Raw genomic sequence first — 115,343 nt, 5'->3', positions numbered from 1 at the left:
CAGATTATGATCTGCTGTTTAAACCCGGATTGTTCCCAAGCTATCAACCCTGATCATAACAAGTTCTGTCAAAGTTGCAGAACCCCGTTAATACCATTATTAATCAATCGCTTTCGAGTATTGCGGGTGCTTTCTGCTGAAGGTGGTTTTGGGAGAACCTATTTAGCGGAAGATAGCCAGAAACTCAATGAAACTTGTGTAATCAAGCAACTTGCACCTAAACAGTCAGGAACTTACGCTTTAAAAAAAGCCACAGAATTATTTATTGAAGAAGCTAAACGCTTACAAGATTTAGGAGAACACCCGCAAATAACAATGCTGTTTGCTTATTTTGAAGATAATGGTTTTCTCTATTTAGTACAACAGTTTATTAAAGGGGATAATTTATTAGATGAATTAAAACAAAAGGGTAAATATAACGAAAATCAAATTCGGGAATTATTACTAGATTTATTACCATCTTTAAAGTTTATTCATGAGCGCCAGGTTATTCATCGGGATATTAAACCACAGAATATCATGCGCCGAGCCAGTGATCGTAAGTTGGTATTAATTGATTTTGGGGCATCGAAACAATTAACTACCACAGTTCACACCCAAATAGGAACACGAATAGGTACTCATGGTTATAGTCCACTGGAACAAATTCAGCTTGGTGAAGCTTATCGAGCCAGTGATTTATTTGCTTTAGGTGCAACTTGTTTTCATCTTTTAACAGGGGTTCATCCTTTTAATTTATGGACAAGAAATGGTTTTAGTTGGGTGAATAATTGGCAACAACATTTATCATGGGTTCACCGGAAAACGAAGCAAGAAGGAATTCAACCGAAAGTCCCCAACATCAAGTTACTGTTCCTAGTTTCTTCATGGGAAAATATCAATTGACACAGGCACAATATCAAGCTATCATGGGTGGTAACCCTTCTGCATTCAAAGGCAATAATCGCCCAGTTGAACGAGTCAGTTGGAATGATGCAGTTAAATTCTGTGAAAAGTTAAGTCAAAAAACAGGAAAAAACTATAAATTACCCAGTGAAGCTGAATGGGAGTATGCTTGTAGAGCCGGAACTACTACACCGTTTTATTTTGGTGAAAGCATAACCACTGATTTGGTAAACTATGATGGTAATTACACCTATGTTTCTGCACCAGAAGGCAAAAACCGTCAACAAACCACAGATGTAGGTTCTTTTCCCCCTAACGCTTCTGGTTTGTATGATATGCACGGTAATGTGTGGGAATGGTGTTTGGATGATTATATAGATAATTATAGTGATGCGCCTAGAGACGGTATTGCTTTGACAGGACGAAGCGATGTAAAACTGCTGCGCGATGGTTCGTGGTTCAACGGTCTTGCTAATTGCCGTTCTGCTTTTCGCTACCCCTACACTCTCGACTTCGGCAACGACATTGTTGGTTTTCGGGTTGTGTGTAGTGGTGCGGCGAGGACTTAGTAGCCCTTTACACTCTTGCTCTTTTGCTCTTTTCTTTTCTTTCTCTTTTCCCTTCTTAACCCCCGCCGTTAGGCGGAAAAATAAAATTTTTTCTTTCGACAGTAAAGCAGATTGTGGTGTCTTTGCTTAGGATAGCACACATTTTTTAAATTGTCAGAATCAGGATATCCGGTTACTGAGCGAAGTCGAAGTACAGGATTTAAGGATTTACAGGATGTTATTGATAAATTGCTGGTTTTCCTTTGCGTCTTTGCGTGAAAATGAATATTCAATATTGTCAGAATCAGGATTTCCAGGATTTGAGGATTTACAGGATGTTATTGATAAATTGCTGGTTTTCCTTTGCGTCTTTGCGTGAAAATGAATATTCAATATTGTCAGAATCAGGATATCCAGGATTTAAGGATTTACAGGATGTTATTGATAAATTGCTGGTTTTCCTTTGCGTCTTTGCGCGAAACTGAATATTGTCTGAATCAGGATTTTTGTAATATCCATATCCCTATCCCTAAATTATTTTAAATGAATTGAGTATTTATAATTTTTATTTTGAAAATTTTATGTTGAAAATCGTATATATTAACATTAATCATAAACTCTTAAACCCTAAAAACACAACTCAAACAAACATCCTGGAAATCCTTAAATCCTGGATATCCTGATTCTGACAATTTAATTTTATAACCTCATGAGTTTTGACAACGTTTGTAAACTACTAGCAGAAAAATATCCCTTTGATTTTGCTAAATGGTTACTTCCCCAAGCACCAAAAACCATCAAAGTCTTAAAAACCGAATTGAGTATAGAACCAATTCGCGCTGATTTTGTCACCTTCTTACAAACAGAAAATCGGATTTTACATATTGAATTTCAAACCAACCCACAATCTAAACCTCCAATTCCTTTTAGAGAGTTAGACTATTCAGTGAGATTAATCCGTACATATCAAGTTCCTGTAACCCAAGTAGTGATTTTCCTGCAAGAAACAAATGATCCAATTGTTTTTACTGAAGAATATATTAACGAAACAACACGACACCGTTATCGTGTAATCAGAATGTGGGAACAAGATTCAGCTTTATTTCTCAATAATCTGGCATTATTACCATTAGCACCATTAACACAGACAAATTCACCTCAAAGCCTATTATCCCAGATTGCCAATAATGTTGCTAAAATTGCAGATAGGGAGACTAAACAGAATATTGCCGCTTACACAGAGATTTTAGCAGGTTTGCGATTTGAGAAAGACTTTATTCGTCAATTGTTAAGTGAGGATATTATGCAAGAATCAGTCATTTATCAGGACATTTTGCAGAAGGGAGAAAGAATTGGAGAACAAAGAGGAGAAGTTAAATTTTGTCTACGTTTACTTAATCAACGGTTTGGGGAAATTGATTCTTTAATAGTTGAAAAAGTCAAAGGTTTACCTGTTGAACAGTTAGAAAATTTAGGTGCTGCGTTGTTTAATATTTCTGAAGTTGCTGATTTAGTAACTTGGTTAAATCAACAAGATCATTAGAAATAATAATTTGTGGTGTTGGGTTTTGCAACCCAACCTACTTGATAATTATAAATTTTTCATTAAAGCTACTAAAATTTTCATTAAAATTTCTAAATCATTGGGGACACGATAAAGGTTTAAATCTTGAGTAATTTCTTTTGATTCCCGATGTAAAATTACAAATTGCCAAATATTACCAATAGAAACTGCACCATACAGGATAGGATTATCAATAGGAGACCAATTATCAAAGGCAATTAATTCTACGGCTAATTGGACAATTCCCCTTTCTAAATCGGCATTTTTAGCTTCAATAACTAATAATTGGTTATCAGCTTTAATATAATAATCAACAACTCCTTTTAATTGATTATTGATATTTAACCCATACTCTACTCTAACTTTAGCATGGGTATAGTGAATTAGTTCCATAATTACAGGAGCAATTAAAAATTCTCTTCTGGCGGTTTCACTGGTTAAACTAATATAGGGTAAACTTTCTTCAATACGATTTTTTAGATCTGTTAATCTTTCTAAATTTTGTTGAGTTGTTGGTAAAGTTAGAGATTGTGATTGAAACTTATAGCCAAAATATCCTATAATTTCATCTGGTTCATAATTCAATTTGAAATAATCAGCAAATGTGTAGGATTGATTAGAGTCAATTATTTGTATTTTTCCCATAATTCTATTTTTAACTCTTCTCGATAGGAAAAACCCGCTAATCCCCCCATTATACCTCCATAATTAACGGATATTCAAATTGAGAAGGTAAATCTTGTAAATGAAAATTATGATTTTTTTCTTTCTCCAATTCCAATAATACCTTAGCTTTGATAGTGAGTACAGGAATAAATGGTACTGCTTATATTATATTTCTCTGTGTCCTCTGCGCCTGGAGCGTGAAAAAAACTTCCAAACCAAAGACACAAAAACGCCCAGAAAAACCCTTTGCGTCTTTGCGCCTTTGCGTGAGATATTTCTTAACCTACATTAGCAACATAAGGACTTGTTAACTTATCCAATTGCTGAGTTAACAGACTGAGGAACAAACCCACATCAGTCACCACACCTACAGATTCTATTGAACCGCGATCGCTCAATTTTGTCACCACAGCCGGGTTAATGTCCACACAAACCATCTTCACACCTGCGGGAGTCATATTTCCCACCCCAATAGAATGCAGCATGGAAGACAGCATCAAAATCATGTCTGCACCTTCAATGATTTTAGAATATTCCTGTTGTGCTAAAATCAAGTTCATTTGGGTATCGGGTAACGGACCATCATCCCGAATTGAACCAGCGAGAGAAAAGGGAATGTTATTTTTCACACATTCATACATCACCCCACTTTTCACCACTCCCGCTTCTACAGCTTTAGCAATGCTACCAAAACGGCGGACGATATTAATGACTTTTAAATGATGTCGGTGGCCACCGCGCACAGCTACACCGCGCTTCATATCCACACCCAGGGATGTTCCCAGCAGGTTTTGTTCCATATCATGAACAGCGATCGCATTTCCACCCAAAAGTCCCTGTACATAGCCTTCTCGCACTAAGCGACAGAGATGTTCACCGCCACCTGTGTGAATTACCACAGGACCTGCCGTAACAACTACTTTACCACCGCTATCCTTAATTTTACGTAATTCCCAAGCCACCTGTTCCACGACTAATTCCACCCGTCTTTCGCTGGAAACACCGGAAGACATAAAGCTGAACTCTTGGGAATTGCGTTGTTCGCGTGATTCAGCTTTGCGGACGGTGCGGATACCTAAAACATCTACAACTACTTTGTCGCCGATTTCTAAATCCCGGAGGAGTTTGCATTTTGCTACTATACCATTAGCAGTTGTGGAAATAGCGATCGCCCCATCCATGCGTTGATTTTGCACCTTCAGCCATTCTCCATTTACACGAATTTCAGTAGGATAAATCGTGCTGACATAGAAATCATCAGGAGCAACACCCGCTTGGATCACAGGTTCTAATCTAGTATCTCGTTCGTCTTGGGGTAAATCAACTGCACCCAAATCAATCAACTGGGAGATGATTTCTTCCATCACTTCGTGAGATGGTGCAGATACCCTCACCTCAGCCGCAGATGTACTTTGACGTTGTTCTCCCAAGTTGAATTTGAGAACTTGGAAACTTCCCCCCATTTCCACAATTAAATCTAAAGCGCGGTTAATTAAACCTGCATCTAGCAAGTGTCCTTCCATGCGAATGACACGACTTTCTACAGAAGCATTAGCGTGAATTTCCTCGCCAATAGGTTCTGTTACCCGCAAAGTCAAGCATTTAGCCGCCCCACCGGCTTTGAGAAATTCTGTTAACGGTGTTTCAATGACTTGGAAACCAACTTCAGCCAAACGTGATTTTAAACTCTCACTGGCTTTGTTCATAATCACGATGCTATCCACATTCACCGCATTACAAGCAAAGTTAACAGCATCAGCTTCTTCAATAGCAATCCGCTTTTCAGGTGCGACGCGCATTTCAATCACGCGGTTAGAGTAAGAATCAAACGCACCAGGATAATACAGCAAATAACCATTCGCCAAAGGACAGAAGCAGGTATCAAGATGATAAAAACGTTCATCCATCAACCGCAAAGAAATCACCTCAATGTCCAGCCATTTAGCCAGGTAGGGGTGAGAATCTAATTCTGACCGGAAACCATATCCAGCCCACAACCAGCGTCCTTCTCGGTCTAGGAGTGCATCACCAGCACCTTCAAAGGGGAGGTCTTTAGGAAGTGTGTAAACATTAAAACCATTTTGTTCAAACCACTGTTGAAAATACGGTTCTTCTCCTTGGCGTTCTTTATGCAAAAAGCGGCTAAGAACGACGTTTTCACCAAGGACTAAACCCGCGTTAGCACTGAATACCATATCAGGCCAACCTTTCTCTGGGGCAACTAAATCAACAATGGCGTGATTTTTAATGACATTGTATAATTTATTCCATTGCTCTACGGCGCGATCGCGTGATGACTTATGAATATTCCCTTCCATCCAAGGATTAATCACATAATCCACATCATAATGGTCAGGAGCGCACATCAAAAACCGAATTTGGGAAACCATAAAAATCTTACTAACTTCTAAAATGCTACTAATTTCTTCTGGATACAGAGTTGTGGTGATCCAATTCTGTCAAATCTGCTACTTAACCTCTACCTTTTGCTCTTGGTAGGCTTTACAAGGATATCGTTCTTATTCTATTACCACTAGGGACAATGTGAAGTATATGAAGTAAAAAAGTTTGGATGCTAATGCAATATTAACTTGTTAATTGATGGGTGATTCTGATTATTGGCTTAACTTGCTCTACAATAATTAAGTTATGGAGTTTTCTATTATGCCCCCTACCCTAAAAGCAGTCTATCGTAACGGCACATTCATTTTGGAAACAGTCTGTAATTTGCCTGAAGGTTCTGAGGTGGAATTACTCGTCCAATCAAGTTCTGTTGTTTCACCTCCCATTTCAGATGTAGAAAGTAAACAACGTTTTCTCAAATCTCTAATTTCACGAATGCAGCAAAATCCAATTCCATCAAATGCACCTCATTTTACACGGGAGATGCTGCATGAACGCCGTTGATACTAAAATGGTATTTTCTATTTGGAATATAGACGAAAAATGAAAATCAAATTCTCTAACTTAGGCAGTATTCAAGAAACAGAGTTAGATTTGCGTCCTTTGACAGTAATTATTGGACCTAATAACTCAGGTAAAACTTATATTGCTTATTCTACCTATGGTTTATGGCAGCGTGCTGGTACAAATATCAATTCAACCAATATTACATCTGATCAATTAGGGATTGAACAGAAAGGTGAAGGTCTTTGGTCACTGAAAATAGATAATAAGCTGCTGGATTTTTTTATCAGAGAGTCTGAAGAGATGTCCAGGGTTTTTAAAGGAGAAATTCTAAAATCATTTTTTCAAGATTCAAGTGGTAAACTTTTTTATCAAACATCATTTGAGATGATAATTTCTCGCCAAGAAGTCAAAAATGCAATCAATAAATTAATTCAGGAAGAATATTTACATTTAGCAGATACTACTTATTATAAAATAAGTTATCAAGATGATATTTTATGCTTTGAACTCCAATCTAGAGATTTAGCTAAAACTGAACAAAATAACTTAAATATATCAGAATTTATGCGTGCTTTTAAACATAAACCTGATGTAATATTTATCCTTAACATTAAACGGAAACTTTTTGGTAGCAGCTACCCATTCCCTGCGGAAAGAAATGCTTTTATAAATACCTATAAAATCTTACAGAATAGACGATATGAACTTCTTAAAAAAAATAAAAGAGAATTATTTAGTAACAGTAATTCAGTAAAACAGCTTAGTTTATTTGATGTGTTAAAAGATCAAACCGATCAAGATGATATTCGTTATTCACAAGCAGTAGAAGATTTAGAAGATTTTTTAAATTTATTATCTGAAAGCGATCAAGATGATGTTCGTTATCCACAACCAGTGGAAGATTTTTTACATTTATTATCTGAAATAGAACTTCAAACAATACCGAAGATTAATTCAAACAATAAAAACGAATTTCAGAAATTAGCAGATGAGATTGAAAAACAGCTACAAAACAAAAATAAAACTAATTTAAAACCTACTAAGCTAGGTGGAAAAGAAATAAAAGTTTTAGTTAAAAAAGGTTTAGAAATTGATCTATATAATGCTTCATCTTCTATCAGGCAACTTGCACCATTACTGTTATATTTAAGATATCGTGCAAGTAAAGGTGATTTTTTGGTGATAGATGAACCAGAAATGAACTTACACCCAGAATCACAAGCAAAGCTACTGGAAGCATTATCTATTCTTGTTAATCTTGGTGTGAGAATCTTACTCACAACCCATAGTCCATATATTATGGCGCATCTAGATAATTTAGTTAATGGTAATCATGAAAATCCTGAAATATTAAAACGTCAATGTTCATATTTATATCTTCAAGATGAAAGAGCATTTTTACCTATTGATCAAGTTAGCGCGTATGAAATGAAAGATAACAAATTAGTTTCATTGCATGATCCAGATTATGGTATTAGATGGGATACTTTAAGTGATGTTTCTGTAGATATTCAACAAAAGTTTTTTCAAATTTATGAAGCAGGACAAGAAAAAGCAGATGAAACAGAAGAATAATCTTGCTAAAATTCTCAAAGACAAAAAAGATAAACTCAATTGGCAAAATTTTAATTTTCTAGAAAATATGCTGGTGTTTAGTACAATGCGTACAATGCCAGGAAGAAATGCTCCACCAGAAAGTGGAGTACATTTTCGGATAACTTTAGATTCTCAAAATGATGCTATATGTATTTTATTTAAAATAGATAGAGATCATCAGAAAAATGATCCTCTAATAAGAGAGCAAACAGTAAGAAGACCAGATTATATGTCTCTTTATATTGATTCTAAATCTTGCATTTGCACTATCATTGAAATGAAAGGTACAAGTAGTGATGAATTGAAGCGCGGAATAGATCAAATTGTAAAATTGAGAGATATTTTAAAAACTGAAATTTCTGATCATTTACCCACAAAACTAAAAATTAAATTTCAAGGAATTTTATTAACTCCATTTAATTCAAAAGTTCCCAAGGAACAAATAGCAGAAGAAGCTGCAAAAGGTTTCATTATTTTACAAATTCAATATAAGAATAAGGCTGAATTATATCCTTATGTTTCTAAGTTAAATGAGTTAACGGATAAATATAATCATCAAAAAATTACTGAATCAACTACTTTATTCATTGAGGATATTTTAACAACAAGAGCATTACCAAAACGTATACCTGATGACTACTATTCTAGCAATTTTCTAGTTGAAAATAATAGAGAAGGAATTTATATCAACTATTTATTACCAAATGACAGCGATTATATAACTTTATTATCGAATACAAAATATACTGAAATTAATATAGATGAAAGTGAATGCAAAGAGAACATAAAAAATGAATTAGAGTTACTTAATCTGATAAATAGATTAGCAATCAAGTTTTCAAATAACCAAATATCAAATTATGACAACTAACACAGCTAGTAATCAAAGCTTTAAAAGACTGTTACAAGGTTTAGGAAAAGCTTCCGAAAGTCAAATTAAATCGGTTTTAGCTGAACGTGAAGTAGCACAACCAGAAGCAGAATTAACTCCTGAAATTATTACCTCTCTTCAACAAAAAATAAGTAATGCAACGAGAGTGTAAGACCAAAAAAGTAATGGTGGGTTACATTTTTGCTAACCCACCCGACAAGGAAATATTTACTGTTATGAAAACCTACTTGTTAGGTTGAGGAGTCATCCGCAAATAAGGTTTAATTTCTGCATAACCTTTAGGAAACTTAGCCTTGAGGACTTCAGGATCTTTCAAAGAAGGGACAATTACCACATCTTCACCATCTTTCCAGTCTGCGGGAGTAGCAACACTGTAATTATCAGTTAATTGCAGAGAATCAATGACGCGCAAAATTTCATCAAAATTGCGGCCAGTGCTGGGAGGATAGGTGAAAGAAAGACGCAGTTTTTTGTTATTGTCAATGACAAACACAGAACGTACAGTGACAGTAGCCGCTGCGTTGGGGTGAATCATATCATAAAGTTCAGAAACCTTACGATCTGGATCTGCCAAAATTGGGTAATTGAGAGTGGTGCTTTGGGTTTCTTCAATGTCACCAACCCAGCCATTATGAGATTCTACATCATCAACGCTGAGAGCGATCGCTTTCACATTGCGTTTATCAAATTCTGGTTTGAGTTTGGCAACAGTTCCTAGTTCGGTCGTGCAAACTGGTGTAAAGTCAGCAGGATGAGAAAATAGTACCACCCAGCTATCACCAGCCCAGGCGTAAAAGTCAATTTCCCCATGGGTGGAGGCTTGAGTAAAGTTAGGTACTGTATCACCAAGACGAAGAGTCATGTAAGATTCCCTGTATTTTAAGAAAACATCTATATTCTACCGTGACAGTATGACACAAAAGACCGATTATCCTATCGGACTGTCGCGGTTGGCAACAAAATTTTAAGTTTAAGCCAGGTGTTCCTCAACTTTTGAGACTAATTCATTTGTCCAATGGTGGACAAGTTCAGCATTAGCGGCCTCTACCATAACTCTAATTACGGGTTCTGTTCCCGAAGCCCGAACTAGGATTCTACCATGATCACCCATTGCTACTTCGGCAATAGCGATCGCTTGTTGCACAGGTTGACAACTTTCCCATCCTAAGCGTCGTTCCCGATCTAATACTCGCACATTCCGTAAGATTTGGGGATAGGTTTGGAAACTTTGATCTACCATTTCTCCCAAAGAAAGATTAGCCTCTTTCACCACCGCTGCAATATGCAAAGCTGTTAATAAACCATCTCCAGTCATGGCATAATGACTACACAGGATATGTCCCGATTGTTCTCCTCCCAACATTCCCCCAGTTTTCTGCATTTCCGCTTGCACATATTGATCACCAACAGCGGTACGAATTAATTTACCACCTATTTGTTCCCAAGCTATTTCAAAGCCTAAATTAGCCATAACAGTGGAAACTATTAGATTATCTGGGAGTTGTTGTTTTTGTTGTAAATGGCGACCCCACAGGTAAAGAATGTAATCACCATTAACGGATCTGCCCGTATTATCCACAGCTAAAACCCGATCTGCATCGCCGTCAAAAGCAAAACCCATATCGGCTTGATTGGCGACTACAGCGGCTTGGAGAATATCCAAATGTGTAGAACCGCAATTGACATTAATGCGATCGCCATCTGCCTGATCATGTAAACAAATGACCTCCGCACCCATTGACCTAAATACCGCAGGTCCTAAACCCACAGCCGCACCCCAAGCTAAATCTAAAACAATCTTCATGCCTTCGAGAGTCAGTCCAGATGCTAAAGGTGTTTGGATAGACTGGCTATATGTTTTGATTAACTCAGGTCGGGAATAATGTCTACCGCAATTATTTATTCTCAAATCGGGGGATAATTGACCTCGTAATCCCGCCTCAATTTCGCCTTGTAGGGCTTTAGATAACTTACCACCCTCGGCATCAAAGATTTTAATTCCGTTGTCTTCTGGAGGATTGTGGCTGGCGGAAATCATGATTCCCCCAATGGCATTGGTGATGCTGGACAAATAGGCTACACAAGGTGTAGGACATAATCCTAAATACCACACTTCCAAACCAGCAGCAGTTAACCCGGCGCTCAAAGCCATTGCTAACATATCACTGGAATTTCTGGAATCTTGTCCCAGAATAATTGGACCGGGAACAGTGGCATAATTACGGAGGACAACCCCCGCCCAAAAACCCACTTGTAAAGCCAAAGGCGCATTCAGCAAGTCTCCTACCTTGCCACGAATGCCATCCGTACCAAATAAAGCATTAGTTGGCAGTGGTATGGAATTAAATACCCCACTCTTCTCAACTTCGGAAATACAGCCTTGATTTCGAGCTATTGATGAAACCATAAATTTAAAAACTCCACACAATCACACAGGAGAATAGCACTTTCTTCCATCATTCTTGACGCTAATAAAACGCCAAAGGAACTCATTGCTTAATGATTTTTAATATAAATTCTCATCAAATAGTTTTAATCTTACGTTTTAATGGGGTTTTTTCACCATTACGGACAAAAAACTCCCACAGTTAATTTTTTTACAGTTGAGAATTTTAATAATATGAACAGCAATTTAGCAAGCAAATTACGTGTAGGAACAAAGAAAGCACATACTATGGCAGAAAATGTGGGTTTTGTCAAGTGTTTTTTAAAGGGAGTTGTGGAGAAAAACTCTTACCGCAAGTTGGTTGCTAACTTTTACTTTATTTACTCCGCTATGGAAGAGGAAATGGAAAAACACAAGCATCACCCAATTTTAAGCAAAATTTACTTTCCTGAACTGAACCGCAAGCATACCTTAGAGCAAGACCTTCATTACTACTATGGTTACAATTGGCGAGAGCAAATCAAATTATCTCCTGCGGGTGCGGCTTATGTAAACCGGATTCGGGAAATTTCGGCGACTGAACCAGAATTATTAATTGCTCATTCCTATACTCGTTATCTAGGTGATTTATCAGGGGGACAAATCCTCAAAGGTATTGCCCAAACCGCAATGAAGCTGGGTGAAGGTGAAGGAACTGCTTTTTATGAGTTTGCAGATATTACCGATGAAAAGGCATTTAAGGCTAAGTATCGAGCCAATTTAGATGCTATGCCTATTGATGATACTACAGGCGATCGCATTACCGAAGAAGCAAATGCCGCTTTTGGTGTGAATATGAGAATGTTCCAAGAGTTGGAAGGTAATCTAATTAAAGCCATCGGCATCATGGTTTATAATGCCATGACCCGAAAACGGACAAAAGGTAGCACTGAATTGGTAACTGCGGAATAATACAGCAGGAGTCGGGCGTAAAACTAGCTTGGTGTCTGACTTTGAATCTATATTCAATACCTGATTAATCCGCAATTTGCCGTAAGTTGAGAAATATTAACTTTTCTCATAATATTTAGGGGTGATAGCCTTGTGATTGTTTTTGTGTAGATGAAAGCAACCAGAAGGAAGTTGCCCCTAAATTTTAAGAAATCCTGACATTTCCAAAACCTATACCGTTACATTATCTATTTAGCTTAAACAATTATGTTTTTATACTTATCTAAAATCATCCCCCTATTTTTTTACCCGTTAGGATTGGCAAGTGTAAGTTTAATAGTAGCTTTAATCACCTTACGAAAACATCCCCGCATTGCGACTATCGCCATTTTCTTATCCTTAGCTTTGTTGCTAGTTTGTAGCAATGCCTGGGTCGCCAAATCCTTAGTCCGCAGCTTAGAATGGCAAAACATCCCCGCCCCGCAAATCCCCAACGCTGAAGCCATTGTCGTCTTAGGAGGTGCAACCAGATCACCAACTTGGCCCAGGGTAATGGCAGATTTAAACGAAGCAGGCGATCGCGTAATTTATGCAGCCCAACTCTATTTTCAGAAAAAAGCCCCTATAATTATCCTGAGTGGCGGTCGCATTGATTGGCGCGGTAGTGGTTCTCCAGAATCAGCAGACATGGCAGCTATTCTCACATCCATTGGTGTTCCGGCTGAAGCCATTATTCAAGAACCCAATTCCCTCAATACCCATGAGAACGCTGTCAATGTTCGGAAAATCCTCGAAGCTCGTCAAATAAAAAAAGTATTATTAATCACCTCGGCGATACATACACCCCGATCCTTGAAAATTTTTCAACGTCAAGGCATGAATGTCATTCCCGCACCCACAGATTTTCTAGTTAGTCAAGGGGAACTTCAAGAACTTACCAACACTCCCAAAGCCGCAATTCTCAATTTATTACCTGATACCGATAATTTAGATCAATTCACAAGTGCATTAAAAGAATATATTGGCACTTTTATTTATAGCCTGCGAGGTTGGTTATAGGAGTCCGAAAGAAGGAATCAGGAGTCAGGAGTTCAGAAGAGAGAAGAAAGAAGAAAAGGCGTTACTGAATTGAGGTATGAAATTCCTAAATTGAACCTTTAAAACTCTTACCTTTGCGTCTTTGCGCCTTTGCGTGAGACTAAAATTCATACCCTTAATCAGCAACGCCGAAGAAAAAGGTATTTGCAAAGATGAACATCCCTGAATATTAACTCAAAAATCAGAATTAACATAGAATTTTCGGCGTTGGAGAATTGAGGTAAGAAAGTCAAAAATTCCATCTCTCAAACTCTTACTCTCTGCGCCTTTGCGTCTCTGCGTGAAAAACCATCCATCCCTTATACCCACATCACCATGACACACAACCACCATCATCATCACGAACATGGACACCATAATCACAATCACACCCCAGCAACATTTAGTCGGGCTTTTGCTATTGGCACTGCATTGAATATAGGATTTGTCATCGTTGAAGCCACCTATGGCTACCTAGCACATTCCTTGGCTTTGTTTGCTGATGCGGGTCATAACCTGAGTGATGTATTGGGACTTCTCCTGGCGTGGGGTGCAAGTTCCCTTGCCCGTCGTCCTCCCAGCTACCGCTATACCTATGGATTGCGTGCCTCATCAATTCTAGCAGCTTTAGCCAATGCCGTAGTTTTACTTTTATCTATGGGGGCGATCGCTTGGGAAGCCATTCGTCGTTTTCATAATTCCGCACCAGTATCAGGAGGAACAATTATTGGTGTTGCCCTAGTTGGCATTATCATTAATACTGCTACTGCACTTATGTTTATGTCAGGACGTAAAAGCGACTTAAACATTCGGGGCGCATTTTTACACATGGCTGCTGATGCCCTGGTATCATTGGGAGTTGTGGTAGCCGGAATTGTGATTTTATTCACCCATTGGCTATGGCTTGACCCATTAGTTAGCTTGCTGCTTGTGGGAGTCGTCGTGGTCGGCACGTGGCATTTACTCAGAGACTCTGTAAATTTAGCACTTGATGGCGTACCAGCAGGAATTGAACCCCGTGCCGTGAAAAATTACTTAATTGAATGTCCTGGAGTGTCGAAAATCCACGATCTTCATATCTGGGCTATGAGTACAACGGAAACCGCACTCACAGTTCATTTAGTCATGTCAGAAGGTTATCCTGGTGATGCTTTTTTATGGGAAGTTTCTCAGGAACTTGAACACCATTTCGGTATCAAACATTCTACTATTCAGGTAGAAACAGGCGATTCAGCTTATCCCTGCGCCTTAGAACCAGATCATGTTGTTTAAAAAAGCCTAATCCTTGAACTGATGCACACATAGTTGCAAAAAAAATATAAATAAATATTGTTTTTTTTGCAAAAAAATGTTATATTTATTTACATAAGTCAATAAAACTTAGTAAATCCTAATTGGAGTGCTGATCATGGGTAACGCAACAAAAGCAGCTAACACACCTGTAGCTACAGATCGCAACGGTTGGCGCTGGGGTTTTACATCTGAAGCAGAAATCTGGAATGGCCGTTTAGCAATGATTGGGTTTTCAGCAGCAGCTTTGATTGAACTATTTTCTGGTAAAGGCTTTCTCCACTTCTGGGGTATTCTTTAATTTTTCCATAACATAATTTTTGATTAATCAAAAGCCTGGTAGTTGTCATCAACTGCCAGGTTATTTGCTTGAAAAAATACATCATAGTCCCCTCCTCGCTTGCGGGGAGGGGGTTGGGGGTGGGGTTCTTCTAACTATTAAGTAATTGGACAAAAATATTTACAGTCATTGCAAGCGAAGGGAAGCAATCACAACCCTTGGAATTGCTTCATTTCACTTCGTTCCATATGGCTAACGCCACGCAACGCTTACGCAATGACATTGTGTAATCAACTCTGTCTCACTACGTATCAAAAAAATTAATCTTATGAATAATCAACTTTTGAAAGAGAAATTACAAGCAACAATCAAGAGAAATCAAGCTAAAAGTGATGGTTCTCCTATTACTAATTTAAAGCTTGATCAAACTTTAGTCGCAGAAATTGAACAATTAACAGCCGAATTAGAAAGTCTCAATCCTCACCCTCAACCTCTCATTCATGCTACAGCTTTATTAGAAGGTGTTTGGCAATTACAATATTCCACAGCCAGAGAAATCCGTTCTTTAGACTCTCTACCATTGGGATTACAAATAGGTAAAGTTTATCAAGTAATTAATATTGCCGATAAACTATTTTTTAATATAGCGCAAGTGCAACATCCTCTGAAAATCATATCAGGATATGTGAAAGTAACAGCTAGTTTTCAACCTGCTATAGATCCATCAGGTTTAGCAGATAAACGCATCAATGTTAATTTTGATAAACGTTACTTAGCCATTGAAAAAATAGTAGGTATTAACACCCCTAAATTAAATCCATTTAAAGTTGTAGCAGCTAATAATCCTCAAGGGATAATTGCGACTCTTGATATTACCTACTTAGATGAAACTTTAAGAATTGGTCGTGGAGGAGATGAAAGTTTATTCATTCTTCAGAAAGTTAATGATTTAGCTAACTTGACCTGAGTTCGACATAAGATAATTTGTGGAAAACTCGCCCCAAGTATGAGTCTCAAACCCTTGTGATCTCGTTGAAAAAATCATAACTCCGAACTCCTAACACCGAACTCAGGTTAACTTGGATTTCACAAGGATATAGTTGCGGTTTTTCCCTTACGGGGTATTTCTACACCATTTAGGTAGGTTTTTTTGGCATTATTTATGGTATTAATCTTCTGATTACTGCGTTTATTATCTACACCTTCAGCTTGTTTTTTGGCATTATTGATAATCTCAGCAATATCACTCATGTACGCATCTTGATCATCCTGTGATGATTGACAATAACCACCGCATAAAGTTTCTGCTTGTCCGGGATTTATCTCTTCTAGAAGTAACCTGATATCAATCTGATTAATATCGGTATTTATGATTTTATTCATGTTTTTAATGAATCACAAGTACAACTAAATCCCATCCTGACAAAAATCCTCCTAATTTTCATCTATCTATTGGCTAATTTTTTAGATTCTACCGCTCCCCTTATGGAAAAGAATATTAATTTAATTTTTGTAGGTTGGGTTGAACGAAGTGAAACCCAACATTGGCGGTAAGATAGTAAGAGTTGTTGGGTTTCCTTGCGTCAACCCAACCTACAATAAATATTGTTTTACATAAAGGAGGGAACGGTAGAGCCATTTTTTATTTGCGAATAGATAAACTACTGGATGACTCCGTCCGCATTTTTCTAGTTTCTTCCAAAATTTTATCTATATCTTCTTGAGATAGACGTTGAATATAGTTAATTTTAACTTCTTCTAAAAAGTCATTTAGTAAACTTTGAATTTCCACTAAAACTTGTTTTTGCTGTATTTCTGAACTAAATGAAGCTGTGAATTTTTCTATTAGCTGAGTAGAAAGTTTTGCCGCGACAGGATCTTTGATGGTACTAGATAAAGCAGCATAGATATTATTAGTGATTTGCGTGGCTAGTTGTTCACTAATTTGTGTTTGAGCTTTACCTAATCCTGGTAACAGGAGGATATTACTATATCCTGGTAATTGTTGACAAGCAATGGCGATGCTATGGCACAAAATTGCATTTACTTCTGGTTGAATTTTAGGTAACACCTGATTAACCAGAGTTTTAATTAACAATCCAGTAATTGCTTCGACTTCGTTGATATTATTAATATCTATATAAGAACGCAGATGATCTGATTCTAGTAGCCAACGGGTAATTTCACCTCGTTTAATTGAACCTTGAACCTGGTTAATTACTTGGACTACGACAATTTCTGTAATTTCTTCGGCAAAATTAGCAAGAATACCTTGATGAATTTGCCGTCTAATTACATAAAAATCAATTAACTTTGCTTGATCAAGTCTGATGGTAACTGGGATGATTCGTAAATATCGCCAAATTGGTATTAGCAATAATATATCATACCAACGCCAAAGAATTGCTTCTAACCAACTTAAATGGCTATATCTACGTTTTATTAAGAAAGTACGTCCTAGTAATTCTGTGGCAAATAGAACTACAAATGGTAAATCAATTATCCAGAATTTATCTAAAAATTCCCCATTCTCACCAATTTTTCGATAATAGTTTTTAGCAATTCCAGGGCGAATTTTTTGGTTAAAAAAAGCTATTTCCTGATTCCAACCATGTTTAGATAAATACTCCTGACTCCAAAAAGTATTAAATGCACCTTTTGCAGATTTTTGTCCGACGTGTTCCCGCATCCGGTTTTTGATTTTTTCCAGCGTTCCACTCTTGCCTGCACCCGCAAAAGGATTACTATCAATCATCTCTTTGCTAAGAAAGTGAAGTTCCTCCAACTTAGTTTTGACTTGAGGAGAGTTTAACCCTGTTTGAATTACCTGTTTTTCTAATCCATCTACTGCTTCTAGATATTGTTTTGTGTCACGATGAGGTTCAATACCTTTGATTGGATCGTATAATCGAGTTATTCCAGGAACTCGACGGAAGTAAAAATCTCTCCAAGGTACATAACTTAAATCAAAGAAAACTAATACCAAATTGACAGTGGCTGTAATTGCCATGACTCTTTCAAACCATAGGTTTTTGTGTTGGGAAATTTTTAATTTGCTCATGATTTCTAGTTATAGTAAATTACAGGTTTACGAAATACAGTAGCATCAGTTTGAAAACCAGTGTCATGAATGTTATAGCAGAAATCAGGAGTCAGAAGTTACGAGTCCTCTACTATTAGGCGTTGGTGAATTGGGGTATGAAAGTCGAAAATTCCATTTCTCAAACTCTTACTCTCTGCGTCTGGAGCGCCTCTGCGTGTTCGCGCAGCGTGCCGTAGGCATAATAAAATCATACTTTTACTCAGCAACACCCGAAATTATTACGCTTCAGTGCATAATTATTTAGTGATGCAGTTAATATCATTAAAACCCTAGTATATCTGTATAGATCAGCGATAGTGCGTATTTTTATCAGTTCGGAGATATTAGGCAGATGGCGAAAACTAATTTTTGTTATATTCATTAGTAATCAATTAGAGTCGAATTAATCAGAATTAATAACTAATTGTTAAGCCATAGGTTAAAAAAACTTCAGAATTACCTGCTAGTGTCTTAGTATCAAGGATTTAATCCCAAGGAGTTTTTATGATGTGGTGTGGTTTAAACAAGTCTAGAGTAACTATAGCTTTAACCTGTATTGTGGCAGCAAGTGTTGTGTCTTCAGATATGACTTTTGCCGCTCGTCAGCGCAACTATAAGCCCGATGAATTCCGATCTGTATTACGTGGATTGGGTTATAACGTTAAGGTTAAAAAAGATCCTCTGACTGATGAGGAAACTAAAAAGGCTATCACTGAATTTCAAACAGGCTACAAGTTAAAGGTGGATGGGAAAGCAGGTCCCCAAACCCAAGATCAAGCTGCTATGATTGTGCAAATTTTGCAAGCTAATTTGAATACTGTACTTAAACCAAAAACTCTACTTCCTCGTGATCAATTCTACAGTCCCCAGTTAGAAGAGTTGGTAAAGGAGTACCAGAAAAAACATCAACTCTCAGAAACTGGGATTGCTGATTTACAACTTCGTCAAAAAATAAATGAAGAAGTTAAAACTATCATTACCAAACCAGTAACTAAACCCGAACCAACAGTTACACCAACAGCTAAACCAACAGTTACACCAACAGTTAAACCAACGACTAAACCAACAGTTAAACCAACGACTAAACCAACGACTAAACCAACAATTAAACCAACAATTAAACCAACAATTAAACCAACGGCTAAACCAACAGTTAAACCAACAGTTAAACCAACGGCTACAGCTACGCCTACACCTACACCAACGGCTACACCTACACCTACACCGTAAAAGTAAAGTCAAGAATTAGAAATCGGTAAAAAATGACAGGCACAATAGCCTGTCAGATGTTTACTCAAAATCAAATAAAACTCACCTTTTCAGCTTTAAAGCTTCCGTTGCAGATATTCCCTCACCTTGAGTACCGAAATACCATAAAGCTGAACTGGCTTCAGCACGAGTTACAGGTTTTTTGGGTTGAAATAGGGTTGTATAGCCAAAAACTCGGCGAATATTTGATTGTTCAGCGTTCTGGAAATCAGCCAAAACTGCTTTTAATGCTTTCGGTTCAATACTACCTGCATCTTGAAAACCCCAAGTTTGTTTAACGGCTTCTAAATTAGCAGCGGGTAAGGCTTGGCGAGTATCTAAAGGAACTTTCCAGAGGATTAATTGTTCTCGTGTCAAGGGTGCATCAGGACGGAATAAAACCGCTGTGGCATCTCCAGATAAAGCACTGGGAATTAAACCAGCTTCGGCTAATCCTTGAATGACTGGAAAATCGGGATCTTTGGTTAAGATATCCCTAAAAGCTGGTTGAGTGCTGGAGGATGCTAACCGAATTTGTTTGGCTGGATTATTCGCATACATGGCATTATTAGCTGCAACTAACCAGCGGGCATATTCCCGACGGGTGATAATTTTATCAGGGAGAAATTCGTTGGTTTTTGGTTCGATAGATAAAACACCTAATGTAGCTAAATCTTGAATATGAGAGCGCCATTCTGGGGGTGCTTTTTGAATATCAGTAAATTCCTGAGTTGTTAAGGTTTCCGGTTGGGTGGTTGGCTGTAGGGTTGGCTGGGTGACTACGTTAGTATTATCAGTCTTAGGTAATACTGGACCGATAAATTCTGGATTATCTGAGGGGGTAACTGGGTTAGTAGACGTAGTTTGAGAATTGGACGAATATTCAATTAATAATTTAGTGGCTGTTTGCGGTTGATTGGGTGCGGCTTTGGTAACAGTTTGTGGTTTAATTGTGACATTGATGAGTAAATCATTGCGTTTGGCGGAAAAAGTCCCATCTACATCATCTTGAGGCTGTTGGACAATTTGCCAGTTTTTAGCCTGAAATTGCTGGCGGTAAAAGCTGGTGATTATATTGCTAGGATCTGCACTTTGCCAACGAATTGATATTTTATTTTCGGAATTAGCTGGTGTAACTTCCTCTAGTTTGGCGTTGGGGTAAATGGGAATATCTGCGGGAAAATCAGCCGGTAATTTAATTGTTGATGTGTTGGGGTTTGGTGTTGTTTGCTGACTCTGAGGTTTGCCAAAGGGAACAGGATTATTTTGCAACTGAGGGTCAGCCGCTAATGATTGTTCTAGGTTTTTAGCAGATTGACTGTTAGCACAGGCTGTTAAGGATAGTAAAACAGCAAAACTCAGGAATACAGCAGGGTAGTTACGGGAAAACACAAAGAAATCACAAATTGATTTTCACCTTCTACAGTAGCATTTTTGAGGTTGGGTAGTCAGCCAGGGAATAAATTCCCTGTCTTAAAGTTAAAGTCGGTTTTAACCGACTGTTTTTGGTTTATTTTTTCTCTCACTGGAAGAAGAGATGCGTTTTTAGCTTAAACCTTTACACATCTATAATTAATAGTGATCTTCCTATGAGAATAGATTCTACTCAAGCTTTAAAATTACGCAGTTTGGGGTTAATTGAATTTAAAGGAAATGATGTGCAATGTCTTTGTAATTTATATCGTTTTTATTTTCAAGAACGTATATAGCAGTTGTCGCGCTTGATGCAATACAATCGAGGGCGCAGGCCCTGCGCCCCTACCAATGTGTAAGTTGCGTAAGTTATGTTATAGTCTAAATTTATACATTTATTGGTTAATGGAATATTGCTTTGCAACGCCAATAGTGGCGGTTATAGGTTTTGAGGAATTGATAGAAAGTTTTCGCCAATGGTTTGAAGTGGTAAGCTGGGAATAAGGCAACTCTGCGGCTGTTTGTAAGAATTGATGGACGGCTTAGGGATGATTTAATGCTTCTATTGGGGAAGCGATCGCAAGTTGCATCGGTGTTACATAATTAGCTATAGGTTGGTATGCACTTGAATGAGTTACAGAATACATGGCAAAGGCCTACATTAAGGGACTCTTGACTTCTACTAGGGCTATTTTTTGGATTCTGTAAATAATTGCTAAAGGAGGTGACGATAGGTTCAACAATTCCTGACTAGAAGCCTAGTAGCTGTAAAAGTAAGAGCAAATGGCAGCAAAATTCCGAAAAAATCCGCTTTCACCCAAAAATATAGATCGGATTGCAGTAGGAAGAATCTAAAATAGATATTAAATTAGAAAAACAACGGCCATTAAGCAACGTCAGTTCATTTCACCGTCTGTAAAGCGTCCCCAGGTTGTTACCAGTGCTGAAACAAGATGTCATGCAAGTTTCCCAGGATCAGCCTATTTATTCTGAGGCTCCACTCCAACTACTGCTGTTTATTGATGGGCGACCTCAGTCCCGTCAACAAGTGCAGCGAATTCGTGCTTACTTAAAAGAATTAGAGGCTGGGTATAGTTTTGAACTACAAATTATTGATGTTGGCGAACAACCCTATTTAGCGGAACATTTTAAGTTAGTAGCAACTCCTGCTTTGGTTAAAATTCATCCCGAACCTCAACAAACTATTGCTGGTACTAATATTATTCCGCAATTAAAAATCTGCTGGCCGCGTTGGCAAACCGCTGTCACCACTTTTTTGAAGTTACAGGAAGATTCCCAAGAATGTTTGGATGAGAAGAGTCAGGTGATTGCGCCTAAGTCTACCATTCATTCTGTTGCTACCTCGGCGGAGGCCATTCAACTAGGGGATGAAATTTTTCGTCTGAAGCAGGAAAAGGAGAGACTGCAAGAACAGCTACTGTTTAAAGACCGAGTGATTGCCATTTTAGCCCATGATCTTCGCAATCCTCTGACGGCGGCGGCGATCGCTATTGAAACTCTTCAATCTAATTACAATCCAGATACGGGGGAATTTCTCCGCCTGAAACCAGGACTGGCTATACATTTATTAAAACAGGCCCGGACACAAACACGGATTATTGATCGGATGATTGCTGATTTGTTACAGGTCGGGCGGGGTGAGGATATAGAATTGCCAATTGTACCACAAAGGTTACAATTGGGGGAATTGTGTTTACAAGTATTAGAGGAATTGAGCGATCGCTACACAGCTAAATCCCAAACGGTAGAAACAGATATTCCCCAAGATTTACCCTATGTATATGCTGATCCTGAACGCATTCGGCAAGTCCTAGTTAATCTTTTAGATAACGCCATCAAATATACACCTGTTGGTGGTATTATCACTGTAGCCGGATTACATCGGACTACCCAAAAAGTTCAATTTAGTGTTGGTGATACAGGACCAGGGATTCCCGAAGAAAACCGCGATCGCATTTTTGAGAATCTTTTCCGTCTCCAGCGCGATCGAGGCACAGATGGATATGGAATTGGTCTTTGTTTATGTCAACGCATTATCCGCGCCCATTACGGTCAAATTTGGGTAGATTCATCTCCCCACGGTGGTGCATGGTTTCATTTTACAATGCCAGTATATCCATCGTGAATTAGGGAACAGGGAACAGGGAACAGGGAACAGGGAACAGGGAACAGGATAAGAAATTATTACCAATTACCAATTACCAATTACCAAAAATGCCAAATCAATTAATGTATCAACAGGATGATTTTGTTGTTTTAGAGACAAATCAACCAGAACAATTTCTCACCGTAGCTGAATTACTACTCAAGCTGGAAACAACCCTATTGCAAATCTCACAGGAGGATTTACCACTAGATTTACAAAAATTTAATTCAATCAGCCAACAAGCACAATATTTACTAGATACTAGTTGTAATTTAGATTTAGGTCCAGGAAAATATTTACAGTGGTATGCAGTCAGGTTGGAAAAATAAAACCCACAATATTCTTCCCAGGACGATGCTATAATATACTCAGTATGATCAGGAAATGCTATATCCCTACTCCCTATCCCTGATCTAAAAAATATTCTGACTCCTGAATTCTTGTCTTTATCTATGTTCGGTTTCAAAAGTTATGCTCTCAGACTGATATGCAGGTGGTTCAACATGAATGAGAATCCTCACAGGATGAAAACGTTGTTCTAGTTGTTTTTCGACTTCTTCCGTGATGTTGTGGGCTGTCTCTACATCTGGTGCATCTACAATGAGGTGCATTTCTATAAAAACTTGACGACCAATGACACCACGAGAAGCGATATCATGACAGTTGAGGACACCGGGGACGGAAACGGCGATCGCATGAATTGTTTCTGGAGCGATCGCCATTTGATCCACCAACCAAGGTAAATTTTCAGTTAACACTGACCAACCACTCCAAAATACCAGTAAAGCCACTGGTAAAGCTAGTAATACATCTAACCATTGATAACCCAGCCACACACCAATCAAACCACCAATAACCGAAATTGTCACCCAAACATCGCTCATAGTATGGGTAGCATCAGCGATTAGAATCGAACTACCTACCCTTTTTCCCACATTCCGTTCATAAAAAGCGACAAAAATATTTACTCCTAAAACAATTAATAATAACCACAATTCTGGAGGTGATACTCTCACAGGTTCACCACCTTTGAGAATCCTTTCTACTGCACCTTGGACAATTTCAAAACAGGCTATTCCTAAAAATGCAGCAATACCCAAAGCCCCCACTGCTTCAAACTTATTATGTCCGTAGGGATGCTCCCGATCTGGCAACGGTGAAGAAAACTTAATAGCCACTAATCCTAAGACATTATTAGCACTATCTGTCACACTATGTAAGGCATCAGCCAGTAAGCTTAAAGAACCTGTCCAATAGCCCACCAGGGCTTTTAACCCCATCACGAATATGTTTAGTAATAGTGTAATGATTAAAACTCTTCTTACTTCAGTGCGGTTATCGTAAATCATATATTTATAATTGTGATTTGTGAAAAAAAGGAATAGAGAATTTGTTTTCTTGAACTCTTACTGTACACCAATAAGTATTTGTTGCTAAGAATAAATATATAGAAAATAGGTCAAAACTTGCTAATTAAGAATTTATCTCTTTATTGAACAAAAAGATCCCCGACTTCTTTAAGAAGTCGGGGATCTGGATATGGGATCTGGATATTATAAATATAATAGAGAGCATATTCCGGTAATATAGATAATTACGAATTATTGTTAATAAGTAGCTTATGTCTTCTGTACCTCTCACACTGAATCTAGTAGAAGGTTCTGTTTCCGTCAGTTTTTCACCCCAAGCAGCACAAGAATTAAAAGCAGCAATAGATGAATTAATGAAAAGCCTCAAAGCTGTTGCTAGTAAAACTCCAGGAACAGGTAAAGTCAGTCCCCAACCCTCGTTAGAGTATCGTTACACTGGGGATGTATTCATAGAACTATTCTGCAATCCTAATATCTGGCCTACTCCCTTTGCAGCTAAAGTTTTGTTAACAATTCGCAATCTAGGGATTCGGTTAACGACAGAAGCGGAACTTACCCGTGTGATTGAGGATCTTAATCAGTATTTAGAGCAATTTTAAATTAACGTCTAAACTATGATTTTTGTGATTTTGATGATTTTTATGATGAATCCCTCATCTTCATCAAAATAATCCTAAAAATCATACTTCAGACATTTTTCTCGTTTTCTCGTTCCCATACTCTGTATGGGAATGAATTCTAGAAGGCTCTGCCTTCAATAATAGCAGAGGCAGAGCCTCTGAATAGCATTCCCAGTCAGAGACTGGGAACGAGATAATGAGATACAACTTGTCACAAAACTGAGGTGAAGGTATGGTTATTATCCTCTATTTTGCTTTGGCTTGTGTTATTCCCTATTCTGTGTATACTATGTAATAGGATTTGAGACATTGACAGACAAAACCAAACCTAACTACGTATAATCATCCAGAAAATCCTGAACAAGCCAAGCTATTCGCAGAAAACAATCAACGAGTTTTGTTTTTAGAATGGTGGAATCAAAAATGGTTAATAATGAAAGCTGATTTACAAAAATACTATGATGCTTCTGTTATTAACAAAAACTTAGAAAATTTAACTCTTACTTCTTTAACTCAAATAGAGAAATTTCGAGAAAGATATCTACAAATTGTAGATCAAGAAATGCAAAAACTCAGAAAAGAAACATTTGCAAAGAAAAATACTATCTTTTTGGCTAACTCAAATCCTGAATTTGACAGAATGAAAGCTAACTTTGCTTGGCGCGAAGATTTGTATAATGATATTAGTAAACTTTTAGCTAATATTGCTAGACAACTAGCTGTAGAATTACAAACTGAAGCCTTAAACTTAGTTGAATATATGACAAGTTTATTATGGGGAAGTAATCAAGTCAAAGCTAGACTAATTGAAAATTCAGAAAGTTATTTTTTATCTAAATTAGAAACTAGTTTAACTGTGTTATTTTTACGCTTTGCACGTCCAGTAGCAGAAGTTTTGATTCGTGGACCTGTGAATAGTGATACGCGCAATAAAATTATCAAAAGCCTGGGAGTAGATATTGAAATTGTTGATAACTACTATACTGGCGAAGAACCTGCTTATAGTGTTCTCAAAAGATATGTAAAATATGGTGCTGATTTACTTTTTAACCCGGCAATTCGGGAACAAGTGTTAGGAGTGATAGAAGTAGGAAAATCAAGTTCAACAAATCTCAAAAATGGATTTATGGTTGAACAAGAAGCTGTATTTTTTGAAGTTGAAAATGATATTAATGCCTTTGAAGAATACTTGCGATTTGCAATTTTTAATGCTGCGAGTTTTGAATCATTTTGTATTCAAGAACTTAAAGGTTTAGTTGATGGTTTCAGAGAAAAAGAAGGTACTTGGACTGGGGTAGCTTTGAATGAATGGTTACAAGGAAATCCACTTTTATTAGCAGAAATACCTAATCATTTAAAATCACAGGAATCTAATTTAGAAGTAAGTGAAAGATTACGACAGTTATCTATTACCTTGAAAAGTAATATTATGGAAAACAGAGGAAGAACAATTTAGGGTGGGGAAACCCCCTTTAGATCCCCGACTTCTTAAAGAAGTCGGGGATCTGAATAAGTATGCTATAATATCAAATCATCACAAATATCATTGGAGATCAAAATTATATGACTCTCACAATTAACAACGTAGAAAAAATAGAACAAATATTAAAAGATGATGATAACGACTATCAAATAGAACTACAAGAAGGGAATATTTTAATTATGGGTCCATCGGATATAGAATCTAGTGAAATTGGTGCTGAATTGATTAGATTATTAGGTAATTGGATCAAACCTCGTAAATTAGGGCGAATATTTGACTCCAGTGGTGGGTTTATTATGCCAAATACTGATTTACGCGCTCCCGATGTTTCCTTTGTGTCCGCCCAAAGATTAAAACGGACTGTGAGAGATTTTGGTAATTTAGTTCCTGATTTAGTAGTAGAAATTAAATCAAAAACTGATAGAGTTGCTAAATTAGAAGATAAACTTAAATTATTTTTAGAATTAGGCGCAAAAGTAGGAATTTTAATCAATCCTGATGAATTAACTGTTACTGTTTATCGTCCTAATGGTAAAATCACATTATTAACAGAAGATGATAAATTAACCGTAACTGAATTATTTCCTGGTTGGGAAATTGCCATTTCTGAATTATGGCCACCTGTGTTTGAATAGGTGTTTATATCCTCAATTTTTGATATTAAATCATAAATATACCACTTCCTATACTGAACAACGAGATCCCCGACTTCTCTAAGAAGTCGGGGATCTGACTCTATTCAGCAAGCGACAAAGTTAGTTAAAATAATCAACTAACCCCAAAACAGAAACCAGCCGAAAACTCATGGCAGATCAAATGCAGTGGACAAATGCCCTATCAACTCGTCCTTCCTTAGAAGCGGCTATTAACGATGTTGTAGAACAAGCAGTGGCATCTTTAACAGCACCAGCGGATTTAGGGCTGGTATTCATTTCTTCTGCTTTTATGAGTGAGTATTCCCGACTTTTGCCTTTATTGGCGGAAAAACTTTCTGTACCTGTATTAATTGGTTGTAGTGCTGGGGGTGTCATTGGCAGAAAACAGGCTGGAGAAACGGAAGAAATAGAAGCAGAACCAGCCCTGAGTTTAACTTTAGCCCATCTTCCCGGTGTCGAAATCCAACCTTTTCATATTGTGGCGGAAGAATTGCCAGATTCCGATAGTTCCCCAACTGCTTGGATTGATTTAGTAGGTGTATCACCTTCCGTAGTCCCTCAATTTATTCTCTTGTCTAGTCCCTTTGCTTCGGGAACAAATGATTTGTTGCAGGGGTTAGATTTTGCTTATCCAGGTTCAGTGGTGGTGGGAGGACAAGCCAGCAGCGGCTTTATGAATGGTCGTGTGGGCTTATTTTGTAATGATAAGTTATATCGGGAAGGTACGGTAGGCATCGCTTTAAGTGGCAATATCGTCTTAGATACAATTGTTGCCCAGGGATGTCGTCCCATTGGTGAACCGTTGCAAGTCACTAAAGCTGAACGGAATATTATTTTAGAGTTAGATGAAAAAGTACCTTTGATGGTGTTGCGAAATTTAATTAGTAGTTTGACTGAAGAAGAAAGGACTTTGGCGCAACATTCTTTATTTGTGGGTTTAGCAATGGATGAATTTCGGCTAAATTTACATTCGGGGGATTTTTTAATTCGCAATGTTTTGGGAGTAGATCCTAATGCTGGGGCGATCGCAATTGGCGATCGCATTCGTGCCGGACAAAGGTTACAATTTCATCTGAGGGATGCCGAAGCATCAGCCCAAGATTTAGAAATTTTACTCCAAGAATATCAAAGTGAAAATGCCGGACAACCTTCTCCCGTCGGTGCTTTGATGTTTACCTGTTTAGGACGAGGAACAGGTCTTTATGGCAAACCTAATTTCGATTCTCAACTCTTTAGCCGTTACGTCCAGGACATACCAATGGGTGGGTTTTTCTGCGGTGGTGAAATCGGTCCTGTCAGTGGCAGAACTTTCCTCCATGGTTATACTTCTGTATTTGCTATTTGTCGTTCTTTAAGGGAACAGGGAACAGGGAACAGGGAATAGGGAATAGGGAATAGGGAATAGAAATTTTCTTGCCTCTTGCCTCTTGCCTCTTGCCTCTTGCCTTTTCCTACTTCCCAATTAAAAGCGTACTATGATTATCAATAAAAGCCGGATTCCCATCATTAACTGCGCTATATTCTTCGATGTAACGACGAACATGAATCGGAAAGTGGGGATATTCTAACATAGCATCACCATCGGCAATTGTCGCCCAAAAGTCCCGTAAACCGGGGGCTAGGGTTTGTGCCTGTGCTAGTGGTAAACTTAAAGGTGGTAAAGTCAATAATTTGAGGACAAAGGGATAAGAGCGATCGCCCATCCATTGCCGTGATAATGTTTGTAAATTGGGAAAATCTGGCACTGATTCCACACGATGAGAAACAACTTGTAACGATTCATTACCCAATTCATCGCGGTTAAATTCTAATACCCGATAAGGATGAGGATAGCTGACTAAGGAACCAGTCGTAATATCATAAATTCCGTCTGCACAAGCCACATCTTGAACGTGCAAATGTCCTGTAAATACTAACTTAACTCCATAGCGTTGTAATAATGTCCGCAGTTCTGGAGCATTTTCCAGCATATAACGATTTGCCATCGGATGATTTGATTGATTAGGTAAATGTTCAACCACATTGTGATGGATCATTACTAAAACTAATTCATCTTTAACGCTTGCTAATTCCCGTTCTAACCACTGGAATTGTTGACTATCTAACCGTCCTATTTGCTGACCTTTATCATCAAAAGAGTTAGAATTAAGACCAATTAACCTCACCCCTGGAAATATCTGCCGATTATAATAATGTTGTTGAGGATTTTCATAACCAAACTTTTGGTAGAAATAGGGAAAATCTGCAAAGCTAATTGATTGTTGATTGGCGATTAAAACAGGGACATCATGATTACCAGGAATAACATAAGATGGAAAAGGTAACTGTGATAACCTGTTTTGTAACCAACTGTGATTCGCTGATTCGCCATGTTGGGTTAAGTCTCCAGGGATCAACAAAAAATCTAAATCTAATTGGGTTAAATGTTCTAATACACTATCAAAAGCCGGAATACTCACTTCCACCAAATGAAACCGACTAGGGTGATCCCAGATTGTTTCAGGAAGCGCAATGTGTAAGTCGCTAACGATAGCAAAACGAAAATTGAGTTTCATTGATTTTAAGAAAATGTTAAAAATAAAGTTGCAAAGATTCTTTTTCTCAAAGTATAACTCTCACTGTGTATACCTGTGCAGGAATATTTAGACTTAATAATATTTGTATACATTTGTTTAAAATTGTTGTTTTTTAGGAGCGTAAATTTTGTCACCTGTTCGAGTTCGTCAGCACGTAAACCCCCTGGCAAGTAAATTCCAAACCCCAACCGCTTCTCCAGAATGGGAAAAGATTTATATCCAACAAAACCTACCTCTACATTTAGATATCGGTTGTGCTAGAGGTAGATTTGTCCTCAAAATGGCACAAGTAGAACCAAATTGGAATTTTTTAGGGTTAGAAATCCGAGAACCCCTAGTAGTAGAAGCAAATAGAATCCGCGATGAAATGGGTTTAACCAATCTGCATTATTTGTTTGCAAATGTGAATAATTCCCTCATTTCCTTATTATCAACTTTACCTCAAGATAGCTTACAAAAAGTTACAATTCAATTTCCTGATCCCTGGTTTAAAAATCGCCATGCGAAACGTCGGGTAGTCCAAGCGGAATTAGTCACAGAATTAGCGAAATATTTAGCAGTGGGTGGTGTTGTTTTTCTGCAATCTGATATAGAATTTGTAGCAGTAGAAATGTGCGATCGCTTTGATGAACATCCTGCATTTGAGAAGCTAGGAACAACAACATGGTTAGCCCAAAATCCTCTCCCTGTCCCCACAGAACGGGAAATAGCCACTCAAAACAAAGGTGAACCAGTATATAGGGCTTTATTTACAAAGAAAACTGAAATTTTAGAGCCTGGGGTAAATGAGCAATCGTACAGAAACTTACGCTCAGGCTGTAACCCTTGCTAGATTAATCTAAACACGATTAGACTTGTTTGAGTATATATAATCATCCTTTGAACCCGTGTTTAAAAGTGATAAATTACTAACTTTTGTTTTAATGGGTGATATAGTTGATTAACTGGTTAAACACCAAACCGACTTAATCCAACTCAAAAGCCACTAATGTAGATAAAATTAAAGGCTCTTCGGGACTTACTATGCTAGATTAGCCCATCAAATTGTAAAATCCTTACCATATAAGGACTTTAGGTTGATCCATCGGTTGATTTAACATAAGTGTGGCATCAAAACCCATGAAATCCTTTATTTATAAAGGTTTTGGAGTAAATAAATTCATATTTGCCATAACAAGTGCCGAAGAGCCAAATTAACTTATCTATGGAGTTTTATGGCTTCTAAAATCTCAGGAGGCGAAAATGGTTCCTTTACACCTAGAAAAATTAAAAAGCAATACTCTCTTCGCTGTACCCAATGCTTTGAAAAATTTCTTTGGGTTTATTGTTGAAAAAATACGCCCAGAATTAGCGGAAGTTAGAAAATTAATTGAAAAACTAGAAGCTTTACCCAATGTTCAAGCGGCTAGGGGAATACGCAACAAAAATGGTGATTCACGTAAGATAATATTTGAAATACTAGCTACCGTGAATCCTAGTGAAAGAATAGACCTTCTAACGGAAGCTACTGATTTTGCAGTTGAAACAGAATGGAAGATGGATGCCCTTACTAAGAGTAGAAATTGGCATCTTGAGGTTCAAGTAGTTAGAAAGTTTAGGGAGGATAAAAAAAATCAAATAATTATTTTCAACAATGACAGAACCAAGTATTTATCTCCTGCAATCTCAAGCTAACGAAGAAAGCGCAAAGATAGCCCAAAAGGATTTTCCTGAATGGGCTATTATTATGTATTTTTATGCAGCTTTGCATCTAATAAATGATTATGCTCTTGAACTAAATCAGATAGATCTACTAAAACCCATCTTCCGCACCCTAAACTGTCACACAACGAAAAATGGTCGTTGGGGGATTTGGGATTAGCGAACTGCTTGCAGCAGCGCTTCGCTATCGCCACATAAAATTTCGACCTTTTTGTATAAAAATCATCCTTTAATATATTAAAAAGTCCGAAATTACCGATTGTGACACCGGGGGGTGCGGAATGTGGGCTAAAAGTAGATGAGGATTCAAAAATATCACAGCATTCTCTTAGAAGAGAATATGTGAAAACTATCAGTAATTATATTAATTGTAAGGATTTACAAGCAAATTATGATTTTCTTTTTAATGAAAGTTTACTAGCTAGATATTTAGTAAATAGAAACGACATTTTAGAATGTAGTGCTAGAGAGTATTATAGCCAATACACTGATAAAGATTTTTTAAAAATCCGTGATAAATTAGAACAAATTAAAATACGATTAGAACAAGCGCAGAAAAGACACAAAGCGGGTAAAAGCAGTAAAAAATAATTAGTTATTTGGCGTTAGCCATAGGGTACAGGATGTAAATTCAAAGCCAGATAGCAAGCCAGTTTTACTCCTGACTCCTGCTATGTCTTTCAACTAACGAATTAAACCAGCCCGTTGAAAGATAGTATGAGGAGTGATTTCTAATCCTGGTAATATTTCATGACTAATCATTTGATTTTCTCGAAAAGTCACAGGCAGAGAAGATACTGTAAAGACAGTAATAGTTTGAGAGATTGTATCTACTATCCAAACTAATAGAATCCCCGCTTGTAGATAATAAGTAGCTTTATCAATCATGTCTCCAAAAGTTTGACCAGGAGAAATAATTTCGATTACTAATTCTGGGATAACAGGACAAGCCTCATCTTCAAGCCAGTCAGCAGCAAGACGGTGATAGGAAACATAAGTTAAATCAGGAACGGGTATCCAACTTGTTTGATTTTTGGTTAATTTGATTCCCCATTCCACAACAACACGACCTTGATCTTGCGCCCATGTAGATAATAGTATAAATAATGCTCCTGTGGTTGAGCCATGAAAGAATTTAGGAGACATTTGCTCATTTTTATATTTAGGTACAGCTTCCCCGTCAACCAACTCATAAGTAGTATCATTTTCGGGAAGTGCGAGAAATTCTTCGACAGTAAGCTGATTTTTTAGTTGAGTCATAGTTAGCTTGCAGGGATTAATCTTCCCGCCTTTTATGATAACTAAATTTGGGGATTTTTAGGTGAGAATCGGGTTGGGGAAACCTGGGCGGGGAAGCCCCGCCCTGAATGATGCTGTATCAAGAAACTATCCTTGAGACATACATTAAGCACCACGTCTTAGGGATGCTTCTACTTGCTTGAATTCAGCATCCAGACGTTTTTTCAGTTTTTCAGGAACGGGACGATTAGGATAAGAACTGTAATGTCCTGCAAGGGAATTGAGGGCTGTTCGCATGGTGGTAAAAGAGTTAAGAGCCAAAACAGAAGTATTCCGTTGGTAGCGAGCCGAAAAGTCATTGATTTTTTGACGGGCTTCTGCTTCAAGTTCGGCTTTATTTGGGGAATCTTGAGGTAATTCTAGGGTTTGTCTCAACGTATTGACTACAGTTAAGGTATCTTGACGATAATCCCCGGTTAAACTATCTGGACTACCAGCACAGCCAACTAAACCGATAACTAAAACTAAAACTAGAGAAAGCAAACGCGACCAATAGCTTTTCATAAGCATTAAGTAAAAAAGAACAAGTAAATCAAAATCCATCCTATCTTGAATCGGTATATGGGGAATAGGTCAGTTGTCTCGTTCCCATACTCTGTATGGGAATAAATTCTATAAGGCTCTGCCTTTTCAATAATACTATGAGGCAGAGCCTCTATGATTGCATTCCCAGTCAGAGACTGGGAACGAGATAATTACCCATTACCCATTAGCCGATATAAAGTATCCCGTTGTTGATAGGGTCTTTTCAAAGAAGTTATTGCATTTTGTAAAGTTTCTACTTCCATGCAAGTACCACCCACAGCCCCAGCCATTGTGGTAATGTGTTCTTCCATTAATGTGCCACCTATATCATTACAACCCCAATTTAAGGCTGATGTAGCACCATCTAGTCCCAGCTTTACCCAGCTTGGTTGGTGATTGGGGATGTAATTTCCCAGATAAATTCTGGCTACAGCGGTTAGTAATAGGGAATCAGCGAGAACTGGTTGGTCTCTTCCTACCTTTTTGCGTAGGGATTTGGGGGCTTCTTGACCAACGAAGGGTAAGACAATAAATTCGGTAATTCTTGCAGGATAGCCTTTTTCTATGGCTGTTTGTTGGAGCGATCGCAATTTTTCTAAATGGACAATTTGCTGTTCTGGGGTTTCAATATGTCCAGACAATATGGTACTCGTAGTGGGTACACCTAATTGATGGGCTGTACTGACAATTTCTAGCCAAGTGGCTGTATCAATTTTTTCTGGACACAGTACCCGTCTGACTTCATCATCTAGCACTTCTGCGGCTGTTCCGGGCATAGAACCGACACCAGCATCTCGCAAAGCCTTAATCACATCAGTATAAGAAATTCCATCTAATCTGGCGATAAATTGGACTTCTTGGGGCGAAAAAGCGTGTAAATGTAAGTGAGGAAATTCGTCCTTAATGGTTTTTACCAGTTTGAGATAATAGGGTAAAGACTTACCATTAATTTGCGCTTGTGGGTGTAATCCCCCTTGCATACATATTTCCGTTGCTCCTCGACGCACTGCATCTGTAGCTTTTTCCAAAATCTGCGCCGAACTTAACCAATAAGCATCCGCATCACCATCATCCCGGCGAAATGCACAAAAACTGCAATGTTGCTCACAAATGTTAGTAAAATTAATATTACGATTAATTATGTAAGTAACAGTATTACCAACTTGTTTCTGACGAAGTTGATTTGCTGTAGACTGAATTTGAGCGATCGCCTGTGGGTCAGTTTGTTTTAGTAAAAATACTCCATCATTAGGGGATATATTATCCTCTGCCAAAGCCGATTGCAGAATAGACTCAAAAGTTATAGTAGTCACAGGTGATTAAATATAAGTAGGTTGGCGTTGAAAATTGTTGTTATGGCAAGGCAAGAGGCAAGAGTAAAGAAGTTTGGTTCTTCGGTTCTTTTTATGGAAAACCTGGTTCAAAACCATTGAAAGCCTTATTGTGTAGGCATTTCATTGAAAATATGGTCATAATTGTTTATAACCCTTGCCCCGTAAGGGTTTTGTTATAATCAATCCTCAATTACCATAAAAACAACGCAAGAGCCAGAAGTTTTCAGCGATTTTATGTTTCTTGACACAGTTTGGTTTTATTGTGTTCACCTACTTAAACAACTCGTTTAATTTCATAATAAATTGAAATTTGTAACTTTTAAATGTTATTTAACTGATAAACACCATTGTTCTAGAGAATCTTTGTTAACAGATTATAAATCGAGACTAAGTAGTGAGACAGAATTAATTACACAATGTCATTGCGTAAGCGTTGCGTGGCGTTAGCCATGTGGAACGAAGTGGAATTAAGCAATCACAACCTTTGCGATTGCTTCCCTTCGCTCGCAATGACTGTAAATATTTTTGTCCAATTACTTACACAGACGAAATTTTTCTCCGCTGGTTAATATTAAGGCGTATTGAGTTTTGTAAGCACAAAGCACAGACTGCGCCAACAAAAATCAAATGGGAGTCTTATACAATTATAATCCATTAAGTTTTTTAAATACTTTTTTGACAACACAATTTTTGGTAAACTAGAATCGGGAGAATATTAAGTAATATTGCTTATTTTTTGTATGTATAAAAAGTCCCATTTATACTTTTATGGCTGATAATATAATGTTCATTGATAGCTTGTAGAATATTTATTCTCAAGAGATCCAAAGATTTGAATTGAACAGATGAATGTTTACCGAATTTCTTTTCTAACCCATCAGTGATATATTTTACAAACATTATATGAATTTTCTGAATTGGTGATTTTTCAATATTTAAATTATTCTCATTTAACCCTAGATTCAAATAGTCATTATCCAGAAGAATTGTCCTAAAGTATCCTGTGTTTATTTTTTCTAAAAAGCTATTTTTATTATTTTTTCCAGTTGCTATCATTTGTCCTCCATTAAATGAATCATATTCAAAGGACTTGCCAGAAAGATAGCAGATGAAGATGCTATTATGTATACACAATACAGAACCATCTTGCTGTGCCAAAAAAGAGGCATCTACACGATTCATCTGTTCTTCTTTTGCCAGATCAGGTAAATGGATAATTTGGTGAATACTATCTATAATCATTATCCGTGTAGATATTAGGATACTCAAGCTAATAACTAGGGGGAAAATTTTTGCCAATTTACTTTTGGAATCTAGATAAGAAAGAATTACACCTAGCAATATAGAAAGACTAATAAATGTATCGAAATAGATATTAATATTAGTCCCTAACCCTCCAGAAAAATATATGCCTGTACTAATAGATATAACTAAATATAGAGCAGTAATTCTTAGTTTTAAATGTCTGGCAGCATAAGTTATACCGATAATTGCTAGAATAAACGGAATAAATAACTTGGTTAATAGCAAATCTACACTATTTACAATCTGTGGAATACTATATACACGGCTACCAGTAAGCATTACTTCATGAATAAAATTGCTACCAGATATATTGATACTAATTAAAATAAAACCGCTTGTAATCAAGCCTAAGTAAATCAGCCATTTGAAAAAATCTGGACGTGAAATCAAAAAAAGTTCGATAGTTATAGCCAATGGTAAGGCAATTAAATTGTGTTTTATAAAAATACCCACTGCCATTAGTGCTGCCACTATCAATAAATGATATTTTATTTTAATAGGTCGTAAATAAATTAATAACGCTAATATAATTGGTAAATGCCCTAATAGTTGAGGGTCATTCATGCCTATATAAACTTGAGCCATTGTCGTGAATAAACTTAGGCAAAATATTCCCGATAAAACGGCATAATGAAGGTTTTTAATTAAAATATTAACTATAAAAACTACCATTGTTATTATTAATAACAAAGATAATAACGATAAATATCTTCCTGCCAAAATAGGATTATGGATTAATTTACTAAAACCGCTGACAATATAGAAAGAAAATGGAGGATAGTTAACTGGAGTCCATTGTTGTTGCAAGTTATAAAGTAATTCTCCTGAATTTACTCTAGTCAGATGGTATGCATTCCAAGCCTCATTATAATTTATAAAAATTCCTGAGAAACTTATGCGGTAAATAGGGTAAAAAATCAATAACAATGTTATTATTGATAGTAATCCAATACTTAACCAATAGTTAATTTGTGAAGCTAGAATTTTCTTTAAATATAAATTCATATTCAAATAAAATTATTATAAATTTTTCAGAGAACTAGTTTTTGTGTGAACGTCAATAACATACCATTATATCTTTATCAAGATTATATGCAACATAAATGTTTTCACATTGTAGTTATTCACTCCCCCCTCTAAAATTATCGAAACCCTTGACCTCTCGTTAAGGATAGGGGGGGAGTGTGAGAGTGTGAACAGTTATTTCACATTTTGATCTGGAATGACTTTATCTTTCACAAACCATGACTATTTTTATACTCAAAACGGTTGGGACATGGACTTTTGCCAAATGACAAAGAACCCAAGTCATCTCATTCCCAGTCTCTGGCTGGGAATAAATTCTAGAAGGCTCTGCCTTCAATAATATTAGAGGCAGAGCCTCATCAACTACATTCCTAGTCAGAGACTAGGAACGAGATGTGGTAGGGATTTGAGCTTAAGTTGACACCAATGAGCAGTCCCATTGGTGTCAACTTAACGTAAAACATCTATCCCGCAAAAAACTCAATTCATCTTCCAGTCTCTGACTGGAAATGCATTCTAGAAGGCTCTGCCTTCAATAATATTAGAGGCAGAGCCTTATCAACTGTATTCCTAGTCAGAGACTAGGAACAAGATGTGGTAGGGATTTGAGATTAAGTTGACACCATTAAGCTTTTGCTTTACCCCTTGTATCGTAATAAGGAGAGGGAAAAAGAATAATATTTAATATTAAAATTTATCCATTGTTTCTATATGCCAAAAGTATTGTACTCTATGGAGAGTTAACCTTTATAGGCGATTTAGAAAGTTAAAATTTACTACTGATTTTATGACCATCAACTCATCTAATTCTTTATTAGCAGTTCCTATTGGTACATTGATGATTGCTGAATTTACACCCAAAGAAACAGCCGAAAACAATGCCATTTTCCTATCTTTAGTAATTCCTACTTATCAAGAGTGTGACAATATCGAAAATGTGATCAATATATTAAGTGGGTTATTGGATAAAACTATTCCTGGTAATTATGAACTCATTGTAGTAGATGATGATAGCCCTGACCGAACTTGGGAAGTGGCACAATCTCTGATTCCAGATTATCCCCAATTACGGGTCATGCGTCGTCAAGAAGAGAGAGGACTATCCTCAGCAGTAATACGTGGCTGGCAAGCGGCTAGAGGGCGTGTATTGGGCGTAATTGATGGCGATTTGCAGCATCCTCCAGAAGTATTAACACAACTGTTGCAAAAAATAGAAGCGGGGGCTGATTTAGCATTAGCTAGTCGTCATATAGACGGTGGTGGTGTGAGTAGTTGGAGTGTAATTAGACGCTTTTTATCCCGTGGAGCGCAAGTTCTAGGATTGGTGATTTTACCGGGAGTTTTAGGTAGAGTTAGTGACCCAATGAGTGGTTATTTCATAGTACGACGAAGTGCGATCGCTAATACCACACTTAATCCTATAGGGTATAAAATTCTTTTAGAAGTCATTGGTCGGGGACAGGTAGGAGAAATTGCTGAAGCCGGTTATGTATTCCGCGAACGCACAGAAGGAGAAAGCAAAGTGACGTGGAAACAATACGTAGACTATATTCAACACTTAATCAGATTACGGTTATCTACTGGGAGAATAGGAAAAATTAGTCAAAAAGTCAACTTTCCCATTGGGCGATTTCTCAGATTTGGTGCAGTGGGATTTAGTGGCGTATTTGTAGATTTAACCATATTTCATATCATGCGTACCGTGATTAACATGGGTTTAACTCGCAGTACAATTTTTTCAGCCGAAGTAGCAATTCTCAATAATTTTCTTTGGAATGATTTGTGGACATTTGGGGATATTTCCCGAAAACAGACAGGAAAGCGCCAGCGTTTCAAAAGATTCCTGAAATTCAATATGGTCTGTTTAGCAGGGATAATCATCCAAACATTAGTAGTCAATTTCCTATTCAATAGCTTAGGTATGAACCAGTATATAGCTAAATTAATAGCGATCGCAGTAGCCACAATTTGGAACTTCTGGGTTAACCTAAAACTAAGCTGGCGAGTCACAGAAGTCAAATAATTTTTGGGAGTCAGGAGTCAGGAGTCAGGAGAAAAAGAAGAAAAAGAAGAAAAGATTTTCTATTCTGAATCCTTGAAATCCATTCATCTGCGTTTATCCGCGTTCATCTGCGTTTAATTATGATTAGGTTTTTTCTTCTGATTGAACAAACCCGACATACTCATACCCGTCACCAATAAACCGATTAATCCGAAACCATTCAAAATCGGATAAATTCCCTGTAAATGAAAAATTTCCCCAGTATGAATTTTCAACATTAATCTAGAAGAAAGTCCAATATTCACAGACCATTCCCCAATAATAGTTGCTAACATTCCCGTTAAAACAGTTAATAAAAGTGGGACACAAACAATAATGCCAATAACACGATGATATTTACGAAATGCTTTTTTCACAGTAACCCTCCAAAGATTTTTAAACGCAGATGAACGCAGATAAACGCGGATGTTACCTTTGCGCCTTTGCGCCTTTGCGTGAGACATATTATTATCTGCGTCCCCAAACCTTCAATCCTTCAAACCACAAAATACTCAATACTCCAGAAGTGAGACTAACTAATAAATCATCAAAATGAAGAACAGAGAACCGGAATAAATGACGTAACACAGGAACATAAAGCACCAAACCCATAAACACCACAGCACCAGCCAACACCCACCAAAGTGCCGCATTAGGAGTGCGTAACATTTCGGGAATAGTCCGCGACCAAGAACGATTACTCAAAATCATACTCAAATTTGAGACAATTAGGGTAGTAAAAGCCAAAGCACGGGCATCAAATTCCCCATGTCCAGAATAAAAAGCCACAGCAAATACAAGCAGTAACACCACTAGCACACTTATCCCTTGCAGCAGTGCTAACCTCAAAGTTCGACGACTGAATAAGGACTCTCTGGGATTACGGGGTGGACGGTTCATGATATTGCTTTCTTCTGGTTCAGCCTCAAATACTACAGTACAGGCAGGGTCAATAATTAAATGCAGAAAAGCAATGTGGATAGGCAATAATACCAGCGGCCAATGAAATATTACCGGAATCAAGGACATTCCCGCAATGGGGATATGCACCGCCAAAGTATAAGCCATACCTTTTTTCAGGTTATCAAATACTCGCCGTCCTAGCCTCACAGATTGGACAATGGCAGAAAAATCATCATCTAGCAAAACTAAATCCGCAGATTCACGGGCGACATCTGTTCCCCTTTCACCCATAGCAATACCGATATTTGCAGCTTTCAAAGCTGGGGCATCATTCACACCATCTCCAGTCATAGCCACGATTTCACCGCAGCGTTTGAGGGCATTCACAATTAGTAATTTTTGTTCGGGAACAACCCGCGCAAAAATATTCACAGTTTGAATGCGAGATAGTAACTCCCCTTCTGGGATTGTTTCCAGTTCTGCACCAGTAATTACTTCTGTGGCAGGTTTTAAACCGATTTGGCGGGCAATATTTTGGGCTGTGGCGGGATAATCCCCTGTAATCATCACTACCCGGATACCAGCAGTGTAACACTCAGCAATGGCTGGGGCGACAGTTGGACGCACGGGGTCAGCCATACCTAGTAGTCCCAAAAAGGCAAATTCAAAGTCATGCTGGGCTTCAGGAAGAGATTTGAGGGTTTTGTTTTTTTGATGTTGCCCAATAACTTTGGCTACACCCAAAACACGCAAACCAGCGATCGCCATTTTATTAATCTGCTGTTCCAAATCTTGCCTTTGTTGGGTGTTAAAATGACAAAGATCAGCGATCGCTTCCGGCGCTCCTTTGGTAGCAACTACTAATTTATCTTCTGGAGATTGCCACACACAAGACATGGCTAATAATTCACCTGTAAGGGGATATTCTCGCAGGATTTCCCAATCTTGATGTAAATGTTCTGTTCTAGCTAAATAATCATCACCCACTTGTTTGAGGGCTTTTTCCATGGGGTCGAAAGGGTCTTTGCGACTGGCTAAAATCCCAAATTCGATTAATTCATGAAAAGTTTCCGGCAGGGCTTCCCGTTCATGGAGGGCAACATCGTAAAATTGCGATGTTAATGTTGTCGGCTGATACACAAATAATTGCTGAACTGACATCCGGTTAAAAGTCAGCGTTCCAGTTTTATCTACACAAAGAACAGTCGCAGAACCCAGTGTTTCTACTACAGGAACACGCCGAGTTAAAACCCTAGCCTGGGAAAATCTCCAAGCCCCCAAAGCCAGGAAAATTGCCAAGACCACAGGAATTTCATTCGGCAAAATCGCCATTGCCAGCGCCAAACCTGCTAAAATTCCTTGTAGCCAATCGTTCCTAGTTGCACCGTAAATAACGATGACAGCCACGCAAATAGCGATCGCTACAAAGGTCAATTTACTGACAATTTTTCGAGTTTCCCGTTGCAAAACCGTGTCTTCGGATTCGACAGTTTGCAAGGCTTTACCAATTTTACCCATTTCCGTCTGCATACCTGTGGCATAGACTTGGGCAATTCCCTGACCTTGAACTACTAACGTTCCCGAATAGACAAAAGGTAGATCTTCACCACCAGGACGATGCTGTGTGGCGGTTCTCATTGTGTTTTCTAAATCGGTAGTATCCTGCTTGCGAACGGGTAAAGATTCCCCAGTTAACAAAGACTCATCAAGACTCAAATGGGTAGACCACATCACCACAGCATCAGCAGGAACTCTATCACCCTCTGACAAAACAATCACATCTTCTCGAACTACTTCCCGTCCAGCAATTCGTTGACGTTTGCCATCACGAATAACTAATGCGCGTGGACTAGAAAGATCCCGTAATGCTTCCAGAGATTTTTCTGTTTTTTGTTCTTGGTATAAGTTGATGCCAACAATGAAAAAGATGAACCCTAGTAAAATTAAAGCTTCCTGGGCATCACCCAAAAACAGGTAAATGATACCACATCCTAATAACAGAAGAAAAATCGGCTCTTGGAAGATTTCTAGGGCAATTTCCCAGATTTGACGATGTTGGGTAGATGGTAGCTCATTATATCCTTCTTGTTGGAGGCGATCGCTTGCTACTGACACAGATAGCCCCGTAATAGATTGGAGTTCGATTTTATGGGTCATGATACAAGTTTTGTTTTAGTGGTTACATATCGTGTAAACTACATACATATAGCGATCGCCAAAAAATCCCCAAAATTTATCTTAAAAATCTCTTAAAACTGTTATTCTGAGCAGAGCGTTCCCACTCATAGGCTGATGACCAAGCTGCGCTATTAGAGGCGACACCAATACCAGTATCCGCCACTTCCATAACTACAAAATCATCCCATTTAACGATTTTTATCCTGACCAGACCATCGTTAGATGGATATTGCAACGTATTTCCCAGCAAATTGTCAAGTTGCACTTTCCGAGTTCTTGACATTTGCTGTTTTATCATAGGAAATATTAACGGCACAAATAAAAATATCCATTAGGAGTTGACCATGAAGAATTTCAAACCAATGTTAATTATTGCAAGTATCAGCTTACTGGCTTTAGTAGGTTGTAACAAGCCCGAACAATCTGCTACCGAAACTACCCCAGCAGCAACTTCCAATTCTACAAAAAAAGTCCCAGGACAAAAATCCACAGTAAGTAATGCAGGTTTATTCGCCGTAGTCTCCAAAACAAAAAACGCAGTTACATCTGGCAATTTTGTCCAAGCTAAAAAAGAATTTGACAAGTTTGAAGATGCTTGGAAAGAAGTAGAAGATGGCATCAAAGCTAAATCCCGTAATAATTATGACGCTGTAGAAAAAAGTATGGATGAAATTTCAGGAGAACTCAAAGCTGCTAAACCCCAAAAAGACAAATTATTAGCATCCTTAAAGTCATTGGAAAAAACTATTAATACTATTCCCAAGTCTTAATAAAATATTGTGAGTTTGACAATATCTAAAATCTGACAACAAAGATCCCCGACTTCTGTGATCAATTTATGATTTATATACACAATCAATAAAAGAAGTCGGGGATCTGTCCATGAACGATACATCAGTCATCTAATTGAGGCTGGTAATAGGTGATAAAATACCTATTTTCATCCTGTTCATCCTGCTATCCTGGATATCCTGATTCTGACAATAAAATTCATGAAAAAGGTTTCAACCATTTCCATAAAATAGCAGTATCCAGAGCAAAAGCAGCCAGAGAAAACCACAATATACTTTCTCCTGCTAAGATTAAAAAAGGCAAAACCGGATTATTTATATCCCAACCAACTTCTATTTGAGTTAAACCCCGCACTAAACCAAAAGCCCAAACTCCACCAGTTTTGAGGTGAGGATTGGCATCTACACGGATAATATAACGATAGGTGACACCAAATAGAAAACCAGAAAACCCGGCTATGACACCATTTAATAACATCTGTAAATTTACTATATCAATTTTATCATAAGTAACTATTGGAAAATACTTATCTAGCCACAAAACATTAATAAAGCTGGTACTAAGAAAAGCTAAACCTAAAGATATGCTGCCAATTACTCCCGCTTTCAGGGATTCTAACCGTTCTGCCATTAATTCCATAATTTTTCTAACTCTCCTATCAATCTAGTTAATGAATCCACTGCATTTTCCCAGTATGATGGATATTAGAGCCGTTTTGTAATTATTTGAAAAGTAGAACTATGATTTTGACACTGGGTTGGGTATCGCTGTTAGTTGTGTTTACTTGGTCTATTTCTATGGTAGTTTGGGGACGCAACGGACTATAGAGGCATCGTGGAAAGTCCATTTTTGGGTATTTTAGCCTTATTTGGGGTGCTGCTGCTAGTAGGAGTTACTGGTGGTGTTGTTTATCTAACATTATCAGATTGGCGCGATCGCCGTCGTCTCGAAGACGAAACCCGCGAAGCCCGACGTAGCACTAGCAAGCGAAAATGATTCTATTGCAGCATATATATAGCTGTATTTTGCGTTAAACAGTGTTTATGTAGGGATAATAACTATTTCTATCCCTACATAAATTATACTTATATACAAGCAAATTTATCTATGAGAATGTAGATAGACAATGGGTTTCGGCGTGATCAACCAAAATAAGCGATCGCACCTGAGTTCGGTGTTAGGAGTTCGGAGTTTCTCCTTCGGAGACGCTACGCGAACAGAGTTATGATTTTTTCAACGAGATCATAAGGGTTTGAGACTCATATTTGGGGCAGTTTTCCAAAAATTATCTTATGTCGAACTCAGGTGATCGCAGTTTTACCGAAGATCTTACCCAACTTTATATCATTATTTCTTTGCGTCTCTGCGTCTCTGCGTGAAATGAAATTCAAGAAATATAGAAAAAAATATACCTGTTTATAGCCAGAAACTACAAACAAGTACAATCAAAAATAACAGTAGTTTATTAAAAAAACAAAATTATTAGTCGTTATCCCACTCTTCACGTCCGATTAAATCACCGATGCGATCGCGCAGTAAAAAATCACATTTCTCCAATTCACATTCTACACAAACCCACTCTCTAGCCGGGATAAACTGGCAAAGTGTATATATTGGCTGTTGACGACCAACCATTCCCCTTTCCACCAGTCGGCGTGCTTCGTCCTGAATAACATTCAGAGAGTAGTAATTGTAATTGATAGAAGGCACCGTATTCACAGTCATGGTTTTTTTCTCACAAAATTACATCAAAAATACATTTAGATAGCGTTCCCGTTATGCACGAGGAACAAACATGGCAATAATTAAACCTGTGTCCAGGGTTTTGTAGTTTGCTATACGGAACTATTATCATTTTGACGCTATACACCTCCAAATTATCTAAAGAAATGTTAAGTTTGTCAACAAAGGATGACATTCATGGTATTTCAACTTGATATTCCTAAGATAACAGCAGTTAAGTTTACTAATCAAACCTAGATATTTACATTTTTAACATTAACTTGTATTAAAATTATTAAAATCATACTAGATTTGCTTTAGCGTTAACTTTATTAGCATATATAAGTCTATGATTTTTGACCTCTATCCTAAGACACAAGATTTGCAATACCCATAACTCTCTAAAAATAGGGAATCAAGGCATTGCCTATTATCCCCACCTAGAGTGCTTTAACTAGCAACAAGTTCCAGATTTATTTATATTTTGGTTAACTTTGCATTAATAAATCATTCAGCCATCTCTTCTACTACCTCATCCACACTTGCTGATGCTCGTTGTTGCTCCAGTTGGTTTAATAAACTCAGCACCTTAGTACCTCGTTCTATAGAACGATCTTCCACAAAGATCACTTCTGGAGTCCGTCTTAATCTGACTCTAGCCCCCAATTCACTGCGAACGTAACCCGTAGCTGACTTTAAACCAGCCATTGTTTCCGTTTTCGCTTCCTCCGTTCCATAAATACTCACAAAGATGGTAGCGTGTTGTAGATCCCCAGAAACATCCACATCGGTAACACTGACCATTCCCGTACCCACACGGTCATCCTTAATACCGTTGAGTAGCATTTGGCTAACTTCCCGTTTAATTAATTCAGCAACGCGGGAAACGCGGCGATTTGTAGCCATATAAATTCCGCCTTCTCACAGAGGTTTAATAACATGATTCTAAACGTAAATGAAAGTGGACGGTGCTTGACGTGATAAAATCAACACCAACAGTCCAATAAACTCAACCCTTTCCTGGCTTTTGGTTTACATTGAACTCAATCCCAGCATAGCCCGCACGGTAAGCGTTACGAAAAAAAGACCACCAGTAAACAAACCTAAAATAGCCATCAGCGTCACAGGACGTTTTAATAATGGAAACAGCGGCTCAAGGGTGTTTAGAAAAATACCCAAGACGATACTAACTAAATACCGAGGGTAGCGAAAGACGTTATCCCAAAATCCATCAAACATTTGAATTTAGACTGCCTTATTATAGACTTTATTGATTAGTTAGTTTTTAGTTTAATCGTAAGTAGATGGTAAGTCAAATCCCTAAACAAACTTACCCACGACCATTTTTAAAGTGGGCTGGGGGTAAAACTAGATTGATTTCGCAATATAAAGACTATTTTCCCCAGCATTACCAGACCTACTATGAACCATTTTTAGGGGGTGGAGCAGTTTTTTTCCATTTGCAACCATCTCATGCAGTTTTAACTGATATTAATGCAGATTTAGTTATTACTTATCGGTGCGTTAGAGACAATCTTGAAGAATTAATAACTTTACTGCAAGCACATCAGCAAAGACATAATTCAGAGTATTACTATGATCTCAGAAATTATCATAATGGGACAGATTTAACAAAAGCGGCTCGGTTTATTTATCTGAATAAGACTTGTTTTAATGGGCTGTACCGGGTTAATTCTCAAGGAAAATTTAATGTCCCTGTAGGTAAATATAAAAATCCTGGTATTTGTCAAGAAGAAGTTTTGCGAGTCGCATCGTTAGCACTCCAGAAAGTAGAAATCAAACAAGCAAATTTTGCAGAAGTGTTGAATTATGCAACTGGTACTAATGACTTTGTTTATTTTGATCCTCCCTATTATCCTCTAAATAAAACTAGCAATTTTACAGCTTATAGTAATTTCTGTTTCGACGAGAATCAACAAATAAAACTCAGAGATATTTTTATTGAATTAGCTGATAAAGGTGTAAAAGTTATGTTATCTAATTCTGATTGTCCATTGATTCGTGACCTTTATAGTGATTTTAATGTTCACACCATATCAGCAGCAAGGTCAATTAATTCTAATGCCCAGAAGCGAGGGAAAATAACTGAAGTATTAGTAACTTCTTATAGAAAATTGTAGAAATCGTAGGTTGGGTAGAACGAAGTGAAACCCAACATTATAACATCTAAGTAAGTTAACACAATAAAACAAAACTGTGTAAAGAGATGTAAAATCGCTGAAAACTTCTTTACTCTTGCCTTACTAAGTAGTGAGACAGAATTAATTACACAATGTCATTGCGTAAGCGTTGCGTGGCGTTAGCCATATGGAACGAAGTGAAATGAAACAATTGCAAGGGTTGTGATTGCTTCCCTTCGCTCGCAATGACTGTAAATATTTTTGTCCATTACTTATAACAACAATTTTTAACGCCAACCTACTTAACATTTCCATGAAAATGTTGGGTTTACTTGCGTCAACCCAACCGACCAGATGGAATTTAATTATTTTTGGTTTCAGCATGACCGTTACGAATAGACCATGCTAATTCCAACATTTGTGTCCAGCGTTTTTGCAGTTGTTTCGGAGTACATTGAACAGCTTTAGAAATAAGTTGATCACTTTGACAAGCGGTTTTTAGTTCAAAAATTTGTTGCTGCTGTGGTGTGAGTTGATTCCAAAAAATATCCCATTGCTGGGAAGATAAACCTAACTTATGTTCTAAACCAGCACCTAACCATTGATGAACTAATTGCCATTGGTGCTGTTTGGCAAACTTCTCAACATGATATTTAAATCTTTGTTGTAAATAATCGCGTTGACGACTGGTTAAACCGAGAATTTGGTCAATTTCCGGTGCAGAAAGATCCTGGAGTTTGAGAGTCAAGTAATTCATACAATCAGATTGTCCTTGAGACTCCAGATATTTCATCAATTCGGTAATCACGCGATTGCGTTCCGACTCTTCAGAAGGGTCAAAACCAGGTTTAGCAATCATTTGTGAGCGAATTTGCTGCACTGCCACATTGCGTTGATAAGATTCTGCTTCTTCCGTTTTCGCAGAATCCACTGCCATTTCAATATCTACAGTAGTTTCTTGGGGTTGACGACGGGCAAAACCTTGAGCGCGTAAAACAATTAGTTGTTGATTAGCACCACCAGGTAAATTAATCCGGCGTTTGGCATATTGTTCTGTAAATGCCATATACTCAGCTACTTGTAACTGAGTACGGGGGGTGTAATCTTCAGGTAGTTCGGTTTCTCGACGGAAAGCTTTAATTGCTTCGATATAAAAAGCTTGTAAAAAATCTTCAATCAGATTGTAACGAGCCTCAAATCCTAAATCTGAGCCTGCAACAGTTACGTGACGATAAACAATTGCGCCTAAGCTGCTGTGTAATTCTACTCGTCCTTGTTTAGAACCAAGTTGATAGTAACGGAGGCACTTTTGTAAGCGATGTCTTCCTAATGTAATTTGCCAAGACTGAATTTGTCCTGAGTTTTGAATGCGGGAGCTTTTATCACATATCCGTTCTACTTCTTTGGCTATGCGTCCAACAACATCTTGTACACCTGAAGTGGCGGATTTAACTTGAGATTGCATCTCATGGGATAAAAGTTGTACTAATGTATCGCTGGTAGGAACAGACAATTCTTCAAGAGAAATATAGCTATCAAAAGCAGATGTAGAATTAGGCAGATTGGCGATGTTAGCTTTCATGACTTTTCTATAAAATTGGTATTGCACCTTAACTCAAACGCATATACAGTATTTAAGGCCAGTCTCAGGAGTAAAAATCTTTGGGGATTTATGCCTCAAAACTCACCAACTAGACTCCTGATATGTAAACACTGTAGGAAATTTCCAAAGTTAAGGGCTTGTTAATTGTGTCGCTTTATTTTTAGCAACTAAATCAAAGATGGCATAATAGATATTCACTCTGAGGACAAATTGCCAAAACCTTAGTCATGCTAAGATTGGCCGATAGCCTGTGTGGCGTAGCCATAATTTCATGACTGGGATAAGAGTGCCTGGGAGGATGACAATTTCAAAATTGGAGTCAGGTGATCATAATAATTAGCGCAACGGAGTCCAAAACAAGGGGTTGCACTTATAAAGCTTTATTCTTAAACCCAAGTAGCTACAGCTTCCCAACCTAAACCTCTCCGAATAATAACTGGTTCTTCATCGGTCAAATCTAAAATGGTAGACACTTGATATGTAGGTTCTTCGGCAGTGTCGATAATGATATCTACCAATTTATCCAAATGGTCGTATAAATCTACCCGTGACAACATTGGTTGTTTTCCATTTTCAACTATTTCCTGGTCTTCGTCATTTGCTCTAACATGAGCCGAAGTAGAAATAATTGGGTTTCCTAACGCTTCCATTAATGCCAAGCAAACGTTATGATTTGGCACTCGAATTCCTGTGGTTTTGCGTTTGGGATTTTGTACTAGTCGCGGTACTAATTTGGTAGCAGGGAGCAAAAAAGTGTAGGGTCCTGGTATTAACCGCTTCATTAGTCGGTAGGCTGTATCACTTACGAAGGCATAAGTCGCCACATTGGAGAGTGAGGGACATAAAAATGTCAGTGGTTTATCATTTGCTAACTGTTTGATTTGCCGCACTCTTTCCACCGCCGACTTGGCATTCAAGTCACAACCAATTGCATAAACTGTATCTGTAGGGTAGAGCATGATAGCGCCACCTAATAGCGCTAACTTTATTTCCTCTATTCGGCGGCTTTGAGGATTATCAGGATGAATGGTGAATATTTTGGCCATAATGATTATTGGTGATTGGTAATGGGTGATAGTTTTCTTCTTCCTGACAACTGACGACTGACAACTGACAATTAACAAATAAATTTATGAATAAAATTGTTTATCTTCAATGTCCAACAGGGGTTTCTGGTGATATGTGTTTGGGGGCGTTGGTTAGTCTGGGTGTGCCTGTGGAGTATTTGATAGAACAACTCAATGGCTTGGGAATTGAGCAAGAATACCGATTGTGGGCGGAATTGGTTCACCGTCAAGGTCAACAAGCGACTAAGGTTCATGTAGATTTGGTTTCTCATCATCACCATCATCATTCTCACAATGAACATGATCACAACCACACCCGTCATTTGCCAGAAATAGAGGAGATGATTGTTAAGGGGAATTTGCCAGTGCGGGCGGAAGCTTGGAGTTTAGCTGTTTTCCGACAGTTGGCAGTTGCAGAGGGGGCTGTTCATGGCATCGCACCGGAAAAAGTTCATTTTCATGAAGTGGGTGCGGTGGATGCGATTGTGGATATTGTTGGTACTTGTTTAGGGTTGGATTGGTTGGGTATTGATAGCGATCGCTCAGGTTTGCCTTTGCTATACTGTTCTGCATTTCCAACGGGAGGTGGTACTGTTAATGCGGCACATGGAAGAATGGCTGTACCAGTACCAGCGGTGTTAAAGTTGTGGGAAATGCGGGGTTGTCCAGTTTATAGCAATGGTATTGACAGAGAATTGGTAACACCAACGGGGGCGGCGATCGCTACTACCTTGGTTCAAGACTTTGGTTCACCACCACCAATGACTATCAAACAGGTAGGATTAGGGGCGGGTTCTCTAGATTTACCCATTCCCAATATACTACGGCTTTGGTACGGTGAAAATGAATCTTTACAGACTGATAACTCTAATTTAGCGGAATATTCCCCAAATTTAGAAACGATTACTGTCCTAGACACTCAAATAGATGACTTAAATCCTCAAGTATTTGGTTATGTATTTGAGGCTTTATTTGCTGCGGGTGCGGTGGATGTGTTTACTCAACCGATAGGGATGAAAAAGTCACGAACTGGAATTTTATTAACTGTGATTTGTCATCCTGAAAATTTAGCTAGTTGTGAAGCGGTGTTATTTCGAGAAACTAGCACTTTAGGCATTCGTCGCACTACTCAAAAACGGGCAATTTTACAACGAAAAATGCAAAATGTAGACACTATTTATGGAACAATATCGGTAAAAGTGGCATGGACAGGAACAGCTACAGAAAAGGTAATTACTAATGTGCAGCCAGAATATGAAGATTGTGCAGAATTAGCACGAAAAAATAATATTCCTTGGCGAGAAATTCATCGTTTGGCGTTAGAAAGTTGGTATTTGCAAAATCAAAATTAACAAAAACACAAAAACAAGATCCCCGACTTCTCTAAGAAGTCGGGGATCTAAATCCTTTTAAAATGAAGAAAATTATCCGGTGGTTGATTTTAGGTGGAACGCTGTTTTTTTTATTGAAAGCGTTAAAAGATAATTGGTTAGGAGTTAGTGCTATTCGGATTAATATTACCGGATGGTTAATATTAGCAACTGCTACAAGTGTAACTTTATTGGCACATATTTGGGCAGGTTGGATTTGGACTTGGGTACTCAGGGAGTTAAATCAATCTGTATCTGCTATTGAGTTTATCCAAGTTTATTTAAAAACGAATATTGCTAAATATTTACCTGGGAATGTTTGGCATTATTATGGGCGAATTATAGCGGCTAAAAATGCTAATATCCCTACGAATATTGCCACTTTAAGTGTTTTGTTAGAACCACTATTAATGTTAGCAGCAGCTTTAATTATTATTGTTTTATTTGGTAGTCAACTTATTGTTAATAGTCTGAATTTTAATTTGATTATTCTCCAATTTTTAGCTTTAATAATTGTCTTAGGTGTACTTGATCCCCGATTTTTAAACCCAGCAATTCAACTTTTAGATCGTTGGAAAAATAAAAAATCTGCTGGAGAAAATCAGCTAATTGATATTTTTATAATTAACCGCTATCCGGTGAAACCATTATTAGGAGAATTAGTTTTTTTAGGGTTGAGGGCTGCTGGATTTATATTAACTATAATGGCGTTAACTTCGGTAAATTGGGAGCAAATACCCTTATTAGTGGGAGCTTTTAGTTGTGCTTGGGTATTGGGGTTAGTTGTTCCTGGTGCGCCTGGTGGCTTGGGCGTGTTTGAAACCACAGCGATGTTACTGTTACAATATCATTTTCCGGCGGCTTTGGTGATTAGTGCGATCGCTCTTTATCGTCTGATTAGCATCTTAGCAGAAACCGTCGGCGCAGCCTTAGCTTCGTTATTTGAACGCATAAGCAATTAGCTATCTCTCCTCTGTGTCCTCTGTGCCTCTGTGGTTCGATAAATTAACCTTAAACCACAAACGCACAGAGTGAAAAAAGATATTAATCCCCAGTAATAGAAAGTTCACTTACCCAAACCTTAGGTGCAACTCCTCCTGGAGTTAATTCCACCTCTTTTTCCACATAAACAATAGATTTCAAAAGTTCCAAGAAATCACCAGCTACAGTTGCAGACTCAATACTGGTTTTTTCACCCTTATTAATTAACCAACCATCAAAAGGTAAAGAAAAAGAACCTTGTAAAGCCTTAACACCCGCATGAAGAGCTTGTAAATCATCAATTAAAATCACATTTTCCGCAGTTTCCAAACTTAATTCCTGTTCAGGAGTTCCTGCTGCAAAAACGTGATAAAAATTAGGACTGACGCTTACTTTTGCGCCAATACTAGCATTACCTGTAGGTTGAGCATTTAACCGTTTTGCAGTTCCCGCACTATGCAAAAAGCTAGTTAAAATGCCCTTTTCTATTAACTTAATTTGCCGGGTGGGAGTACCTTCACCATCAAAACTTTCAGCCCCAATATTAGCGGGGTGTAAAGCATCATCATAAACTGAAAGTAAAGGTGAAGCCAGTTCTTTACCGATATCATCAGTTTTTGATAAACTTTGATTATCCAGAATACTTTGGGCGTTAAATAAATTGGAAAAAGCCCCCAACAAACTTAAAAAAGCTTCAGCAGAGAAAACTACTTGATATTTACCAGTTTTGATTTTTTCATAATGCAAATGACTGATGGTTTTATCAGCAGTTTCTTGAATACAACCTGCAATATCTAAATCAGCTACACTTTCCTTAACTCGATAAGCACCAGCACTGCGGGGTTTTTTATTTTCCTCTTCAGTTTTGCTGTACAAATAAATAGAAGCTAAAGAATGAGATTCAGTTCTCACAGCACCATCACTATTGAGATAAAATCTGTCAATATCTCTTTGTGCTAAACCATTATAAGGCACACTTGTAATCGCAGGATGTTTTGCCATTAATTCTTTTTCTGCTACTAATAGTTTTTCTATTAGTTCAGAAACAGGTGCTTGCAGGGCTTTTTTCTGATGTGTATTAGGAATAGGAATAGTTGCTTCTGGACTAAAATCAGGAACATTTTCTTTCACCCCAAAAAAGCTGGCTTCGTAAGCAGTTTTTAAAGCTAATTCTAATCCTTGAGGATCTACATCTGTGGTGCTAGTAACACCCATTGTATTTTCTTCATTCCAAACTCTAACTGTCACCCCAGAACGATTGGAAGCTTTGACTTGTTTGGGTTCACCTTGGTCAACTTGAACGCTGGTATCATCTACAGTTGAGCCATAAATATCGAATTTTTTAATGCCAAGTTTGGCAGCATTTTCTTGAGCGTAGGTTGCGATTTCTTGAATGTTAGACATGATTGAATTAATTTTTGAATTTTGAACACAGATGAACGCAGATAAACGCGGATAATATGGTTTATCTGTTTTTAGCTCAATACAGTTTAGTTAAAAATTTTTTCTTCTCTCTGTGTCCTCTGTGCCTCTGTGGTTCGTTTAAAAAATGACTTTCACAAAGAGTTCTAAATTTAACTAAACCGTATTGGTTTTTATCTGCCGCCAACGGTAATAGAGTCAACCTTAATGTGGGGTTGTCCAACTGTTGTGTAAATGCTGCCACTAACAGAACCACAAAAGCCGGGAGCTAATTCTAAATCTTGAGAACATAGGGAGATTTTATTCATGATTTCCTTAGCTTCACCGATGAGAGTAGCACCTTTTAATGGTTTGGTAATTTTGCCATTTTCTATTAAGTAAGCTTCATCAACACTAAAGTTAAATTGACCTGTTGCGCCGACACTGCCGCCACCCATTTTCTTACAGTAAATGCCTTTATCAACGGAGGCAAATAGGTCTTCTGTTGTGTGTTCACCACAATCAATATATGTATTTCGCATCCGACTAGCGGCAGCAAATGTATAATTTTGACGGCGGCCACTACCTGTTCTGGGGTGTCCAGTCCGCACTGAACCGGTTCTATCAGCTAGGAAGTTTTTGAGAATGCCTTTTTCAATTAATAATGTTCTTTGAGCGGGCATTCCTTCATCGTCCATATCAATAGTCCCAAAGGCGTTATCAGTGCGTCCTTCATCCCAAGCAGTCAGGCTTTCATGGGCGATTTTCTCACCTTTTTTATCGGCAAATGGTGTGGTTTTGTGTTCAATTTGAGTGGTTTCTAAAAGGTGTCCACAGGCTTCATGGAAAATTACACCGCCAAAATGATTAGCCATAATAATGGGGTAAGTTCCTGATTCTACGTAATCTGCATAAAGCATTTTACCGGCTGATTCGGCGATTTGTTCGGAGGCTTGTTGATAATCCCAGGTTCTCAGGAAGTTAGCGTCACTGGTGTTACCAGCACGTTCGCCAATGGAGGCACGGTTAGCACCGTCAGCACAAAGTAGGTTAAACCCAACGGATTGGGTGAGGCGGATATCACGGGCAAATGTACCGTCACTGGCAGCAACTAATACTTCTTGCCAATCACGGAAGTAGGAAGCGCGGCGAGATTGGACGTGGGTAGCTTTTTTGTTAAGTTGGGCTGTACCATCAAGGAGGACTTCTCCCATTTCGCGGATAGAACTGCACAAGGGCAGCCAACCGTCTTTACCGCGTTTTGTGGCGTAGTCTCTGAGTAATTCTAGGTTGATTTCGGGGATGAAACCAGTGGGGCCAGGTAGTTGTAAGCCTAAGATGGAAAGAGCTTTTTCTAAGGCTGCTTTTAAACCGGCAAATGTGAGGTTGTTGGTGCTAACGTAGCAGTCAGCTTTGCCACGAAATACTCGCACTCCCGCACCGGTTGATAAACTGGGAGAAATGCTGGTGATGGTATCTTCTTCGGCTAAACAACTGATGTAGTTGCGGCGTTCTAAGAAGTATTCTACAAAATCTGCCCCAGCGGCGCGTCCTAGTCCCAAAAGGGTTGCCAGGGGGGCTTCCCAAGTGTCATCGAAGCGTTCTGTGGTGGATGAATATTGTAAACTGGGAAGTTGATTTGAGAGAAGTAGGGTGTTTGTAAGCATGAAGTGCCTCGTCTGCTGGCGTTATCTACAGATGTGACTGAAAAAAAATTCTGGTGTGTTCAGTCTAACAAATCTATGAAAGTCGTTGTTGGCAGTTAGGCTGTAGGGTTTTCCGCCATTTGCAGATGAATTTAGTTCATACTCTCATTATTTTCCACGACTACTGCGGCGTGTAGGTAGGTTAGGTTGTGGTGGTTCTTGAGATTTTAAACCATTATCATCAGTCAGAAATTCTACATGAAAACCTTTTTCATGATAGTAATACCAACCCAAGACTACAATACTCGCATCTCCCATAGAAGTTTTTTCTACAGCTTGATTAGGAAATTTATCTGCTAAATTTTTCAATCCTTCTGCTTCCCATAGTACAATTTGTTCACGAAAAGCAGCCCAAGGACTTGTTTCATCAGCAGCATAAATCATGATTTGGGCAAATTTTTCTGATGTTATTCTTTTACTATCTGAATTTGTAGTTTTAGCTTGGGCAATATGATTTCCTGTTTCTATAACTGTCGCTAATGGAAGTACCAAGGTTGTTCCTTTTTCAATTTCTGTGAGAATTTTCTCGTTAACAAGTTCAAAATCCCATTTATTATTACCCGCAGTTTCTTTACCTGGAACTTTTAACCAAACGCACAATAAAGATGTATCTATTAATAAAACTTTTCTCATATTTTTAATTACTCCCCATGAGAAAGGCTGCGTTCAATTGCGCCTTTAGTTGTCATTTGTCCCAAGGAATAAGATGCAAATAATTTGGGGAAGTTGTCAATATCTTCTAAGAGGGTAAGTTTACTTTCTCCTGTTTCTGAATCTCGATGTGCAACAACTACAAAGGGAACTATTTCCGAACCAAAAGCATCTAGTAAAGCTGGGTTATGGGTTGTGAGTAAAATATCAATATTGCGTTTACTGCCAATTTCTTTTAATATTTTCACCAATAATGCTGCACGGGAAGGATGTAAACCATTATCTATTTCTTCTATAACAATTTGACTACCTTCAGGACGGGTTAATAATGCTGTGAGAATGGCTAGAAAGCGTAATGTTCCATCTGACATACTTCTCGCATCAATTTCTATAATTTCTCCTGATTTCCATTCTTCTTGACAGTAAAGCATTGCGTCTGTACCCAATCTTCCTACTTTTTCTGCCCATACTTTTTTAATATCACCTTCTGGTAAATCTTTGATATAGTAAGATAGATTTGATTCAACTTCTATTTTTTGTTCATCTGGTAATGCTGCTAATACACCTCCGATATTTGAACCATCACTTTCTATGTTTTCAGAAAGTCGTGAAAAATCACGCATTTTGGAAGGAATGGGATTGAGTATGAAAAGATTTTCTAAATTAGAAATAATAAATTCTTGAGCTTTCTTTTTTGCAGGGAAGAAGTTATCTTCAAGCTCTTTACCTATAATTAGACTACCATTTTCACCAATTTCATGATAAATATTATTAATAATAAGATCACTAAAATCAAAATCACGACCTATTTTTTTTATGCCACTTTTAGCATTAGATTGTATTTGTTTTACAGTAAATTTTGTTAATTTATTAGAAGTAGTATCTTGGGTGTATGTATGACTCTCAATATATTCCTTTAGAAATTTACACTCAGGTAGTGTTTGTGTTTTTATAACATATAAATAATCTGTTTCATCATCCTCACCTGAAACTAAAGCTTTTATTGTAAACTCATTTTCACCTTTTCTTGCAGCTAATTCCACACCACCGCGAATAGAAGGGAGTGTTTTATCTCCTGATAAAGCTGCTTCAATATTTTCACCATTAGCTATTCTTTGCAAAAATTCCAAAGCTTCAACCACATTAGACTTACCACTTGCATTAGTGCCAATAAGTACAGTTAAAGGATCAAGTGGAAGTTCAGCATAGCGGAAACTTTTCCAATTTTCGAGAATGAGTTTTTTCAGCATAGTCCAAACTATATATTTTATCTTTAAGACTAAGACTATAATATCTTTTATCCAACTATCAACACCCTCATTTCTCTCAATTATTATTTTATAGAGGGTGGATAATTGCTGACTTGATTGTATTTCGTCTCTAAATTGCGAAAATTGATTTAAAACCAATTTTTATTCAGCAGTTTGTTACTGACAATAACCACAAACATCAACATACCAAACTGAATTTGCCAAGGTGATAACACTAAACTTACAATAAAAATGACGGCTGTGAAAACACCTGCAATATTGGTGATTTCATCATCATTTCTTTGGAAGAGATAGCCAGTCATTACACCTGTAACTAATGTTATTAAGAAAAATAAAGGCATTTTCACTAATCTCCAAACTACGAGCTACTGTTTAATACCAGTAAACTTAAATCATTCTAGGGAACGTTATTGATCATATACTTAAGTAAGACAAAATGGCAACAAATTTATTCTCAAGTGATGAAATTAGCTATTTTCAAATGATGCCATTATTTGCTAAATTAAGTTAACACTATCTATTCGTGCTGGAATCAATTTAACACTTTCAATTTAAATATCCAATGTTGAACATTTCCCAACTCCTCGCAACTGAACTAAAACTTAAACCCCACCAAGTACAAAACGCCCTAGAACTCTTAGCAGAAGGGGCAACAATTCCCTTTATTGCGCGTTATCGTAAAGAACGAACAGATGAAATGGATGAAGTGCAATTACGGGATTTACAAGATAGGCATAATTACTTAACGGAATTAGAAGAAAGAAAAAAAGTAATTGTGAATGCGATCGCTCAACAAGATAAACTTACTCCAGAACTACAAGCAAAAATAGCATCCTGTTTACAAAAAACCGAACTGGAAGATTTATATTTACCCTATCGTCCTAAACGTCGGACACGCGCTACCATTGCCAGAGAAAAAGGGCTAGAAGCACTGGCTACATTTATTAAATCCCTAAATGTTAAAAATGGTATTTCCGCATCTTTAGAGGCAGAATCAGCAAAGTATATTTCGGAAACCTTGGGAGTAAAAAGCGCAGATGAAGCTTTAAAAGGTGCGTCTGATATTTTAGCTGAAGAAGTAGCAGAAAAAGCAGAATCACGCGCATATATCCGCGATTATCTGTTAGAAAATGGGGTATTTATTTCTCGGATTAAAGACGAACATCCTGAAGGGACAACTAAATTTGAAATGTACCGCAATTATCAGATTAGAGTCAAAAATATCGCCCCTCATAATCTGTTGGCATTATGTCGAGGAGAAGATGAAAAAATTCTCAGTTTTGAAGTTGCGTTTGATGAAGATTTTGTGCTGGTTTATTTAGAATCTCAAGAAATAAAAACTCAAGTTCGCAATATTCGAGATTTTTATCAAGTCATGTTAAAAGATAGTTTTAACCGCTTGATGAAAACTTCCTTAATTAGCGAAGTAACAAACGAGAAAAAAACCTACGCTGACATAGAATCAATCAAAACTTTTGAAACCAATTTACGAGAATTGCTATTATCCGCACCAGCAGGAATGAAACCGACAATGGCTATAGATCCAGGTTTTAGAACCGGGTGTAAAGTCGCTATATTAGATGAAACTGGGCAATTTTTAGAGTATCAAGCTGTCTTTCCCCACCAAGCAGCAGAACAACGCCAAAAAGCCGCCCAAACTATTAAAAAATTACTTGAAAAATACCAAATTCAATTAATCGCTATTGGTAACGGTACAGCGTCACGAGAAACAGAAGAATTTGTTGCCGAAGTATTACCAAATATAGCCCATAAACCAGTTAAAGTCATGGTAAATGAATCTGGTGCATCTATATATTCCGCCAGTGAAGTAGCTAGAGAAGAATTTCCTGATTTAGATATTACCGTGCGGGGTGCAATTAGTATTGGAAGAAGATTGCAAGATCCTTTAGCAGAATTAGTCAAAATAGATCCTAAATCAATTGGTGTAGGACAATATCAACATGACGTTGATCAAAAATTACTGAAAAAGAAATTAGATGAAACCGTCGAAAGTTGTGTTAACTATGTGGGTGTAGACTTAAATACAGCTTCTAAAGAACTTCTCACCTTTGTTTCGGGAATTACCCCAACCATAGCTAATAATATTATTGCCTATCGTAACGAAAATGGCGCATTTAAAAATCGTCGTCAACTCTTAAAAGTAGCCAAACTAGGACCTAAAGCCTTTGAACAAGCCGCAGGGTTTTTAAGAATTCGTGGTGGTGAAAACCCCTTAGATAATACCGCAGTTCATCCAGAAAGTTACTCTTTGGTACAATCTATCGCGGCTGATTTAGGAGTATCCTTAAATCAAGTGACACAAGTTGCAGAAAACCTCAAAAAAGCCAACATCAAAAAATACGTTACCGAAACCATTGGAGAACCAACCCTGCGCGACATTCTCAGCGAATTAGAAAAACCAGGCAGAGATCCTCGTGCTGAATTTAAATATGCTACCTTCAAAGAAGGAATCAAAGAAATTAAGGATCTAACCGTAGGAATGCAACTAGAAGGAATTATTACCAACGTTGCTAACTTCGGTGCTTTCGTTGATATTGGAGTCCATCAAGATGGTTTAGTGCATATTTCCCAACTTGCTGATAGATTTGTAGATGATCCGAAAAAAATTGTGAAAGTTGGACAAGTCGTTAAAGTGCAAGTTTTAGAAATCAACGAAAAACTCAAACGCATAGGTTTATCAATGAAAGGAATCAAACAATAATTACCTCTTTCTGGCTTGTTATGTTAATCATAGCCCCTCCCTCGCTTGTGGGGCTACCGTGTACACACATCCTTACCCAAAGCGAGTTTTCCACAACGAGAAAGAATTTAGAGAAATCCACACAAAAGATGATCCTAGTGCTTACGCATTGACAAAGTTTTCTAAATATGTAATGTAGATTTTATCTCTTGTAGGGTGCGTCAGACCCAATAATTTAGTAAGGGACTTCCAAGAAATAAATTATCCTAATTAACGAACCACGGAGGCGCAGAGGACACAGAGGAATAATGGTTTGAGAGATTTTTGCGTTAGGTGATTGAGTATTTTTTTATTTGGAAGTCCCTAAGAGAGTTTTTGAATTTGTCATTGCGACCCCCAGGGAAGCGATCGGAAAATCTCTGAGTGAAGATGAGATTGCTTCATTCCACTAAGGGACTTTTGCTATTAGACTGGGAATTGATTCCCAGGCGGGCTATGGGTTTTACGTGGTTTTACGTTAAGTTGACACCAATGAGCAGTCCAGTCTAAAGGACACGGGGATTCTTAAGACCAAAGGAGTCGTTTTTCATCTGTCCTTTGTATTCTGTTGTTGAATAATCTCGCTAATTTCTGCCAAACTTAAGTTTAAAACTTGTGCGATTTGTTCTCCAGTTAAACCCAATCCTATCAATCCAGGAACTGCATCTAACTTGGCTTTGCGTTCACCTTCTTCCTTTCCTTCTTCTTTTGCTTCTTGATAAAATCGGGTTTGTTTTAACTCACTTAATCCAAACATAGCTTCTATTTCCTCTCTATTCATTCTGGGGAACTTGTAAATTAAAATCGTCTCGATGATTTGTAATACTTGTTGCTGTTGAACTTCAGAATCTATCTCTTGCTTAGTTCTTGTGATTAATTCTCTGGCTTGGATAATAGAACTATCTTTCTTAGCGATGATTAGTTTTATTGTAGCAACACCAATTGGTAAAGATGCTATATCTTCTAATTCATCAAGATAAATAACTCTGACTCGTTGGCTGGTGAAGAATTCTTGATAATGCTGAATATCTCTTGTATCTATGTTGCGGGTTGGATAGATAACTACAGCATTCCAGTGATTTTTAGGGTTGTTTTGGCGAATGTAAAGAAATATTTCGCTAAAAAGTCTATGGTAGAGATCCTTGTCTAATTGAAATTGTACTTCTAAAAAGTAGATCGGGTTATCTGTATTTTGGTTAGGTAAGAAAACTCCATCTATTCTCAAGGCTGTTTGTTTGACTTCAACTGATGAAAATTGATAAAGTTCGGCTAGTTGGGGGGAGTTACCAATCAGTTCAAAAAATATGCTAGGTATTTCTTGAAACAATCGGTAAAATATGCTGTCTGTTTTCATTTTAAAAAGTTGTTTTTGGCGATATCCAGGTTTTTATCAAGTGTTACCCCAAATGGTAGGGTATTAAAGCCTAATTTTTATAAAGAACTCTATTAGATTCTGTCATTTGCAAAGCAAGACGATATCGACATAGTGCTATAATTCCTATAATTCAGTTTATATTGTACTACAAGTTTTTTCAGAAAATCACTAAAATAGAAATGCATTCGCTACTTATGAATTACAGAGACTATATTACAATCGAACCCAATAAACGCGGTGGTAAGCCTTGTGTACGTGGCTTGCGAATCACAGTTTATGAGGTACTTGAATACCTAGCTTCTGAGATGACCGAAGCAGAAATTCTTGATGATTTTCCCGACCTAACGCGAGAAGATTTAAAGGCTTGTATTGCTTATGCGGCCGACCGTGAACGTCGGTTAATGATTTCGACTTTATCAGCATGAAATTACTATTTGATGAAAACTTATCGCCTAAATTATCCATCCGTTTGAGCGATATTTTTTCAGACTCGCTTCATGTTCGGGATGTAGGGATGAAAGCAACAATAGACCCGATAGTTTGGAATTATGCAAAAGATAATGATTTGATGATTGTCTCGAAAGATGCTGATATGCACGATCTGAGTTTAGTGTTGGGGAATCCTCCAAAAGTTATCTGGCTTAGACTGGGAAACTGTTCTACCTTACAAGTTGAAAATTTACTGCGTCGGGAGTTCAGCACAATCAAATTATTTTATGAAGATGAAAATTCATCATTGCTTGCTCTATCATAATCGCACTGAAAATTTAGAACTGCATTCAAACCAGTAATAAGGTGCGTTAATGAAATGTAACGCACCCTACAGGATTGGCTGCAATAATTTTTGAGGGTTTAAATTAGCTATTTATCTATTTCCACATATAACACCAAATAACGCACCAGGGTGAATTACTTGTTTCCACTTTGGGCTGGTGGAAATTACTGCCAAAGGCTTACCATTTGCAAGATAAATCAGAGGTGGATAATTTGCCCGTGAATTATAAGCACTATAGTCTGAATAACGACTGCCATAATCCCCGTACTGATTCAAGATACTTATGCTTTCATAGCGACTGCCATAAGTACCATAGGGATTACAGATGGAATTATCATCATAACGATCACTAGAAACATTACCTAAAAATTGACCAGTCTTAGGATGAAGTAAGAAGGCATTACCATCTAAATCAGATAAGCTTTGAGCTTTACTCATTGTATTTGTAATACCCAAAAAGCCCAAAGCAAATGCAAAGACTAACGCTGCTTTTGTAAATTTCATACTACTTATTCTTGTATTGTATAGAAAATTAATCTGAGTTATGGTTTAAGAATAAAACCCAGCGATAGTAATGGATTTGTTCGGTTTCACTGTAGTTTAAGCAAACCTACTGTTCAGATTTAATTCAATTATAAAATCAGTATTGCCATAACAAAATACGTATAAGTATGTATTTTTGAATAAAGACCATTAAATCTTGAGAGAATCAAGCTAATTTAAAAGACAGAAATATGATACTTTTAAAAAGTAGTGAAATCAGAAGGGTATATCAGGGCTATCAGACTCGAGAATATCCACTTCTGTACCAGTAGCAGAAATATTATCAATTACCGGAGTACATAAGCCTTGATCAACAAGATAAACTGCTAATTCATTTTCTTCGTCGTCATAAAACTGTACTTCAATTCCCACAGCTTGAGAAATCCAATTGGCATTATTAAAATATTCTGGAACTGAAAAACCTTCTACTGGATAGGTACGATACCAAATTTTTGTTTTATTCCATCTATAACCTTCCGCTTTCAACAAATCCCTAATTGTGTAAGTACCATTGCTACCTTTGCCATCCTGATTACCAACTTTAACAGTAATATACCGTGTATTTCCTACACCAATAAAAGGTTGATAATCTGACCAATTTAATACAGAAATTTTCGTCCTGCTATTTAATTCGTCAAGAAAAGGTGATAAATTTTTACTTTCTGTGATAATAAATAAAGTTTCAACTGCACGAGTTAAAGCTACATAAAATAAACGTTTTTCTTCATTTACTACAGATTCAATGCTATCACCAAACACACGGGTAAACATTAAATCAGGATGTATTAATGGGTAACAACTACAAACTGCATCAAGTATTATAACTACTTTTTTCTCAGAACCTTTATACTTATGAGCAGTTGATATAGTTACCAATTTTTTTGATGCTTCAGGAAGGTATGAATGCACTAATTTTAAAAATCTAGGAAGTGTGCTATTTTGTGATCTACTCTGTAATCTGGTATAATTCACATCCCAGGGTAAACTATTTTTTCGACTGAGTAATACTACTTCTTTACCTTCTTTAATAGTCTTATTAATTAAACGTAAAATAGCAGGTGTTATATTGTCTCTAGGATAATTTTCTTGCTCTGTGGGAGTTGGTTCAAAACTAGACATATCAACAATATTTACTATTCCTGATATGGTTTTATGAGCGCGAGCAGGAATACCCAAATCTTGCATTAACTTATTACCAATATCAACAATAGAAGTAGCTGAACGGTAATTTGTAGATATATTTAATTGCTGTGATGGATGGAATATTTTGTGAAAATTATCATAAAATAGGAGGTCAGAACCAGCGAAACCATTAATTGCTTGCCAGTTATCACCAACACAGAAAAAGAGGGCTTGAGGATTTTGCTTTCTGATGGCTTCTATTAGATTATAGAATAGTTCCGAAAAGTCTTGATATTCATCAATCATGATGTATCTGAGACTCTTTAAATCACCAACTCCTGATTTACGGCGAAATATGGTTTGTCCTGATGCAACTGATGCAACTACTTCTATCGCTTTCTGCATTAGTCCATCGAAATCTTCTTCACCTGTGACTTCAAGACGTTGTAGATAAGATTGATAAAACGTCTTTGCTAAATTCAAAAACTGCTCTTCAATATTGCTAACACATTGGTGTTTATCAATGATTGCAGCTAATTTATCTGAAGTGAGAGAACGTTTACGACAACGTTGAACAAATCCCTCTACTAGCGTTGTAAAGCGATCTATTGCTCTGTCTTTTATCCTTAACCAAATTTGCTCTTCACTCAAATTTTGACATGAAAAACCTAAGTCTTCTTCAAGATAGTCCTTAAGTAATGCACAAAAAACTTCTATTCCCTGATAACTTACTTGATACTTTAAAATTTTTGGTGATGATTCTATAACCTGCCAGGTAGGACGTTGTTGCAAATATTCCTGCCTTTCATTAGAGATTCCATTATAACCTGGTTCTCCTTCGATTTCTAAATATTCAATGACTATATTTTGTTCTTCTCCAGTAAATATTGTGAAACTGGGGCGTTCATTTATATCATTAGACCAAAATTTACGTCCATACTTATATTTAATATCATGTTCAAATAAAAAATTGGCAATTAGTTTTTCCCCACAAGATTTATACTCCCGTCCATCAATTCCCTTTCTGAGTAATGAGCGACGATAACGAAGCATTTCTTCGGGAATTTTATCAGCAATTCTCATTTTGAAAAAAATAAGATAAAATTCTCTTAATTTAAGTGTAAACCCTGTATTAAATTATTCTTTTTTAATAGATAATTATCATCCGACGCTGGAGATAGATAGGGTTTTAAAAATCTTTAAAAATCTAGACATGAAGAATTGATTTCAACTTACCAATCTAGCTGAAATTCTAAGCAAATTTATAGTTTTTTGAATAAATAACTTTCTCCTCCTCTTTCAATATATTGACATTTTTCAACCAGAATTTATTTTTTTAAATGGGACATATTCCCTGAGAATAAATGAGAAAAAATCCGACCAATCTTTAAACCAAATAAATTTTAATAGGCTACGCATATCATTAAAAAAAGAAGTTCGGGTTACTAATAACTCACGAACTTTCTGATAGGTATAATTAACTAAATCTAAAACAGTATGAAATAAAAAAGCTAATAAATTCAAAGACAATAATAACTCACACAAATGATTTTCTCCATGACCAAAGTTATGCTCTAAATTATAACCGTGATTTTTAAGAATGTTATTCCCTTCATTCTCAACTTTCCATCTGCTGCGTGCAGCCTTGACAATTTTTTCAACATTATTTTCAGTGATCTTATGATTAGTAATCCAATTATTTTGGTAGATGATTTTCTGTGTTTTTTCATTAATAACAGTTACTTCGCACCAATTAACTTCGAGACTGGAGTCTTCATCTTTTAAGGGAACTCTAGAAGCATAACGATAACGATAAATTAAATTTTTTCGTCCATCCCATTGTTTGGTTTCAACGGTTGCAACTTCTCCACTTTTTTCTAAGAAGTCTAGCCATTCATATACAGTTTTATGCGACGCTTCCAGACAAACAAAAATAAAATTATAACCTTGTTTTAGAGCTAGTTCACAAATAGGTTGGTGAGAGTACAAGTCGTCCCCTAAAAGAGTTGCAGCATAACCATACTTGTTTTGATGATTCTTGTTTAACCATCTTTTAACCGCTGCATTTTCACAATCTTGTTTTTGATGCCCATCTTGCTTTTTAATAAATTCTGGTTCTAAATTAATTACTTGTTTTTGATTAGGAGAAACTACAATGGGTGTGACACAGCCATGAAAATAAGTTGTAGTTCCATTTCGATGATTACGACAATTACAATGAGGGCAACTAATTTTTTTAGATGAGAAATATTCTGTCCCATCTAAAGCGATTAAAATTTCTTCATCTAAATAGACAAACTTTTTCAAAACTCCATTTTTATTTAACCATTCATAGACTTCTTGAAAAGTCATAAAGATAGTAGCGGCTGGAACTGGATCTAACAAATTTCTTATTTGATTATCACAGGGGATTTTCTTAATTGAAAATAAACTTTCTGCGTTATCTTTTCCTTTATTGCTTTTCATTAATCTTTGATGCTCTAAAAAAGACGCTGACTGCGTAAAAAAGATTGAAAATGCTGCCATCACTGCGTCTTCTACCTGATATTTCGTATTATTTCCAGGTTTTCTTTCATCAGGTAAATCATGTAATTGTTGACGTAAAAATTGCATTAATTCAGGAATTTCTAGTGTCGCTGTCTTTGGAGTCATGTTTGAGTAATTTGATGCACTATCAGATTTTTAACTCACCGATTTTACATCATCTGACAACAATTATAAATTTTTATTTCCCTTGGATTCCCTATTCTAAAACCCGAACGATAAACTGGATTTTCCCCATTCGTTGTCAAGCAATCTCTCTAGTTTATTGAGTATTCATACTTATTTTTCAACCCGACTGTTTTTTTAGCCAGAGGCAATGGCTAAAAAATAGTTACTTTGTACTATATTTTGAATTCCAAAATCGGGGCTAATACTTTATTTTTCTCAAAATGAGAATTGCTGTTTTTTTAGCCAGAGGCAATGGCTAAAAAATAGTTACTTTGTACTATATTTTGAATTCCAAAATCGGGGCTAATACTTTATTTTTCTCAAAATGAGAATTGCTGGAATTTTATCATAGCCACCTGAAATTATACGTTCCCAGTCTTCACGAAATGCTGCCATCATCAAATCGCGTATTTTTGCAGAAAATATTGGATGGCGTAAGTATTTATCAACTAAGCTCTGTAGAGCGCGGCTTTTCCTTTGTTCCCCATCTAGTTCATTAAAAAGAATCCCATCGCTATCAGGATGAACTAAGGCATAAGCTAAGGCATGGAAAGTCATTGTATGGGGAACAGAATTTTGTAATTGTAACTTTAGACGTTCTCGCATTTCTTCTGCTGCTTTGCGATTGAAGGCTAAAAGCAACATTTCTCCTGGTGCAATACCACAATGTTTCTGTAAAAATATCGCTCGATTGACTAAAGTTGAGGTTTTACCACTTCCTGCTCTAGCTATTACTTGTACATGATTTACAAGAGTACCAATTGCTTTTGCTTGATCAGGATCGCAGGGTTTTAAATCCGGTTTTGTGTTTATCCAATTTTGTATGTACTTCGATTTTTCGGATCGGTACTCTTCCGATGATACGTATTCAGTACAATGAAGTTGATAAAAGTTGTCGGCATTAAGAAAGTTATTTTCAAATTCGTCTTTTATATTTCGTAGTAGAGATAGTTTTTTACCTATATTGGTTTCTTCCCACCTTACTCCAGGTGTAAGTTTGAGAATTTCATCCCATATTATAGAAGGTACAATCTGATTGAATTTTTGAATAAATTGTTTTTTGCTATATTTAAAAATAAAGCCAGAACCATAATCTACTCTTAGTAAGAATTTAGACGTTCTCAAATATTTTATTTCAATAACTTTTCCTTGTTGGTAAAATGTTACACCTTGTATATCTTTTCTGGAATGTTCATATTCAAGTTTGTTGTCAAAGCGACTAACTTCTCTTCCAACCAGAAGATTCCAGAGGTCATCATGATCACCAATAACCTCTGCAAACTTTTGAACAGTATCAATCTGTGAACTGCTATCCATAAGCGACCCTAAATCAAAATAAGCTCTATTGCTAAAAAATAGCGTTGAATATTACCTGTGACATTTAAAATTAGATTTTTCAGTTAATTAATTTTGTTGTTTCTTGGAAAGATTATATAAAAGTATTATCTCATCAACTATTTCTTCAAGTGTATCCTGATCGGTCGCTGGATCTAACTTGTTTAAAAGTTGTGCAACTTTTTCAAATTGTTCTCTTATATCTTCTGGAGTAGATTCTCTGATTCTTGGATTATTTAAATCATCGCCTAAACGCTCTATACTCTTAGACGCAACCATTAATCGTTCATAAAGAGAACCTTCTTCCTTCGTTAAACTATCAAGAGTATTTATTGCTTCTTGCAATGCACCAGACATATACTCACCTATTAAATATACATATCAATCCATGTTACACACTCATTAAGTCTAAGTCAACTTTTTGGCAAAATTTTTCCTGATTGATGGAAGGTGTTTGAAATAAAACAGTTGCACTAGAGAAATACACGATGCAATTTAGTTACAATGGGATAATGTAGAAACACAGTCATCGTCAATCTGACATTTCCACAGAAACAATGATAAAATAGTTTGTGAATAAAGTCTTTGTTTGTGCCTATTCTTAATGCGATTTACAGAGAATATCAATAATTATACTATCAGTTAAAGAATTAATTCAAGAAGCCTTGTCTTTACCCAGTTCTACAAGAGTATTTTTAGTAGAAAAACATTAAGCTGTTGTGTTTTAAATTTGGATAAGGGATGCGAGCAAGATGCTTGCACTACTTAATATTAGATTTTTTGTTATACAATAATTTCCTAGAGAAGTCGGGTATCTTACTGAAAATTTGTTATTTAATCTAACCTAAGATAGATCAAGATTATATCTAAGAAAAGATGTGAAATATTAGTCTATCTTTGAAAATAGTAATTAGCACAGATAATGCTGTTACTGAGGTAAAAAATGTTGTCATATTTTTTCATTGCACTCGCTACAGCTTTAAGTTTGCTGATTGTTGATTTAGTTGTTCCCGGTGTAGATATTGCTAATTTTCCGGCAGCTTTAATTGCCGCTGTTGTGATTGGTTTAATTAATAGTGGAGTTAAACCAACCATTAATATCTTGTCTTTACCTTTGACATATCTCACATTAGGTGGATTTTCCCTAATTGTTAACGGACTCTGCTTTTGGTTAGCATCAGTTTTAGTTCCAGGTTTTCAAGTTCAAGGATTAATTGCTTTTATTATCGGTCCTGTAGTTCTTTCTTTAGCTAATACCTTTCTCAGTAAATACTTCGCAGAAAAAGGTTTTGAATTACAAGATAGTCAATAGGTAAACCCAACTTTAAAACTAGGAAATAAATATCCATGAACTTACTGCGTATACTTATCGGTTTATTTCTACCTCCCTTGGGGGTTTTTCTCACCGTTGGATTTGGTCCAACTTTGTTAATTAACATTTTGCTGACTCTGCTTGGTTGGCTTCCTGGTAGCATTCATGCAGTTTGGGTAATTGTCAAGCATGAAGAAAATATTAATAGAGAGGAAGGTACTTATTAAGTATGTAACAATAACAAGATCCCCGACTTCTTAGAGAAGTCGGGGATCTAAAGGATAGTTAGTCTTTAAGCACGAATATCTTTATCTTTGAATAAATCAGCCGTTGCTAAAAGTAACTCGCGTAAAGTTTGTTTTAATTGACGTTCTTTCTTTGCTATAACTGCACCTGCATCTGTCAATTTTTTTTCCAGAACTGAGTAACTTTCTTTTACTTGTGCTGTGATAGATTCGGCTTTGGGATGGGATTTATCACACCATTGTTTGGCTTCATTTAAATAATCCTGTACTTCTTGATCACTTCCGCTATAACGTGCCGATAAATTGGCTCGAATAATTGCTGACTGTGCTTGTAATTGTGCATAGCGTTTCTTTAATAATCCAATTTCTTCACTATCTTTTATAGAATCAATGGCTGAATCAATCGCAATTTTTGTGTCTGCTGATTTATCTTGACTTGTTTCGATTATCTTCGTTAAAATTCCTTCAATTTCTGCTTGTAGTTCTTCTTCTTCTCTATCTAATTGAGCTTGTAATTGCTTAATTTCAGCTTGAGTTTTGACAATATCTGAGTGTTTTTTCAGATTTATTGCTTCCATCGCTCCTTCAATTGAAGCTACCACTCCTTCTTTAACTTCACTACCTTTTTCTTGTAAATTATCAATGACAGTAGACACAGCATCATTAACTAAATTACGCAGTTCATGAGAACCTTCTTGAAACTCAGAACCTACTTGAGAAACAGCAGATTTGACAATTTCCCGAATGCGTTCAGCTTTTAATTGTCCTGTTTCTTTAGCTTGGTATAAATCTATTTGAATTTGTTCTTTAATGTTCTTATTTGTGGTCATACTAAATACAAATCTCATTACAACACTTACACTCATTATGGCGAAATCTTTTAGCTATGAACACCCTCTAAAGAGATAAAATCATATCTATCTTTAGGTACTTCAAAGTATTTGGCGATTAGAAAGATGCTTCCACCACGCTACACAAGCAAAGTCTACCTTCGTAGATTCAGCAATTAGAAGTTTTTAACCCACGCAGGTGGGTTTTGTCTGTATAGCCGCGACTTCTAGTCGCCAGGAATTTTTTAGTTAAATGTTGCCAATTTATGAAATAATCAATATTGGTCAATAACTAAATTTTAATTATGTGGCAGGTAAATATCACTTGCGATGGTGAAGCGTGGAAAGTGTACGGTGCTGAATTTAAGAAAATGGTAGAAAATTACCAAGCTGAATTGATTGGTTCTAAAAAAATGCCAGATGGAAAACGGATCATGTCCTATAAAATTGAAGATGTCAGTGAAGCAGAAGCTTTTCAGGAACAATGTACAAACTTTATCGGCTTCATATCTGATTTTGAAGCCTTATGAAAAAACTAATAGTATTGATATTATGCACATTTTGCTTGTGGACTATCAATTTCACCTCACCCGCTAACGCTTTAGATACAGCCAAAGGGGCAGAAATTTTTAGTTTTCATTGTGCTGGTTGTCATATTAATGGGGAAAATATCATTAGACGCGGTAAAAACTTAAAAAAGAATGCACTTAAAAAATATGGCATGGATTCTTTAGAAGCGATTACAGCCATTGTCACTAATGGTAAGAATAATATGTCAGCTTATAAAAAAAGATTGACAACTGAGGAAATTCAACAAGTTGCAGCTTATGTTTTGGAACAAGCAGAAAAAGACTGGAAATAACAAGATAAAAAATATGATGTTACCTCAAGAAAGCTATTTACAATTTACTCCCGACTTGAAAATTTGCCGAATTTTAAATGGAATGTGGCAAGTTTCCGGTGGACATGGACGCATTAACCCCAAAACTGCCATTGAGTCTATGTTTCAATATGTTGATGCTGGTTTTACAACATGGGATTTAGCAGACCATTATGGACCAGCAGAAGATTTTATTGGTGAGTTTCGTCGTCAACTGATAGCGACTCGTGGAGAAGAAGCTGTAAATAATATTCAAGCTTTTACCAAGTGGGTTCCTCGTGCGGGGAAGATGACAAAAAAACTGGTTGAGGAAAATATTGATATTTCTTTGAGAAGAATGGACGTTAAATCATTGGATTTAATGCAGTTTCACTGGTGGGAATATCGAGATGCTAATTATTTAGATGCTCTCAAATATATGGTAGAATTGCAAACAGAAGGTAAAATCAAACATTTAGCTTTAACTAATTTTGATACCGAACATTTGCAAATTATCACCGAAGCAGGAATCAAGATTGTTTCTAATCAAGTGCAGTTTTCTTTAGTTGACAGAAGACCACAGGTAAACATGGTTAAATTTTGTCAAGAACATGATATTAAGTTGTTTACCTATGGTAGTATTTGCGGTGGTTTGTTATCAGAAAAGTATTTGAATAAACCAGAACTTAAAGGCTTAGAAATAAATACCACCAGTTTGAGAAAATACAAACAAATGATTGATAATTGGGGTGGTTGGGGACTATTTCAACAGTTACTAAATACCTTAAAAACCATTGCTAATAAACATCAAGTAAGTATTGCTAATGTGGCTGTAAATTACGTTTTAAATCAGCCAGCAGTTGGGGGTGTAATTGTGGGTGCAAGGTTAGGAATTGCAGAACATTTGTCAGATAATGCTAGGGTGTTTAGTTTCAATTTAGATGCTGAGGATATCGGGAAAATAGATGCAGTTTCTGAACAGTCAAAAGATTTATATAAGTTAATTGGTGATTGTGGAGATGAATATAGACGTTAATTGAACATTTTACTCCCCATTTTCCTTGACCGACCAGCATTGTATTAGATCATTGGGGTCAATTTTAGCGATCGCCTAGCCTGAATTTTCCTAGCCTAGCCTAAATTTTTCTGAATTTTCATGAATTTTATCTGATAATAAAACTAGCCTCTTTAAGCAAAACCTATGGAAACCCTCACCTTAAACATACCTCCCGCAGTAAATTTAACAGATGAGCAGTTTTATCAACTTTGCATTGCCAACGAACCTTGGCAATTAGAACTTACCCAAACGGGAGAATTAATTATTATGCCTCCCACAGGTGGAGAAAGCGGAATTAGAAACTCAGATATAACTACAGATTTAAGTATTTGGAATCGTCAAACTAAATTAGGTAAAGTATTTGATTCTTCTACAGAGTTTAAATTACCCAGTGGTGCTTATCGCTGTCCTGATGCAGCTTGGGTAAAACTAGCACGTTGGGAGGCTTTAAGTAAAGAAGAAAAAAAACGGTTTCCCCCCCTTTGTCCTGATTTTGTGATTGAATTGCGATCAGAAACGGATAGTTTAGAAAAATTACGCGCTAAAATGCGAGAATATCAAAATAATGGGGCGCTTTTAGGTTGGTTAATTGATCCACAAACACCCTTAGTAGAAATTTATCGTTACGGAAAAGATGTAGAAGTTTTAAACTTTGATGTTGACAACCCACCAAAACTTTCTGGTGAAGATATTTTACCGGGCTTTATTCTCGATTTGCAGATAATTTTAAATCCATAGATTCTAAATTTCGGGATGATGATTTCTCAAAAAAATATTCCCACTGGCTACCTCCGCAAGGTTCATCATATCGCTTTTAACGTCCAAAATATGGCAGCATCTCGCCATTTTTATGGTCATATTTTAGGCTTACACGAACTTACAGGGGATGAAATACCAGAAACATTAATAGAACTTGTCAACACCGGAAAAGTCGCCAACTTTGCCACTCCTGACGGTACAATTATTGACTTATTTGGAGAACCAGAATTATTACCACCAGATCCAGATCCCAGTAAGTCTTTCACTAGAGCGTATCATTTAGCCTTTGATATTGATCCAGAACTATTTGACCAAGCATTAGCAGTAATTCAAGAAAATAATTTGGTCATTGCTTATGGACCAGTTTCCCGTCCTACTGGTAGAGGAGTGTATTTTTATGATCCCGATGGGTTTATGATTGAAATTCGTTGTGATCCTGATTAAATGAGACAGTGGGAAAATTTCGATAATTAAAGGCAATATAAAAGCAATATACAGCACTTCCCGGTGTTATGAGGTACAAGAACCCCACCCCCAACCCCCTCCCCAACCCCCTCCCCGCAAGCGATGAGGGGGCTAAGATGTAACTCATATCATTGGAAACTACTGTAAGTAGGTGAACACAATAAGAGAATAAGAGAACTCCACAAAAAAGATGATCCAATCTTGTGGGATGGGCATCTTGCCCGTCCTTTTATTATTAGCGGGCAAGATGCCCGCACCACAAGAAATTTTGGGATATTTTTTTAATTGGAAGTCTATAAAACCAAGGTGTGTAAAGAGTGCGATTCGTTGTTAGTTGAATCACGGTAAACAGTCCGTACATAAACTAACCAACCCAATCCAATCATGGAAAAGGTTGAACTCTCGGTCTGATATGGGTGAAAGTCCCATCTGCCAGACTCAGGTATGACTCCCTACCTGCCCACACTGACTAGACTCGGTTTCTAGAGGGTGAAGCTGGGAACAGGGCGCAATCAGACATCCGTTGTGGGGTGACACTGGTGCTAACGGGGAGTTCCTACGGTGAAACAGAGCCTAGAAAAGCAACCTACCACCAAGCAGGACACAACATCAAAATCCTGACTTCATTGGAGCTAATTCCCGCCGCATCCTCTTTGAATATCGGTAAGAGTCTAGGGAATCCAGTGGTTGAATTGGCTACACCTAACGGAACTAACAATCAACCGAGGGAACGAATAAAAACGGATTGAGGGTCTAGGGGCGGTCGAACCCCATAAGTAGGCTAGACGAGCAGCGGAATCCCTTCAATTCGGGTAGGACAGACCGTAACTGGTCTGAGGTGTTCAGAATACACAGATGGTCGCAGAGCATGATTAGACACAGAGACAACTCTAGTGAATCTTGGAAAACGTTACCCTGGAAGCAATTCCGCCGTAACTTATTCCGCCTACAAAAACGAGTGTATAAAGCGGTTCAAGTTGGAGACAAGCGCAAAGCCAAGTCCCTACAAAAGCTGATTCTGAAATCAACCGCAGCAAGATTACTGGCTATTCGTCAAGTAACACAGCTAAATGCTGGAAAAAAGACAGCGGGAATTGACGGGAAGACCGCGCTCACATTTGAGCAAAGGTTTCAACTGAGTGAAAAGCTTAGAACCGAATGTAACGACTGGAAACACCAGGGATTACGTGAAATACCCATGCCCAAAAAGGACGGTAAAACCCGGATTCTCAAAGTCCCCACTATTGCAGATAGAGCGTATCAATGCCTTATCAAATACGCATTAGAACCAGCGCACGAAGCAACCTTCCACGCCAAAAGCTACGGGTTCAGAACGGGACGTTCAGCGCATGATGCCCAAAAAATCCTGTTTAATAACCTAAACTCCAACGCCAACGGAATAGATAAACGAGTTATTGAACTCGATATTGAAAAATGCTTCGACAGGATAAACCATTCCGCCATCATGGATAAACTCATAGCTCCCAGAAGCATAAGACAAGGGATTTTCCGATGTCTCAAAGCCGGAGTCAATCCAGAATTTCCTGAACAAGGAACACCTCAAGGGGGCGTGGTAAGTCCACTACTAGCTAACATCGCTTTGAATGGGATTGAAAGTATTCATAGATATCATAAGATATCTAATTGCCGAATTACAGAAAAAACCTCAAAGAGAGAAATTATTGAACCAACAATCCGGTACGCGGATGACATGGTAATAATACTCCGACCTCAAGACGATGCCATAGAAATACTTGACAAAATCAGTCAGTTCCTAGCAGAACGGGGAATGAAAGTCAGTGAGAAAAAGACAAAGCTAACCGCCGCGACAGATGGGTTTGATTTTCTAGGCTGGAACTTCAAAGTCCAGAAAAACGGGAAATTTAGATGCGTTCCATCAGTGGATAACTATAAATCTTTCCGCAAGAAAGTAAAATTCATCGTCAACAACTCGAATTATGGTGCTACCACTAAGGCTGAGAAATTAGCCCCTGTAGTTAGAGGTTGGAGGAATTACCACCGCTTCTGCAAGATGGACGGATCGCGTAACTCGCTATTCCACATCGAAACAAGAGCATTCAAGGTATTCAACAAGGAAACCAAACAGAACCGCCACACTAGCAAGCAATTACTAGATAAGGCGTTTCCCCCAGTCCCTTACTCCGAAAATAAACATATCAATGTCAAAGGTGAAAAGTCGCCTTACGACGGAGATTTGAGTTATTGGAGCGAGCGCAACAGCAAGCTCTATGACAGTCATACCTCTAAAGCCCTCAAACGGCAAAACCATAAATGTGGTCATTGTGGGTTAAAAATGCTCAATGATGAGAAGGTACATTTACATCACTTAGATGGAAACCACCAAAACTGGAAAACTAAAAACCTTCTAGCCATTCACTTTCATCTGCCACGATTATCTTCACATGAGCAAAAGCGAAAGCTAAGAACGTCGGAAGCTGGGTGCAGTGAAAGCTGCACGCCCAGATTTAACAGAGAGGGGCGCGGGATAGTACCCGCCCTCGACTCTACCAAAAAGAAAAGTAAAATCGTCCAAAGCTTCTTCACTCTTGCCTTTTGCCTCTTGCCTCTTGCCTCTTGCCCTCCCATAAAGACAATTTTCAATGCTAACCTACTGTAATTGAGGGTGGGGAAACCCTACGGATTTTGGGATATTTGAAATAAGGCTAGAAATGTACATTCCCAAACCAAACGAGGTTGGGCGTAACAAAGTAAATGTTTCCGGGTTTTTTCTAATTGTTGAATAATTTTTGGTTCATGTATTTGTTGCCAATAGTATTGTTGTAAATAGTCAATTAACCATAATTGGGCTTCTGTATCTAATTCTTTATCAATTTTTTTACCTAATTCTAAAGCATGACGGTAAGATGTTGGCGTTTTTTTCACCTGGGCGATAAATTCGCTAGGAATGGTTTGCAATTGTTGGTAGGAGGAAATGGCATTTCCTGGACTACCTGCGGCTATGTTTAAAACTTCTGGATGTTGCAAAATTTCGGCATTTCCTGTTTGTGTCAATACCTCAGTCATAGCCGCAGTATTTAACCGATAAAAAGGGACTTTTTGACAACGGGATACTAAAGTTGGTAGCACAGATTCGGGGGAGGGGGCAATTAAAATTAATGTTGCTTTTCCTGGTTCTTCTAAAGTTTTTAACAACGCATTTGCCGCAGATTCCGCCATTGTTTCTGCTTGTTCTAATACTATGATATTCCGCGCTGCTTCCAATGGTGAACGAGAAAGAAATTGCGTAATTTCTCGAATTTGTTCTAAACGAATAATCGGTGGTGCTTTGCGTTTAACTCCCTTTTCGGCTGCTTCTGCTGGGGTGAGTCTTTGTCCTTGATATTGATAAGTTGGTTCTACCCACAATAAAGCTGGATGATTTCTTTGCTGAATGCGATTGTGTAAAATGGGAATTTGATCGGGTTTTATAGAACTAGAAAAAAGTAATTCAATAAAACATTTTGCTGCTAAACTTCTGCCTACACCATCAGCACCCACAAACATATAAGCTGGTGCAACTCGATGTTGTTTAACGGATTGAGTTAATAATTCTACCGCTTGCTGTTGTCCGATTAATGACGAGAACATAGTTATGAAAACAGGCGTTGCTGTAAAATTTCCTGGATACTTTTTTGAACGATATCTTGACTGTCATTGCCATCTATTCGCACAATCCGGGATGGATTGGATGCAGCTAATTCTGTATATCCTTGCTGTACCCGGCGATGAAAAGTAATAGTTTCCTGTTCAATTCTATCTAGTTTAGCTTGTCCCCGTTTGCGGGATAGTCCTACCTCGACATCTACATCTAACCAAATAGTTAAATCACTTTCTAAGCCACCAGTAGCAATCTGATTAAGTTGATGAATGAGATTCATATTTAAACCTCTACCATAACCTTGATAGGCGATAGTAGAATCAGTATAGCGATCGCACAAAATAAATTTCCCTATGGCTAAATTAGGTTTTAACTCTTCTTCAATATGTTGTGACCTGTCCGCTGCATATAATAATAGTTCCGTGACTTCCCCCACCGGCTTACTTGGTGACTTTTCCAATAATAACGCCCGTAAATCCTTTCCTAACTCCGTTCCCCCTGGTTCACGAGTCAGTATTACTGATATATTTAAGCTTTCTAACCACTGAAAACACCGTTGCATCTGAGTAGTTTTACCACAACCCTCCACACCTTCAAATACAATGAACTTACCACTCATGTTGTTAAATTTTGTAAATACTGATTTTTTAGACATCCCTATTTATATAAACTCTACACCAAAAGCAAACCTTATAAACCTTATATGATTGCCCCAAATATCGCAGTAGACACGAAGACGTGGTGGTACATTAACTCCAAGAGTCAGATCCCCGACTTCTCTAAGAAGTCGGGGATCTGGGTATGAGTGCAAAATAAATTGAACATTATAAAAATCCCTAAACTAATCAATTTTGTAGGGGTCAAATTTTCACACAATATGATGAAAAATAATTTTCAGTAAATCCCCTTGAGAAAAAGGCTTTTCTAAATAGCCATTAGCCCTCACAAATTTGGCTTTAGCTTTATCTCTTAATCCGATTCTTTCGGTCATCAAAATCACAGGAGTATTTTTATAATGCGAGTGTTTCCGCAATAAAGAACAGATTTCATAGCCATCTAAATTAGGCATTTCTACATTTAATAAAATCATATCGGGCTGTACTCGCAAAATTTCCATTAAAGCTTGGGAAGAATCCATGAATTTCAGCACAGAAAATATTTGCTCATCTAAAAAATTTTCCACAGTATTTAATATGCTATAATCATTGTCCACACCCAAAATACTATATTTCTTCCTCTCCCTAACTGGGGAGTTTATCGGCTGATGTATATGTAGTTGAGAATCAACTTGCTCAGAATTGCTTTTAGGTAACTGTTCGTGATATGTAGTATGTGACGGGGATTGATGATGATTTTCAAAATTCAAATTTTCCTGAACATCAACCTTAACCCCTGATTGACATTGTTCTACTAAAGTTCTTAAATTTAAATGACAAAATTTAGGAAGATTATCTAAAAAAGTATGTCGAACAAATTCATAACTGCCATATTCTAAATCTAGTAATGATTCTAAAACCTCCAATGCTAATTGTTCAATCAACAAAGCAGTCTGAAAGTGACTAATATATTTTTGATTAACTAACCAACAAATTGCTAAATAATCTGGATTTGGTATTGACTGATTTTCAAGATCCTTTTCAAAAATCATCCGTACCTGTTCATTAATACCCATAGGAAGAGTCGAAATTTGCTGACTCAATCTCTGTAAATTACGATAAAGAGGTTCAAACATTTCCTCAGAATAACCAGCGTAAATTAGTTTACCCTGATCCATATATATTGACCAAGCACCCGACTCACTAAATACCTGCAAACAACCAGTAAAAGAATTATTAGTAATCTTTTTTAATAAGCTAATTGGTTGGATATTTTGAAAAAATCTATATCTACTAATCGGAATTGTGTTAATATGCTGGGATTGATCATTAAAATTTTCTCTCATGATCATTTAATTAGTGAATTTTACAAGGGTTTTGAATTATAAGTATTCAAGTATTACTTTTAGGTTACTATAGATTTTTTAGAGAAATAAAAAACTATCTTAAACATAAGATGAAAAAATGAAGTACAGCGGTTCTCCCAGAACATTTTGAACCTCAATGTTTCTTAAAACACCCCATACCTAATCGTGTCTGCAATTAATAGCATCCAAGTTACCGAAAATAGCGATCGCCTAGATCGCTACTTATCTCAAGAGTTATCAGATTTATCCCGTTCTCGCATCCAGCAGTTAATAGAACAGGGTCATGTTCAAATTAATGACAAGATTTGCACATCTAAAAAGATTAACCTGAAAACAGGCGATCGCATTACCCTGGAACTTCCCACCATTCAACCTTTAGAAGTAATCGCAGAAGATATTCCCCTAGACATCCTCTACGAAGACGACGAACTCATCATTCTCAATAAACCCGCAGGTTTAGTAGTCCACCCCGCACCCGGACATCCTGACGGGACTCTAGTTAATGCCATATTGGCACACTGTCCCAACTTACCAGGAATCGGTGGCGTGCAACGTCCGGGAATTGTCCATCGTTTAGATAAAGATACAACAGGAGCAATTGCGATCGCCAAAACAGACCTAGCTTACCAACACCTACAAGCGCAACTACAAGCAAAAACCGCCAGAAGAGAATATTTAGGACTAATTTACGGTGTTCCCAAAACAGAAACCGGAATTATAGATTTACCCATTGGACGCAATCCCCAAGACCGTAAAAAAATGGCTATTGTTTCTATAGAAGATGGTGGACGCAACGCCATTACTCATTGGCGTGTAAAAGAACGGTTTGGCAACTACACCTTAATTCACTTCCAACTAGAAACAGGACGCACCCATCAAATTCGCGTTCACAGCGCCAAAATGGGTCATCCCATCGTCGGCGACCCCATTTATAGTTCAGGTCATTCCCTGGGTGTAAATTTGCCGGGACAAGCATTACACGCTTGGAAACTTCAGTTACAACATCCCATTTCTGGCGATTTAGTCGCAGTCACAGCACCCCTTCCCCGCAGCTTGACAACTTTACTGGAAGTCCTGCGCCGTCGTAGTGGTATTTATTAAGAATTCCTGAAAAAATAGCCATTTAGTCTCATTTTGTGAGTTTTACCTTTGGAAAAATTTATATCCCCCCAGGGGGGAAAAAAAAGAAAATTTCCCAAATATTTAGAAATGTAAATTTAACATTCCTTAACAAAAATTATAAAACTCACATAGAAGCTAAAAAAAGCTTTGGTGTAGTTATATCAAGAGTTTACAGCAAAATTAAAACAGTCTTTAACCGCCGAGTATTGCGATTTTTTGCAAAAAATATAAAGTTATGTAACGTAAATATAAGAATTTTCTCAGCTATACCCCTTATATAGGAAGGATTTGAGCCTTATCTTAGGCTATGATCTCATTTATTCATAATTTGTAACGAATAAAGACTCTATAGCATTGTATAAACATAAACTGTAGGGGTTAAACAACAGAGGAAAGTTGAAAAAAGCAGGCAATTCATCAAGTTTGCCACTTTCTCATAAAATTTTCCTTGACTCTCATAATTTTTGGTTTGTAAACTGTAAACTAGTAAATGAGAGAGCGAATTGAGAAACGCTTTGATTTGACTCCGTTGCGAACAAATCCAAATTAGTTTTAATTTAGACATCTCTCAACTAAGTAATTTAGGAGATTAGAGTCCATGACATTAGATGTATTTTCCAAGGTTGTTTCCCAAGCCGACGCTAGAGGCGAATTCCTCAGCACCGAACAACTAGATGCTTTAAGTGCAGTTGTAGCTTCCGGCAACAAGCGTTTAGACGCTGTTAACCGCATTACAAGCAACGCTTCCGCTATCGTTACCAACGCAGCTCGTTCTTTATTTGAAGAACAGCCTCAATTGATCGCTCCCGGTGGTAATGCTTACACCAACCGTCGGAACGCTGCTTGTCTACGCGACATGGAAATCATTTTACGCTATGTTACCTACGCCGCTATCGCTGGTGACGCTAGTGTTCTTGATGACCGTTGCTTGAACGGCTTGCGCGAAACATACCAAGCTTTGGGTACTCCTGGTAGCTCTGTAGCAGTTGGTGTTGGTAAAATGAAAGAAGCAGCGATCGCTATCGTTAACGATCCTAACGGTATCACCAAAGGTGATTGCAGTTCTTTGGTTTCTGAATTGGCAAGCTACTTCGACCGCGCTGCGGCTGCTGTTGCTTAATAATTCACTACAAATTGGCTCGAACCTGAATTGAGCTTTTCCCATAGTCTGCATGGCCTAGCCATACAAAAAAAGCAAGAAACTATCTAGGAGATTTTCACCAATGAAAACACCAATTACCGAAGCAATCGCATCTGCTGATACCCAAGGACGCTTTTTAAGCAACACCGAATTACAAGCAGTTAACGGTCGTCTAGTTCGTGCCGCTGCCAGCATGGAAGCTGCTCGTGGTTTAACAGCTAACGCTCAAAAATTGATTGACGGTGCTACCAGCGCTGTATACAGCAAATTCCCTTACACCACCTCTACACAAGGCAATCAATTTGCATCTGATGCTCGTGGTAAATCCAAGTGCGCTCGTGACGTTGGTCACTACCTCCGCATCATCACTTATAGCTTAGTTGCTGGTGGTACAGGTCCTTTGGATGAGTTCTTAATTGCCGGTTTAGCTGAAGTTAACGCCGCATTTGACTTGTCTCCTAGCTGGTATGTAGAAGCATTGAAATCCATCAAAGCTAGTCATGGTCTAAGTGGTCAAGCTGCTAACGAAGCTAATACCTACATTGACTACGCAATCAACGCTCTTAGCTAGATAGCGTCATGCCCGGAGAGGGATACAATTGTTAGATGGATTTACCCCTAAAGGGGTTCACCAGTCGTTCATGGGGAGTCACTGCGTAAGTTAGAAAACATTCTGACTGGGAATTGAGTGGCGTTAAGACCATACATGATCACTCTGGTTCACCTAGCAATTGGATCTAGCTCCGGGCATAGTTTTATGTACAGATAAAACAGGTCAAGAGGCAAAAGGCAAGAGGCAAGAGGCAAGAGGCAAAAGGCAAGAGGCAAAAGGCAAGAGGCAAGAGGCAAGAGGCAAGAGGCAAGAGGCAAGAGGTAAGAGGTAAATCCTACTGACCACTGACCACTGACAACTGACAACTGACCAAGCTTTATTCAGCCAAAATTCGGCACAATAAAGGGGAAAAATATGGCAATTACAACAGCAGCATCCAGACTGGGGACAGAGCCTTTTAGCGACGCACGCAGAGTTGAACTGCGCCCCAACGCCAGCCGTGAAGAAGTCGAATTAGTAATTCGTGCCGTTTATCGGCAAGTCTTAGGAAATGACTATATATTGGCATCAGATCGCTTAATCAGCGCAGAATCACTGCTACGCGATGGCAACTTGAGCGTCCGTGAGTTTGTTCGCAGCATCGCTAAATCAGAACTCTACAAAGCTAAATTCTTCTACAACAGTTTTCAAACTCGGTTAATTGAACTCAACTATAAACATTTGTTGGGTCGCGCACCATACAATGAGTCCGAAGTAACTTACCACTTAGACTTATATATTAACCAAGGTTACGACGCAGAAATTGACTCCTACATTGATTCTGAAGAATATCAAAATAGCTTTGGGGAAAGTGTTGTTCCCTACTATCGCGGTTTTGATTTTCAAATAGGACAAAGTGCAGCCGGATTTACTCGGATGTTCCGTTTATACCGGGGTTATGCAAACAGCGATACTGCTCAAGTCGAAGGTTCTAAATCTCGTTTAGCGCGGGAATTAGCTAGTAATCAGACCTCATCAGTTGTTGGACCATCTGGCAGTAATGAAAACTGGGGTTTCCGTGTATCTGCGGGTAACGCTCCTAAGCAAAACTTGGGTAATGCCGTAGGAGAATCAAATCGTACCTACCGAGTTGAAGTTACAGGCATCCGCAATCCAGGATACCCCAGCGTGCGCCGTAGCAGCACAGTATTTATTGTACCTTACGAGCGCCTCCTAGACAAAATGCAGCAAATTCATCGAGTTGGCGGCAAAATTGTCAGCGTAATTTCCACCTAAGATCCGGTGCTGTTCACCGACAAAACTCATCATAGGAGATATAGAAGTAATGTTCGGTCAAACCACACTTGGCGCTAGTAGCGTTTCCTCATCTGCAAGCCGCGTATTTCGTTACGAAGTTGTCGGCTTAAAGCAAAACGAAGAAAGCGACAAAAATAAATTTGACATTCGCCGCAGTGGTAGCGTGTTTATTACCGTACCCTACAGCCGGATGAATGAGGAAATGCAACGAATCAGCCGTTTAGGTGGCAGAATCGTCAAAATTGAAACTTTGACAGTAGCAGGATAAACATACGCCCTGGCAATGATAGAAACCAGTGGAGAAGCATATTCTGTAAAGAATGCACCAAATCTCACACCAGAGATAGCGATCGCTAACCTGCAATCATCAGATTTAAGTCTCCGCTATTATGCTGCTTGGTGGTTGGGTAAGTTCCGGGTCAGTCAGCCAGAAGCCGTAGACGCACTAATAAGTGCGTTAGAGGATGAATCTGACAGAACCGAACTGGGTGGTTATCCCTTACGGCGTAATGCCGCGAGGGCGCTTGGTAAATTGGGCAACTTAAAAGCCGTGCCAGGTTTGATTAAGTGTTTAGAGTGTAGTGATTTTTATGTCCGCGAAGCAGCAGCCCAATCTTTAGCTATGCTTCAGGATAAAACCGCATTACCAGCACTGATAAAACTGCTAGATGGGGGAGTTGACCAAGCCGTACAAGTACCTGGTTTTCCCCACCTTGCCCAACCCTATACAGCAGTATTAGAAGCCTTAGGAGCTATGGGTGCAACTGAGGCTATTTCCCTTGTGCAGCCTTTTCTCCAGCATTCCGTTCCTCGATTGCAATGCTCCGCCGCCAGAGCCATGTACCAACTGACACAAGACTCTATTTATGGTGAGTTATTAGTGAAGACTTTGGCAACAGGTGATTTGAAAATGCGTCGCGTTGTCTTGGGGGATTTGGGGGCAATTGGGTATTTGTCCGCAGCAGAGGCGATCGCCTCTGCACAAGTGGAAAGTAGCTTTAAACTTATTGCTTTAAAAGGATTATTAGAGTATCAACTGCCAGAACAGTCTGATACTTCTGATATATCCGCACCAGCTATCCGAATCATGAATCTCATAGATTCACTCTTATAAGTAGGTTAGCATTGAAAATCGTCCTTATGGCAAGAGGCAAAAGGCAAGAGGCAAGAGTGAAGAGGGTTTGGGCGATTTTACTTTTCTTTACACAGATTGGTTTTATTGTGTTCACCTACTTAGTTAGTAGTCAGTTGTCAATTGTCAGTTGTAAAACTACTGACCACTGACCACTGACCACTGACCACTGACGACTAATCAAATGGATGAACTAATTCGGGCTGTCACCGTAGCAGAAACACCTGAGCAAATGGTGACAGCAGTTAAAAATCTGGCAGCAGCCAAAGATCCATTGGCAATTCCTACCTTAATTGCCGTCTTTGGTTATAACAATCCAGCAGCGGCCATAGTGGCAGCAGCCGGGTTAACGGAGTTGGGAGAAATAGCAGTACCACAATTGCTAGACCAAATTGATGATTATAACTATGGCGCACGGGCTTACTCGATTCGCACAATAGCTGCGATCGCAGATCCCCGTGCTTTGGATATTCTCATCTCCACTGCATTGACTGACTTTGCCCCTAGTGTCCGCCGTGCTGCTGCGAAAGGATTAGGAAACATACATTGGCAGAAATTAGCACCTACTGAAGCTGAAATAGCCATTAACCGCGCCCTAGAGACACTTCTGTTGATTTGCGAAGATCCAGATTGGTCAATTCGTTATGCTGCTATTGTTGGGTTACAAGCTTTAGCAAAAGTAGATAGAGTGCAATTACTTATTTCGGCTAAATTTCAATTAATGCTGACTAAGGATATTGAAAAAGCCGTCCGCGCTCGCGTTCAGTTAGCCTTGGCTCAGTAAACTCATTAAAGTACCATATAACAAGGTAAAAGTAAAGATGTCAATACCACTACTAGAATATGCGCCCAAGTCGCAAAACCAGCGAGTAGAAGGTTATGAAGTTGCCAACGAAGACACCCCAACTACTTATCGCTTAGATAGAGCTACCTCAGACCAAGATATTGATAGCATCATCTGGGCTGCATATCGCCAAATTTTCAGCGAACATTTGATTTTAGCCAGCTACAAGCAAACCGCTTTAGAATCACAACTGCGAAATCGGGCGATTACCCTCCGTGATTTTATCCGAGGTTTAGGTAAATCAGACGTTTACCATACCCAAGTAGCAGATACAAATTCTAACTATCGCTTAGTTGACATCACTTTAAAACGTTTCTTAGGTCGGGCTGCTTACAACAAAGACGAAGAAATTGCTTGGTCAATTGTGATTGCTACCAAAGGTTTACACGGTTTTATAGATGCTCTATTAGAATCAGACGAGTATTTAGACAATTTTGGTGATGATGTTGTCCCCTACCAACGTCGTCGCTTTGGCTCACGCCCCTTTAACCTAGCTAACCCCCGTTATGGTGCTGACTGGCGCGATACTCAAAACCTGCGTGGTTTGGCTGGTCGTTCCTACTACAGTATCCGCACATCAGGACAACTGACCACAGCAGATATCCGTCGGGCGATTCCCGCCAACTTCTTCATTATGGCGGGAACAATTATTACCAACGAATGCAACTACCAACGCAGTTTGGCGACAGCCCAATCTTTCGTTAGTAACACCGCAATACCTGACACTAGTAGAGATAACCAAGAACAACCCAGCATTAAACCTGTGGCAGTTTCCTTACCTTATCGTTACATCCCTGCTAATGCTAAAAATTAGTCATTGGTAATTGGTAATTGGTAATTGGTAATTGGAAAATACGGCGTTGCTGATTAAGAGTATGATTTTATTATGCCTACGGCACGCTGCGCGAACACGCAGAGGCGCTCCAGTCGCAGAGAGTAAGAGTTTCATTTTTTTGATTTTTCAATTTCATACCTCAATTCAGCAACGCCGAAAATACTTATTCCCTGTTCCCTGTTCCCTGTTCCCTGTTCCCTGTTCCCTGTTCCCTGTTCCCTAACAACTAACAAACATGACAATACCTTTACTAGAATACAAACCCAGTTCTCAAAACCAGCGTGTTTCTGGTTATGAAGTTCCCAACGAAGATACACCCAAAATTTACCGCATCGAAGACTACGGCTTTGGTGGAGAAGTAGAAGAACTAATTTGGGCGGCTTATCGGCAACTTTTTAGCGAACACGTAATTCTCAAATTTTACCGCCAAGTTCACTTAGAATCCCAAGTCAAAAACAAAGCCATTACCGTCCGCGATTTTATCCGGGGTTTAGCAAAATCTGAAGCTTTCCAAAATTTGGTAATTCAGAGTAACTCCAACTACAGATTAGTAGAAATTGGACTAAAACGGTTATTGGGTCGCGCACCTTATAACAAAGAAGAAGAAATCGCTTGGTCAATTGTGATTGCTACCAAAGGTTGGGGCGGTTTTGTGGATGCTTTACTAGATTCTGAAGAATATCAAAACAACTTTGGGGAAAATATCGTTCCCTACCAAAGACGACGTTATAAAGATAGACCCTTTAATTTAGTAACACCACGATACAGCGACTACTGGCGCGACCAAATCGAGGATGCTCGTTACAAATGGGGCGACATCAAAAACTTTTTGGATATGGCAAATTCCATTAAGATTAAAACAGTGCCTCACACACCAGTTAGCACTGCCAACATCCAAATTCCTAACACTACCAGAGAAACCAAATCAACAGGTATTCCTGTTTCTATTAGTCCTAGTGCTAGTTTTCCCCTGCGCTAAATAGTTTTTTAACTAGCTGGGAAATTTCGGTGATAAAAGTGACAAAGTTTGCATTTTTTTCAGGATTTTAATTTTAGTTATTTCGCTAAGTATTACGACATTTTAAGATGCCAACTTTACCAAAAGGCAGGTTCTTTAAAATGGCAATTCCTTTACTTAAATACAAACCTACAACTCAAAACCAAAGAGTGAACAGCTTCGGTACGGCAGATATTAACGAAGACAATCCTTATATCTACCGAATTGAAAATGCTAATTCTTCCGGCGAACTTGAACAACTAATTTGGGCTGCTTATCGCCAAATCTTCAACGAACAGGAGATTCTCAAATTTAACCGTCAAATTACCCTAGAAACCCAACTCAAAAATAGGTCAATTACGGTTAAAGACTTCATTCGTGGTTTGGTGAAATCAGAGCGATTTTATCAGCTAGTTGTAACACCTAATAACAACTATCGGTTGGTAGAAATGGTTCTAAAAAGAATTTTGGGTCGTTCTCCCTATAATGAGCAAGAAAAAATTGCTTGGTCAATTCAAATTGCTACTTTAGGTTGGGGAAAATTTGTAGATATTCTGATTGATAGTAGCGAGTATGAACAAGCCTTTGGTGAGTATACCGTACCCTATCAACGCAAACGAATGACCACAGACCGACCAATCAGCTTTACTCCCCGCTATGGTGCTGATTATCGTGACCGGGCAGGTATTGTCCAAAAATGGCCGTATATTCGTCAATGGCGTGGAGGTTTCTACCCAGGCTCTGGGCAAAATGTTGATTTGGGGGCATTGTCTGCTGTATTACTGGTAATAACCGCAGGCATTACTTTCTTGTTGATTCTCAATTGGTTAGGAATTAGTGATATCTACTAGCCTTTTGAGGGGAAAATAAGATTGAGAGGAAACAAGGAATAATACAGGGGATTTAGACCTGACCCAAAACTTACCGGGAATAGGGTAAAAATATTCCCTGTTCCCTGTTCCCTGTTCCCTGATTCATTATCTTTGTTTAATTTGATAATAAAAGGAGAAAAATAATATGGCATTGCCATTACTTCAATACAATCCAAGTAGTCAAAATCACCGGGTGGCCAGCTTTGGCGTTGCTGACCAAAATGAAGATACACCTTATATCTATCGCATTGAAGATGTTAGTTCTTACACTGACATGACAAACATCATTTGGGCTGCTTATCGCCAAGTTTTCAGTGAACATGAAATTCTCAAGTTTAACCGTCAAGGGACTTTAGAATCTCAACTCAAAAACGGTTCTTTGTCAGTTCGTGATTTTATTCGCGGTTTAGCTAAATCTGAAGCTTTCTATCGTTTGGTTGTTTCTGTTAACAACAACTACCGTTTAGTAGACATCACCCTCAAACGCTTATTGGGTCGTTGTGCTTACAATAAAAAGGAAGAAATTGCTTGGTCAATTGTTATTTGTAACAAGGGCTTTGGCGGTTTCGTTGATGCTTTATTAGATAGCGAAGAGTATACCCAAAACTTTGGTGATAATACCGTACCTTACCAACGCAAGCGGTTTGTAGATCGTCCTTTTAACTTGGTAACTCCTCGTTACGGTGCGGACTTCCAAGAAACAGCCGGTACAGTCAAAACCGACTGGCGCTTTACTTTGGAGAATTTCTATACTGCTAAAGCTAAAGCCAAGCGTCTGAAAGCAGGTGATCCCGGCAACTTTGAAGCTATGGCGGCTTCTGTATCTGGTAAAGGTAACTATGCTCAAAAGCTATCTTCTTTTGATATTGATTACCTGAATGCTGTTCCTTACCGTGGCAAACGCTAACGCCGCTTCGCGGAAGTCAAAAGTCAAAAGTCAAAAGTCAAAACGAAGACCGTATAGGCTTTTGGGCGATTTGTAAACCCCAACCCCCTCCAGTATCAAAAGCTTATCCTTTTCTTCCCCCCGCAGCGGGGGGATTGAGAGGGGTGCGATGAGGGGCTAGGATGTACCTTATATGATTGGAAATCGCTGTAAGTTTACCCAAAAATTTTTAATTTATAGGGTGCGTTAGGAAGATAATTCTTGACGCACTCTTAATTTTTTGTGCTGTTGCTCATGGTTTTTGTAAATAGGAGTTTTTTGCCTATTCTATGAAGATGTACCTTAAGTGAAATCTTCTATAACTCAATTAACTTAAAGCCCCAAATTTTCAAAACTGCGATCGCTATTTCTGGATCTATACCATCATAGGCTTCCCATTCAGACTGTGGATCTTTAGGATGCCCTTCACCTACGTAACCTGCAATTTTAATGATGGGAATATTCACTAAGTAATCACGTTCCATACCTTTAGGGAGAGCTAATTTAATTCTGCGACCCACAAACTTAGATGCACTAGATTCAGCTACAGATTCCCGAACTAAACAAATATCACCAGCAGTTCCCCAAGTAGTTTGGTAAATGTGGAGAAACGATATATAACTTTCTGGTTTGATGGATCTTTTGAGAACTTGCATTATCTAATCCTTATCCTTGTTTTCGACAATTTTATCTAAACTCTACCTGCTATATTCCAATTTCCTGCTTTTGACAGAATAAAACAAGGGGTTTGCACCCCTTGAGAGAGTTTAAAAAGTGAACCGTATTAGTGATCTACGCAGGTGTAAACTGCAAAGATACACCGTTCATACAGTAACGGAGACCAGTTGGTTTGGGTCCATCATTAAAAACATGGCCTAAATGTCCACCACAATTACTACAATGGACTTCAGTTCGGGTCATGAAAAATGCTCTATCTGTAGTAGTAGCGATCGCCCCCTCTATGGGTTTAAAAAAGCTTGGCCAGCCAGTACCACTATTAAACTTAGTATCAGCAGTAAACAAAGCCTGTCCACACCCAGCGCAGACATAAGTACCAGGTTCATATTGCTTATCGAGGGGACTGGTATGGGAGGGTTCTGTACCATGTTTCCGCAATACCCGAAACTGTTCTGGTGTGAGGATACTCTTCCACTCTTCCTCTGTTTTTGTCACTGCAAACTCTGTGTTAGAAAGTGCCATAGATTCTGAACTCCAATTGATATAATGGGAAAAAAAGGCTGTACCGACTAATAGGGTACTGATTTGTAAGAAATTGCGTTTGTCCATAATCTATTATTTGCTATTTTTCTCTTCCTTAGCCAAACAACTCCACAATATTGATAAATTCTCTGATGAGAAATTGATGAAAATCACCTCAAAACATCTTGCTCCCTTGAAAAGAATATGTGATAATTCTAAAATAAATTTAAATATACGGTATCTCTATCGGATTATCGGCGTTTATGCAGGAGGTATATTCATATATGGTGTTGCTGAGTAAAAGTATGATTTTATTATGCTACGGCACGCTGCGCGAACACGCAGAGATGCTCCAGGCGCAGAGAGTAAGAGTTTGAGAGATGGAATTTTCGACTTTCATACCCCAATTCACCAACGCCTCATATATTTGCTAATTAAATGTACAAATTGCACCTATCCCATCACAATTAATCAGTTACCCTGGAGTTGATCTTTACAACGACAAAACTAATGTGCCAACTGTTAGGAATGAACTGCAACGTACCCACAGACATTTGCTTTTCCTTTGAAGGTTTTTCTGCCAGAGGAGGAAAAACAGATGAACATAGTGATGGTTGGGGAATTGCCTTTTTTGAAGATAAAGGCTGTCGGATTTTTTTAGACGCTGAAGCTTCTATCGCGTCACCAATTGCCGATTTTATCCGTCAGTACCCCATTCATTCTACTCATGTGATAGCTCATATCCGCAAAGCCACTCAAGGTAAAATAGCCTTAGAAAACTGTCATCCTTTCCGTCGGGAACTTTGGGGTAGATATTGGGTATTTGCTCACAATGGTAATTTACCAGATTTTAACCCAGAAAATCACGGGACTTTTCAACCTGTGGGCGCTACCGACAGCGAAAAAGCATTTTGCCTAATTCTTAATACTTTGCGATCGCATTTTCCCCAAGGACAACCACCATTAAAGGAACTCTACCAGACATTACATAAAATCACTAAAGAGATCGCAATTCTTGGATCTTTTAATTATATATTATCAAATGGTCAGCATTTTTTCACCTATTGCTCAACCAAACTTTGCTACATTATTAGACAAGCACCCTTTGCTGCGGCGCATTTAATTGATGAAGAAATGACTGTAGATTTTAGCGAATTGACTACACCAAGCGATCGCGTTGCTGTCATTGTTACCACACCCCTAACCGATAACGAAGTTTGGACACAAATTCAACCGGGCGAACTCCTAATATTTCAGGATGGATTACCCCTAAAATTTGCCTGATTTTTGACAACTATTTTATTAATAAGAAAGAGCAAAATTCATCATTAAATCCAAAAAAAATCAAAGCTGGTTTCAATTCAGCGAAGGCATTGACTTATGATACATTAAAGTCACGGTCTATAAAATCCTGCATCCCTAAAAAATTTTATCTTCACCGCGACTTACAGCACTTCCCGATGTTATGAGGCACAAAAACCCCACCCCCGCCAGCGATGAGGGGGCTAATATGTACCTCATAAGAGGGAAAAACCGCTGTCAGAATAATTAGGGAACACCAAAAAATTAATTACCCAATTTTGTGGGATGGGCATCCTGCCCGTCCTTGATGATTAGCGGGCTTTTCGTCCCGCACCACAAGAAATTTTTGGGTATTTTTTTAATTGGAATTTATGTATTATAAATAACTATTTAAGTAAGTATTTATATTTTGCAACCTCTATAAATACAATTGAAAATTGATACTTCTTTATTAGAGGCGTTGTAATTTGTCCTGAAACTGGTAAAATCACCATATTCCCTATCGTCAATATGCTGTTTTAAATGGCAATACCTTGTCCAAATCGAAAAAAGTCTTGATTTGTAGGTTGGATTGAGGTACGTTCACGTATCCCTGACGGGAGGCGTTAGCCATAGTGTGGCGATAGCTTGCGTGGCGACGTAGGAGCCATAGCCATAACCCAACAAATGCGTCGGGTTGCGCTGTCGCTTAACCCGACCTACAAAAAATGGACAAGGTATTGAAATGGCATTGACAATTATGTACTTGTGCGCTGAAGCATAATTGCAAGCTAAGAAATTAGTTATCCGTAGTTTTACAGGAGGAAAAATAATGAATTTGTGGCAACAATTACGGAAAATATTACAACTGAGGTTTAGCCCCAATTCTCTCAAAGGCTTTGTCTCACTTGTTTTAGTAGGAACGGTATTGAGTGTATCTCTTGCTGCTTGTTCTGGGACAAACATCAGTAATGATACGGCTAAAAGCCAGAATGTAGAACTAACCCTTGTATCTTTTGCTGTCACTAAAGCTGCTCACGCTGCCATTATTCCCAAATTTGTGGAAAAATGGCAAAAGGAACATAACCAAACTGTAGTTTTCAAACAAAGCTATGGCGGGTCTGGTTCACAAACTCGTGCTGTAGTTGATGGTTTAGAAGCGGATGTTGTTCACCTAGCACTAGCTTTAGATACGCAAAAAATTGAGAAGGCGGGATTAATTCAAGCTGGGTGGGAGAAAAAATTTCCTAATAATGCTATTGTTTCTAAATCTGTCGCTGCTTTAGTAACTCGTGAAGGCAACCCTAAAGGTATTAAGAATTGGGCTGATTTAGCGAAAGATAATGTTAAACTAATTACCGCAGATCCCAAAACTTCTGGGGTAGCGCGGTGGAATTTTCTCGCACTTTGGAATTCGGTCATTAAAACTGGTGGAGATGAAACAAAAGCCATTGAGTTTGTGACTAAGGTTTATAAAAATGTCCCTGTATTAACTAAAGATGCTCGTGAAGCTACAGACGCATTTTTTAAACAAGGCCAAGGTGATGCTTTGATCAATTATGAAAATGAAATTGTTTTGGCCAAAGACAAGGGTGAAAAAACCAATTATATTCTTCCTGATGTGAATATCTCAATTGATAATCCTATTGCTGTTGTTGATAAAAATGTTGATAAACATGGTAATCGGGAGGTGGCGGAAGCTTTTGTTAAATACTTATTCACTCCAGAAGCGCAACAGGAATTTGCGAAAGTAGGATTTCGCCCTGTTGATGAAACAGTAGCTAAGAGTAAAGAGTTTGCTGACAAATATCCCCAAATCAAAACTTTAGGTACAGTTCAAGAATTAGGCGGTTGGGATGCTGTTCAGAAAAAGTTCTTTGCTGAAGGGGCAATTTTTGACCAAATTCAAGCTAAAAATAAGCGGTAATTGACAAGCCCCTGAATTTTCTAAAAAACAACTAACAACTGATTAAATTATGGCTGTATCTTCTCTTGTACAAACTAACATTAAACCTCCAATTTGGAAGGTGTTTCTAGATAATTTGCTTCATCTTCCTTGGACCTGGCGGATTACTTTAGGATATCTAACTTTCATGTTATTTATTCCGATTATGGCCATGTTTCTCAAGGCTAGTACAGAATCTCCAGAGAAGTTTTGGGAAATTGCGACTAATGATTTAGCATTGGCGACTTATAACGTTACCTTTGTTACGTCTTTATTTGCAGCTTTGCTGAATGGTGTGTTTGGAACTTTGATTGCTTGGGTATTGGTGCGTTACGATTTTCCTTTGAAACGGATTATTGATGCGACTGTAGATTTACCATTTGCTTTGCCAACATCAGTAGCAGGTTTAACACTGGCAACAGTTTATAGTGATAATGGTTGGCTGGGTTCATTGTTAGCACCAATGGGGATTAAGGTATCCTTTACTCGGTTGGGAGTTGGGGTAGCAATGATATTTATATCTTTACCTTTTGTGGTGAGAACTGTCCAACCGGTACTGCAAGAAATGGAATCGGAAATTGAAGAGGCTGCTTGGAGTTTGGGTGCTTCCGAATGGCAAACTTTTTGGAAAGTGATTTTACCGCCTTTATTTCCGACAATTTTAACTGGTGTGGCTTTGGGTTTTTCTCGTGCTGTGGGAGAGTATGGTTCAACAGTAATTATTTCTTCTAATACACCATATAAAGATTTGATTGCACCTGTGTTAATTTTCCAACGGTTGGAACAATATGACTATTCCGGTGCAACTGTAATTGGCGTGGTTTTATTAGGAATTTCTTTGGTGATGTTGTTAGCAATTAATTTCTTACAAGCTTGGGCGAGAAGATATGACAATAGATAAAGTTAAAAGACAAAAAAAACAAAGTTGGGTGCCGGCGGTTTTAATTGGGATTGCGATCGCCTACCTATTTCTGGTTCAATATATTCCAGCTATTAATGTTTTTTTTGAAGCTTTCAAAAAGGGAACTGGACCATTTTTATCCAACCTGGCAAAACCGGAATTTCTCCATGCAGCTTGGTTAACTCTATTACTGGCTGCGATTTCCATCCCTGTAAATGCAGTATTTGGATTATGCGCGGCTTGGGCGATCGCTCGACATAAATTCCCTGGACGCGCTATAGTTCTCAGTATCATTGATTTACCCTTTTCCATCTCCCCAGTCGTCGCCGGGTTAATGATAGTCCTACTATACGGCAGACAGGGCTGGTTTGGTCCTTGGCTACAAGCACATAATATCCAAATTATCTTTGCTTTTCCAGGAATGGTAATGGCTACCGCCTTTGTGAGTATGCCTTTTGTCGCCAGAGAAGTAATTCCTATCTTAGAAGAATTTGGCAAAGATCAAGAAGAAGCCGCCAGAACATTAGGTGCAAACGATTGGCAAACTTTCTGGCGAGTAACTTTACCGAGTATTCGCTGGGGGTTACTCTACGGTTTAATCTTAACAAATGCCAGAGCAATGGGTGAATTTGGCGCAGTTTCTGTCGTATCTGGTAACATTGCTAATACAACCCAGAGTTTACCCTTATTCGTGGAAGATGCTTACAAACAATATGAAACTGAAGCTGCTTTTTCTGCGGCTGTATTGTTAGCATTTCTAGCCGTAATCACCTTGATACTCAAGGAAATTCTAGAACGCAAAACCCAGATTAAAGAAGTTGAATAATGGGTAATAGGTAATGGGTAATTTTTAGACAGATATAAAATTACATCTTAGGAGTTGTTATGAGCAGTGAAAATACCCTGATAAACAAGCGAATTCGCATCAGAATCACTCAAGATCATCATCAAGAACCTGTTATTTCTCGCCTAGTTTCCGAATACGGCTTAACAGTAAATATCAAAGCTGCAATTCTCGGACAAAATGCTGTAGGTGATGGTTGGTTTGACTTAGATTTACAAGGAACAGAAACACAAATTCAAAATGGGTTAAATTATTTGCAAGAATTGAAATTGCAGGTTTGGGATGAGAATAGTATTAGTGATTGGTAAAAAAAATTGCCGGCCAGATTCAGCAATAGATCCAAGCAATCAGGGCTATTTCATTCTTATTTAGCAGTTTATAGTCCGTTTTGACGGAATTTATTTATTAGCCCTGTTCGCGTAGCGTTTCCGTAGGCTACTTCAGTTCAGGGCGAATTATGTTTAGAATGAAATAACCCTGGTTTAATAATTACTCATCTGTAAAATAATCGGAATCTATTTTTTTAATCTCATAAATAGAAACTGTGGAAACACCCACATGATTATCAATCATTAATTGGGCTAATTCTTGTCCATCTATTAACACTATTTTACTATCTATAATAGATACATATTCTCTAGCTTCTTGGGAAAATCTAGAAGTAGTGATAAAAACACCTTTTCTTGCTCTTTGTCCATGTAAAGCCCCGACAAACTTTTGAATTTCTGGTCTACCAACAACAGTATTATCCCATCTTTTCGCTTGAATATAAACAATATCTAAACCTAATTTATCTTCTTTAATTATCCCATCAATTCCCCCATCACCACTTTTACCAATTGCTCTCCCAGCATCACGTCTTGAACCACCATAACCCATTTTTACAAGTAAATCTACCACTAATCTTTCAAAAAAATCAGGTGAACAACTTTTCACACGGTTAAGTAACTCTAACTCTAATTCCTTTCTAATTTTTTGATATCCAAATTCTATAGATTCTTGGGGTGTAGTTTCCGATATTTCTATAATTTCTGGTTCTGATTTATCATTATCTTTTTTAGAATTTAGAAAGTCTATATGCTCTGGAAATTGATTAAGGAACTTGATATTGATTTTAGTGGGATTTTGAATTAATAAATCCTTACCTCTATCAGTAATTTGAAAAAATCCTCTTTTGGGATATTCCAATAAAACAGCTTTTTTTAAATGAGTTCTAGCCCAACCTACACGATTATCAAAAACAGTTTGTTGTCCACTAGGTAATAAACCCTTTTTTTCTTCATCACTTAAATTAAAAACATCAGCTAAATATGTAATAGCCTCTCTTAAAGAATGTTCCTTACCATCACTTGCATATTGCAATAAAGGCAGCATAATAGCTTGAAAATCAGGAATAGTCATTTTCTACAAATAAAAAACCAAGATATTAACTTTTATACCATACTAATAAAAATTATAGTTAAAAATCTTACTCAAGACCAATAAATGTAAGAATTGTATTGAGTTCATGAATACAGTAACTTTGAAAAAATCTGACATTTTTCCATACGAATTCACCTTATTTCTGATTTAATATGTCATTTTGACGCAACAAATTTACTCTGATTAGACAAGAGACAATATTATTGGATGCAGAAAGATTAAAACTAGTTAAATGGGAAAATAAAGGTGGAAAAATTTAATCATAAGGATGAGCTAATTCCTTCTAAACCAGAGAAGCCTATGGATAGAAGTTCCCATGGGCAGGTGACAAATGATTTACTGCTTGCAAGCGTTTTTTCGCCGAGCGAAAGAATAAATGGATTTGAACAGAATGATTTAGGAGACATCTGGTGGCAAACATTCTTTGGTATTCCTGCCGACAAAAATCCTAGTCAGTTTGACGACAATACCGATCCAAATGGGGCGGCAGGTTCTAGTGAAAAAGCCAGTTTAACTCGGATTGGTTCCATCCAATTTCTGGCAGGTGCAGTTGCAGAGACGGATGAACTGCCATTCACGGCAACTGCCGAGCGGACAATTAAGGTAGCGGGTGGATCTGTCTTCTTTTTGCCGATTTTGAATGCGGTAAGTCCTGATGTGCTTCGTGATGCGAAGGGAGACCCGATTCGTAATTCGGATGGAACTTTAGTGGGAGGTATTGGTACAGGTGGACCAACAGAAGGTGAGGTTAAAATAGAACTCGATACTCTTCTTGCTGGCATTGTGGATCTCAGTGCCTCTATAGATGGCGTTAAGATTCCTAACCTATTTGAATACAGACAGCAATCTGATCAGCCTTTTTCCTACACTTTACCTGAAGATAACATTTCAGACATCCCTGGAGGAGGAACTTTTGGTGGCGTGCTTGCTGACGGGTATTGGGTGGGGATAGGCAACCTTTCTCCTGAAGATCATGTGATTAAATTCGGGGGGTCTCTTGAGTTTGATGCCGACAACCCAGGACCTGACTTTGTGTTGGATATCACTTACAACATTTCTTTCGATCTTAATGAGATAAAGGGTACAAATCGCAAAGATACTCTTTTCGGCACTAATGAATGGGACGAAATCAAAGGACTCAACGGCAACGATTACATTGTTGGCAGAGAAGGCAATGACGCTCTTTATGGTGGGAATGGTCGTGATACTCTGATTGGAGTTAATCCTTATGCTTGCAATCCAGGATTAGGAGAAATTGACATCTTTTACGGCGGAAAAGATCAAGACACTTTTGTACTAGGAAATTCTAAACAAGCATACTATCAAGGAAAAGGTTTACAAGACTACGCTCTGATTAAAGATTTCAATACTCAAGATACCATTCAACTTCATGGAAATCGTCGCTCCTATGAGTTAAGCGAAACCTATTCCCTTGGAGGCAAGAGTGGTACTAGCATTTTTCTGAAAGATACTTCTGAACTCATTGGATTTGTTGAGGGAGTAACTGGCTTGTATTTAGCAAGTAATGACTTTAGCTTTGTATGTTATTGATAACCACCGATACAGATAGCAACGAAAACGGAAATAGGGGTTGAAAGTGCGCTTTTGCCTGAGAACTTAACCAAAATTAACCCCTCTGCAAAAAAAGCAGAGGGAATAATCAAACCTTAAACCTTCGGTTTAAAAGTTGAAGCAACGTGCAACTCCTTTAATTGTTTTGCGTCCACATTTGCAGGAGCATCTGTTAACAAACAACGAGCTTGTTGAGTCTTAGGAAAAGCAATCACATCACGAATTGATTCCTCTCCAGATAACAACATTACCAAACGATCTACACCGTAAGCAATACCACCATGAGGAGGAGTTCCATATTCAAAAGCTTCCAACAAAAAGCCAAATTTACTTTGTGCTTCTTCCGTTGATAAACCAATAGCTGCAAACACCTGTTCTTGAACTTCTCGCTGATAAATTCGCAAACTTCCCCCACCAACTTCAAACCCATTTAAAACCAAATCATAAGCTTGAGCGCGGGCGGTTTTTAAATCATTGATATCATCAGGATGAGGTGCTGTAAATGGGTGATGTAATGCTTCTAGCCGGTTTTCACCTGCATTCCATTCAAACATGGGGAATTCTGTCACCCACAGGAAGTTAATTTTGTCTTTTTCAATTAACTTAAATTCCTTAGCCACAAATTGACGAATTCTGTCCAAAGTTTTATTCACAGTGGACCTATCAGCAGCCGCAAATAATAACAAATGTCCAGCTTTTGCACCTGTTCTGGTTAAGATTTCCTGCTTTTGTTCCGGTGTCAAATTATCTTTAATTGCGCCAATAGTATCAATTTCACCATTTTCTCGGACGCGAATATAAGCTAAACCTTTCGCTCCAGCTTCTGCGGCTTCCCGGAAAATATCGCCACCTGGTTTAATGCGAACATTAGAAATTGCATCGTTACCGTTAGGAATGGGGAGAATTTTAACGATACCACCGTTAGAAATAGCTTCTCGAAAAACTTTGAAACCGGAATCTTTTAAAATGTCAGAAACATCAACTAATTCTAAACCGTAGCGGGTATCTGGTTTATCACTTCCGTAACGGTTCATAGCTTCCGCGTAAGGAAGACGAGGAAAAGGACGAGGTAAATCAATTCCTTTAACGGTTTTGAAAATATGACAAACTAACTTTTCGTTAAGTTCGATAATTTCATCTTCAGACATGAAACTCATTTCCATGTCTAATTGGGTAAATTCCGGTTGTCTGTCAGCCCGTAGATCTTCATCGCGGAAACATCGCGCAATTTGATAGTATCTATCCATTCCCGATACCATCAATAATTGTTTGAAAAGTTGGGGAGATTGCGGTAAAGCAAACCATTCACCCTCATTCACGCGACTGGGAAGAATATAATCTCGCGCCCCTTCGGGGGTAGAACGGGTGAGAATAGGGGTTTCCACCTCGATAAAACCTTCTAAGTCTTCCAGGTAGCGCCGCATGGCTTTGATGACTTGATGACGCAATTGCATATTTTGCGCCATGCGTTCCCGTCGTAAGTCCAAATAACGATATTTTAACCGCAAGTCTTCCCTGACTGTTTCCGTGTCTGCGGTGGAAACTTGGAAAGGTAATTGTTTACGGACGGCGTTGAGTAGTTCTATTTTATCCGCATAGATTTCTACTTTGCCAGTAGGAAGCCGGGGATTTAGGGATTCTGGAGGACGTTGGGTTACTCTACCGGTGATTGCTACAACGTATTCATTTCTGAGTGCGTTAGCCTGTTCATAGGAGTTTGGGGTGCGCTGGGGGTCGCTAACGATTTGGACAATACCAGAGCGATCGCGCAAATCTAAGAATATCACACCACCGTGATCGCGGCGACGGTCTACCCATCCGTAAAAGGTAACAGTTTCACCAATATGTTCTTTTCGGAGTTCGCCGCAATAGTGAGTTCGCATAATTGTTAGTTCTTTGGTTCCGGGCTAGGTTGGGTAAATGTCAAGGCTTTCCCATTATCTAGCATCAATTGTCATTGTAGTAGTTTTAGTTCTGGAAAAATCAGTTATTTTAGCTTTGGCTTCAGGACGTTGGGTTACTCTACCGGTGATTGCTACAACGTATTTATTTCGGAACTTGTGTGTAACCGTAGATCAGAGACGGGGGAAGTGATCAGGGCGATTTCCTTTCTACAGGTTAAAAAATTTATTGACACCCGCTAATTAAATATGTATACTCAAAGTATATACATTGACCTAAGTTGTGAAGAGTGTTTGACTGGAGAAAACCTCAAGTTTAGTCCTGTAGATTTCTAACAAAATATTGGGAGATAACTATGACAACAGTTGTGGCAAAATGGGGAAACAGTTTAGCGATTCGGATTCCCAGATCCGTAGCTGAACAAGCGCAAGTAACGGAAGGGATAGCGATAAATTTTAGTGTGGAAGGTAACAGGATTGTGATTACACCACAAAAAAGAAAAAAATATACCCTGGATGAGTTGCTTGAAGGTATGACTCCTGATAAATTTCATCCTGAATTTGAAACTGGAAACGCTGTGGGGAATGAAGATTGGTAGTTAATTCTTATTTTCCCAATCGAGGAGATATTGTTAAATTAGAATTTGGGAACACACAAAGATTTACTGCTGATTCGATTAAGCGTGCATTTTCCCTGCAAGCGTCAGGAATGTCTTTTGATGATATTGCTAAGACATTAAATAACGAATTGCAACAACTTGGGCGTGAACAAATCGGCTATCGTCCTGTTCTTGTTATATCTCCAATTAAATATAATCGAATGGCTTCTTTAGTTCTAGTGTGTCCTATAACTAGCAATCCAAAAGGGCTGAGTTTTGAAGTTCCACTTGTTGAGGGAATGAAAACAAAAGGAGTTGTGTTAGCTGACCAAATTAAAACACTAGATTGGAGAGCTAGAAAGGTAAAATTTGTTGAAAGTGTTACCCAAGATTTAATAGAAGAAGTACAAGCGAAACTTGAAACATTAATTTTATAAATCGCGCCTACGCGGACTCACGGAATTTAACCCACGAAGGTGGGTTTCGTCTGTGTAGCTGCGGTTTCTAACCGCCATTTTAACAGATATAATGGAAAGTATTATTCAAGATTAGTCAAGAGGTATGAATCATGACTGCTGTAACTTTACAAATACCACAATCATTAAAATTCACAGATGATGAATTTGTGGAAATAGTCGCTGCTAATAAAGATTTGCGTTTAGAATTATCACATCAAGGGGAATTAACTATTATGTCACCAACTGGAGGAGAAACAGGAAATCGTAATTTTGAAATGTGTTTTGATTTAGGGTATTGGAATCGCCAAAATAATTTAGGAAAAGCTTTCGATTCTTCCACAGGTTTTAAATTACCTAATGGTGCTACCCGTTCCCCAGATGTGTCTTGGATTAAAATAGAAAGATGGAATGTACTCACACCAGAACAAAGAAAAAAGTTTTTGCCTTTATGTCCCGATTTTGTGATTGAGTTAGTTTCTGAAAGTGATGATTTAGCAGATACTCAAGCAAAAATGCAGGAATTTATAGCCAATGGTTTACGTTTAGGGTGGTTAATTAATCCTAAAACCAAACAAGTAGAAATTTATCGTCAAAATCAAGAAATAGAAGTTTTACAATCTCCTATAAGTTTATCTGGAGAAGATGTATTACCAGGTTTTATTTTAGATTTACAGCCAATTTTTCTTTAAGTCTATATTTCAAGTTCCAGTTACTACACAGGCAAAACTCATCATTAAGATTTTTTGTTGAAACTCTTCTTGTGACATTTTATTTATATCCTTAGTTAATCAAAATTTTAGAACAACTATAACTGCTGCTCTTTTTGGGCGAAAGAATGAAAGATAACACATCTTATTTTTTATACACCAGTTGTTGCTGAAATATCAATTAACCAGCGAACAGTTTGCGGGAAAGCAATCACAATTAATAACACAATAAACTGTAAAACTATAAAAGGAATCGCACTTTTATGAATATCTAATGTACTCACTTCTTTAGGGGCAACACTTTGTAAATAAAACAAAGAAAATCCCACAGGTGGAGAAATAAATGCGGTTTGTAAATTCACTGCCATAACCACACCAAACCACACCATATCAATATGTAAAGCTTGGGCTGCTGGCACAAATAAAGGCATAGCAATAAAGCAAATTTCAATAAATTCTAAAAAAGCTCCTAAAATAAAAATCACGATATTACTAACAATTAAAAAACCCCAATATCCTCCAGGTAAACCTACTAATAAATTAGTAATCAGAGTTTTGCCACCCAAAGCATCAAACACCAAACTAAACATCGAAGAACAGAATAAAATCATCACCACCAAAGCTGTAATTACTGCGGTAGAATGGGCAGCATCACGAATTAATTGTGGTGTCAGACGTTTATTAAAAGCAGCCAGAATAGAAGCCCCAACAGCACCTACAGCCCCGGCTTCTGTGGGAGTTGCCACACCAAAGAATATACTTCCTAACACCGCAAAAATTAAAATAATCGGGGGTACAACAGCTTTAAAAACTTGTTTAATTAATTGATTACCTTGAGGAATTACCACATCATCAGGGATAAGTGGCACTTTTTCCGGTTGAAAAAAAGCTAGTCCTAAAATATAGAGAATATAGGAAGTAGATAACATTAATCCGGGAATTAATGCCCCTAAAAATAAATCTCCCACAGAAACACCAATTTGATCACTGAGAATCACTAAAACTAAACTGGGAGGAATTAATTGGGCTAAAGTCCCGGAAGCAATAATTACTCCTGAAGCTAATTTTTTATCATAGCCATAGCGTAACATCAACGGTAATGATAACATCCCCATCACAATTACTGTGGCGGCTACAACTCCAGTTGTGGCTGCTAAAACAGTTCCTACTAAGACAACTGCTAAAGCTAATCCTCCCCGAACACGACTTAAAATAATGCCGATAGTTTCTAATAATTCTTCAGCTAATCCTGACTTTTCTAGAACTGCGCCCAAAAACACAAAGAAGGGAATAGCAAGTAAGGTAAAATTCGACATTGTGCCAAACCAACTATTAGGTAATAGGAGAAGACGCGCCGGATTAAAAGCCCCAACTGCTGTACCAATAAGTCCAAAAACAATGGCTGTGCCGGCGAAAGAAAAAGCGACAGGGAAGCCACTCATGAGAATAAAGAAAAAGCCGACAAACATTAAAACTGCTAACCATTCAAAACCCATATTTTCCCCTATTCAATATTGATATTTTCTGAAGTTTCTAAACGAATTTGTTCCGCTACTTGTTGATAGCCTAGTAATACTGCTAAATATTTAATTGCTTGAGAAATACTTTGTAAAAGCAGCAATAATAAGGCTATAGGAACCATTGTTTTAATTGGGGCGCGGGGTAAACCATTAGCATCAGAAGATATTTCCCAAGTTCCCCAACTACCATCACTTAATCTCCCCCAAGATTGTAAAACTGGATTGATTGTCACCCAAATGCCAAGTAGACAAAAGGGAATTAAAAATAAAACTGTTCCCACAAAGTCAACTAAGGCGCGTTTTTTTTCACTCATATTAGTATAGAGAAAATCAACCCGGACATTTTCTCCATGACGTAAAATATAAACGAAGCCGAATAAGAATGTGAGAGAAAATAAATACCATTGCAGTTCTAATAAGGCATTAGAAGACAATTGTACGCCAATAAAGCGACCCATATAACGGGCGACAACATTGAAAAAACCGACTCCAATTGTCAGCAAAACCAGCCAATTCGATAACCATCCCAATTTATCAGCACCATTGTCAATAAACTGCGAAAATTTTAATAGCTTACTGATGAAAGCAAATCTTTTTGAGTGACGCATAGAACATAATAAATTAAAGGCAAGACTTGAGAATACAGTCAGCCATTCAGCCAGGGAATAAATTCCCTGTCTAATAGCTCAAGTCTGTTAAAACAGACTCAGAAATCGTCCCAGGTTTAGTCATTTTTTATCTCGTTCCCAGTCTCTGACTGGGAATGCCCTGACGGAGGCTCTGCCTCTGCTGTTATTGAAGGCAGAGCCTTCTGGAATTCATTCCCATACAGAGTATGGGAACGAGAAAAACTTTAGTGAATTTTTACTATTAATTCATCAATTGTTCCACCTCCAAAATATCCAAATTTGTCAATTGTGCCACTTGTTCTATGGACATTCCATTCTGTAACAACTTAATAGCAACTTGTCTTAATTGCAATTCAGCTTGTTCTGCACGTTGTTTTTCTTGTTCTGCAATTTGTTCTATTTCATCTGCTCTTTGTTGTGTAATTATTACCATTTCCTGAGAAGTGGGAAATAATTCACCATCCAAAGTTGCCCAGCGTAACCAAGTGGCATCAACGCCTCTATAATTACCTTCCCAACGCACTAAAGCTAAATTTAAAACTTTGCTTACCAATTGATTTTTCTCATTTAGAGCAATCTGTTGATATGCACCACTATTCAGATCAAAACCTGCAAAATCATTGGGGTTAAACGGGTCATACCAAAAATATTCAGAAACCCGCATTTGATTTTGATAAATCAGTTTTTTCTGATTTTTATCATTGTTAGCTGTGGTTTCTGAAAGTAATTCAATTACCACGTCTGGGGGTTTTCCTTCTTCCCAAACTACCCAAGAAAGTCTTTCTGTTTTCGGCACACCTAAAACAGCAAAGAAATCTGGACCGCGAAAATCTTGATTTTTTAATTGTGCTAAACTGTAGTAAACAAACATATTGCCACCTACATATCCATCAGTCCTTTGATCTAACCAAGGCTGAATGGTATCAATTAAAATATCCATTTGTAATTTATGTCTTTGTGTCTCCATGGGGATACCATCATCACAAGGAAGTTCTGCCTGGGTGGGTGGCAGTTTAATGCTAGGTACAGCCAAAACAGTTTCTAACATAGCCGTTAAATTTAGTTAGAAATTACTTAATATTTTTATACTAATCTGAAATGATCAGCAATTGGCAAAATTATAAGAAATAATAAGTTTTAAGTGTATCAGCACCATAGAATCAAACTGTACAAGGAAAAGTAAACAAGTCTAAAACCTTTTTTCCCCGTGCCTAATCTCCACGAAAAATTTTAACATCAACCTACCCTGTAGTGGCTAAAATTTTACAGGATTATGATATTGTAGGTAAATCTTACTAATATTCATTTTTATGAAACGTCGAGCTATTGTTAACAGATTATCTCAAAGTGCGATCGCTGCCACCGGAGTAGCAATTGTTGGTGGTTGTCAAAAGGCACAAAATCAAGCCGCTACAGGTCAAACTGATACAAGTAACCTACCGACCGTTAAATGGCAAATGGCTACAAGTTGGCCATTGTCTTTAGAAACTATTTTTGGCGGAGCGCAGGTTTTAGCAGAGCGCGTCAAATTTCTCACTAACGGGAAATTTATCATCGAACCCCGTGCGGCTGGAGAGATAGCCCCCGGTTTAGAAGTTCTCAATGTGGTTTCCCAAGGTGCAGTCCAAGCCGGACATACTGCTGCTTATTACTACATTGGTAAAAGTCCCGCTCTAGGATTTGGTACATCAGTACCATTTGGACTTAATGCCCAACAACAAAACGCTTGGTTATATGAAGGCGGAGGTTTAACCAAACTGCGGGAAATTTACGCCAGCAAATTCAATGTGATTCAATTTCCTGCGGGAAATACGGGGACACAAATGGGGGGATGGTTTCGCAACGAAGTCAAAACACTTAATGATCTCAAGGGCTTAAAAATGCGGATTCCCGGTTTAGGGGGGCAAGTTATGGCTAAATTGGGAGTAACGGTACAGACTCTTCCTGGTGGGGAAATTTTCCAAGCCTTACAAACAGGTGCTATTGACGCGGCTGAGTGGGTGGGACCCTATGATGATGAAAAATTGGGTTTAAATAAAGTCGCTAAATTTTATTATTATCCAGGTTGGTGGGAACCAGGTCCAACTTTAGAAGTACAAGTTAATTTAGACGAATGGAAAAAGTTACCAGCTCAATACCAAGCAGCTTTAGAAACTGCTGCATATCAGTCGAATACAACAATGTTAGCTCGTTATGATGCTCGTAATGGTGAAGCATTGGAAAGACTATTAAAAACAGGTACTCAAGTGCGTGCTTATAGTCAAGAAATTTTGGAAGCAGCGGAAAAAGCCTCTTTTGCTTTATATGATGAATTTGCGGCTAAAGATGCTGATTTTAAAGCTGTTTATGAACAATGGAAACCCTTTAGAGATCGGATGTATGCGTGGAATAATCTCAATGAGGGTAGTTTAACTCGTTATGCCTATGGGAAGTTGAAAGTAGGGAGTTAAGAGTGATTTGAAATCTCCGTAGAGACGTTCCATAGAACGTCTCTACAAAGGTTATGGGAAATGCACTACTTTTAAATCTAAAAATTACCACCTTTTTTCACAGTAAAGTGGAGAATTGCACTGTATAGTTTAGTATTAAAAATATAATTAAGACTCTGGGGGTGAATATGACGGATAATCGCACAATTCAATTTACTTTTGCTATTGATGACCCAGAATTAGATGATGAGAGACGGCTAAAAATAGCAAGTAAGCTACTGCGGGAATTGCGGGATTCGGATGAAGTAGAAAAAGTAGACCGTGCTGAAGATTTTAACCCAGAAGCAGGAAGTAAGCCAGGTTTTGCAACTTTGATCGGAGTGCTGACAGCACAAGTCAGTATGAAAAATATTAAAACATTTTTGAGCTTTTTAGGCGATCGCCTGAAAGATCAATCCCTGGAAATCACTGTCAAAGTCGGTGAGAAAGAAGTCAGTATCAAAGCCAAAAGCCGCCAAGAACTGCTAGAAAGCGAAAAAATAGCAAAAGACCTATTAGCCGCAATGGGTGGTGACAATGGCTAAAAAAATGGCTCTACTGATTGGAGTCAGTGAATATGGTGCAGGTATCCCACCCCTATTATCTGCACTCAATGATGTCCAGGCTATGGAACGAGTTTTGCAAAATCCCAACTTGGGAAATTTTGCACAGGTAGAACGGCTGCTGAATCCTGATTCAGTAGCTATGAGAATAGGAATTCAAAAGCTGTTTAAGAACGCAGGTAAAGAAGATTTATTATTATTCTATTTTTCTGGACATGGAATTACTAATGATGATAATCATCTCTATTTAGCAACTCGCAACACAGCAAAAGATAACTTTGAAGCCACTGCTGTAGATGCAAATTTTATTCAAACACAATCAAAAAGTTGTTATTCCAAACGACAAGTTTTAATTTTAGATGCTTGTTATAGTGGTGCTTTTGCTAATGGTTGGCACACAAAAAGTATTGGAGTAGATATCAAAAAGCAATTAGGTGCAGAAGGACGAGTTGTGCTTACATCTTCTGGTGCAACTCAAACTTCCTTTGCACAAGAAGGTGCAACACTTTCCCTCTATACTCAATATTTAGTTGAGGGAATTGAGACAGGTGCAGCAGATACAGATAACGATGGCAATATTCATGTCCAAGAACTACACACTTACGCTAAATCAAAAGTCCAAGCGGTGAAGCCTAACATGACACCGGATATCATTCTGGACAAGGAAGGATACAATATTTTATTGGCCTATGCTCCCAAAAATCCAGAAGCTGAGTATCGCAAATTGGTTGAACAATATGCTAAAAATGGTGAACTTAAAAGAATTGCTATTGAAGTTTTAAAAGCAAAACGGAAAACTTTGGTAATTACAGATGCAAAAGCCGAGGAAATAGAAACGGAAGTTTTAGAACCTTTTCGGAGACGATTAATAAATTTGCAAAGTTATAAACAATATTTTGCAGAAGAAGTTGAGCAACAATATCCTCTAGATGAACATACTTTGAAGATATTAAAAGATTATCAACAAGATGTTTTAGGTTTGAGAGATGAGGATGTAGAATCAATGGAGTTAGAAATTACATCCGTTAAAGAAGCAGAATATCAAAAACAGCTTCAGATACAAAAGCAGCAAGAAGAGGAAGCATTGCAACTTCAGCAACAAGCAAAAGCATTATCACAATTACGATTGCAGCAAGAAGTAGAAAGATTGCAACGCCAACGAGAGGCAGAAGCAGCCGAGCAACTAAGATTGCAGCAAGAAGCAGAAAGATTGCAACGCCAGCGAGAAGCAGAAGCAGAAAAAAATAAATCTGGTTATCAGTTAAAGACTTTTCAGTTTGAAACTGCTCAGATAAATAAGAATGGTACAGGAATTAAACGTATTGCCAAAAGCGCCGAGTATTTTCCTCAAGATTTAGGAAATGGTGCATTTCTGGAAATGGTGCATATTTCTGGAGGGACTTTTATCATGGGTTCTCCAGAAAGTGAGGAAGGTTATCGCAAATCCCAAAGTCCACAACATCAAGTTACTGTTCCCCCGTTTTTTATGGGTAAATATCCAGTTACTCAAAAACAATGGCAAGCTGTAGCTGCACTAGAAAAAGTTAAGATTGATTTAGAATCTGATCCATCGAACTTTAAAGGTGATAATTTACCTGTTGAGCGTGTATCGTGGAATCATGCTCAAGAATTTTGCGCTAGACTCTCCCAAAAGACAAGTAAAACCTATCGCTTGCCTAGTGAGGCGGAATGGGAATATGCTTGTCGTGGAGGAACTACTACCCCATTTTATTTTGGGGAAACGATTTCCACAGATTTAGCCAATTATGATGGTAGCTACACTTATGAACAGGGACAAAAAGGAGAATATCGAGGAAAAACCACAGATGTAGGAATTTTTCCCGCCAATCCTTTTGGTTTATATGATATGTGCGGGAATGTGTGGGAATGGTGCGAAGATGAGTGGCATGAAAATTATATAAATGCGCCTATAGACGGTAGTGCATTGACAAGTCTAAGCAGTTCTTGTAGTGCGCTGCGTGGCGGTTCTTGGGTCAACTATCCTAAATTCTGCCGTTCCGCGTCTCGCAGTAACGATTGGGCGGAGCGCGACGACGACTTCAACTATATTGGTTTTCGTGTTGTTTGCGCCGTTGGGAGGACTTTGTAGCCCTTTATACTCTTACCCTTTTACCCTCTGCTCTTCTTATTCTTTTCGCTTCTCTACTGTAACGGAGTGGAGCTATAAAAAATATTTTTTTAGATTTTCGGATGCTTGATGAGTGCTTCGTCCATAATACAGAAAACTTTAGATTTAGTCAAGTAGATAATAGCAGAGAATAGATCCCCGACTTCTTAAAGAAGTCGGGGATCTGGCAGCATCTAAGATATCTTTAAAGTAATTGATGATTGGTGATAAAATCTCTGGTTTTCATCCTGTTCATCCTTTAATCCTGGATATCCTGATTCTGACAATTTACCCAACAAAATCCTTACACACCGCAATTGTTGTCATTCATCAATTACCCCAAACTCCAGAAACACTATGGTTAAGACTTTTAGGTAGAGGTACAGTCCAAAAACGAGCCATTGATGAATTAGCTGCGTTACCATTAAATCAACCTTACGTCAAAATCACCTTAGAACTACTCTACAACCTCCAGAAAAACTTAAAAATCAATCAAAGTTCACAAACAGAAGATCAGGAGTTGATTATGCGATTAGCGCCACTTTACCAACAAGACAGAGAACTGGCTAAACAAGAAGGAGAACAACGTCTAATTATCCGTCTCTTAAATCGCCGAGTTGGGGAAATTGATTCATTATTAATTCAAAAAGTCCAGCAATTATCTGTGGAGAAACTTGAAGAATTAGGAGAGGCTTTATTAGACTTTACTTCAGTTACAGATTTAGAAACTTGGCTGAAAAATTACCAATAAGTAGCCATAATAGCAGCGATCGCTCCAGTAGTATCCACTAATTTAAAGAGCGATCGCTAGATAACCCAAATCTGCCATAATATTTGGATAATATTTTCCCCGATTACATGATATTAATGGGATCTACATCAATTGTTAGACTAACAGAAGAGTGGATGAGCGATCGCACTTCTGGCCAATCTGGTAAATTAGGTAAAGCATCAGGAGCAAACTTGAGTAATATTTGCCAGCGATAACGGTTAGCTACTCGTAAAATACTAGCAGGTGCGGGTCCTAATATCTCAAACCCTTCCTTATCGTTTAAAAATGTAGCAATGATTTGGGCTGTATTTTGGACTTGAATCGGATCTAAACTACTTAACCGCAATAAAATTAATCTCCCATAGGGAGGATAATTCAGAGCTTGTCTTTGTGCTAACTCTGCATCACAAAAAGATTGATAATCATGTTTTTGTACCGCTTCAATAATCGGATGTTCTGGGGTATAGGTTTGGACAATTACCCTACCTGGATCATCCCCTCTTCCCGCCCTTCCTGCAACTTGAGTCAGAGTTTGAAATGTGCGTTCATTGGCGCGATAATCAGATAAATGCAATAATCCATCCGCAGCGACGACACCCACAAGGGTAACTTGGGGTAAATCTAACCCTTTAGTTAGCATTTGTGTTCCCACTAATAAATGCGCTTCACCGTTAGCAAATCTAGTTAGGAGTTCACGGTGCGAACCTTTCTTTGTAGTTGTATCGCTATCAAAGCGAATTATTTTCAAATTGGGAAATTGTTTAGTTAATTCCTGTGCTACCCGTTGAGTACCGCTACCGAAAAATTTCAAATAAGGGGAACTACATTCAGGACAATGGGGAGGATGTAAACGCCCATAATTACAATAATGACAGCGCAATAATTCTGGCGCTCCCGCTTCCACATGATGATAAGCTAGAGAAACATCACAATGGGGACATTCCAACACATAACCACAACTGCGACAAGAGACAAAGGTACTATGTCCCCGTCGGTGAATAAATAATATTCCCTGTTGTTGTCTTTCTTCCAATTGTTGCAGTGCATTTTGCAACTTTCTACTAAAAATAGACCGATTTCCCTCTTTTAACTCTTGACGCATATCCACAATTTCCACAGGTGGTAATGGCCGGGAGTTAATCCGTTCTGGTAATGATAAATATTGATGATTTCTACTCACCCAACTTTCTAAAGAAGGAGTTGCTGAACCTAAAATAAGGGGACAATGTTCTAATTCGGCTCGCCATTGAGCGACAGTGCGGGCGTGGTAAGTAGGAATGGGGGAATCTTGTTTAAAGCTGCTATCGTGTTCTTCGTCCAGGATAATTAAGCCTAAATTGGGCAAAGGGGCGAAAATGGCACTGCGAGTCCCAATGATGATTTGTGGCTCTCCTGTGAGCATTTGTCGCCAAGTGTCGTAACGTTCACCGTCGGAAAGGGCGCTGTGATAAACGTGGACTTTGTTTCCAAATCTGGCGCGGAATCTGTCCGTGAGTTGGGGGGTGAGTCCGATTTCGGGAACTAAAACAAGGGCGGATTTTCCTTGTGCGAGTAAAGGTGATATGGCTTGTAAATATACTTCTGTTTTTCCTGAACCTGTCACCCCATGTAACAATACTTGAGTAAATCCAGTTAAAGAATTAATCGTTTCTAAGGCGTTATTTTGGGCTGGTGTTAAGGATTTAGCCCAATCTCCGGCTACTGTTGGTCCTTGTTCTTGGCGTAATATTTCTCTGTCTTCAATGACTATATAGCCTTTATCTACTAAGGCTTTCAGCGTAGACGTGCTAGTAGCGCAAAGTTGCAATAATTCACTTTGCCACATTTCCCCGCCTTGTCGGCGTAAAACTTCCACAATTTCTTTTTGACGGGTTGTTAAATCGTCATCATGATTATCCAGAAGTGTGACAGCTTTTTGTAATTTAGGTTGGGTAAGTCGTGGCGGTTCTAAATAGTTTTCTGCTAATCCCAAACGAATTAATTCCCGAATACCTCTATATGCAGCTTTAACTTTTTGTTGAATGTAGTGATAACTATAGTCTGCTGTCGGCGTTTTTTGTAAAAGTGTGATTACTTGCTGGGCTGTAGGGCTAATGTAAATAGAAAGATTTTCTCTACCCAAGGGAGTTAACCGCAGACGACGTTGTGATCTTCCTAATAATCCTGGTGGTAATGCGACGCGAATAACTTGAATTAGAGGTGTATAGTAATAAGCTGCAACTCGGTTAAGTAATATCCAATAGCCAGCAGGAAAAAACCCTTCACTAACCACATCTTCAACTTCTCGAATTTTTTCTAAGGGAATATCTAGATTAGGTTGAGTTAATAAGCGGATAGCGATCGCACCTACCTGTGTTGCACCAAAAGGAACACTTAAAATATCCCCTGGTTTGATTTCTAACTGTTCCGGTATTTTATAGGTAAATAAATCTGAACATCCTGGACAATCTACAAGCACTTCAACCCATTGAGACAACTTTGTTTGAGATTGATATAATCCTCCTGGTTCAGATACGGTTATAACCGATGAATTTACGCTAATACTATACATAACTTCTCAATTTATAAACAAATATTTTATTTACAGACTTGGTTAATTCTATTCAATCTTACTTAACTATATCCTTTGGTTTTACCTGATGTAAATAGTATTTTACAATACTTCAATTACACATAATACTTGATAATCTGGAATTTATGTAATCTACCAGACAAATTATCTTCTAGTATCCGAGTAATAAATAGTTGAAAATTGATTTACATACTTGTGTCCTCAATCTACCAACCCTATCTTGAGAAATACATTCAGAGAATGAGTAATTATGAGTAATAGGCGATGAAGTAAGGATTCAAAATATAGAATAAATCTGAGATAAACCTTTTAGACAAATTCTTGTCTAACAAGTATTCTAACTCTTAAATACCCATGCTATACCTATACTATGAGTGAATTAAGTGTTGAATTATTATTTCTAACTTCTTACGTGATTGTGTTATTAATTAAAACTCATTTTGAACTACGAAATCAGGCATAGAGCTTTTCCACCCATTGATAGATATTAAATATTTTTTCAATATGCGATGCTTTTAAACGATAAATATTATCCGGATTGTAAGTTTCTATTTTTGTATTTTGGATTATTTAGTAAATTTTCGTAGGAACAAATAAATCTAGTAACAACATGGCGATTTATCCAATTACTCTCATCGTCCATCCCGGACAAACATAGAAACTTTGCAAAAAATACACAAAAATTTAATATATAGCTTTCCTGGCTTATTCATGGAGGTGCTAAACAGACAACAGGCAACAAGCAATAGATTTTTTCACAGATCATTTAGGATGGATATATAGGAGTGTTTATCTACATTTTGGATATTTGTTAAAGTGAGTATCAGGGGGTTTGACATATTTGCTAATTAAGAAAAGAATGAAGAATATGCCGATATATCTTCCAAAAAAGATAGTTTTTTGTGGGTGCTAAAACCAGTAATGATCATGGGTTGTATCTAGCCATAACCAAAAATAATGGACAAATACTGATTTACCTTCCAGATAAGGAATGATCAAAAAGAGAGTCTTTTGCTAGAGAAAAAGGGTGTATTTGTCCTGAAGGGAAAACTACCCAGTCTGAAACAGGCTGTTGTGATTAAATTATGTACCAAACAAAGCAACCATCCCTAAAGGAAACTATGAATCTTGCTGAATTGGGAACAATGGAAATACTAGAGAATATTACTGATCATGAAGAACCAACAATTGAGAGTTTAGATCAAGTAGTATATGAAGATACTGCAATTGTCGAAAACTTGGAATCAGAAGAACGCAATGGCGATGACATGGCCGCAGCCCGTCCTTCGGGATATAATAAAACCGAAAATGATGATGCTGTAGGCGCATTTTTTAAGGAAATGGCACGTTATCCACTACTCAAACCTGATGAAGAAGTGGAACTAGCCAGACGAGTCAGATTTTTGGAAGAAGTCAAAGAATTGCAAGCAGCATTGGAATTGGAACTAGGAGCGCACCCTAGTAAGGTTCAGGTGGCTTCGCAATTAGAAATGACAGAAAAACAACTGGACAGCCGATTGTATCAAGGTAGAGTCGCCAAGCGAAAAATGATTCGCTCCAATCTCCGGTTAGTTGTATCTATTGCTAAACGATATTTAAATCGTGGTGTCCCTTTTCTCGATTTGATTCAGGAAGGAGCAATGGGTTTAAACCGCGCTTCTGAAAAATTTGATCCCGATAAAGGATATAAGTTTTCTACTTATGCTTATTGGTGGATTAGACAAGCAATTACCAGAGCGATCGCTAATGATGCCCGAACTATTCGCTTACCAATCCATATTGTTGAGAAACTTAATAAACTAAAAAAAGCACAACGGGAACTTAAACAAAAACTCTCTCGTAACCCAACGGAAGCCGAAATGGCTGAATCTTTGGAAATTACGGTTCACCAACTGCGTCAACTTCAACAACTTCGACGACAAGCACTTTCCCTTAACCACCGTGTCGGTAAAGAAGAAGACACAGAATTAATGGACTTGCTAGAAGATGAAGATAACCAGTCTCCCGAAGCAAAAATGAACGAAAACATGATGCGTCAGGAAATTTGGGAAGTTCTAGGAGACGTACTTACCCCCAGGGAAAAAGATGTCATTTCCCTCCGCTATGGACTCACCAGCAGCGAACCCTGCACCCTAGAAGAGGTAGGTAATATGTTTAACCTTTCCCGTGAACGAGTTCGCCAAATCCAAAGTAAAGCCATGCGAAAGTTACGTCGCCCCCACATAGCCAAACGGTTAAAAGGCTGGTTGGTTTAAGTTATTAGTCATTAGTCAGTTGTCATTAAGTAGGTGGGCGTTAAAAATTGTCGTTGGGGTAAGGGAACAGGGAACTCTCAACAGGGAACAGGAAGGGAGTTTTGAGTGATTTTACTTTTCTTCACATACCTTTAAATTTTTCTGTTCACCTACTTAGTTAGTTGCCTGTGGTTAGAAAAAATTAGACCTCTTGAGTATAAACTGTGAATTAATGACCAATGACTAATGACTAATGACTAATGACTAATGACTAATTTAATTATCCGTTTTGCCCAACCCAGTGATTCTCAGACCCTATTTGCATTAATTCAAGGACTTGCAAAATATGAAAAACTATCCGATGCTGTGATTGGTAATGCTGAAGCCCTCAAAGATCATTTATTTGGTTCGCCAAAATATGTAGACGCAATCTTAGCTGAATCTCAAGGTCAAGCTGTAGGTTTTGCTATATTTTTTCATAATTATTCAACATTTCTCACCAAGCCGGGACTTTACCTCGAAGATATCTTTGTTTTGCCAGAATATCGCCGCCAAGGTATTGGTAAAGCACTTTTGGCAAAGGTAGCTCAAATAGCCCTAGAAAGGGATTGTGGGCGCTTAGAGTGGAGCGTTTTAGATTGGAATGTGTCAGCCCAAGCATTTTACCGGAACATGGGCGCAGATATTTTAGATGATTGGCGGATTTGTCGTGTAACTGAAAAGGATATTCCCCAATTAGCAAATCAAAAATGAAGTTTAAAAAATCAAGGAAAAATCCAAACAGTTTACCTTTTATCTTTCATTATTAATTTCTTTTTGCTAATCGTAAATTTAAATTCACATAAATTTACCTTCAGCCTAAACCCTCAAGCTATCAATCAATTAATCGCCAATTTCCCATAATTGAGAACCAAGTTTGACAGCTTGTCTTTTGACTAATCCCACAAAATCAAATGAAAATTATAGAGGATATTTGCACGGATTCAGCCATTGTCGTAGAGAGAACACCACATGAAAAATATCGTCTCAGTATTATTAATAGGCATAGCCATCTTCACCTTTGCCTTCAGTAGCCCCGCTTTGGCTGCTGACGCTGCTAGTGGCGCTGCATTATTTAAGGCTAATTGCGCTCAGTGTCACGTTGGGGGCGGAAATTTAGTTAATCGAGCTAAAACCTTGAAGAAAGAGGCTTTAGAAAAGTACGGTATGTACTCGGCTGAAAAAATTATTGCTCAAGTTACTAAAGGTCAAGGTGCAATGCCAGCCTTTGGTAATAAATTAAAAGTAGATCAAATAGAAAATGTAGCTGCTTATGTACTAGAACAAGCTGATAATGGCTGGAAAAAGTAAAGTTACATCTAACTTGATGGTTTAACAATGTGCGGGGCTTTTCGCTTATTATTCCTATAGTTATAGCAGTATGCACTCTTTGTGAGATCCAGTCAGCAACCCGCAAAGCCTGTAGGGGCGGGGTTTCCCCGCCCTAGATTGTATTGCATTAAGCATAATAACTGTCATGTTATTCATAACTAATCATCCATAA

General features: G+C 38.0%; 112 protein-coding genes and 2 pseudogenes. 69 read left to right on the top strand and 45 right to left on the bottom strand.

Annotation, left to right across the window (positions count from 1 at the left end):
• Window positions 1-6 precede the first annotated feature (6 nt).
• The 3 genes from HEQ36_RS06185 (at window position 7) to HEQ36_RS06175 (ending at window position 2,976) form a co-directional block, all read left to right on the top strand.
• Window positions 7-885 carry a protein kinase gene (locus tag HEQ36_RS06185; protein ID WP_168634915.1) on the top strand — a complete coding sequence of 293 codons (879 nt, stop codon included), beginning with the start codon at window positions 7-9 and terminating at the stop codon, window positions 883-885.
• On the top strand, window positions 789-1,454 hold the full coding sequence (locus HEQ36_RS06180; RefSeq protein ID WP_168635501.1) for a formylglycine-generating enzyme family protein: 666 nt from the start codon (window positions 789-791) through the stop codon (window positions 1,452-1,454). Before HEQ36_RS06185 ends, HEQ36_RS06180 begins: the two co-directional genes overlap by 97 nt.
• 688 nt (window positions 1,455-2,142) lie before the next feature.
• Window positions 2,143-2,976, top strand: coding sequence for a DUF4351 domain-containing protein (locus HEQ36_RS06175; RefSeq protein ID WP_168634914.1), 834 nt, complete (start codon window positions 2,143-2,145; stop codon window positions 2,974-2,976).
• 48 nt (window positions 2,977-3,024) lie between these two features.
• Here HEQ36_RS06175 and HEQ36_RS06170 read toward each other — a convergent pair whose 3' ends face one another.
• A complete protein-coding gene (locus tag HEQ36_RS06170) occupies window positions 3,025-3,642 on the bottom strand; it encodes a hypothetical protein (protein ID WP_015080043.1) in 618 nt (205 codons plus the stop codon).
• Window positions 3,643-3,941: 299 nt separating this feature from the next.
• Complete coding sequence (locus tag HEQ36_RS06165) at window positions 3,942-6,053, bottom strand: TIGR00300 family protein (protein ID WP_168634913.1); 2,112 nt, start codon at window positions 6,051-6,053, stop codon at window positions 3,942-3,944.
• Window positions 6,054-6,327: 274 nt separating this feature from the next.
• Between HEQ36_RS06165 and HEQ36_RS06160 the strand changes: the two genes are divergently transcribed.
• Genes HEQ36_RS06160 through HEQ36_RS06145 form a run of 4 tightly spaced genes read left to right on the top strand, consistent with a single transcriptional unit; the run spans window position 6,328 to window position 9,212 of the window.
• A complete protein-coding gene (locus HEQ36_RS06160) occupies window positions 6,328-6,570 on the top strand; it encodes an antitoxin family protein (protein WP_168634912.1) in 243 nt (80 codons plus the stop codon).
• Between the two features lie 39 nt (window positions 6,571-6,609).
• Window positions 6,610-8,148, top strand: a complete 1,539-nt coding sequence (locus tag HEQ36_RS06155; RefSeq protein WP_168634911.1) for an AAA family ATPase — start codon at window positions 6,610-6,612, stop codon at window positions 8,146-8,148.
• Window positions 8,132-9,040, top strand: coding sequence for a hypothetical protein (locus tag HEQ36_RS06150; protein WP_201769134.1), 909 nt, complete (start codon window positions 8,132-8,134; stop codon window positions 9,038-9,040). Before HEQ36_RS06155 ends, HEQ36_RS06150 begins: the two co-directional genes overlap by 17 nt.
• Window positions 9,030-9,212: a hypothetical protein gene (locus HEQ36_RS06145; protein ID WP_168634910.1), complete on the top strand. Its 183-nt coding sequence runs from the start codon at window positions 9,030-9,032 to the stop codon at window positions 9,210-9,212. Before HEQ36_RS06150 ends, HEQ36_RS06145 begins: the two co-directional genes overlap by 11 nt.
• Before the next feature lie 72 nt (window positions 9,213-9,284).
• Here HEQ36_RS06145 and HEQ36_RS06140 read toward each other — a convergent pair whose 3' ends face one another.
• Both HEQ36_RS06140 and glmM read right to left on the bottom strand, forming a co-directional pair.
• On the bottom strand, window positions 9,285-9,923 hold the full coding sequence (locus tag HEQ36_RS06140) for a peroxiredoxin (RefSeq protein WP_015080038.1): 639 nt from the start codon (window positions 9,921-9,923) through the stop codon (window positions 9,285-9,287).
• A gap of 108 nt (window positions 9,924-10,031) precedes the next feature.
• On the bottom strand, window positions 10,032-11,468 hold the full coding sequence (gene glmM, locus HEQ36_RS06135; RefSeq protein WP_168634909.1) for a phosphoglucosamine mutase: 1,437 nt from the start codon (window positions 11,466-11,468) through the stop codon (window positions 10,032-10,034).
• 213 nt (window positions 11,469-11,681) lie between these two features.
• On the opposite strand from glmM, the gene HEQ36_RS06130 reads away from it, so the two are divergent.
• The 5 genes from HEQ36_RS06130 (at window position 11,682) to HEQ36_RS06110 (ending at window position 15,991) form a co-directional block, all read left to right on the top strand.
• On the top strand, window positions 11,682-12,398 hold the full coding sequence (locus tag HEQ36_RS06130; RefSeq protein WP_168634908.1) for a heme oxygenase (biliverdin-producing): 717 nt from the start codon (window positions 11,682-11,684) through the stop codon (window positions 12,396-12,398).
• Between the two features lie 246 nt (window positions 12,399-12,644).
• The gene (locus tag HEQ36_RS06125; RefSeq protein WP_168634907.1) at window positions 12,645-13,436 is read left to right on the top strand and encodes a YdcF family protein; all 792 of its coding nucleotides are present in this window, start codon (window positions 12,645-12,647) and stop codon (window positions 13,434-13,436) included.
• Between the two features lie 354 nt (window positions 13,437-13,790).
• Entirely contained in the window at window positions 13,791-14,726 is a 936-nt protein-coding gene (locus HEQ36_RS06120; RefSeq protein WP_168634906.1) for a cation diffusion facilitator family transporter, read from the top strand.
• A gap of 136 nt (window positions 14,727-14,862) precedes the next feature.
• Entirely contained in the window at window positions 14,863-15,045 is a 183-nt protein-coding gene (locus tag HEQ36_RS06115; RefSeq protein WP_027402141.1) for a chlorophyll a/b-binding protein, read from the top strand.
• Window positions 15,046-15,352: 307 nt separating this feature from the next.
• Window positions 15,353-15,991, top strand: a complete 639-nt coding sequence (locus tag HEQ36_RS06110; protein ID WP_039204054.1) for a PAP/fibrillin family protein — start codon at window positions 15,353-15,355, stop codon at window positions 15,989-15,991.
• Between the two features lie 119 nt (window positions 15,992-16,110).
• On the opposite strand, the gene HEQ36_RS06105 is transcribed toward HEQ36_RS06110, so the two are convergent.
• Entirely contained in the window at window positions 16,111-16,407 is a 297-nt protein-coding gene (locus HEQ36_RS06105; RefSeq protein WP_168634905.1) for a hypothetical protein, read from the bottom strand.
• Between the two features lie 259 nt (window positions 16,408-16,666).
• Entirely contained in the window at window positions 16,667-18,085 is a 1,419-nt protein-coding gene (locus HEQ36_RS06100; RefSeq protein ID WP_168634904.1) for a hypothetical protein, read from the bottom strand.
• 528 nt (window positions 18,086-18,613) lie between these two features.
• On the opposite strand from HEQ36_RS06100, the gene HEQ36_RS06095 reads away from it, so the two are divergent.
• On the top strand, window positions 18,614-19,336 hold the full coding sequence (locus HEQ36_RS06095) for a peptidoglycan-binding protein (RefSeq protein WP_168635500.1): 723 nt from the start codon (window positions 18,614-18,616) through the stop codon (window positions 19,334-19,336).
• An 81-nt stretch (window positions 19,337-19,417) separates the two neighbouring features.
• Here the strand turns inward: HEQ36_RS06095 and HEQ36_RS06090 are convergent, their stop codons facing one another.
• Window positions 19,418-20,746 (bottom strand): S-layer homology domain-containing protein, encoded by a 1,329-nt coding sequence (locus HEQ36_RS06090; protein WP_168634903.1) that lies wholly within the window; start codon window positions 20,744-20,746, stop codon window positions 19,418-19,420.
• 113 nt (window positions 20,747-20,859) lie between these two features.
• Here HEQ36_RS06090 and HEQ36_RS06085 point away from each other — a divergent pair, with 113 nt between their 5' ends.
• The 3 genes from HEQ36_RS06085 to HEQ36_RS06075 all read left to right on the top strand — a co-directional run bounded on the left by HEQ36_RS06085 (window position 20,860) and on the right by HEQ36_RS06075 (window position 23,263).
• Window positions 20,860-21,063 (top strand): AAA-like domain-containing protein, encoded by a 204-nt coding sequence (locus tag HEQ36_RS06085; RefSeq protein WP_256366864.1) that lies wholly within the window; start codon window positions 20,860-20,862, stop codon window positions 21,061-21,063.
• Window positions 21,064-21,707: 644 nt separating this feature from the next.
• The gene (locus tag HEQ36_RS06080) at window positions 21,708-22,913 is read left to right on the top strand and encodes a histidine kinase (protein WP_199924396.1); all 1,206 of its coding nucleotides are present in this window, start codon (window positions 21,708-21,710) and stop codon (window positions 22,911-22,913) included.
• A gap of 89 nt (window positions 22,914-23,002) precedes the next feature.
• Window positions 23,003-23,263, top strand: coding sequence for a chlororespiratory reduction protein 7 (locus HEQ36_RS06075; RefSeq protein ID WP_053538487.1), 261 nt, complete (start codon window positions 23,003-23,005; stop codon window positions 23,261-23,263).
• Between the two features lie 117 nt (window positions 23,264-23,380).
• On the opposite strand, the gene HEQ36_RS06070 is transcribed toward HEQ36_RS06075, so the two are convergent.
• Window positions 23,381-24,283: a cation diffusion facilitator family transporter gene (locus tag HEQ36_RS06070; protein WP_168634902.1), complete on the bottom strand. Its 903-nt coding sequence runs from the start codon at window positions 24,281-24,283 to the stop codon at window positions 23,381-23,383.
• Between the two features lie 272 nt (window positions 24,284-24,555).
• Here HEQ36_RS06070 and HEQ36_RS06065 point away from each other — a divergent pair, with 272 nt between their 5' ends.
• The 4 genes from HEQ36_RS06065 to HEQ36_RS06050 all read left to right on the top strand — a co-directional run bounded on the left by HEQ36_RS06065 (window position 24,556) and on the right by HEQ36_RS06050 (window position 28,447).
• Window positions 24,556-24,903, top strand: coding sequence for a hypothetical protein (locus HEQ36_RS06065; protein ID WP_027402149.1), 348 nt, complete (start codon window positions 24,556-24,558; stop codon window positions 24,901-24,903).
• Between the two features lie 454 nt (window positions 24,904-25,357).
• Window positions 25,358-26,380 carry a hypothetical protein gene (locus tag HEQ36_RS06060; protein WP_233455367.1) on the top strand — a complete coding sequence of 341 codons (1,023 nt, stop codon included), beginning with the start codon at window positions 25,358-25,360 and terminating at the stop codon, window positions 26,378-26,380.
• A 107-nt stretch (window positions 26,381-26,487) separates the two neighbouring features.
• Window positions 26,488-27,042 (top strand): Uma2 family endonuclease, encoded by a 555-nt coding sequence (locus HEQ36_RS06055; protein WP_168634901.1) that lies wholly within the window; start codon window positions 26,488-26,490, stop codon window positions 27,040-27,042.
• Between the two features lie 169 nt (window positions 27,043-27,211).
• Window positions 27,212-28,447: an FIST N-terminal domain-containing protein gene (locus HEQ36_RS06050; protein WP_168634900.1), complete on the top strand. Its 1,236-nt coding sequence runs from the start codon at window positions 27,212-27,214 to the stop codon at window positions 28,445-28,447.
• Window positions 28,448-28,514: 67 nt separating this feature from the next.
• Here the strand turns inward: HEQ36_RS06050 and HEQ36_RS06045 are convergent, their stop codons facing one another.
• Window positions 28,515-29,618, bottom strand: a complete 1,104-nt coding sequence (locus HEQ36_RS06045) for a metallophosphoesterase (RefSeq protein ID WP_168634899.1) — start codon at window positions 29,616-29,618, stop codon at window positions 28,515-28,517.
• 148 nt (window positions 29,619-29,766) lie between these two features.
• Between HEQ36_RS06045 and trmB the strand changes: the two genes are divergently transcribed.
• From trmB to HEQ36_RS06025, 4 genes are all read left to right on the top strand, one after another.
• The gene (gene trmB, locus HEQ36_RS06040; protein ID WP_053538491.1) at window positions 29,767-30,471 is read left to right on the top strand and encodes a tRNA (guanosine(46)-N7)-methyltransferase TrmB; all 705 of its coding nucleotides are present in this window, start codon (window positions 29,767-29,769) and stop codon (window positions 30,469-30,471) included.
• A gap of 410 nt (window positions 30,472-30,881) precedes the next feature.
• The gene (locus HEQ36_RS06035) at window positions 30,882-31,313 is read left to right on the top strand and encodes a hypothetical protein (RefSeq protein ID WP_053538492.1); all 432 of its coding nucleotides are present in this window, start codon (window positions 30,882-30,884) and stop codon (window positions 31,311-31,313) included.
• Complete coding sequence (locus tag HEQ36_RS06030; protein WP_205748385.1) at window positions 31,273-31,500, top strand: hypothetical protein; 228 nt, start codon at window positions 31,273-31,275, stop codon at window positions 31,498-31,500. Before HEQ36_RS06035 ends, HEQ36_RS06030 begins: the two co-directional genes overlap by 41 nt.
• 101 nt (window positions 31,501-31,601) lie before the next feature.
• Window positions 31,602-31,931, top strand: coding sequence for a hypothetical protein (locus tag HEQ36_RS06025; RefSeq protein ID WP_168634897.1), 330 nt, complete (start codon window positions 31,602-31,604; stop codon window positions 31,929-31,931).
• 93 nt (window positions 31,932-32,024) lie between these two features.
• Here the strand turns inward: HEQ36_RS06025 and HEQ36_RS06020 are convergent, their stop codons facing one another.
• The 4 genes from HEQ36_RS06020 to HEQ36_RS06005 form a co-directional block, all read right to left on the bottom strand.
• Window positions 32,025-32,600: a Uma2 family endonuclease gene (locus HEQ36_RS06020; RefSeq protein ID WP_039204034.1), complete on the bottom strand. Its 576-nt coding sequence runs from the start codon at window positions 32,598-32,600 to the stop codon at window positions 32,025-32,027.
• A gap of 144 nt (window positions 32,601-32,744) precedes the next feature.
• Window positions 32,745-33,143, bottom strand: a complete 399-nt coding sequence (gene psb27 / locus HEQ36_RS06015) for a photosystem II protein Psb27 (RefSeq protein ID WP_027402160.1) — start codon at window positions 33,141-33,143, stop codon at window positions 32,745-32,747.
• A gap of 191 nt (window positions 33,144-33,334) precedes the next feature.
• A complete protein-coding gene (cofH, locus tag HEQ36_RS06010) occupies window positions 33,335-34,477 on the bottom strand; it encodes a 7,8-didemethyl-8-hydroxy-5-deazariboflavin synthase subunit CofH (protein WP_053538495.1) in 1,143 nt (380 codons plus the stop codon).
• A 750-nt stretch (window positions 34,478-35,227) separates the two neighbouring features.
• The gene (locus tag HEQ36_RS06005) at window positions 35,228-36,808 is read right to left on the bottom strand and encodes a glycosyltransferase family 39 protein (RefSeq protein WP_168634896.1); all 1,581 of its coding nucleotides are present in this window, start codon (window positions 36,806-36,808) and stop codon (window positions 35,228-35,230) included.
• 808 nt (window positions 36,809-37,616) lie between these two features.
• Between HEQ36_RS06005 and HEQ36_RS06000 the strand changes: the two genes are divergently transcribed.
• On the top strand, window positions 37,617-38,852 hold the full coding sequence (locus tag HEQ36_RS06000) for a glycosyltransferase (protein WP_168634895.1): 1,236 nt from the start codon (window positions 37,617-37,619) through the stop codon (window positions 38,850-38,852).
• A 113-nt stretch (window positions 38,853-38,965) separates the two neighbouring features.
• On the opposite strand, the gene HEQ36_RS05995 is transcribed toward HEQ36_RS06000, so the two are convergent.
• The 3 genes from HEQ36_RS05995 to HEQ36_RS05985 form a co-directional block, all read right to left on the bottom strand.
• On the bottom strand, window positions 38,966-39,247 hold the full coding sequence (locus HEQ36_RS05995) for a peptidase (protein WP_053541212.1): 282 nt from the start codon (window positions 39,245-39,247) through the stop codon (window positions 38,966-38,968).
• A gap of 91 nt (window positions 39,248-39,338) precedes the next feature.
• Window positions 39,339-41,930, bottom strand: a complete 2,592-nt coding sequence (locus HEQ36_RS05990; RefSeq protein ID WP_053538498.1) for a cation-translocating P-type ATPase — start codon at window positions 41,928-41,930, stop codon at window positions 39,339-39,341.
• A gap of 76 nt (window positions 41,931-42,006) precedes the next feature.
• Window positions 42,007-42,234, bottom strand: coding sequence for an ATP-binding protein (locus tag HEQ36_RS05985; protein WP_039201459.1), 228 nt, complete (start codon window positions 42,232-42,234; stop codon window positions 42,007-42,009).
• 61 nt (window positions 42,235-42,295) lie between these two features.
• Between HEQ36_RS05985 and HEQ36_RS05980 the strand changes: the two genes are divergently transcribed.
• Window positions 42,296-42,721, top strand: a complete 426-nt coding sequence (locus HEQ36_RS05980; RefSeq protein ID WP_168634894.1) for a DUF4363 domain-containing protein — start codon at window positions 42,296-42,298, stop codon at window positions 42,719-42,721.
• Between the two features lie 220 nt (window positions 42,722-42,941).
• Here HEQ36_RS05980 and HEQ36_RS05975 read toward each other — a convergent pair whose 3' ends face one another.
• Entirely contained in the window at window positions 42,942-43,382 is a 441-nt protein-coding gene (locus tag HEQ36_RS05975) for a hypothetical protein (RefSeq protein WP_053538501.1), read from the bottom strand.
• 101 nt (window positions 43,383-43,483) lie between these two features.
• Here HEQ36_RS05975 and petN point away from each other — a divergent pair, with 101 nt between their 5' ends.
• Complete coding sequence (gene petN / locus HEQ36_RS05970) at window positions 43,484-43,570, top strand: cytochrome b6-f complex subunit PetN (protein WP_013189847.1); 87 nt, start codon at window positions 43,484-43,486, stop codon at window positions 43,568-43,570.
• Window positions 43,571-43,577: 7 nt separating this feature from the next.
• Window positions 43,578-43,739, top strand: coding sequence for a hypothetical protein (locus tag HEQ36_RS05965; RefSeq protein WP_168634893.1), 162 nt, complete (start codon window positions 43,578-43,580; stop codon window positions 43,737-43,739).
• Between the two features lie 486 nt (window positions 43,740-44,225).
• Here the strand turns inward: HEQ36_RS05965 and HEQ36_RS05960 are convergent, their stop codons facing one another.
• The 3 genes from HEQ36_RS05960 to HEQ36_RS05950 form a co-directional block, all read right to left on the bottom strand.
• The gene (locus HEQ36_RS05960; protein ID WP_028091717.1) at window positions 44,226-44,468 is read right to left on the bottom strand and encodes a DUF4327 family protein; all 243 of its coding nucleotides are present in this window, start codon (window positions 44,466-44,468) and stop codon (window positions 44,226-44,228) included.
• 504 nt (window positions 44,469-44,972) lie between these two features.
• Entirely contained in the window at window positions 44,973-45,371 is a 399-nt protein-coding gene (rbfA, locus tag HEQ36_RS05955; protein WP_039201470.1) for a 30S ribosome-binding factor RbfA, read from the bottom strand.
• A 126-nt stretch (window positions 45,372-45,497) separates the two neighbouring features.
• Complete coding sequence (locus tag HEQ36_RS05950) at window positions 45,498-45,704, bottom strand: DUF751 family protein (RefSeq protein ID WP_072033605.1); 207 nt, start codon at window positions 45,702-45,704, stop codon at window positions 45,498-45,500.
• 65 nt (window positions 45,705-45,769) lie between these two features.
• On the opposite strand from HEQ36_RS05950, the gene HEQ36_RS05945 reads away from it, so the two are divergent.
• Complete coding sequence (locus HEQ36_RS05945) at window positions 45,770-46,606, top strand: DNA adenine methylase (protein WP_168634892.1); 837 nt, start codon at window positions 45,770-45,772, stop codon at window positions 46,604-46,606.
• A 361-nt stretch (window positions 46,607-46,967) separates the two neighbouring features.
• On the opposite strand, the gene HEQ36_RS05940 is transcribed toward HEQ36_RS05945, so the two are convergent.
• Both HEQ36_RS05940 and HEQ36_RS05935 read right to left on the bottom strand, forming a co-directional pair.
• A complete protein-coding gene (locus HEQ36_RS05940; protein ID WP_039201475.1) occupies window positions 46,968-48,188 on the bottom strand; it encodes a HetZ-related protein in 1,221 nt (406 codons plus the stop codon).
• 407 nt (window positions 48,189-48,595) lie between these two features.
• Window positions 48,596-49,255 (bottom strand): L-threonylcarbamoyladenylate synthase, encoded by a 660-nt coding sequence (locus HEQ36_RS05935; protein WP_053538503.1) that lies wholly within the window; start codon window positions 49,253-49,255, stop codon window positions 48,596-48,598.
• A gap of 86 nt (window positions 49,256-49,341) precedes the next feature.
• Here HEQ36_RS05935 and larC point away from each other — a divergent pair, with 86 nt between their 5' ends.
• Together larC and HEQ36_RS05925 are read left to right on the top strand one after the other, a co-directional pair.
• The gene (gene larC, locus HEQ36_RS05930) at window positions 49,342-50,628 is read left to right on the top strand and encodes a nickel pincer cofactor biosynthesis protein LarC (RefSeq protein ID WP_168634891.1); all 1,287 of its coding nucleotides are present in this window, start codon (window positions 49,342-49,344) and stop codon (window positions 50,626-50,628) included.
• Window positions 50,629-50,690: 62 nt separating this feature from the next.
• Window positions 50,691-51,608, top strand: coding sequence for a lysylphosphatidylglycerol synthase domain-containing protein (locus HEQ36_RS05925; RefSeq protein ID WP_168634890.1), 918 nt, complete (start codon window positions 50,691-50,693; stop codon window positions 51,606-51,608).
• Between the two features lie 82 nt (window positions 51,609-51,690).
• Here HEQ36_RS05925 and HEQ36_RS05920 read toward each other — a convergent pair whose 3' ends face one another.
• The 5 genes from HEQ36_RS05920 to HEQ36_RS05900 form a co-directional block, all read right to left on the bottom strand.
• On the bottom strand, window positions 51,691-53,031 hold the full coding sequence (locus HEQ36_RS05920; protein ID WP_168634889.1) for a TldD/PmbA family protein: 1,341 nt from the start codon (window positions 53,029-53,031) through the stop codon (window positions 51,691-51,693).
• A 191-nt stretch (window positions 53,032-53,222) separates the two neighbouring features.
• Entirely contained in the window at window positions 53,223-54,695 is a 1,473-nt protein-coding gene (locus HEQ36_RS05915; RefSeq protein WP_168634888.1) for a TldD/PmbA family protein, read from the bottom strand.
• Between the two features lie 147 nt (window positions 54,696-54,842).
• Entirely contained in the window at window positions 54,843-55,367 is a 525-nt protein-coding gene (locus HEQ36_RS05910) for a hypothetical protein (RefSeq protein ID WP_168634887.1), read from the bottom strand.
• An 8-nt stretch (window positions 55,368-55,375) separates the two neighbouring features.
• A complete protein-coding gene (locus tag HEQ36_RS05905) occupies window positions 55,376-56,635 on the bottom strand; it encodes an AAA family ATPase (RefSeq protein ID WP_168634886.1) in 1,260 nt (419 codons plus the stop codon).
• A gap of 149 nt (window positions 56,636-56,784) precedes the next feature.
• Complete coding sequence (locus tag HEQ36_RS05900) at window positions 56,785-56,997, bottom strand: hypothetical protein (RefSeq protein WP_039202163.1); 213 nt, start codon at window positions 56,995-56,997, stop codon at window positions 56,785-56,787.
• Between the two features lie 221 nt (window positions 56,998-57,218).
• Between HEQ36_RS05900 and HEQ36_RS05895 the strand changes: the two genes are divergently transcribed.
• Window positions 57,219-59,378 (top strand): Tex family protein, encoded by a 2,160-nt coding sequence (locus HEQ36_RS05895; RefSeq protein ID WP_168634885.1) that lies wholly within the window; start codon window positions 57,219-57,221, stop codon window positions 59,376-59,378.
• Window positions 59,379-59,943: 565 nt separating this feature from the next.
• Here the strand turns inward: HEQ36_RS05895 and HEQ36_RS05890 are convergent.
• Window positions 59,944-60,750, bottom strand: a complete 807-nt coding sequence (locus HEQ36_RS05890) for an Rpn family recombination-promoting nuclease/putative transposase (protein WP_168634884.1) — start codon at window positions 60,748-60,750, stop codon at window positions 59,944-59,946.
• A gap of 215 nt (window positions 60,751-60,965) precedes the next feature.
• Between HEQ36_RS05890 and HEQ36_RS05885 the strand changes: the two genes are divergently transcribed.
• Together HEQ36_RS05885 and HEQ36_RS05880 are read left to right on the top strand one after the other, a co-directional pair.
• A complete protein-coding gene (locus HEQ36_RS05885) occupies window positions 60,966-61,196 on the top strand; it encodes a DUF433 domain-containing protein (protein WP_027402180.1) in 231 nt (76 codons plus the stop codon).
• Window positions 61,193-61,525, top strand: coding sequence for a DUF5615 family PIN-like protein (locus tag HEQ36_RS05880; RefSeq protein WP_168634883.1), 333 nt, complete (start codon window positions 61,193-61,195; stop codon window positions 61,523-61,525). Before HEQ36_RS05885 ends, HEQ36_RS05880 begins: the two co-directional genes overlap by 4 nt.
• A 111-nt stretch (window positions 61,526-61,636) precedes the next feature.
• Here HEQ36_RS05880 and HEQ36_RS05875 read toward each other — a convergent pair whose 3' ends face one another.
• The 5 genes from HEQ36_RS05875 to HEQ36_RS05855 form a co-directional block, all read right to left on the bottom strand.
• Window positions 61,637-62,050, bottom strand: a complete 414-nt coding sequence (locus tag HEQ36_RS05875) for a hypothetical protein (protein WP_168634882.1) — start codon at window positions 62,048-62,050, stop codon at window positions 61,637-61,639.
• A gap of 255 nt (window positions 62,051-62,305) precedes the next feature.
• On the bottom strand, window positions 62,306-64,294 hold the full coding sequence (locus HEQ36_RS05870) for a UvrD-helicase domain-containing protein (RefSeq protein ID WP_290706978.1): 1,989 nt from the start codon (window positions 64,292-64,294) through the stop codon (window positions 62,306-62,308).
• A 234-nt stretch (window positions 64,295-64,528) separates the two neighbouring features.
• Window positions 64,529-65,863 carry a hypothetical protein gene (locus HEQ36_RS05865; RefSeq protein ID WP_053538738.1) on the bottom strand — a complete coding sequence of 445 codons (1,335 nt, stop codon included), beginning with the start codon at window positions 65,861-65,863 and terminating at the stop codon, window positions 64,529-64,531.
• 363 nt (window positions 65,864-66,226) lie between these two features.
• Complete coding sequence (locus HEQ36_RS05860) at window positions 66,227-67,240, bottom strand: UvrD-helicase domain-containing protein (protein WP_168635006.1); 1,014 nt, start codon at window positions 67,238-67,240, stop codon at window positions 66,227-66,229.
• An 87-nt stretch (window positions 67,241-67,327) separates the two neighbouring features.
• On the bottom strand, window positions 67,328-67,615 hold the full coding sequence (locus HEQ36_RS05855; RefSeq protein WP_168635007.1) for a hypothetical protein: 288 nt from the start codon (window positions 67,613-67,615) through the stop codon (window positions 67,328-67,330).
• 586 nt (window positions 67,616-68,201) lie between these two features.
• Between HEQ36_RS05855 and HEQ36_RS05850 the strand changes: the two genes are divergently transcribed.
• Both HEQ36_RS05850 and HEQ36_RS05845 read left to right on the top strand, forming a co-directional pair.
• A complete protein-coding gene (locus HEQ36_RS05850) occupies window positions 68,202-68,570 on the top strand; it encodes a phage holin family protein (RefSeq protein ID WP_039201081.1) in 369 nt (122 codons plus the stop codon).
• A gap of 35 nt (window positions 68,571-68,605) precedes the next feature.
• Window positions 68,606-68,797: a YqaE/Pmp3 family membrane protein gene (locus HEQ36_RS05845; RefSeq protein WP_027402184.1), complete on the top strand. Its 192-nt coding sequence runs from the start codon at window positions 68,606-68,608 to the stop codon at window positions 68,795-68,797.
• 65 nt (window positions 68,798-68,862) lie between these two features.
• Here HEQ36_RS05845 and HEQ36_RS05840 read toward each other — a convergent pair whose 3' ends face one another.
• Window positions 68,863-69,645, bottom strand: a complete 783-nt coding sequence (locus HEQ36_RS05840; RefSeq protein WP_168635009.1) for a histidine kinase — start codon at window positions 69,643-69,645, stop codon at window positions 68,863-68,865.
• A gap of 305 nt (window positions 69,646-69,950) precedes the next feature.
• Between HEQ36_RS05840 and HEQ36_RS05835 the strand changes: the two genes are divergently transcribed.
• The 6 genes and pseudogenes from HEQ36_RS05835 (at window position 69,951) to HEQ36_RS05810 (ending at window position 75,229) form a co-directional block, all read left to right on the top strand.
• Entirely contained in the window at window positions 69,951-70,175 is a 225-nt protein-coding gene (locus tag HEQ36_RS05835) for a hypothetical protein (protein ID WP_053538516.1), read from the top strand.
• Window positions 70,172-70,507 carry a cytochrome c6 PetJ gene (petJ, locus tag HEQ36_RS05830; RefSeq protein WP_027402187.1) on the top strand — a complete coding sequence of 112 codons (336 nt, stop codon included), beginning with the start codon at window positions 70,172-70,174 and terminating at the stop codon, window positions 70,505-70,507. Before HEQ36_RS05835 ends, petJ (HEQ36_RS05830) begins: the two co-directional genes overlap by 4 nt.
• A gap of 13 nt (window positions 70,508-70,520) precedes the next feature.
• Entirely contained in the window at window positions 70,521-71,540 is a 1,020-nt protein-coding gene (locus HEQ36_RS05825; RefSeq protein ID WP_053538517.1) for an aldo/keto reductase, read from the top strand.
• Between the two features lie 165 nt (window positions 71,541-71,705).
• Window positions 71,706-72,299, top strand: coding sequence for a Uma2 family endonuclease (locus HEQ36_RS05820; protein WP_039200917.1), 594 nt, complete (start codon window positions 71,706-71,708; stop codon window positions 72,297-72,299).
• A 15-nt stretch (window positions 72,300-72,314) separates the two neighbouring features.
• Window positions 72,315-72,764, top strand: a complete 450-nt coding sequence (locus HEQ36_RS05815; RefSeq protein WP_217355192.1) for a VOC family protein — start codon at window positions 72,315-72,317, stop codon at window positions 72,762-72,764.
• Window positions 72,765-73,653: 889 nt separating this feature from the next.
• Window positions 73,654-75,229: pseudogene (locus tag HEQ36_RS05810) on the top strand (group II intron reverse transcriptase/maturase).
• A 211-nt stretch (window positions 75,230-75,440) separates the two neighbouring features.
• On the opposite strand, the gene HEQ36_RS05805 reads toward HEQ36_RS05810, so the two are convergent.
• From HEQ36_RS05805 to HEQ36_RS05795, 3 genes are all read right to left on the bottom strand, one after another.
• A complete protein-coding gene (locus tag HEQ36_RS05805; protein WP_168634880.1) occupies window positions 75,441-76,394 on the bottom strand; it encodes a DNA polymerase III subunit delta' in 954 nt (317 codons plus the stop codon).
• A gap of 2 nt (window positions 76,395-76,396) precedes the next feature.
• Window positions 76,397-77,023, bottom strand: coding sequence for a dTMP kinase (tmk, locus tag HEQ36_RS05800; protein WP_039200915.1), 627 nt, complete (start codon window positions 77,021-77,023; stop codon window positions 76,397-76,399).
• Between the two features lie 249 nt (window positions 77,024-77,272).
• Complete coding sequence (locus tag HEQ36_RS05795) at window positions 77,273-78,313, bottom strand: response regulator (RefSeq protein WP_053541213.1); 1,041 nt, start codon at window positions 78,311-78,313, stop codon at window positions 77,273-77,275.
• Window positions 78,314-78,532: 219 nt separating this feature from the next.
• Between HEQ36_RS05795 and HEQ36_RS05790 the strand changes: the two genes are divergently transcribed.
• The 11 genes from HEQ36_RS05790 to HEQ36_RS05740 all read left to right on the top strand — a co-directional run bounded on the left by HEQ36_RS05790 (window position 78,533) and on the right by HEQ36_RS05740 (window position 88,066).
• A complete protein-coding gene (locus HEQ36_RS05790) occupies window positions 78,533-79,468 on the top strand; it encodes an RluA family pseudouridine synthase (RefSeq protein ID WP_168634879.1) in 936 nt (311 codons plus the stop codon).
• Between the two features lie 619 nt (window positions 79,469-80,087).
• Window positions 80,088-80,609: a phycocyanin subunit beta gene (locus HEQ36_RS05785; RefSeq protein WP_096671108.1), complete on the top strand. Its 522-nt coding sequence runs from the start codon at window positions 80,088-80,090 to the stop codon at window positions 80,607-80,609.
• 103 nt (window positions 80,610-80,712) lie between these two features.
• Window positions 80,713-81,201, top strand: coding sequence for a phycocyanin subunit alpha (gene cpcA / locus HEQ36_RS05780; RefSeq protein ID WP_168634878.1), 489 nt, complete (start codon window positions 80,713-80,715; stop codon window positions 81,199-81,201).
• 396 nt (window positions 81,202-81,597) lie between these two features.
• A complete protein-coding gene (locus HEQ36_RS05775; protein ID WP_053538521.1) occupies window positions 81,598-82,458 on the top strand; it encodes a phycobilisome linker polypeptide in 861 nt (286 codons plus the stop codon).
• Between the two features lie 49 nt (window positions 82,459-82,507).
• Complete coding sequence (locus tag HEQ36_RS05770; RefSeq protein ID WP_039200912.1) at window positions 82,508-82,747, top strand: phycobilisome linker polypeptide; 240 nt, start codon at window positions 82,508-82,510, stop codon at window positions 82,745-82,747.
• A gap of 15 nt (window positions 82,748-82,762) precedes the next feature.
• Complete coding sequence (locus tag HEQ36_RS05765; protein ID WP_168634877.1) at window positions 82,763-83,593, top strand: HEAT repeat domain-containing protein; 831 nt, start codon at window positions 82,763-82,765, stop codon at window positions 83,591-83,593.
• 202 nt (window positions 83,594-83,795) lie between these two features.
• Window positions 83,796-84,395 (top strand): HEAT repeat domain-containing protein, encoded by a 600-nt coding sequence (locus HEQ36_RS05760; RefSeq protein ID WP_168634876.1) that lies wholly within the window; start codon window positions 83,796-83,798, stop codon window positions 84,393-84,395.
• 37 nt (window positions 84,396-84,432) lie between these two features.
• Window positions 84,433-85,269, top strand: coding sequence for a phycobilisome rod-core linker polypeptide (locus HEQ36_RS05755; protein ID WP_039200908.1), 837 nt, complete (start codon window positions 84,433-84,435; stop codon window positions 85,267-85,269).
• A 256-nt stretch (window positions 85,270-85,525) separates the two neighbouring features.
• The gene (locus tag HEQ36_RS05750; RefSeq protein WP_168634875.1) at window positions 85,526-86,269 is read left to right on the top strand and encodes a phycobilisome rod-core linker polypeptide; all 744 of its coding nucleotides are present in this window, start codon (window positions 85,526-85,528) and stop codon (window positions 86,267-86,269) included.
• 140 nt (window positions 86,270-86,409) lie between these two features.
• Window positions 86,410-87,138, top strand: a complete 729-nt coding sequence (locus HEQ36_RS05745; RefSeq protein WP_027402205.1) for a phycobilisome rod-core linker polypeptide — start codon at window positions 86,410-86,412, stop codon at window positions 87,136-87,138.
• Between the two features lie 166 nt (window positions 87,139-87,304).
• Window positions 87,305-88,066 carry a phycobilisome rod-core linker polypeptide gene (locus tag HEQ36_RS05740; RefSeq protein WP_027402206.1) on the top strand — a complete coding sequence of 254 codons (762 nt, stop codon included), beginning with the start codon at window positions 87,305-87,307 and terminating at the stop codon, window positions 88,064-88,066.
• 335 nt (window positions 88,067-88,401) lie between these two features.
• On the opposite strand, the gene HEQ36_RS05735 is transcribed toward HEQ36_RS05740, so the two are convergent.
• Together HEQ36_RS05735 and msrB are read right to left on the bottom strand one after the other, a co-directional pair.
• The gene (locus HEQ36_RS05735; RefSeq protein ID WP_039200904.1) at window positions 88,402-88,740 is read right to left on the bottom strand and encodes a hypothetical protein; all 339 of its coding nucleotides are present in this window, start codon (window positions 88,738-88,740) and stop codon (window positions 88,402-88,404) included.
• 136 nt (window positions 88,741-88,876) lie between these two features.
• Window positions 88,877-89,371: a peptide-methionine (R)-S-oxide reductase MsrB gene (gene msrB / locus HEQ36_RS05730; protein WP_027402208.1), complete on the bottom strand. Its 495-nt coding sequence runs from the start codon at window positions 89,369-89,371 to the stop codon at window positions 88,877-88,879.
• A 423-nt stretch (window positions 89,372-89,794) separates the two neighbouring features.
• On the opposite strand from msrB, the gene HEQ36_RS05725 reads away from it, so the two are divergent.
• From HEQ36_RS05725 to HEQ36_RS05705, 5 genes are all read left to right on the top strand, one after another.
• Window positions 89,795-90,568, top strand: a complete 774-nt coding sequence (locus tag HEQ36_RS05725; protein WP_168634874.1) for a class II glutamine amidotransferase — start codon at window positions 89,795-89,797, stop codon at window positions 90,566-90,568.
• Window positions 90,569-91,397: 829 nt separating this feature from the next.
• Window positions 91,398-92,492 (top strand): sulfate ABC transporter substrate-binding protein, encoded by a 1,095-nt coding sequence (locus HEQ36_RS05720; RefSeq protein WP_168465471.1) that lies wholly within the window; start codon window positions 91,398-91,400, stop codon window positions 92,490-92,492.
• 49 nt (window positions 92,493-92,541) lie between these two features.
• Entirely contained in the window at window positions 92,542-93,411 is an 870-nt protein-coding gene (cysT, locus tag HEQ36_RS05715) for a sulfate ABC transporter permease subunit CysT (protein WP_168634873.1), read from the top strand.
• Window positions 93,398-94,237, top strand: coding sequence for a sulfate ABC transporter permease subunit CysW (gene cysW, locus HEQ36_RS05710; RefSeq protein ID WP_039199228.1), 840 nt, complete (start codon window positions 93,398-93,400; stop codon window positions 94,235-94,237). The genes cysT and cysW overlap by 14 nt, the downstream gene beginning before the upstream one ends.
• Before the next feature lie 59 nt (window positions 94,238-94,296).
• A complete protein-coding gene (locus HEQ36_RS05705) occupies window positions 94,297-94,563 on the top strand; it encodes an NIL domain-containing protein (protein ID WP_039199230.1) in 267 nt (88 codons plus the stop codon).
• A 181-nt stretch (window positions 94,564-94,744) separates the two neighbouring features.
• On the opposite strand, the gene HEQ36_RS05700 is transcribed toward HEQ36_RS05705, so the two are convergent.
• Window positions 94,745-95,656, bottom strand: a complete 912-nt coding sequence (locus HEQ36_RS05700) for a restriction endonuclease (RefSeq protein WP_168634872.1) — start codon at window positions 95,654-95,656, stop codon at window positions 94,745-94,747.
• A gap of 267 nt (window positions 95,657-95,923) precedes the next feature.
• Here HEQ36_RS05700 and HEQ36_RS05695 point away from each other — a divergent pair, with 267 nt between their 5' ends.
• Window positions 95,924-97,228: a calcium-binding protein gene (locus HEQ36_RS05695; RefSeq protein ID WP_168634871.1), complete on the top strand. Its 1,305-nt coding sequence runs from the start codon at window positions 95,924-95,926 to the stop codon at window positions 97,226-97,228.
• A 116-nt stretch (window positions 97,229-97,344) separates the two neighbouring features.
• Here HEQ36_RS05695 and aspS read toward each other — a convergent pair whose 3' ends face one another.
• Entirely contained in the window at window positions 97,345-99,132 is a 1,788-nt protein-coding gene (gene aspS / locus HEQ36_RS05690; protein ID WP_168634870.1) for an aspartate--tRNA ligase, read from the bottom strand.
• 374 nt (window positions 99,133-99,506) lie between these two features.
• Here aspS and HEQ36_RS05685 point away from each other — a divergent pair, with 374 nt between their 5' ends.
• The 3 genes from HEQ36_RS05685 (at window position 99,507) to HEQ36_RS05675 (ending at window position 100,896) form a co-directional block, all read left to right on the top strand.
• Window positions 99,507-99,749 (top strand): AbrB/MazE/SpoVT family DNA-binding domain-containing protein, encoded by a 243-nt coding sequence (locus HEQ36_RS05685; protein WP_027402219.1) that lies wholly within the window; start codon window positions 99,507-99,509, stop codon window positions 99,747-99,749.
• Complete coding sequence (locus HEQ36_RS05680) at window positions 99,743-100,186, top strand: type II toxin-antitoxin system PemK/MazF family toxin (RefSeq protein ID WP_027402220.1); 444 nt, start codon at window positions 99,743-99,745, stop codon at window positions 100,184-100,186. Before HEQ36_RS05685 ends, HEQ36_RS05680 begins: the two co-directional genes overlap by 7 nt.
• Before the next feature lie 131 nt (window positions 100,187-100,317).
• Entirely contained in the window at window positions 100,318-100,896 is a 579-nt protein-coding gene (locus HEQ36_RS05675) for a Uma2 family endonuclease (protein ID WP_053538533.1), read from the top strand.
• A 170-nt stretch (window positions 100,897-101,066) separates the two neighbouring features.
• On the opposite strand, the gene HEQ36_RS05670 is transcribed toward HEQ36_RS05675, so the two are convergent.
• The 3 genes from HEQ36_RS05670 to HEQ36_RS05660 form a co-directional block, all read right to left on the bottom strand.
• Window positions 101,067-102,410 carry a TRAP transporter large permease subunit gene (locus HEQ36_RS05670; RefSeq protein WP_168634869.1) on the bottom strand — a complete coding sequence of 448 codons (1,344 nt, stop codon included), beginning with the start codon at window positions 102,408-102,410 and terminating at the stop codon, window positions 101,067-101,069.
• An 8-nt stretch (window positions 102,411-102,418) separates the two neighbouring features.
• The gene (locus HEQ36_RS05665) at window positions 102,419-103,042 is read right to left on the bottom strand and encodes a TRAP transporter small permease subunit (protein ID WP_053538535.1); all 624 of its coding nucleotides are present in this window, start codon (window positions 103,040-103,042) and stop codon (window positions 102,419-102,421) included.
• 262 nt (window positions 103,043-103,304) lie between these two features.
• On the bottom strand, window positions 103,305-104,111 hold the full coding sequence (locus HEQ36_RS05660; RefSeq protein ID WP_168634868.1) for a Uma2 family endonuclease: 807 nt from the start codon (window positions 104,109-104,111) through the stop codon (window positions 103,305-103,307).
• A gap of 262 nt (window positions 104,112-104,373) precedes the next feature.
• Between HEQ36_RS05660 and HEQ36_RS05655 the strand changes: the two genes are divergently transcribed.
• The 4 genes and pseudogenes from HEQ36_RS05655 to HEQ36_RS05640 form a co-directional block, all read left to right on the top strand.
• Window positions 104,374-105,513, top strand: coding sequence for a TRAP transporter substrate-binding protein (locus tag HEQ36_RS05655; protein ID WP_168634867.1), 1,140 nt, complete (start codon window positions 104,374-104,376; stop codon window positions 105,511-105,513).
• A 167-nt stretch (window positions 105,514-105,680) separates the two neighbouring features.
• The gene (locus HEQ36_RS05650; RefSeq protein ID WP_168634866.1) at window positions 105,681-106,076 is read left to right on the top strand and encodes a hypothetical protein; all 396 of its coding nucleotides are present in this window, start codon (window positions 105,681-105,683) and stop codon (window positions 106,074-106,076) included.
• Window positions 106,069-108,204 (top strand): SUMF1/EgtB/PvdO family nonheme iron enzyme, encoded by a 2,136-nt coding sequence (locus tag HEQ36_RS05645; RefSeq protein WP_168634865.1) that lies wholly within the window; start codon window positions 106,069-106,071, stop codon window positions 108,202-108,204. The genes HEQ36_RS05650 and HEQ36_RS05645 overlap by 8 nt, the downstream gene beginning before the upstream one ends.
• A gap of 319 nt (window positions 108,205-108,523) precedes the next feature.
• Window positions 108,524-108,973, top strand: a pseudogene (locus HEQ36_RS05640) (DUF4351 domain-containing protein); the annotation flags it as partial.
• Between the two features lie 103 nt (window positions 108,974-109,076).
• Here the strand turns inward: HEQ36_RS05640 and priA are convergent.
• The gene (gene priA, locus HEQ36_RS05635; RefSeq protein ID WP_053538541.1) at window positions 109,077-111,545 is read right to left on the bottom strand and encodes a primosomal protein N'; all 2,469 of its coding nucleotides are present in this window, start codon (window positions 111,543-111,545) and stop codon (window positions 109,077-109,079) included.
• A 1,106-nt stretch (window positions 111,546-112,651) separates the two neighbouring features.
• Here priA and HEQ36_RS05630 point away from each other — a divergent pair.
• The 3 genes from HEQ36_RS05630 (at window position 112,652) to petJ (HEQ36_RS05620) (ending at window position 115,150) form a co-directional block, all read left to right on the top strand.
• A complete protein-coding gene (locus HEQ36_RS05630) occupies window positions 112,652-113,821 on the top strand; it encodes an RpoD/SigA family RNA polymerase sigma factor (protein WP_168634864.1) in 1,170 nt (389 codons plus the stop codon).
• Window positions 113,822-114,067: 246 nt separating this feature from the next.
• A complete protein-coding gene (locus HEQ36_RS05625; RefSeq protein WP_168634863.1) occupies window positions 114,068-114,553 on the top strand; it encodes a GNAT family N-acetyltransferase in 486 nt (161 codons plus the stop codon).
• Window positions 114,554-114,811: 258 nt separating this feature from the next.
• Window positions 114,812-115,150, top strand: coding sequence for a cytochrome c6 PetJ (gene petJ / locus HEQ36_RS05620; RefSeq protein WP_053538544.1), 339 nt, complete (start codon window positions 114,812-114,814; stop codon window positions 115,148-115,150).
• Window positions 115,151-115,343: the final 193 nt, after the last annotated feature.

Source organism: Anabaena sp. 54 (assembly GCF_017355725.1).
Taxonomy (GTDB): Bacteria; Cyanobacteriota; Cyanobacteriia; order Cyanobacteriales; family Nostocaceae; genus Dolichospermum; species Dolichospermum heterosporum.
Note: the sequence above shows the minus strand (reverse complement) of the source record. Positions and strands in the feature narration are given on the sequence as shown.

What these genes read in the sequence shown, in the direction of transcription:
- HEQ36_RS05805 (WP_168634880.1), bottom strand. Translation starts at nt 76,394, where the DNA reads ATGTTCTCGTCATTAATCGGACAACAGCAAGCGGTAGAATTATTAACT.
- HEQ36_RS06155 (WP_168634911.1), top strand. Translation starts at nt 6,610, where the DNA reads ATGAAAATCAAATTCTCTAACTTAGGCAGTATTCAAGAAACAGAGTTA.
- HEQ36_RS06045 (WP_168634899.1), bottom strand. Translation starts at nt 29,618, where the DNA reads ATGAAACTCAATTTTCGTTTTGCTATCGTTAGCGACTTACACATTGCG.
- HEQ36_RS06055 (WP_168634901.1), top strand. Translation starts at nt 26,488, where the DNA reads ATGACTCTCACAATTAACAACGTAGAAAAAATAGAACAAATATTAAAA.
- msrB (WP_027402208.1), bottom strand. Translation starts at nt 89,371, where the DNA reads ATGGACAAACGCAATTTCTTACAAATCAGTACCCTATTAGTCGGTACA.
- priA (WP_053538541.1), bottom strand. Translation starts at nt 111,545, where the DNA reads ATGTATAGTATTAGCGTAAATTCATCGGTTATAACCGTATCTGAACCA.
- HEQ36_RS05915 (WP_168634888.1), bottom strand. Translation starts at nt 54,695, where the DNA reads ATGCTTACAAACACCCTACTTCTCTCAAATCAACTTCCCAGTTTACAA.
- HEQ36_RS05885 (WP_027402180.1), top strand. Translation starts at nt 60,966, where the DNA reads ATGAATTACAGAGACTATATTACAATCGAACCCAATAAACGCGGTGGT.
- cysT (WP_168634873.1), top strand. Translation starts at nt 92,542, where the DNA reads ATGGCTGTATCTTCTCTTGTACAAACTAACATTAAACCTCCAATTTGG.
- HEQ36_RS06130 (WP_168634908.1), top strand. Translation starts at nt 11,682, where the DNA reads ATGAACAGCAATTTAGCAAGCAAATTACGTGTAGGAACAAAGAAAGCA.
- tmk (WP_039200915.1), bottom strand. Translation starts at nt 77,023, where the DNA reads ATGAGTGGTAAGTTCATTGTATTTGAAGGTGTGGAGGGTTGTGGTAAA.
- HEQ36_RS05675 (WP_053538533.1), top strand. Translation starts at nt 100,318, where the DNA reads ATGACTGCTGTAACTTTACAAATACCACAATCATTAAAATTCACAGAT.
- HEQ36_RS05860 (WP_168635006.1), bottom strand. Translation starts at nt 67,240, where the DNA reads ATGGATAGCAGTTCACAGATTGATACTGTTCAAAAGTTTGCAGAGGTT.
- HEQ36_RS06170 (WP_015080043.1), bottom strand. Translation starts at nt 3,642, where the DNA reads ATGGGAAAAATACAAATAATTGACTCTAATCAATCCTACACATTTGCT.
- HEQ36_RS05905 (WP_168634886.1), bottom strand. Translation starts at nt 56,635, where the DNA reads ATGCTGAAAAAACTCATTCTCGAAAATTGGAAAAGTTTCCGCTATGCT.
- HEQ36_RS06075 (WP_053538487.1), top strand. Translation starts at nt 23,003, where the DNA reads ATGCCAAATCAATTAATGTATCAACAGGATGATTTTGTTGTTTTAGAG.
- HEQ36_RS05840 (WP_168635009.1), bottom strand. Translation starts at nt 69,645, where the DNA reads ATGACCACAAATAAGAACATTAAAGAACAAATTCAAATAGATTTATAC.
- HEQ36_RS05895 (WP_168634885.1), top strand. Translation starts at nt 57,219, where the DNA reads ATGTTGAACATTTCCCAACTCCTCGCAACTGAACTAAAACTTAAACCC.
- HEQ36_RS05660 (WP_168634868.1), bottom strand. Translation starts at nt 104,111, where the DNA reads ATGTTAGAAACTGTTTTGGCTGTACCTAGCATTAAACTGCCACCCACC.
- HEQ36_RS06160 (WP_168634912.1), top strand. Translation starts at nt 6,328, where the DNA reads ATGCCCCCTACCCTAAAAGCAGTCTATCGTAACGGCACATTCATTTTG.
- HEQ36_RS05900 (WP_039202163.1), bottom strand. Translation starts at nt 56,997, where the DNA reads ATGCCTTTATTTTTCTTAATAACATTAGTTACAGGTGTAATGACTGGC.
- HEQ36_RS06140 (WP_015080038.1), bottom strand. Translation starts at nt 9,923, where the DNA reads ATGACTCTTCGTCTTGGTGATACAGTACCTAACTTTACTCAAGCCTCC.
- HEQ36_RS05880 (WP_168634883.1), top strand. Translation starts at nt 61,193, where the DNA reads ATGAAATTACTATTTGATGAAAACTTATCGCCTAAATTATCCATCCGT.
- HEQ36_RS05665 (WP_053538535.1), bottom strand. Translation starts at nt 103,042, where the DNA reads ATGCGTCACTCAAAAAGATTTGCTTTCATCAGTAAGCTATTAAAATTT.
- HEQ36_RS06180 (WP_168635501.1), top strand. Translation starts at nt 789, where the DNA reads ATGGGTTCACCGGAAAACGAAGCAAGAAGGAATTCAACCGAAAGTCCC.
- HEQ36_RS06070 (WP_168634902.1), bottom strand. Translation starts at nt 24,283, where the DNA reads ATGATTTACGATAACCGCACTGAAGTAAGAAGAGTTTTAATCATTACA.
- HEQ36_RS05745 (WP_027402205.1), top strand. Translation starts at nt 86,410, where the DNA reads ATGGCAATTCCTTTACTTAAATACAAACCTACAACTCAAAACCAAAGA.
- cysW (WP_039199228.1), top strand. Translation starts at nt 93,398, where the DNA reads ATGACAATAGATAAAGTTAAAAGACAAAAAAAACAAAGTTGGGTGCCG.
- HEQ36_RS05845 (WP_027402184.1), top strand. Translation starts at nt 68,606, where the DNA reads ATGAACTTACTGCGTATACTTATCGGTTTATTTCTACCTCCCTTGGGG.
- HEQ36_RS05865 (WP_053538738.1), bottom strand. Translation starts at nt 65,863, where the DNA reads ATGACTCCAAAGACAGCGACACTAGAAATTCCTGAATTAATGCAATTT.
- petJ (WP_053538544.1), top strand. Translation starts at nt 114,812, where the DNA reads ATGAAAAATATCGTCTCAGTATTATTAATAGGCATAGCCATCTTCACC.
- HEQ36_RS06120 (WP_168634906.1), top strand. Translation starts at nt 13,791, where the DNA reads ATGACACACAACCACCATCATCATCACGAACATGGACACCATAATCAC.
- HEQ36_RS05700 (WP_168634872.1), bottom strand. Translation starts at nt 95,656, where the DNA reads ATGACTATTCCTGATTTTCAAGCTATTATGCTGCCTTTATTGCAATAT.
- HEQ36_RS05870 (WP_290706978.1), bottom strand. Translation starts at nt 64,294, where the DNA reads ATGAGAATTGCTGATAAAATTCCCGAAGAAATGCTTCGTTATCGTCGC.
- HEQ36_RS06030 (WP_205748385.1), top strand. Translation starts at nt 31,273, where the DNA reads ATGACAGAACCAAGTATTTATCTCCTGCAATCTCAAGCTAACGAAGAA.
- HEQ36_RS05910 (WP_168634887.1), bottom strand. Translation starts at nt 55,367, where the DNA reads ATGAGAAAAGTTTTATTAATAGATACATCTTTATTGTGCGTTTGGTTA.
- HEQ36_RS05630 (WP_168634864.1), top strand. Translation starts at nt 112,652, where the DNA reads ATGTACCAAACAAAGCAACCATCCCTAAAGGAAACTATGAATCTTGCT.
- HEQ36_RS05735 (WP_039200904.1), bottom strand. Translation starts at nt 88,740, where the DNA reads ATGCAAGTTCTCAAAAGATCCATCAAACCAGAAAGTTATATATCGTTT.
- HEQ36_RS05945 (WP_168634892.1), top strand. Translation starts at nt 45,770, where the DNA reads ATGGTAAGTCAAATCCCTAAACAAACTTACCCACGACCATTTTTAAAG.
- HEQ36_RS06095 (WP_168635500.1), top strand. Translation starts at nt 18,614, where the DNA reads ATGTGGTGTGGTTTAAACAAGTCTAGAGTAACTATAGCTTTAACCTGT.
- rbfA (WP_039201470.1), bottom strand. Translation starts at nt 45,371, where the DNA reads ATGGCTACAAATCGCCGCGTTTCCCGCGTTGCTGAATTAATTAAACGG.
- HEQ36_RS05950 (WP_072033605.1), bottom strand. Translation starts at nt 45,704, where the DNA reads ATGTTTGATGGATTTTGGGATAACGTCTTTCGCTACCCTCGGTATTTA.
- HEQ36_RS06050 (WP_168634900.1), top strand. Translation starts at nt 27,212, where the DNA reads ATGGCAGATCAAATGCAGTGGACAAATGCCCTATCAACTCGTCCTTCC.
- HEQ36_RS06175 (WP_168634914.1), top strand. Translation starts at nt 2,143, where the DNA reads ATGAGTTTTGACAACGTTTGTAAACTACTAGCAGAAAAATATCCCTTT.
- HEQ36_RS05850 (WP_039201081.1), top strand. Translation starts at nt 68,202, where the DNA reads ATGTTGTCATATTTTTTCATTGCACTCGCTACAGCTTTAAGTTTGCTG.
- HEQ36_RS05925 (WP_168634890.1), top strand. Translation starts at nt 50,691, where the DNA reads ATGAAGAAAATTATCCGGTGGTTGATTTTAGGTGGAACGCTGTTTTTT.
- HEQ36_RS05705 (WP_039199230.1), top strand. Translation starts at nt 94,297, where the DNA reads ATGAGCAGTGAAAATACCCTGATAAACAAGCGAATTCGCATCAGAATC.
- cpcA (WP_168634878.1), top strand. Translation starts at nt 80,713, where the DNA reads ATGAAAACACCAATTACCGAAGCAATCGCATCTGCTGATACCCAAGGA.
- HEQ36_RS05960 (WP_028091717.1), bottom strand. Translation starts at nt 44,468, where the DNA reads ATGACTGTGAATACGGTGCCTTCTATCAATTACAATTACTACTCTCTG.
- HEQ36_RS05625 (WP_168634863.1), top strand. Translation starts at nt 114,068, where the DNA reads ATGACTAATTTAATTATCCGTTTTGCCCAACCCAGTGATTCTCAGACC.
- HEQ36_RS05835 (WP_053538516.1), top strand. Translation starts at nt 69,951, where the DNA reads ATGTGGCAGGTAAATATCACTTGCGATGGTGAAGCGTGGAAAGTGTAC.
- petN (WP_013189847.1), top strand. Translation starts at nt 43,484, where the DNA reads ATGATTTTGACACTGGGTTGGGTATCGCTGTTAGTTGTGTTTACTTGG.
- HEQ36_RS06100 (WP_168634904.1), bottom strand. Translation starts at nt 18,085, where the DNA reads ATGAGCAAATTAAAAATTTCCCAACACAAAAACCTATGGTTTGAAAGA.
- HEQ36_RS06125 (WP_168634907.1), top strand. Translation starts at nt 12,645, where the DNA reads ATGTTTTTATACTTATCTAAAATCATCCCCCTATTTTTTTACCCGTTA.
- HEQ36_RS05980 (WP_168634894.1), top strand. Translation starts at nt 42,296, where the DNA reads ATGAAGAATTTCAAACCAATGTTAATTATTGCAAGTATCAGCTTACTG.
- HEQ36_RS05920 (WP_168634889.1), bottom strand. Translation starts at nt 53,031, where the DNA reads ATGTCTAACATTCAAGAAATCGCAACCTACGCTCAAGAAAATGCTGCC.
- HEQ36_RS05740 (WP_027402206.1), top strand. Translation starts at nt 87,305, where the DNA reads ATGGCATTGCCATTACTTCAATACAATCCAAGTAGTCAAAATCACCGG.
- HEQ36_RS05775 (WP_053538521.1), top strand. Translation starts at nt 81,598, where the DNA reads ATGGCAATTACAACAGCAGCATCCAGACTGGGGACAGAGCCTTTTAGC.
- HEQ36_RS05655 (WP_168634867.1), top strand. Translation starts at nt 104,374, where the DNA reads ATGAAACGTCGAGCTATTGTTAACAGATTATCTCAAAGTGCGATCGCT.
- HEQ36_RS06110 (WP_039204054.1), top strand. Translation starts at nt 15,353, where the DNA reads ATGAATAATCAACTTTTGAAAGAGAAATTACAAGCAACAATCAAGAGA.
- psb27 (WP_027402160.1), bottom strand. Translation starts at nt 33,143, where the DNA reads ATGAAAAGCTATTGGTCGCGTTTGCTTTCTCTAGTTTTAGTTTTAGTT.
- larC (WP_168634891.1), top strand. Translation starts at nt 49,342, where the DNA reads ATGAATAAAATTGTTTATCTTCAATGTCCAACAGGGGTTTCTGGTGAT.
- HEQ36_RS06150 (WP_201769134.1), top strand. Translation starts at nt 8,132, where the DNA reads ATGAAACAGAAGAATAATCTTGCTAAAATTCTCAAAGACAAAAAAGAT.
- HEQ36_RS05975 (WP_053538501.1), bottom strand. Translation starts at nt 43,382, where the DNA reads ATGGAATTAATGGCAGAACGGTTAGAATCCCTGAAAGCGGGAGTAATT.
- HEQ36_RS06165 (WP_168634913.1), bottom strand. Translation starts at nt 6,053, where the DNA reads ATGGTTTCCCAAATTCGGTTTTTGATGTGCGCTCCTGACCATTATGAT.
- HEQ36_RS05855 (WP_168635007.1), bottom strand. Translation starts at nt 67,615, where the DNA reads ATGTCTGGTGCATTGCAAGAAGCAATAAATACTCTTGATAGTTTAACG.
- HEQ36_RS05940 (WP_039201475.1), bottom strand. Translation starts at nt 48,188, where the DNA reads ATGAAAGCTAACATCGCCAATCTGCCTAATTCTACATCTGCTTTTGAT.
- HEQ36_RS05645 (WP_168634865.1), top strand. Translation starts at nt 106,069, where the DNA reads ATGGCTAAAAAAATGGCTCTACTGATTGGAGTCAGTGAATATGGTGCA.
- HEQ36_RS06115 (WP_027402141.1), top strand. Translation starts at nt 14,863, where the DNA reads ATGGGTAACGCAACAAAAGCAGCTAACACACCTGTAGCTACAGATCGC.
- HEQ36_RS06020 (WP_039204034.1), bottom strand. Translation starts at nt 32,600, where the DNA reads ATGACTCAACTAAAAAATCAGCTTACTGTCGAAGAATTTCTCGCACTT.
- HEQ36_RS05720 (WP_168465471.1), top strand. Translation starts at nt 91,398, where the DNA reads ATGAATTTGTGGCAACAATTACGGAAAATATTACAACTGAGGTTTAGC.
- HEQ36_RS05785 (WP_096671108.1), top strand. Translation starts at nt 80,088, where the DNA reads ATGACATTAGATGTATTTTCCAAGGTTGTTTCCCAAGCCGACGCTAGA.
- HEQ36_RS06035 (WP_053538492.1), top strand. Translation starts at nt 30,882, where the DNA reads ATGGTTCCTTTACACCTAGAAAAATTAAAAAGCAATACTCTCTTCGCT.
- petJ (WP_027402187.1), top strand. Translation starts at nt 70,172, where the DNA reads ATGAAAAAACTAATAGTATTGATATTATGCACATTTTGCTTGTGGACT.
- HEQ36_RS05875 (WP_168634882.1), bottom strand. Translation starts at nt 62,050, where the DNA reads ATGAAATTTACAAAAGCAGCGTTAGTCTTTGCATTTGCTTTGGGCTTT.
- HEQ36_RS05820 (WP_039200917.1), top strand. Translation starts at nt 71,706, where the DNA reads ATGGAAACCCTCACCTTAAACATACCTCCCGCAGTAAATTTAACAGAT.
- HEQ36_RS06065 (WP_027402149.1), top strand. Translation starts at nt 24,556, where the DNA reads ATGTCTTCTGTACCTCTCACACTGAATCTAGTAGAAGGTTCTGTTTCC.
- HEQ36_RS05755 (WP_039200908.1), top strand. Translation starts at nt 84,433, where the DNA reads ATGTCAATACCACTACTAGAATATGCGCCCAAGTCGCAAAACCAGCGA.
- HEQ36_RS06000 (WP_168634895.1), top strand. Translation starts at nt 37,617, where the DNA reads ATGACCATCAACTCATCTAATTCTTTATTAGCAGTTCCTATTGGTACA.
- HEQ36_RS06005 (WP_168634896.1), bottom strand. Translation starts at nt 36,808, where the DNA reads ATGAATTTATATTTAAAGAAAATTCTAGCTTCACAAATTAACTATTGG.
- HEQ36_RS06060 (WP_233455367.1), top strand. Translation starts at nt 25,358, where the DNA reads ATGAAAGCTGATTTACAAAAATACTATGATGCTTCTGTTATTAACAAA.
- HEQ36_RS05725 (WP_168634874.1), top strand. Translation starts at nt 89,795, where the DNA reads ATGTGCCAACTGTTAGGAATGAACTGCAACGTACCCACAGACATTTGC.
- glmM (WP_168634909.1), bottom strand. Translation starts at nt 11,468, where the DNA reads ATGGTTTCATCAATAGCTCGAAATCAAGGCTGTATTTCCGAAGTTGAG.
- HEQ36_RS05685 (WP_027402219.1), top strand. Translation starts at nt 99,507, where the DNA reads ATGACAACAGTTGTGGCAAAATGGGGAAACAGTTTAGCGATTCGGATT.
- HEQ36_RS05765 (WP_168634877.1), top strand. Translation starts at nt 82,763, where the DNA reads ATGATAGAAACCAGTGGAGAAGCATATTCTGTAAAGAATGCACCAAAT.
- HEQ36_RS06105 (WP_168634905.1), bottom strand. Translation starts at nt 16,407, where the DNA reads ATGAATAAAATCATAAATACCGATATTAATCAGATTGATATCAGGTTA.
- HEQ36_RS05760 (WP_168634876.1), top strand. Translation starts at nt 83,796, where the DNA reads ATGGATGAACTAATTCGGGCTGTCACCGTAGCAGAAACACCTGAGCAA.
- HEQ36_RS05935 (WP_053538503.1), bottom strand. Translation starts at nt 49,255, where the DNA reads ATGGCCAAAATATTCACCATTCATCCTGATAATCCTCAAAGCCGCCGA.
- HEQ36_RS05650 (WP_168634866.1), top strand. Translation starts at nt 105,681, where the DNA reads ATGACGGATAATCGCACAATTCAATTTACTTTTGCTATTGATGACCCA.
- HEQ36_RS05815 (WP_217355192.1), top strand. Translation starts at nt 72,315, where the DNA reads ATGATGATTTCTCAAAAAAATATTCCCACTGGCTACCTCCGCAAGGTT.
- HEQ36_RS05990 (WP_053538498.1), bottom strand. Translation starts at nt 41,930, where the DNA reads ATGACCCATAAAATCGAACTCCAATCTATTACGGGGCTATCTGTGTCA.
- HEQ36_RS05750 (WP_168634875.1), top strand. Translation starts at nt 85,526, where the DNA reads ATGACAATACCTTTACTAGAATACAAACCCAGTTCTCAAAACCAGCGT.
- HEQ36_RS05670 (WP_168634869.1), bottom strand. Translation starts at nt 102,410, where the DNA reads ATGGGTTTTGAATGGTTAGCAGTTTTAATGTTTGTCGGCTTTTTCTTT.
- aspS (WP_168634870.1), bottom strand. Translation starts at nt 99,132, where the DNA reads ATGCGAACTCACTATTGCGGCGAACTCCGAAAAGAACATATTGGTGAA.
- HEQ36_RS05890 (WP_168634884.1), bottom strand. Translation starts at nt 60,750, where the DNA reads ATGAAAACAGACAGCATATTTTACCGATTGTTTCAAGAAATACCTAGC.
- HEQ36_RS06185 (WP_168634915.1), top strand. Translation starts at nt 7, where the DNA reads ATGATCTGCTGTTTAAACCCGGATTGTTCCCAAGCTATCAACCCTGAT.
- HEQ36_RS05770 (WP_039200912.1), top strand. Translation starts at nt 82,508, where the DNA reads ATGTTCGGTCAAACCACACTTGGCGCTAGTAGCGTTTCCTCATCTGCA.
- HEQ36_RS05985 (WP_039201459.1), bottom strand. Translation starts at nt 42,234, where the DNA reads ATGTCAAGAACTCGGAAAGTGCAACTTGACAATTTGCTGGGAAATACG.
- HEQ36_RS06145 (WP_168634910.1), top strand. Translation starts at nt 9,030, where the DNA reads ATGACAACTAACACAGCTAGTAATCAAAGCTTTAAAAGACTGTTACAA.
- HEQ36_RS05825 (WP_053538517.1), top strand. Translation starts at nt 70,521, where the DNA reads ATGATGTTACCTCAAGAAAGCTATTTACAATTTACTCCCGACTTGAAA.